The organism is Pleurocapsa minor HA4230-MV1, from assembly GCA_019359095.1.
Lineage (GTDB): Bacteria > Cyanobacteriota > Cyanobacteriia > Cyanobacteriales > Xenococcaceae > Waterburya > Waterburya minor.
In genome coordinates, this window is sequence record JAHHHZ010000017.1 from 173,015 (window position 1) to 288,357 (window position 115,343).

The 115,343-nt window shown below is 40.5% G+C and carries 109 protein-coding genes and 1 tRNA gene (1 of these 110 cut by a window edge); 59 read left to right on the plus strand and 51 right to left on the minus strand.

The features are described 5' to 3' along the window. The 3 genes in view from KME09_08045 to KME09_08055 are tightly spaced (at most 27 nt apart) and all read left to right on the plus strand, a layout consistent with a single transcriptional unit that may run on beyond the window. Window positions 1-15 carry the 3' portion of an HlyD family efflux transporter periplasmic adaptor subunit gene (locus tag KME09_08045; protein MBW4533876.1) on the plus strand. The gene continues 1,269 nt to the left of window position 1, outside the view, so only the last 15 of its 1,284 coding nucleotides appear in the window; its start codon lies beyond the left edge, outside the window; its stop codon occupies window positions 13-15. 27 nt (window positions 16-42) lie between these two features. Further along, complete coding sequence (gene devC / locus KME09_08050) at window positions 43-1,191, plus strand: ABC transporter permease DevC (protein ID MBW4533877.1); 1,149 nt, start codon at window positions 43-45, stop codon at window positions 1,189-1,191. A 14-nt stretch (window positions 1,192-1,205) separates the two neighbouring features. Next, on the plus strand, window positions 1,206-1,934 hold the full coding sequence (locus tag KME09_08055; GenBank protein ID MBW4533878.1) for a DevA family ABC transporter ATP-binding protein: 729 nt from the start codon (window positions 1,206-1,208) through the stop codon (window positions 1,932-1,934). A 155-nt stretch (window positions 1,935-2,089) separates the two neighbouring features. Here KME09_08055 and KME09_08060 read toward each other — a convergent pair whose 3' ends face one another. From KME09_08060 to KME09_08070, 3 genes are all read right to left on the minus strand, one after another. Continuing rightward, entirely contained in the window at window positions 2,090-3,355 is a 1,266-nt protein-coding gene (locus KME09_08060; protein MBW4533879.1) for an FGGY-family carbohydrate kinase, read from the minus strand. 19 nt (window positions 3,356-3,374) lie between these two features. Further along, window positions 3,375-3,956, minus strand: coding sequence for a Uma2 family endonuclease (locus tag KME09_08065; protein MBW4533880.1), 582 nt, complete (start codon window positions 3,954-3,956; stop codon window positions 3,375-3,377). Window positions 3,957-4,081: 125 nt separating this feature from the next. Then, window positions 4,082-4,663 carry a Uma2 family endonuclease gene (locus KME09_08070; protein ID MBW4533881.1) on the minus strand — a complete coding sequence of 194 codons (582 nt, stop codon included), beginning with the start codon at window positions 4,661-4,663 and terminating at the stop codon, window positions 4,082-4,084. Window positions 4,664-4,835: 172 nt separating this feature from the next. Here KME09_08070 and KME09_08075 point away from each other — a divergent pair, with 172 nt between their 5' ends. Continuing rightward, entirely contained in the window at window positions 4,836-5,087 is a 252-nt protein-coding gene (locus KME09_08075) for a type II toxin-antitoxin system Phd/YefM family antitoxin (GenBank protein ID MBW4533882.1), read from the plus strand. 282 nt (window positions 5,088-5,369) lie between these two features. On the opposite strand, the gene KME09_08080 is transcribed toward KME09_08075, so the two are convergent. The 6 genes from KME09_08080 to ispD all read right to left on the minus strand — a co-directional run bounded on the left by KME09_08080 (window position 5,370) and on the right by ispD (window position 11,526). After that, window positions 5,370-6,350, minus strand: a complete 981-nt coding sequence (locus KME09_08080; GenBank protein MBW4533883.1) for a glycosyltransferase family 2 protein — start codon at window positions 6,348-6,350, stop codon at window positions 5,370-5,372. A 35-nt stretch (window positions 6,351-6,385) separates the two neighbouring features. Beyond that, window positions 6,386-7,549, minus strand: coding sequence for a glycosyltransferase family 4 protein (locus KME09_08085; GenBank protein ID MBW4533884.1), 1,164 nt, complete (start codon window positions 7,547-7,549; stop codon window positions 6,386-6,388). 121 nt (window positions 7,550-7,670) lie between these two features. Beyond that, complete coding sequence (locus tag KME09_08090) at window positions 7,671-9,041, minus strand: MFS transporter (protein ID MBW4533885.1); 1,371 nt, start codon at window positions 9,039-9,041, stop codon at window positions 7,671-7,673. Between the two features lie 21 nt (window positions 9,042-9,062). Further along, window positions 9,063-9,926: a DNA repair protein RecO gene (gene recO, locus KME09_08095; protein ID MBW4533886.1), complete on the minus strand. Its 864-nt coding sequence runs from the start codon at window positions 9,924-9,926 to the stop codon at window positions 9,063-9,065. A 194-nt stretch (window positions 9,927-10,120) separates the two neighbouring features. Next, entirely contained in the window at window positions 10,121-10,801 is a 681-nt protein-coding gene (gene deoC / locus KME09_08100; GenBank protein ID MBW4533887.1) for a deoxyribose-phosphate aldolase, read from the minus strand. Between the two features lie 41 nt (window positions 10,802-10,842). After that, complete coding sequence (ispD, locus tag KME09_08105; protein ID MBW4533888.1) at window positions 10,843-11,526, minus strand: 2-C-methyl-D-erythritol 4-phosphate cytidylyltransferase; 684 nt, start codon at window positions 11,524-11,526, stop codon at window positions 10,843-10,845. A 93-nt stretch (window positions 11,527-11,619) separates the two neighbouring features. Here ispD and KME09_08110 point away from each other — a divergent pair, with 93 nt between their 5' ends. Together KME09_08110 and KME09_08115 are read left to right on the plus strand one after the other, a co-directional pair. Beyond that, complete coding sequence (locus tag KME09_08110) at window positions 11,620-12,561, plus strand: glycosyltransferase family 9 protein (GenBank protein MBW4533889.1); 942 nt, start codon at window positions 11,620-11,622, stop codon at window positions 12,559-12,561. A gap of 218 nt (window positions 12,562-12,779) precedes the next feature. Continuing rightward, complete coding sequence (locus KME09_08115; GenBank protein ID MBW4533890.1) at window positions 12,780-13,751, plus strand: hypothetical protein; 972 nt, start codon at window positions 12,780-12,782, stop codon at window positions 13,749-13,751. A 22-nt stretch (window positions 13,752-13,773) separates the two neighbouring features. Here KME09_08115 and KME09_08120 read toward each other — a convergent pair whose 3' ends face one another. Further along, window positions 13,774-14,148: a hypothetical protein gene (locus tag KME09_08120; protein ID MBW4533891.1), complete on the minus strand. Its 375-nt coding sequence runs from the start codon at window positions 14,146-14,148 to the stop codon at window positions 13,774-13,776. 545 nt (window positions 14,149-14,693) lie between these two features. Between KME09_08120 and KME09_08125 the strand changes: the two genes are divergently transcribed. After that, window positions 14,694-15,029, plus strand: a complete 336-nt coding sequence (locus KME09_08125) for a hypothetical protein (GenBank protein ID MBW4533892.1) — start codon at window positions 14,694-14,696, stop codon at window positions 15,027-15,029. A 293-nt stretch (window positions 15,030-15,322) separates the two neighbouring features. Then, the gene (locus KME09_08130) at window positions 15,323-15,679 is read left to right on the plus strand and encodes an iron-sulfur cluster assembly accessory protein (protein MBW4533893.1); all 357 of its coding nucleotides are present in this window, start codon (window positions 15,323-15,325) and stop codon (window positions 15,677-15,679) included. A 205-nt stretch (window positions 15,680-15,884) separates the two neighbouring features. On the opposite strand, the gene KME09_08135 is transcribed toward KME09_08130, so the two are convergent. Beyond that, window positions 15,885-16,154 (minus strand): DUF1816 domain-containing protein, encoded by a 270-nt coding sequence (locus KME09_08135; protein MBW4533894.1) that lies wholly within the window; start codon window positions 16,152-16,154, stop codon window positions 15,885-15,887. Between the two features lie 332 nt (window positions 16,155-16,486). Continuing rightward, window positions 16,487-17,164, minus strand: a complete 678-nt coding sequence (locus KME09_08140; GenBank protein ID MBW4533895.1) for a methyltransferase domain-containing protein — start codon at window positions 17,162-17,164, stop codon at window positions 16,487-16,489. Between the two features lie 437 nt (window positions 17,165-17,601). Between KME09_08140 and KME09_08145 the strand changes: the two genes are divergently transcribed. The 4 genes from KME09_08145 (at window position 17,602) to KME09_08160 (ending at window position 21,364) form a co-directional block, all read left to right on the plus strand. After that, window positions 17,602-18,504, plus strand: a complete 903-nt coding sequence (locus tag KME09_08145) for a glycosyltransferase family 2 protein (protein MBW4533896.1) — start codon at window positions 17,602-17,604, stop codon at window positions 18,502-18,504. Next, entirely contained in the window at window positions 18,501-19,925 is a 1,425-nt protein-coding gene (locus tag KME09_08150) for a hypothetical protein (protein MBW4533897.1), read from the plus strand. Before KME09_08145 ends, KME09_08150 begins: the two co-directional genes overlap by 4 nt. 40 nt (window positions 19,926-19,965) lie before the next feature. Further along, entirely contained in the window at window positions 19,966-20,133 is a 168-nt protein-coding gene (locus KME09_08155; GenBank protein ID MBW4533898.1) for a hypothetical protein, read from the plus strand. Between the two features lie 100 nt (window positions 20,134-20,233). Beyond that, on the plus strand, window positions 20,234-21,364 hold the full coding sequence (locus KME09_08160; GenBank protein MBW4533899.1) for a glycosyltransferase family 4 protein: 1,131 nt from the start codon (window positions 20,234-20,236) through the stop codon (window positions 21,362-21,364). Window positions 21,365-21,396: 32 nt separating this feature from the next. Here KME09_08160 and KME09_08165 read toward each other — a convergent pair whose 3' ends face one another. From KME09_08165 to KME09_08175, 3 genes are all read right to left on the minus strand, one after another. Continuing rightward, window positions 21,397-22,029, minus strand: a complete 633-nt coding sequence (locus tag KME09_08165) for a hypothetical protein (protein MBW4533900.1) — start codon at window positions 22,027-22,029, stop codon at window positions 21,397-21,399. 541 nt (window positions 22,030-22,570) lie between these two features. Beyond that, window positions 22,571-23,218 (minus strand): cofactor assembly of complex C subunit B, encoded by a 648-nt coding sequence (locus KME09_08170; protein ID MBW4533901.1) that lies wholly within the window; start codon window positions 23,216-23,218, stop codon window positions 22,571-22,573. Window positions 23,219-23,273: 55 nt separating this feature from the next. Continuing rightward, window positions 23,274-24,002, minus strand: a complete 729-nt coding sequence (locus KME09_08175; protein ID MBW4533902.1) for a response regulator transcription factor — start codon at window positions 24,000-24,002, stop codon at window positions 23,274-23,276. 272 nt (window positions 24,003-24,274) lie between these two features. On the opposite strand from KME09_08175, the gene radA reads away from it, so the two are divergent. From radA to KME09_08190, 3 genes are all read left to right on the plus strand, one after another. Next, window positions 24,275-25,774 carry a DNA repair protein RadA gene (gene radA / locus KME09_08180; GenBank protein ID MBW4533903.1) on the plus strand — a complete coding sequence of 500 codons (1,500 nt, stop codon included), beginning with the start codon at window positions 24,275-24,277 and terminating at the stop codon, window positions 25,772-25,774. Window positions 25,775-25,848: 74 nt separating this feature from the next. Next, the gene (locus KME09_08185; GenBank protein MBW4533904.1) at window positions 25,849-26,265 is read left to right on the plus strand and encodes a hypothetical protein; all 417 of its coding nucleotides are present in this window, start codon (window positions 25,849-25,851) and stop codon (window positions 26,263-26,265) included. Next, a complete protein-coding gene (locus tag KME09_08190) occupies window positions 26,253-26,588 on the plus strand; it encodes a XisI protein (protein MBW4533905.1) in 336 nt (111 codons plus the stop codon). The genes KME09_08185 and KME09_08190 overlap by 13 nt, the downstream gene beginning before the upstream one ends. Window positions 26,589-26,809: 221 nt before the next feature. Here the strand turns inward: KME09_08190 and KME09_08195 are convergent, their stop codons facing one another. Both KME09_08195 and KME09_08200 read right to left on the minus strand, forming a co-directional pair. Continuing rightward, complete coding sequence (locus KME09_08195; protein MBW4533906.1) at window positions 26,810-28,399, minus strand: gamma-glutamyltransferase family protein; 1,590 nt, start codon at window positions 28,397-28,399, stop codon at window positions 26,810-26,812. Window positions 28,400-28,851: 452 nt separating this feature from the next. Next, window positions 28,852-28,977: an MOSC domain-containing protein gene (locus KME09_08200; protein MBW4533907.1), complete on the minus strand. Its 126-nt coding sequence runs from the start codon at window positions 28,975-28,977 to the stop codon at window positions 28,852-28,854. A gap of 218 nt (window positions 28,978-29,195) precedes the next feature. Between KME09_08200 and gmd the strand changes: the two genes are divergently transcribed. The 6 genes from gmd (at window position 29,196) to KME09_08230 (ending at window position 33,410) form a co-directional block, all read left to right on the plus strand. After that, a complete protein-coding gene (gene gmd, locus KME09_08205; GenBank protein ID MBW4533908.1) occupies window positions 29,196-30,266 on the plus strand; it encodes a GDP-mannose 4,6-dehydratase in 1,071 nt (356 codons plus the stop codon). A 73-nt stretch (window positions 30,267-30,339) separates the two neighbouring features. Continuing rightward, the gene (locus tag KME09_08210) at window positions 30,340-31,287 is read left to right on the plus strand and encodes a GDP-L-fucose synthase (protein ID MBW4533909.1); all 948 of its coding nucleotides are present in this window, start codon (window positions 30,340-30,342) and stop codon (window positions 31,285-31,287) included. A 173-nt stretch (window positions 31,288-31,460) separates the two neighbouring features. Continuing rightward, entirely contained in the window at window positions 31,461-31,664 is a 204-nt protein-coding gene (locus KME09_08215) for a hypothetical protein (GenBank protein ID MBW4533910.1), read from the plus strand. A gap of 382 nt (window positions 31,665-32,046) precedes the next feature. Then, entirely contained in the window at window positions 32,047-32,607 is a 561-nt protein-coding gene (locus tag KME09_08220; protein ID MBW4533911.1) for a manganese efflux pump MntP family protein, read from the plus strand. Window positions 32,608-32,893: 286 nt separating this feature from the next. Continuing rightward, the gene (locus tag KME09_08225; GenBank protein MBW4533912.1) at window positions 32,894-33,148 is read left to right on the plus strand and encodes a type II toxin-antitoxin system prevent-host-death family antitoxin; all 255 of its coding nucleotides are present in this window, start codon (window positions 32,894-32,896) and stop codon (window positions 33,146-33,148) included. 7 nt (window positions 33,149-33,155) lie between these two features. Beyond that, on the plus strand, window positions 33,156-33,410 hold the full coding sequence (locus KME09_08230; GenBank protein MBW4533913.1) for a Txe/YoeB family addiction module toxin: 255 nt from the start codon (window positions 33,156-33,158) through the stop codon (window positions 33,408-33,410). Window positions 33,411-33,552: 142 nt separating this feature from the next. On the opposite strand, the gene KME09_08235 is transcribed toward KME09_08230, so the two are convergent. From KME09_08235 to gap, 3 genes are all read right to left on the minus strand, one after another. Further along, the gene (locus KME09_08235) at window positions 33,553-36,096 is read right to left on the minus strand and encodes a glycogen/starch/alpha-glucan phosphorylase (protein MBW4533914.1); all 2,544 of its coding nucleotides are present in this window, start codon (window positions 36,094-36,096) and stop codon (window positions 33,553-33,555) included. A gap of 244 nt (window positions 36,097-36,340) precedes the next feature. Then, window positions 36,341-37,639: a phosphopyruvate hydratase gene (eno, locus tag KME09_08240; protein MBW4533915.1), complete on the minus strand. Its 1,299-nt coding sequence runs from the start codon at window positions 37,637-37,639 to the stop codon at window positions 36,341-36,343. 178 nt (window positions 37,640-37,817) lie between these two features. Next, a complete protein-coding gene (gene gap, locus KME09_08245; protein MBW4533916.1) occupies window positions 37,818-38,855 on the minus strand; it encodes a type I glyceraldehyde-3-phosphate dehydrogenase in 1,038 nt (345 codons plus the stop codon). A 325-nt stretch (window positions 38,856-39,180) separates the two neighbouring features. Between gap and KME09_08250 the strand changes: the two genes are divergently transcribed. Both KME09_08250 and KME09_08255 read left to right on the plus strand, forming a co-directional pair. After that, window positions 39,181-39,975, plus strand: coding sequence for an LmeA family phospholipid-binding protein (locus KME09_08250; GenBank protein ID MBW4533917.1), 795 nt, complete (start codon window positions 39,181-39,183; stop codon window positions 39,973-39,975). A gap of 104 nt (window positions 39,976-40,079) precedes the next feature. After that, window positions 40,080-40,583 (plus strand): acyl-CoA thioesterase, encoded by a 504-nt coding sequence (locus tag KME09_08255; GenBank protein ID MBW4533918.1) that lies wholly within the window; start codon window positions 40,080-40,082, stop codon window positions 40,581-40,583. On the opposite strand, the gene surE is transcribed toward KME09_08255, so the two are convergent. Both surE and KME09_08265 read right to left on the minus strand, forming a co-directional pair. Next, window positions 40,573-41,250, minus strand: a complete 678-nt coding sequence (gene surE / locus KME09_08260; GenBank protein MBW4533919.1) for a 5'/3'-nucleotidase SurE — start codon at window positions 41,248-41,250, stop codon at window positions 40,573-40,575. The two genes, KME09_08255 and surE, sit on opposite strands and share 11 nt — an antisense overlap. A gap of 256 nt (window positions 41,251-41,506) precedes the next feature. Continuing rightward, window positions 41,507-42,283, minus strand: coding sequence for an ABC transporter ATP-binding protein (locus KME09_08265; protein MBW4533920.1), 777 nt, complete (start codon window positions 42,281-42,283; stop codon window positions 41,507-41,509). 191 nt (window positions 42,284-42,474) lie between these two features. Between KME09_08265 and KME09_08270 the strand changes: the two genes are divergently transcribed. The 3 genes from KME09_08270 to KME09_08280 all read left to right on the plus strand — a co-directional run bounded on the left by KME09_08270 (window position 42,475) and on the right by KME09_08280 (window position 46,267). Continuing rightward, on the plus strand, window positions 42,475-43,185 hold the full coding sequence (locus tag KME09_08270) for a 1-acyl-sn-glycerol-3-phosphate acyltransferase (protein MBW4533921.1): 711 nt from the start codon (window positions 42,475-42,477) through the stop codon (window positions 43,183-43,185). Between the two features lie 348 nt (window positions 43,186-43,533). After that, a complete protein-coding gene (locus tag KME09_08275) occupies window positions 43,534-45,444 on the plus strand; it encodes a protein phosphatase 2C domain-containing protein (protein ID MBW4533922.1) in 1,911 nt (636 codons plus the stop codon). A 61-nt stretch (window positions 45,445-45,505) separates the two neighbouring features. Beyond that, window positions 45,506-46,267 (plus strand): aminotransferase class IV, encoded by a 762-nt coding sequence (locus tag KME09_08280; GenBank protein ID MBW4533923.1) that lies wholly within the window; start codon window positions 45,506-45,508, stop codon window positions 46,265-46,267. A 107-nt stretch (window positions 46,268-46,374) separates the two neighbouring features. Here the strand turns inward: KME09_08280 and hmpF are convergent, their stop codons facing one another. Continuing rightward, on the minus strand, window positions 46,375-48,096 hold the full coding sequence (gene hmpF, locus KME09_08285; protein MBW4533924.1) for a pilus motility taxis protein HmpF: 1,722 nt from the start codon (window positions 48,094-48,096) through the stop codon (window positions 46,375-46,377). Between the two features lie 663 nt (window positions 48,097-48,759). Here hmpF and KME09_08290 point away from each other — a divergent pair. The 3 genes from KME09_08290 to KME09_08300 all read left to right on the plus strand — a co-directional run bounded on the left by KME09_08290 (window position 48,760) and on the right by KME09_08300 (window position 52,359). Beyond that, complete coding sequence (locus KME09_08290) at window positions 48,760-49,125, plus strand: response regulator (GenBank protein ID MBW4533925.1); 366 nt, start codon at window positions 48,760-48,762, stop codon at window positions 49,123-49,125. Window positions 49,126-49,185: 60 nt separating this feature from the next. Next, on the plus strand, window positions 49,186-49,716 hold the full coding sequence (locus KME09_08295; protein MBW4533926.1) for a chemotaxis protein CheW: 531 nt from the start codon (window positions 49,186-49,188) through the stop codon (window positions 49,714-49,716). 186 nt (window positions 49,717-49,902) lie between these two features. Then, complete coding sequence (locus KME09_08300) at window positions 49,903-52,359, plus strand: HAMP domain-containing protein (GenBank protein MBW4533927.1); 2,457 nt, start codon at window positions 49,903-49,905, stop codon at window positions 52,357-52,359. 21 nt (window positions 52,360-52,380) lie between these two features. Here the strand turns inward: KME09_08300 and KME09_08305 are convergent, their stop codons facing one another. Further along, window positions 52,381-52,530, minus strand: coding sequence for a hypothetical protein (locus KME09_08305; GenBank protein MBW4533928.1), 150 nt, complete (start codon window positions 52,528-52,530; stop codon window positions 52,381-52,383). 256 nt (window positions 52,531-52,786) lie between these two features. On the opposite strand from KME09_08305, the gene KME09_08310 reads away from it, so the two are divergent. After that, the gene (locus KME09_08310) at window positions 52,787-53,026 is read left to right on the plus strand and encodes a hypothetical protein (GenBank protein MBW4533929.1); all 240 of its coding nucleotides are present in this window, start codon (window positions 52,787-52,789) and stop codon (window positions 53,024-53,026) included. A 66-nt stretch (window positions 53,027-53,092) separates the two neighbouring features. Further along, entirely contained in the window at window positions 53,093-54,439 is a 1,347-nt protein-coding gene (accC, locus tag KME09_08315; protein ID MBW4533930.1) for an acetyl-CoA carboxylase biotin carboxylase subunit, read from the plus strand. An 80-nt stretch (window positions 54,440-54,519) separates the two neighbouring features. On the opposite strand, the gene KME09_08320 is transcribed toward accC, so the two are convergent. Then, a complete protein-coding gene (locus KME09_08320) occupies window positions 54,520-54,807 on the minus strand; it encodes a YggT family protein (GenBank protein MBW4533931.1) in 288 nt (95 codons plus the stop codon). Window positions 54,808-55,039: 232 nt separating this feature from the next. Here KME09_08320 and KME09_08325 point away from each other — a divergent pair, with 232 nt between their 5' ends. Further along, window positions 55,040-55,159 carry a photosystem II reaction center X protein gene (locus KME09_08325; GenBank protein MBW4533932.1) on the plus strand — a complete coding sequence of 40 codons (120 nt, stop codon included), beginning with the start codon at window positions 55,040-55,042 and terminating at the stop codon, window positions 55,157-55,159. 264 nt (window positions 55,160-55,423) lie between these two features. Next, entirely contained in the window at window positions 55,424-56,563 is a 1,140-nt protein-coding gene (locus KME09_08330) for a hypothetical protein (protein ID MBW4533933.1), read from the plus strand. A 34-nt stretch (window positions 56,564-56,597) separates the two neighbouring features. Here KME09_08330 and KME09_08335 read toward each other — a convergent pair whose 3' ends face one another. Together KME09_08335 and KME09_08340 are read right to left on the minus strand one after the other, a co-directional pair. Beyond that, window positions 56,598-56,918, minus strand: coding sequence for a hypothetical protein (locus tag KME09_08335; protein ID MBW4533934.1), 321 nt, complete (start codon window positions 56,916-56,918; stop codon window positions 56,598-56,600). Next, complete coding sequence (locus tag KME09_08340) at window positions 56,869-58,452, minus strand: ABC transporter ATP-binding protein/permease (GenBank protein ID MBW4533935.1); 1,584 nt, start codon at window positions 58,450-58,452, stop codon at window positions 56,869-56,871. Before KME09_08340 ends, KME09_08335 begins: the two co-directional genes overlap by 50 nt. Before the next feature lie 357 nt (window positions 58,453-58,809). Between KME09_08340 and glpK the strand changes: the two genes are divergently transcribed. Next, window positions 58,810-60,303 carry a glycerol kinase GlpK gene (glpK, locus tag KME09_08345; protein MBW4533936.1) on the plus strand — a complete coding sequence of 498 codons (1,494 nt, stop codon included), beginning with the start codon at window positions 58,810-58,812 and terminating at the stop codon, window positions 60,301-60,303. Between the two features lie 46 nt (window positions 60,304-60,349). Here glpK and gcvT read toward each other — a convergent pair whose 3' ends face one another. Beyond that, entirely contained in the window at window positions 60,350-61,465 is a 1,116-nt protein-coding gene (gene gcvT, locus KME09_08350; GenBank protein MBW4533937.1) for a glycine cleavage system aminomethyltransferase GcvT, read from the minus strand. A 293-nt stretch (window positions 61,466-61,758) separates the two neighbouring features. On the opposite strand from gcvT, the gene KME09_08355 reads away from it, so the two are divergent. Both KME09_08355 and KME09_08360 read left to right on the plus strand, forming a co-directional pair. Continuing rightward, a complete protein-coding gene (locus tag KME09_08355; protein ID MBW4533938.1) occupies window positions 61,759-61,875 on the plus strand; it encodes a photosystem II reaction center protein I in 117 nt (38 codons plus the stop codon). Between the two features lie 83 nt (window positions 61,876-61,958). Beyond that, a complete protein-coding gene (locus KME09_08360; GenBank protein MBW4533939.1) occupies window positions 61,959-62,144 on the plus strand; it encodes a hypothetical protein in 186 nt (61 codons plus the stop codon). A 60-nt stretch (window positions 62,145-62,204) separates the two neighbouring features. Here KME09_08360 and KME09_08365 read toward each other — a convergent pair whose 3' ends face one another. Then, complete coding sequence (locus KME09_08365) at window positions 62,205-63,494, minus strand: S41 family peptidase (GenBank protein MBW4533940.1); 1,290 nt, start codon at window positions 63,492-63,494, stop codon at window positions 62,205-62,207. Between the two features lie 431 nt (window positions 63,495-63,925). Here KME09_08365 and KME09_08370 point away from each other — a divergent pair, with 431 nt between their 5' ends. The 7 genes from KME09_08370 to KME09_08400 all read left to right on the plus strand — a co-directional run bounded on the left by KME09_08370 (window position 63,926) and on the right by KME09_08400 (window position 71,312). Beyond that, window positions 63,926-64,696 carry an FtsQ-type POTRA domain-containing protein gene (locus KME09_08370; GenBank protein ID MBW4533941.1) on the plus strand — a complete coding sequence of 257 codons (771 nt, stop codon included), beginning with the start codon at window positions 63,926-63,928 and terminating at the stop codon, window positions 64,694-64,696. A 228-nt stretch (window positions 64,697-64,924) separates the two neighbouring features. Continuing rightward, window positions 64,925-66,190: a cell division protein FtsZ gene (gene ftsZ, locus KME09_08375; GenBank protein ID MBW4533942.1), complete on the plus strand. Its 1,266-nt coding sequence runs from the start codon at window positions 64,925-64,927 to the stop codon at window positions 66,188-66,190. 83 nt (window positions 66,191-66,273) lie between these two features. After that, window positions 66,274-67,074: a bifunctional hydroxymethylpyrimidine kinase/phosphomethylpyrimidine kinase gene (gene thiD / locus KME09_08380; GenBank protein MBW4533943.1), complete on the plus strand. Its 801-nt coding sequence runs from the start codon at window positions 66,274-66,276 to the stop codon at window positions 67,072-67,074. 31 nt (window positions 67,075-67,105) lie between these two features. Beyond that, a complete protein-coding gene (scpB, locus tag KME09_08385; protein MBW4533944.1) occupies window positions 67,106-67,603 on the plus strand; it encodes an SMC-Scp complex subunit ScpB in 498 nt (165 codons plus the stop codon). 86 nt (window positions 67,604-67,689) lie between these two features. Further along, window positions 67,690-68,034 carry a DUF760 domain-containing protein gene (locus tag KME09_08390; GenBank protein ID MBW4533945.1) on the plus strand — a complete coding sequence of 115 codons (345 nt, stop codon included), beginning with the start codon at window positions 67,690-67,692 and terminating at the stop codon, window positions 68,032-68,034. A 670-nt stretch (window positions 68,035-68,704) separates the two neighbouring features. Further along, a complete protein-coding gene (gene glpX / locus KME09_08395; protein ID MBW4533946.1) occupies window positions 68,705-69,742 on the plus strand; it encodes a class II fructose-bisphosphatase in 1,038 nt (345 codons plus the stop codon). Window positions 69,743-70,025: 283 nt separating this feature from the next. After that, the gene (locus KME09_08400; GenBank protein ID MBW4533947.1) at window positions 70,026-71,312 is read left to right on the plus strand and encodes a glutamyl-tRNA reductase; all 1,287 of its coding nucleotides are present in this window, start codon (window positions 70,026-70,028) and stop codon (window positions 71,310-71,312) included. 292 nt (window positions 71,313-71,604) lie between these two features. On the opposite strand, the gene blaOXA is transcribed toward KME09_08400, so the two are convergent. Further along, complete coding sequence (gene blaOXA / locus KME09_08405) at window positions 71,605-72,447, minus strand: class D beta-lactamase (GenBank protein MBW4533948.1); 843 nt, start codon at window positions 72,445-72,447, stop codon at window positions 71,605-71,607. Window positions 72,448-72,613: 166 nt separating this feature from the next. Here blaOXA and KME09_08410 point away from each other — a divergent pair, with 166 nt between their 5' ends. Beyond that, window positions 72,614-73,348 (plus strand): ABC-2 family transporter protein, encoded by a 735-nt coding sequence (locus KME09_08410; GenBank protein MBW4533949.1) that lies wholly within the window; start codon window positions 72,614-72,616, stop codon window positions 73,346-73,348. An 86-nt stretch (window positions 73,349-73,434) separates the two neighbouring features. Here the strand turns inward: KME09_08410 and KME09_08415 are convergent, their stop codons facing one another. Next, window positions 73,435-73,758: a hypothetical protein gene (locus KME09_08415; protein ID MBW4533950.1), complete on the minus strand. Its 324-nt coding sequence runs from the start codon at window positions 73,756-73,758 to the stop codon at window positions 73,435-73,437. 268 nt (window positions 73,759-74,026) lie between these two features. Between KME09_08415 and KME09_08420 the strand changes: the two genes are divergently transcribed. The 3 genes from KME09_08420 (at window position 74,027) to KME09_08430 (ending at window position 77,640) form a co-directional block, all read left to right on the plus strand. Beyond that, on the plus strand, window positions 74,027-74,647 hold the full coding sequence (locus KME09_08420; protein MBW4533951.1) for a VWA domain-containing protein: 621 nt from the start codon (window positions 74,027-74,029) through the stop codon (window positions 74,645-74,647). A 113-nt stretch (window positions 74,648-74,760) separates the two neighbouring features. Further along, entirely contained in the window at window positions 74,761-75,837 is a 1,077-nt protein-coding gene (locus tag KME09_08425; protein ID MBW4533952.1) for a 4Fe-4S ferredoxin, read from the plus strand. 51 nt (window positions 75,838-75,888) lie between these two features. After that, window positions 75,889-77,640 (plus strand): AAA family ATPase, encoded by a 1,752-nt coding sequence (locus KME09_08430; protein MBW4533953.1) that lies wholly within the window; start codon window positions 75,889-75,891, stop codon window positions 77,638-77,640. A gap of 302 nt (window positions 77,641-77,942) precedes the next feature. Here KME09_08430 and KME09_08435 read toward each other — a convergent pair whose 3' ends face one another. Together KME09_08435 and KME09_08440 are read right to left on the minus strand one after the other, a co-directional pair. After that, the gene (locus KME09_08435) at window positions 77,943-79,571 is read right to left on the minus strand and encodes an alpha-D-glucose phosphate-specific phosphoglucomutase (GenBank protein MBW4533954.1); all 1,629 of its coding nucleotides are present in this window, start codon (window positions 79,569-79,571) and stop codon (window positions 77,943-77,945) included. 148 nt (window positions 79,572-79,719) lie between these two features. After that, entirely contained in the window at window positions 79,720-81,294 is a 1,575-nt protein-coding gene (locus KME09_08440; protein MBW4533955.1) for a hydantoinase B/oxoprolinase family protein, read from the minus strand. A gap of 263 nt (window positions 81,295-81,557) precedes the next feature. On the opposite strand from KME09_08440, the gene KME09_08445 reads away from it, so the two are divergent. Then, a complete protein-coding gene (locus KME09_08445; GenBank protein ID MBW4533956.1) occupies window positions 81,558-81,701 on the plus strand; it encodes a transposase in 144 nt (47 codons plus the stop codon). Here KME09_08445 and leuC read toward each other — a convergent pair. Next, entirely contained in the window at window positions 81,696-83,096 is a 1,401-nt protein-coding gene (gene leuC / locus KME09_08450) for a 3-isopropylmalate dehydratase large subunit (GenBank protein ID MBW4533957.1), read from the minus strand. The genes KME09_08445 and leuC overlap by 6 nt on opposite strands. 225 nt (window positions 83,097-83,321) lie before the next feature. Between leuC and KME09_08455 the strand changes: the two genes are divergently transcribed. Next, complete coding sequence (locus KME09_08455) at window positions 83,322-83,762, plus strand: DoxX family protein (GenBank protein ID MBW4533958.1); 441 nt, start codon at window positions 83,322-83,324, stop codon at window positions 83,760-83,762. Continuing rightward, a complete protein-coding gene (locus tag KME09_08460) occupies window positions 83,752-84,231 on the plus strand; it encodes a GNAT family N-acetyltransferase (GenBank protein MBW4533959.1) in 480 nt (159 codons plus the stop codon). The genes KME09_08455 and KME09_08460 overlap by 11 nt, the downstream gene beginning before the upstream one ends. Before the next feature lie 360 nt (window positions 84,232-84,591). Here the strand turns inward: KME09_08460 and KME09_08465 are convergent, their stop codons facing one another. Further along, window positions 84,592-85,461 carry a hypothetical protein gene (locus KME09_08465; protein MBW4533960.1) on the minus strand — a complete coding sequence of 290 codons (870 nt, stop codon included), beginning with the start codon at window positions 85,459-85,461 and terminating at the stop codon, window positions 84,592-84,594. 356 nt (window positions 85,462-85,817) lie between these two features. On the opposite strand from KME09_08465, the gene KME09_08470 reads away from it, so the two are divergent. Continuing rightward, window positions 85,818-85,889: transfer RNA gene (locus tag KME09_08470), tRNA-Thr, on the plus strand. A 550-nt stretch (window positions 85,890-86,439) separates the two neighbouring features. Here KME09_08470 and KME09_08475 read toward each other — a convergent pair. Both KME09_08475 and KME09_08480 read right to left on the minus strand, forming a co-directional pair. Then, window positions 86,440-86,715: an MOSC N-terminal beta barrel domain-containing protein gene (locus KME09_08475; GenBank protein MBW4533961.1), complete on the minus strand. Its 276-nt coding sequence runs from the start codon at window positions 86,713-86,715 to the stop codon at window positions 86,440-86,442. 115 nt (window positions 86,716-86,830) lie between these two features. Beyond that, entirely contained in the window at window positions 86,831-87,706 is an 876-nt protein-coding gene (locus tag KME09_08480) for a 3'(2'),5'-bisphosphate nucleotidase CysQ (GenBank protein MBW4533962.1), read from the minus strand. 77 nt (window positions 87,707-87,783) lie between these two features. Here KME09_08480 and KME09_08485 point away from each other — a divergent pair, with 77 nt between their 5' ends. Then, entirely contained in the window at window positions 87,784-88,251 is a 468-nt protein-coding gene (locus KME09_08485; GenBank protein ID MBW4533963.1) for a cupin domain-containing protein, read from the plus strand. Between the two features lie 22 nt (window positions 88,252-88,273). Here KME09_08485 and KME09_08490 read toward each other — a convergent pair whose 3' ends face one another. Both KME09_08490 and KME09_08495 read right to left on the minus strand, forming a co-directional pair. Next, window positions 88,274-90,367 (minus strand): transglycosylase SLT domain-containing protein, encoded by a 2,094-nt coding sequence (locus KME09_08490; protein ID MBW4533964.1) that lies wholly within the window; start codon window positions 90,365-90,367, stop codon window positions 88,274-88,276. 436 nt (window positions 90,368-90,803) lie between these two features. Next, window positions 90,804-92,204 carry a hypothetical protein gene (locus KME09_08495; protein ID MBW4533965.1) on the minus strand — a complete coding sequence of 467 codons (1,401 nt, stop codon included), beginning with the start codon at window positions 92,202-92,204 and terminating at the stop codon, window positions 90,804-90,806. A gap of 194 nt (window positions 92,205-92,398) precedes the next feature. Between KME09_08495 and KME09_08500 the strand changes: the two genes are divergently transcribed. Next, complete coding sequence (locus KME09_08500) at window positions 92,399-92,908, plus strand: GNAT family N-acetyltransferase (GenBank protein ID MBW4533966.1); 510 nt, start codon at window positions 92,399-92,401, stop codon at window positions 92,906-92,908. Window positions 92,909-93,003: 95 nt separating this feature from the next. On the opposite strand, the gene KME09_08505 is transcribed toward KME09_08500, so the two are convergent. Next, entirely contained in the window at window positions 93,004-94,083 is a 1,080-nt protein-coding gene (locus KME09_08505; GenBank protein ID MBW4533967.1) for an amino acid ABC transporter substrate-binding protein, read from the minus strand. A gap of 277 nt (window positions 94,084-94,360) precedes the next feature. Here KME09_08505 and KME09_08510 point away from each other — a divergent pair, with 277 nt between their 5' ends. From KME09_08510 to KME09_08525, 4 genes are all read left to right on the plus strand, one after another. Continuing rightward, on the plus strand, window positions 94,361-95,476 hold the full coding sequence (locus KME09_08510) for a hypothetical protein (protein ID MBW4533968.1): 1,116 nt from the start codon (window positions 94,361-94,363) through the stop codon (window positions 95,474-95,476). Window positions 95,477-95,751: 275 nt separating this feature from the next. After that, window positions 95,752-97,056, plus strand: coding sequence for a 4Fe-4S dicluster domain-containing protein (locus KME09_08515; protein MBW4533969.1), 1,305 nt, complete (start codon window positions 95,752-95,754; stop codon window positions 97,054-97,056). Between the two features lie 151 nt (window positions 97,057-97,207). Next, on the plus strand, window positions 97,208-97,849 hold the full coding sequence (locus tag KME09_08520) for a cyclase family protein (protein ID MBW4533970.1): 642 nt from the start codon (window positions 97,208-97,210) through the stop codon (window positions 97,847-97,849). A gap of 466 nt (window positions 97,850-98,315) precedes the next feature. Next, window positions 98,316-99,734: a sodium/proline symporter gene (locus KME09_08525; GenBank protein ID MBW4533971.1), complete on the plus strand. Its 1,419-nt coding sequence runs from the start codon at window positions 98,316-98,318 to the stop codon at window positions 99,732-99,734. Between the two features lie 122 nt (window positions 99,735-99,856). Here the strand turns inward: KME09_08525 and KME09_08530 are convergent, their stop codons facing one another. After that, the gene (locus KME09_08530; protein MBW4533972.1) at window positions 99,857-101,179 is read right to left on the minus strand and encodes a cardiolipin synthase B; all 1,323 of its coding nucleotides are present in this window, start codon (window positions 101,177-101,179) and stop codon (window positions 99,857-99,859) included. A gap of 329 nt (window positions 101,180-101,508) precedes the next feature. Between KME09_08530 and KME09_08535 the strand changes: the two genes are divergently transcribed. Beyond that, the gene (locus KME09_08535; GenBank protein MBW4533973.1) at window positions 101,509-102,588 is read left to right on the plus strand and encodes a class I fructose-bisphosphate aldolase; all 1,080 of its coding nucleotides are present in this window, start codon (window positions 101,509-101,511) and stop codon (window positions 102,586-102,588) included. Between the two features lie 287 nt (window positions 102,589-102,875). Here KME09_08535 and KME09_08540 read toward each other — a convergent pair whose 3' ends face one another. From KME09_08540 to KME09_08570, 7 genes are all read right to left on the minus strand, one after another. Next, entirely contained in the window at window positions 102,876-103,115 is a 240-nt protein-coding gene (locus KME09_08540) for a DUF4926 domain-containing protein (protein ID MBW4533974.1), read from the minus strand. A gap of 72 nt (window positions 103,116-103,187) precedes the next feature. Next, the gene (locus KME09_08545) at window positions 103,188-105,617 is read right to left on the minus strand and encodes a pentapeptide repeat-containing protein (protein ID MBW4533975.1); all 2,430 of its coding nucleotides are present in this window, start codon (window positions 105,615-105,617) and stop codon (window positions 103,188-103,190) included. A gap of 82 nt (window positions 105,618-105,699) precedes the next feature. Next, entirely contained in the window at window positions 105,700-105,945 is a 246-nt protein-coding gene (locus KME09_08550; GenBank protein MBW4533976.1) for a type II toxin-antitoxin system ParD family antitoxin, read from the minus strand. 207 nt (window positions 105,946-106,152) lie between these two features. Next, window positions 106,153-106,860, minus strand: a complete 708-nt coding sequence (bchM, locus tag KME09_08555) for a magnesium protoporphyrin IX methyltransferase (protein ID MBW4533977.1) — start codon at window positions 106,858-106,860, stop codon at window positions 106,153-106,155. 213 nt (window positions 106,861-107,073) lie between these two features. Continuing rightward, the gene (locus KME09_08560; GenBank protein ID MBW4533978.1) at window positions 107,074-107,859 is read right to left on the minus strand and encodes a glutaminyl-peptide cyclotransferase; all 786 of its coding nucleotides are present in this window, start codon (window positions 107,857-107,859) and stop codon (window positions 107,074-107,076) included. A gap of 182 nt (window positions 107,860-108,041) precedes the next feature. Then, window positions 108,042-111,059 carry a UPF0182 family protein gene (locus KME09_08565; GenBank protein ID MBW4533979.1) on the minus strand — a complete coding sequence of 1,006 codons (3,018 nt, stop codon included), beginning with the start codon at window positions 111,057-111,059 and terminating at the stop codon, window positions 108,042-108,044. 315 nt (window positions 111,060-111,374) lie between these two features. After that, complete coding sequence (locus tag KME09_08570) at window positions 111,375-112,229, minus strand: DMT family transporter (GenBank protein ID MBW4533980.1); 855 nt, start codon at window positions 112,227-112,229, stop codon at window positions 111,375-111,377. A gap of 157 nt (window positions 112,230-112,386) precedes the next feature. On the opposite strand from KME09_08570, the gene KME09_08575 reads away from it, so the two are divergent. Then, a complete protein-coding gene (locus KME09_08575) occupies window positions 112,387-112,833 on the plus strand; it encodes a hypothetical protein (protein MBW4533981.1) in 447 nt (148 codons plus the stop codon). Between the two features lie 19 nt (window positions 112,834-112,852). Here KME09_08575 and KME09_08580 read toward each other — a convergent pair whose 3' ends face one another. The 3 genes from KME09_08580 to KME09_08590 all read right to left on the minus strand — a co-directional run bounded on the left by KME09_08580 (window position 112,853) and on the right by KME09_08590 (window position 115,277). Beyond that, on the minus strand, window positions 112,853-113,671 hold the full coding sequence (locus tag KME09_08580) for a carbon-nitrogen hydrolase family protein (GenBank protein ID MBW4533982.1): 819 nt from the start codon (window positions 113,669-113,671) through the stop codon (window positions 112,853-112,855). A 68-nt stretch (window positions 113,672-113,739) separates the two neighbouring features. After that, window positions 113,740-114,150, minus strand: coding sequence for a cytidine deaminase (cdd, locus tag KME09_08585; GenBank protein MBW4533983.1), 411 nt, complete (start codon window positions 114,148-114,150; stop codon window positions 113,740-113,742). 29 nt (window positions 114,151-114,179) lie between these two features. Next, entirely contained in the window at window positions 114,180-115,277 is a 1,098-nt protein-coding gene (locus tag KME09_08590; protein ID MBW4533984.1) for a 3-deoxy-7-phosphoheptulonate synthase, read from the minus strand. Window positions 115,278-115,343: the final 66 nt, after the last annotated feature.

Below are 115,343 nucleotides of genomic sequence, written 5' to 3' on the forward strand. Positions count from 1 at the left end.
AAAATTAATTTGTAATCAGTAATCAGTAATCAGTAATTAGTAATGAAAATCCCTCTCTCTTGGTTACAGTTAAGTCATGAAAAATCGCGATTGCTAATTGCTTTAGCGGGTATTGGTTTTGCAGATATGCTCATGTTTATTCAGCTAGGTTTTCAGGCAGCTTTGTTTGATAGTACTGTTACTTTTCACAAAGCACTGACAGGAGATATATTTCTCATGAGTCCACAATCTGATGCTTTGGGCTTTACCAAAACTTTTTCAGAAAGACGTTTATATCAGTCTTTAGCAGTTGACCAAGTAGAGTCAGCAGTGCCAATTTATCTTAATTTTGGCTCTTGGAAAAATCCGATTAAGCGTAACACCCGCACTATTTTAACGATCGCTTTTAATCCTGCCCAAAATCCTGTAAAGTTCCCAGGTATTCAACAAAATATTGACCAAATCAAATTACCAGACGTAGTTTTATTTGACGATAGTTCGCGAGTAGAGTTTGGCCCAATTCCTGATTTATTAGCCCAAAATAAAGTGGTAAAAGCTGAAGTTGATTCTCGCAAAGTAACTGTGGGAGGAATATTTACGATGGGAGCTTCTTTTGCTGCTGATGGCAATATTCTGACGAGTGATACTAATTTTTTGCGCCTATTTCCCGATCGCCAAAAGGGATTAATTGATATGGGAATTATTAATCTCAAACCAGGAGCAAATTTAGAGTCTGTCAAAGCAACTCTAGAAGCTAAACTACCAAAAGATGTCGAGATTTTCGACCGAGAAGAATTTATTCAAAACGAAATATCCTATTGGCAAAATGCCACGGCGATTGGGTTTATTTTTACTCTCGGCACAGCGATCGGTTTTGTCGTGGGAATAGTTATTGTCTATCAAATTCTTTATACAGATGTTGCTAATCATTTACCTGAATATGCCACCCTCAAAGCAATGGGGTATAAGGATAGCTATTTTGTAGTTTTAGTCTTTCAAGAAGCAATTATCTTAGCTGTATTAGGATTCCTGCCTGGTTATTTGATTGCTACAGGCTTATATAGTTTGGCAGCAGGAGCAACCGCTTTACCTCTAGCCATGACAGCCAATCGAGCTATCACAGTCTTAATTCTAACTGTCATAATGTGTTGTGCTTCAGGTACTGTTGCTGTGAGGAAATTGAGCGCAGCCGATCCCGCAGATATTTTTTAGTTAATTGTTAATCGATGAATAACATCCCATCAACCATCAACCATCAACCATCGACAACCAACCAAGTTGTTAATATACACAACCTCAATCATTTCTTTGGGGAAGGAAAATTAAAAAAACAAATTTTATTTGATATTAATTTAACTCTTAATTCAGGAGAAGTAATTATTTTAAAAGGGCCTTCTGGTTCAGGTAAAACCACTTTGCTAACTTTAATGGGAGGATTACGATCGGCCCAATCAGGTAGTTTGCAAGTATTTGGGGAAGAATTAGTCGGGGCGAAAAAAAATAAACTGGTACAAACTAGAAAAAATATTGGCTATATTTTTCAAGCACATAATTTATTGGCTTCCTTGACAGCAAAACAAAATGTCCAGATGTCATTAGAGCTACATCATGGCATCAAAACCACAGAAATAGAACAAAGAGCGATCGCCTTATTAGAAGCCGTAGGTTTAAGCGATCATATTAATTATTATCCTCAAAATCTCTCTGGGGGACAAAAACAACGAGTGGCGATCGCTCGTGCTTTGGTTTCTCATCCCAAAATGGTACTGGCAGATGAACCCACCGCCGCTTTAGATAGTAAGTCGGGTAGGGATGTAGTGGAGTTAATGCAGCAGCTAGCTAGGGAACAAGGCTGCACTATTTTAATTGTGACTCACGATAATCGTATTTTGGATGTAGCTGATCGCATCGTGGAACTAGAAGATGGCAAAATTATTTTAGATAGCAAACAGTAAGCTGTTCATCATTTAATTTGCTTGTTATGCCTGACTGGGAGACTGAGTGACTTGGAGACTAGGAGTCCTAAAGGATTCACTAAAATAATAGCTTCGCGTCCGTCTTTGCGTCTTTGAGCCTTTGCGCGAGACTTACTATTAAGTGCAACTTTAAACTATTGTATTAAAGAGATGACGGATTGATCCGCAGCTAGCAAAGCACTACCATAAGCTGCCTCAGTATAATTTGCCGAGCTAACTGATACTTGAAGATGTCGCTGGCGAATTTTCTGCCAAGTCAGGTTTTTCGCTCCCCCTCCTGCTGTGTAAACACGAGTTAATCGATCGGCACCGAGGCTTTGCAATTTTTGATAGCCTAACTTTTCAATACGGGAAATACTCTCTAATAAACCATGAAGAAATTCTCTGGGTTCGCGGGGACGAGGTTCTAACTGGGGAAGTAAATTAGGATCATTGATGGGAAAGCGATCGCCTGGCTCGATTAAGGGATAATACTCCAGAGGACTAGCAATATTGGGATTGATTTGCCCAGAAAGTTGTTCTAGCTGCTCGTTACTAAAGAAATGCTGGAGTACAGCGCCACCTGTATTAGAAGCACCGCCAGTCAACCATAATTTTCCTAGTTTATGGCTATAGATCCCAAATTCAGCAGCAGTAACTTTGGTACGACTCAATAATTTTAAAACCAAAGTAGAGCCAAGGGATGTAACGGCTTCTCCTGGTTGGTTAGCACCACTAGCCAGAAATGCAGCAATACTGTCCGTTGTACCAATCTTAACGATACAGTTGGGCGGTAAATTTAAACGCTGATTAGTCTCACTTAACACTCCCACAGACGCACCAGGAGCTAAAACCTGGGGATAAAGATGACTAAAAGGTAAATCTCGTAACCACTGGGGATAACGCAGATCATCTACGTCGTATCCCAACTTCAGAGCATTGTGATAATCGCTGATACCTAACTTACCGTGGAGCAAATAAGCCAACCAATCAGCCTGATGTAGTAAATAATGAGCTTGCTTAAAGTAAGGCTGTTCACTCCACCAAATTAATTTTGCCAGACTGGAAGTGGCGCTAATTACCACATGATTATTAGGAGCGATCGCTTTAACCCGCTCTAACACTGCTTGTCCTCTAGAGTCATTGTATAGAAGAGGTTCGGTGATGGGTTTACCCACAGCATCACATAGTAATACGGTAGAAGAAGTTCCGTTAATAGCGATCGCCTGAATATTTTCCCTAACCTTAACGGGTATCTGAGTAATCAACTCAAATAAAGTATCTTGCCAAACCTGAGCTAATTGATGTGAGGGAATACTACCAAAACTAAATTGCTGAGTGTCAATAATGTTTTTTTGGCGATCGATTGCGATCGCTCTGGCTCCAGAAGTCCCAAAATCAATACCAAGATAGCAATTCATTTTATTGTCTGTAGGACATTTAAAAAATCTCACCTAAATCCAAAACAAACCCAGGTAAAACACCGTCTCCTAATAGAGTCCGAGGATTATTTAAAACTTCTACCTGCTTGCCTGGGCGATATATTTCTACTGTTTTAGCGGCTGGCTCAATTAACCAACCAAGCTGGACACCATTATCAATATATTCCTGCATCTTCCCTTGTAGATCTTCATAGCGCTGATTTTTCAGATCGCTAGGACTAACTAATTCAATCACAAAATCGGGAGCAAGGGGAGGAAAACCATCTTGTTGCACTTGAGTGAGCTGATTCCATCGTTCTAATCTAATCCAACTAACATCTGGACTTCTTCTCGCACCATTGGGTAAAACAAAAATTGTCGAAGAATCAAAAGCTTTTCCTAATTTAGTCTGACGATTCCAAATACCAAAATCTAAATATAGATTAAAGTTTTTTCCTCCCGCTGTACCGTCAGTAGGACTCATAATAATCAATTCTCCATCTTTGGTTAACTCCATTCGCGCTACTTGTTCGGCGTATGCTAGTTGCTCAAATTGTTCTGGAGTTACCCTAAATCCTTTGGGTATGGAAATCGCTTCCATTGTTTTGCTTACTCAATCTTTTCAGTTACCATTTTAAATCTTAAACAATCATGATAATTCAGATTATTCTGGCGGATTTAACAAATTTGTATGAGCAAGATTAACTAACTAATTAAGCATGGCGATCAAAAAATATCATTTAAATCTAGAGTAAATCCAGGTAAAACATCTTCCCCTGATAAAGTTTGCGGATTATTTAAAACTTCTACCTGTTTGTCTGGGCGATATATTTCTACTGTTTTAGCGGCTGGCTCAATTAACCAACCAAGCTGGACATCATTATCAATATATTCCTGCATCTTCCCTTGTAGATCTTCGTAGCGCTGATTTTTCAGATCGCTAGGACTGACTAGTTCGATCACAAAATCGGGAGCAAGGGGAGGAAAACCATCTTGTTGCGCTTGAGTAAGCTGATTCCACCGTTCTAATTTAATCCAGCTAACGTCAGGACTTCTTCTTGCACCATTAGGTAATACAAACACAGTTGAAGAATCAAAAGCCTCTCCTGTAGTATCTCGATCTGTCCAATTTCTAACTTGCTGAGTTAAACGGCTATTTTTTCTTCCTGCTGTTCCGCCAGTGGGACTCATAATAATTAATTCTCCACTTTTAGTTAACTCCATTCGTGCTATTTGTTCGGCGTATGCTAGTTGCTCGAATTGTTCTGGAGTTACTCTAAATCCTTTGGGTACAGAAATTGCTTCCATTGTTTTTCTTGCTCAATCTCTTCAGTTACTATTTTAAAGCTTGTAATTCTGTTGGTTGAATTTTTAAGACGATCCGAAGGCTAGACATAGCCTAATCGCCCTAAGAGATATTGAGGTGAGATATGACGCGATTACTTATAATGTACGGTAACATCGTACAACTATCAAAATAATGGACAGTATTAGTGTCAATCGGTTTAGAGAAAACCTGAAACACTTTGTAGAACAAGTAATTAGTCAACATCAGCCACTAAAAGTTACGCGACGGAATAGAGAAAATTTTGTCGTAATCAGTGCAGAAGACTGGGAAAGAGAGCAAGAGACCCTTTATATATTACAAAATCAGAGCTTGATGCAGCAAATTGCTGATTCGAGCCAAACTAACCTTCAAAAATGCGGTTATCAAAAAAGCTCTAAGCTCTGAGCCTTAGTAGCTATCGGGTTTAATACCCCCACCAAACAAAGTTTAGTGGTCTACAAATCAGGGGAGGTTTAATACCTGCATCACGATTGCAGCTTATAGCTTATGGCTTATGGCTTATAGCTTATAGCTTATAGCTTATGGCTTCGCCCCTTTATAAATTTGATGACCACTATATCTATATTTTTGCTATTGGCGGTCACTATCAATAATATTTCTTTGGCGATCGATTGCGATCGCGCTGTGGCGATCGCCTATTCGTAGGTAAATTAGTACATTTCAAGTTCACAATGTACATTGATGCAATAAATTTTGCCATTCATCAGAAGCGATTAAAGTACTAGCATCAAACTGTTGACCATATTCAGCCGAATAGTTTTTAAAAGATTCGAGCCAGTCTAAAGGTATCTTGGTGGGATATTGATGACTATAAGCTTGAGACTCACTTAAATAATTAGTCATCTCCCTTAGATACCCTGTTTGATGTAGTCGCCAGGCGCTCCAAATTAGACTTTGATAACGAGATTGCGCCTCTACAGTTTTTAGTTCTGGAGTCAGAGTAGCTTGAGTGAAAAATTTAGCCGTAATTTGGTTTAACTCTTGAGCTTGCAACAAGGCATTTTTAGACGCATTAGTTTCATGTTGTCGATATCTCACCGTTACTTTTTCTACCCATGCAGCGGAACAGCCAATCTTGGCAAGACGCATGACTAAATCGACATCAGGGGTTTGTTCTAGAGTAGTGTTAAAACCGCCCGCTCTCTCCAGCCAATTACGGCGAAACAGTATTGCCCCTAAAAAAACTGGTTTCCAAATGATGAGATTAGTCGCCGTAAGCTGAGGTATTTGTTGCCACGGCTGCACCGCTGCTTCTACTTCACTTTGGCGATCGCCGATCTGGTTTTCTCGGTAGATTTGCCAACCACTGTTAACCATTCCTAAATCGGCATCTTGCTTGAGTAGCGCTACTTGAGAGGATAGCTTATCAGGCAAAAAGATATCATCTTGATCTAAAAAGGCGATATAGTCACCCAAGGCTGCTGCTAAACCAAGATTACGGCTAGCTGCTACTCCTTGATTAGTTTGGCTCAAATATCGAACCGCCTTGCCATATTTTTGAGCTACTTGAGCGGTATTATCAGTTGAACCATCATCGACGACAATAATTTCATAATCTTGATAGGTTTGTTGCAACACACTATCGATCGCCTCTGCTAAATAGCGATCGCCATTATAGGCAGGAATAATTACACTAACTTGAACCACAATCTTTGCCCGAAAAGAAACGCCAGTAGCAATTATTAGTTATTAATAATTAATTGTCGATTAGCAATTTCTAAATATAGCCGTTCTAACTTGGTAATATTTTGCTCTAGAGTATATCTTTCCAGAACTCTTTTACGAGCCTTTTGACCCAATAAATCAGTCATTTCAGGATGATCGCGAAATAAAGGTAGCAGAGTTTTTAACTGTGAGGTCACTTCTTGAGTATCCAACACTACTCCCGCTCCCTGCTCTAACACTTCCCCATCTGCCCCCGCATCGGTAGCTAGACAAGCCGTACCGCAAGACATTGCTTCTAGAAGGGAAATAGATAAACCTTCTACTAAAGAGGGCAAAATAAAGGCATCCGCAGCCCGCAAAATATTGATACGCTGTTGCTCGTTGGAAATATAACCCAGCCAAATAATATTATGTTCTTTACCATAATTAAGCTCCAAAGAACTTCTCAACGGGCCATCCCCAACCATTAATAGCTGACAACTTTCTCCCAAGTCCGCTAATTTCCAAGCTTTTAATAAAGCCTCAATATTTTTCTCGGTGGCGATACGCCCTTGATAAACAAACAGTCTTTTCGCTCCTAGCTGATATTTGAGGCTGGAATGACCTGGAGAATATTTATGCTGATCGACACCATTAGGAATAATCATCACGCGCTCGCCTGGTACACCCAGTTTAATCAGTAAATCTCGCTGGATCTCACTAAAGACAATTACTCGATCATAGCGCGCGAGAAATGGTGCATATAGCTGATAGGTGAGGTATTGAGTACTAGACTTAAGATTACGAATTTTGCTGTCAAAGGCGGGATGAAAAGTAGCAACCAGAGGAAGATTCAACTCCTCGCAAATATCGGGCAGCCGAAAATCTAGGGGAGACAAAGTTAATGAAGCGTGAACTAGATCTGGTTTTAACCGTTGGAGCGATCGCAATAATACCTTACTCGACTTAAAGGTAGGAATCGTATAAACCTGAGATTTATAAATAAACGGTAGGGAAACCTCATGGCAGTTTGACCAAGCTTGTGACTCCTGAGTTAGATGATGCGCGTAATTTGTCTGTGGTTGAGAAAAATGCAGAAAACTAACCTGATAATCTCGATCTAACAGGGCATTAGTTATTTCCCGACCATAGGTTACATTGCCACAAAAAGGCGATTTTTTTCCCAGCCAAGCGATATGCATTCAAATGCTCTTTCTCCCAGGCAACTACGATAGTAAAGCTATTTATTAGCTTTAGTTAATTTACCAGATTAGGGGTGAACTCTGGCTTTTTCTCCAGAAAATCCTATACTTTTGACCCAAATTAAGACTTATCTCGATCCAAAACATCATCATCTTGCATCATATACCAAGTTAAAATCCCACCTAAAGCAGCGATCGCCGCCAAACCCCACATCACTCCAGGTAAGCCAAAACGAGTTTCTGCTTCGGCAGCTAGCACTAGAGGCAGGGAAAGAGCAATATTAACCGCATTATTTTGTAAACCAAATACTTTTCCTCTCATTGCTTCAGGAGTCCTTGACTGGATTGTCGTCTGCATTGGTACACCGACTAAAGCTGCAAATGCGCCTATTAATGCTGTCATCGTCAAAGCTAACCACAAATTATGCGTGGCAAAAGATAAGCCGATTAAAGAAGCAGCCACCCCAATTGAACCAATTAGACTCAACCGCGCGCGCCTAATATTTTGCCCTTTACTCCCTAAAATAGCTGCACTTGTACCCATCCCAATCCCTGCTGCTGCCAGCAAAATACCAAACTGTTCGGCTGCGATCTGCGGAATTTGATCCGCTATGCTCACCGCCAGCACTGCTAGGGCAGCAAAAATTGAGAACAAAATTACTAACTGGATCAAGGCATTACGCACACGGCTATTTTGACCAAGGTATTTAATCCCATCCCTAATATCAGCTAAGACATGAGGCGTTTCTTTGTGAGATTGTTCTAACTTCTCTCCCGTTTTCAGGGTGAGTAAAATTATTCCAGCGATCGCATAGGCACTGCCGACTAATATTTCTTTCCCAATATTTGAGGGTAAACCAACTTGAGCAGCTAAACTATCGGCAATATTTAACAATGGTTCACCTATTGCAAAACCAATAATTAACAGCGCCATCATGGTGGTGGTGTAAAGGGAGTTAGCTGCCAAGAGATCTTTATCTTTGACTATTAAAGGAATTACCGCTTGCTCTGCGGGAGCAAAAAATTGAGTGAAGGTAGAAACTGCAAAAGTAACCCCCAGCATTAAAGCAAATCCCCAGGGAATAGAGGCAGATAAACTTTGTCCCTGAGACACTAGTAAAAAGGGTGGCAATGTCAGTACTAAAATTCCTCGTAGCAAGTTAGAAATAACTAATACAGGTTTTTTGCGCCAGCGATCTACATATACCCCCGCCAAAGAGCCAAACAACACCGCAGGAATCGTAAAAGCAATCATAATAGGTGATACCCATTTACTAATGGGCTGATCGGGCAACTGGAACTGATTTGCCACGATCGCAATCATCATCACCAAATAAATTTTATCCGCTAGCTGAGAAAATATTTGACCACTCCAAAGAATTAAAAACTGTTGGTTTTTGAAGACGGGAGCAAATCCTTGAGAGTCCGATACTGTTGCTATTTCTGTTTTACTATCTGAAGTAGAGGGAGTTTCTGATTCCGACAAGCGCATTTTATCTAGTTGAGCTGGGTTTTAAAATTCAATATAGAGGTTGTCTACTAGCTTAGCCGAACGAATCGTCTTACCAATATGATATTGGATATATTCTCGTAAAACTTGTTCAATTGTGATCCACGCTACTTCTAAATCAAAATTACTGGTTGCTTGAGCTGTAAATAACTCGGTTGAGGGTAGATCTTGATTTACTAACTGTTGTAACAAAGCTAACTCCATCCCATTCAAACGATAATCTATGTTCGGCAAACGAACATTGTAAGTTTCCATTTCATCTAATTCAAGATCTTTAACTTGTTGCTCCTGCTGTGCTGCTGCTAAATCAATAATTCCCCCTCCCTCAAAGCTAAATCCCACGCGCCAGGCAACAGAATCTAGATTGGGGTCAACAATTTGTTGAGTCACACAACATTCTAAGATCTGAGGCGTTAAGCCAGCGATCGCAATTAAATGAAATACTCCCTGAGCCAAATAAGGATAGATCGACTGCCCCAGTTCACATTGCTCAATCCGTCGCAGATGCTCATTAAGCAATTCATATAGCTCTGGTTGGGGTTGCTCCGCTACTGCTAAGGCAATGGACAATTCAGCCAAATATTGAGCAGTTGCCAACTTACCAATGTCTCGGCTTAAACCAGGGTAGGTATAAATAGTATCTGCCTGAATAATTTTATCAAGCGATCGCCCTTTAATAACTAAAAATTCATTAATCACAAATAGCTCAGTTCTACCCCTTAACTGGGATTTATATTTCTTCGCTCCTGGCGCAACTGCACGAATCAAACCATACTCAGGAGTCAGCACCGTCACCAGGCGATCGTTTTCCTTCAGGGATGAACCTTTTAACACAATTCCTTTAGCTTTATACTTTTGATTGCTCAATTTTGTTGATTGCTTATTGTAGGGTGGGCATCGCCATTAACCATCATCAAGACCAATTACCTAAATAATGCCCACCAATAATCAGTAATTAGCGCGAAGTTGCGTTGCCCTAAAGGACTAGCTTCGCGTCGCGGGGGTTTCCCCCGTTGTCCTAAAGGATACACCTTCGGATAAGCAAACTTCGTAAGAAGTAATCATTTAATTGATTCATTCTGTTGTCGAAGTAAATCCACTCCGCGAGAAGTACCAAGACGGGTAGCACCTGCCTGAATTAGAGCGATCGCCTGTTCATAAGTCCGAATTCCCCCCGCAGCTTTAATACCAACTTGTCCTCTAGTAATTTCCTTAAGTAGCTTGACATCTTCTACCGTTGCCCCACCAAACCAGCCTGTACTAGTTTTAAGATAAGCTACTCCTGCATCAAGACAAACTTCTGCTGCCAGTCTTTTTTCTTCGTTAGTTAAAACTGTAGTTTCTAAGATTGCCTTAACAGTTTGACCCGTTTCGTCACAAATTTGAGCTATCTCGCGATAGATCTTGCCTGATTCCCCCGATTTAGCCCAACCCAAGTTAATCACGACATCTAGCTCCGTCGCACCATTTTCCACTGCTTCCTGCGCCTCGTATAGCTTAACTGTGGAAGTAACCGCACCAGTAGGAAAGCCGATCACAGTACAAATCTGAGGCTGTTTATCGTGTAATAGCTCTCGCGCCTGTCTTACCGCAGCAGGATAGATACAGACAGCAGGAAAATTATATTGCCACGCTTCTTGACAAATCTGATTAACTTCTTCAGCAATAGCACTCGGCTTTAATAGAGTGTGGTCGATATAGGTAGCAAGATCGATATCTAAATCTAAATTAGTTACGGACATTTTTGGCTTAATTTTTAAATTATTTTTAAATTAATTTGTGCTTAATTTCTTCTCTGACGCAAAATAAATTCAGCGATCGCCAAATCGACAGGCGTGGTAACTTTGAGATTAGTTTCTTCTCCCTGAACGATTTTTACGGGTAAATCGCATTTTTCAAATAAGGCAGCATCATCTGTAACTTGCCATCCCAATTTTTTGCCATGAGCATGACAACTTTTTAATAACTCTACTTCAAATCCTTGAGGAGTCTGCGCAGCCCAAAGATTACTACGGTCTGGAGTATCCATAATCAGACCTTCGGGATTTACTACTTTAATCGTATCTTTTACTGGGACAGCAGCAATTAATCCTTTGCAGGTGTGTAATGTTGCGCTACAAAGATCGAAAAGTTCGGGAGTCGCCAAACACCTTGCACCATCGTGAATTAACACCCGTTTAGCATCTGCTGGTAAAGCCTTTAGGCCATTGTAAACCGATTCCTGACGAGTCTCACCACCCACAATTAACTTAACTGGTGTAGTTAAATCTAATTGACGCAAAATATCTTGAAAATCAGCAAAATCAGCAGACTGCCCCATAATACCAATCCATTCGATAGTTGAAGAGTTTTCCGCAGCTAGTAAACTCCATGCCAGTAAAGGCTTTCCCAGTAGTTTTAATAAGAGCTTATTGCGCTCGCTGCCCATGCGACGACCCATACCTGCTGCGGGAATCAATAAGTGCATTTAATGATGTTTTCCTAAAAATAATCCGCTTTAGCTCTATCATCTACTAAAATTGACCTCAGATAAAACTAAGGACTATATCTTCTTTATAGAATGCGTGTACTAGCCCTCGTGCCTGGCGATATTGGCAATCAAATTCTCTTTTTTCCTACCTTGGAAACTCTTAAGCAGCAGTATCCTCAAGCGTCAATTGATGTTTTAGTCGAACCCCAATCAAAAAAAGCTTATCGAGTTTGCAAAAATGTTGATGACGTTCTAGTGTTTGATTTTCAAGACCGCAACAGTTTCGCCGATTATCTCAATCTTTTGGGAACGGTGCGCGATCGCGAGTATGATGTCCTCATTAGTCTCAAAACGACCTGGCGAATCAAGCTCTTACTTTGGCTTAATGGCATCCCCACCAGAATCGGTTATCAAGATGATTCACCACTGTATCTATCCGCTGCTGTGACCCGCAAACCAGAGCAGTATACGGCGCAAATGTATCATGATTTGGTTACAGGACTGGGTATTCAGACTCCTTGCCCTCCTCTAAAGATCAATGTACCAGCCGAAGATATTCGTTGGGCAGAATCGGAACAGCAACGACGGACTATGGATAGTGGATATATCGTTCTCTGGGATCAACCATCAGCAACTGAAATAAGCTCCTATCCCATTACTAGCTGGCAAAAAATTGTTCAAGATATGGAGCAGCGCCAAACAGGATTATCCATTGTGATCTTGCAAAGCGATCGCAATCAAGATTGGGTGACGACGATGATTTCGGCAAATGGTAATCTTAAAGCGATCGCGCCTCCAGACGTGGGTAAAACCGCAGCCATTATTGCGGGAGCAAATCTAATCTTGTGTACCAGCGGGATGGCAATGCAGCTAGCTGTAGCGACAGATACCTATACTTTTGCTCTAGCTAGTAATCAAGACAGCAAGACTATTCCTACTACCAAAGAAAACTGTATTTTGATCTCATCCAATACCAACGAATTAAAAGATATCCAGCCTGAGAAAGTGATCTCGCAACTATGGCAACAATAAATGCAGTTATGTATCTTGAAATATTTACTTATGAGGAATTAAACGCAAAATAACGGAGTGTATCCTTTAGGATAAACAACTAGTTACGATTGGGTGGCAATTAAAATTAGCTGAAATTAAAATTAATTGCCTTCCTTGCTCCTAGATCTCAAAAACTCAGTGTCTGTCATTGTCAAGACTTAATCGATTCCACCCTAAGCCAGATGTAGTAATTGTTTATGACACAAAAATATTGGGAGCAGAAACCAACCTCTTTTGCTGAGATAGTTCAACTAGTCGAAAAGTATCTCCAAGCCGAAATTGTTCAAGAAACCAAAGATAAACAACTTTACTACCATAATCTCAGTCATGCTTTAGCAGTTAAACGGCGAGCCTGCTCGATCTTTCAAGCAATTAAACCCGTCTTGATGGAGAACTATTCATTACAGGAATTAACACGATTAGAAAGTTTGATTAGTATCTGTGGATTAGCTCACGATATGGTGCAGATATTCGAGCCGACTCCACCTAATTTATCTCGCAAAAGGCTGTCAGGCTCTAGTGAAACAGAAACAGCAAACAAACTGTTACGCTACATTCAAAATCTTAATCAGGCTGTGGCAACTGAAAAACTTGATGCTTCTTTTCTGTTTAGCGATCGCGAACAACAAATTATTCGCGATGCCATCATTGCCACGATTTGCGTCCAAGATCCCCAAGGGAGTAAAGCGTCAGCTACTTTTTTTGCCCACTCGATCTATCAACCCTATCTTTACGATTCTCACAGCAAGATCTCAATCGTCGGTAGTATCATTGCTCTAGCGGATTTAGGTGCTTTGGGGATGGATGGAGTCGAAGCATATATTCAGGATGGAATATTAGTCTTTCTCGAAGATAATCCTCATTTTCAAGAGCTAGTTTTACATTGTCATTACCCTAATTCTGCACAAGACTCAACTAAAGCCAAATTATTAACCATGAGTCGCTTTATCGTTGATTTGGCTTATGAAAGACAAGCCAGATTTGAGCAAGAGATTGCGGGATTTATGCCCCAGATGCGTCAGATTTTACGTAACCAAGTATTTATTTATCTAAATCAAGCAAGTATCGATCGGATTACGACTTTGGTACCAAATCAATCAAGCGCTAGCTTTTCGCAGCTAATCAGTTTTTTTTGCTCTAATAAAATTCAAATCATCAATACTCAGTGAACCAAGTAAATTAATCATCTATTTAGTTGATTACAGAAGCTCCTACCTGAGAAGCTTGCCACAGCCTATATAGGGAATATTCAATTTCATGATTTAGCTCACAAACAAAGACTCCTTCTTCGCTATTTTTTGTTTCAGCCAGCCAAGTACCGATTAAACTAACCTCTAGGTAATCTTCATCACAAGGAATTAACTCAATCGGCTGATTTTCTGCTAATTTAACTAAACTATGAATTCCAGAATTAATTGACAGTACTATATTGGCAATGCTGGACTCTACATAAATACATACTCCAGCACGCACATTAACTAGAATTCGCTCTGCTTTCCAAACTTCAACAGCTTCTTCTAGATACTCCAAATTAATTCCGTCTTCTAAATATGTAATTTTCAACATAATGATCTTCTGCTCTTCTAAGGTAAGGTTGTCCCTGCTCTAGATTCAGGTTTGGTCAATATTCATCTGATTGAACTAGTCCATAACTAACTGTTGACTATTTTTTGGGCTTTGGCGTTGATACAGATCACTCAACAATTGTTCAGTTTGAGAAAATCACATCAAAAAAACCCACTGAGTATTTTCAATGCTGCGGGGTATATTAAGTTTTGTTAAAATAACCTGTTAATTTACTAGGTATATTCTGGGCTGTTTTGCCCCGCTATTCAGTTTTTGCAGTAATTCACGAGCAATTTTTAGAGCGTAATTCTTAGTTACAATTTTCTATACGTTATATTATTAATAAGTATGCTGAGTTACTTTGTGTTTTAATCAAATAACTCTGCTCTTTGTTTCCCATCAACGCACAATTTTTGGAAACAATATATTAAATATTTTTAAAAAAGTGATGGAAACAACATTAAATTTGCCAACAAGGGTTTCCAAAACATACTTTTAATACTACAATTATAGCACCGTGTATGTCTAGTATCTAGAGGAAAAAAATGCGAACCCTAACTCGCACATCGACAACTGAAATGGAAGTTACCAGTATTCGTTTAGAGCGTAGTCTCAAAGACAAGCTCAAAGAACTTTCGGGTAATCAAGGTTATCAGGCTTTAATCAGAGATATTTTGTGGAACTATGTCCACCAAAAATCTGGCGACTATCGCCCTCAATTTGCTCGCTCTGATATTCGTGCCACAGTTGAAGCTACAGCTCGTAAAGATGAAAGCTGCGCTCTAACTGGGAAGCTAATTCAAGAAGACGAACCCATGTTATTGGGATTTACAATCTACGGTGATTTGGTTCCTCTGAGCGTCAGTAGCGTAGCCGAATAATATGTTTTCGGGGATCTAGTCAGCTAAATGCTACTTCAACTATAGTTTTTACCATTTGGCTTACTAATTTCCCCGTTTAATCATTGCTAAGATCTCGACATAAATTTTTAATTCATAACCTGAACAATATTATTGAGTCAAGGTTATTATTTTCCTTAAATCTAAACAAAGAATCTAAAATATAGAGAAGTGATTAATTTTAGTGCTATGGAAAATCCTGAGAGAGCTACAGTTGCTAAGGATCTTCATGACTAAATAATTGATTTTAGATCTTATAGGAGTTATTTAAAAAGATGACAGAATCCACTAAAACAGTAGAAAGAGGAATTCAATTAACCCCAACCGCTTTTAAGCACATTAAGATGCTGCAAGAACAGCAGGGAAAAGAACTTTGTCTTCGTGTAGGGGTTCGTCAAGGGGGTTGCTCAGGCATGTCCTACATGATGGATTTTGAAGAACCCGATCAGCTTAAGGATAGCGATGAAGTATTTGATTACGATGGGTTTCAGATTGTCTGTGACCCTAAAAGCTTATTATATCTTTATGGTTTAGTCTTAGACTATAGCAACGCTATGATTGGTGGAGGTTTTGAGTTTACCAACCCAAATGCTGCTCAAACCTGTGGGTGTGGAAAGTCTTTCGGTGTATAGATACAGATTACAAGGCTTAGTTAAACAATAGACAGTACGGTAAAAATAGTCAGATCGACACTTTTTGTTAGCAGGTTAATTATAATTAACCTGCTTTTTGCTGTTCTGAAAGTAAATCAAAATTAGAGACAGTAATTAAGGCAGAAACTCAATTTTTTGTCAGCAGTCAAAGCGATCGCTATGGAACAAGTCAAGACAGCTACTGCTATGTAAAGGCGACATCGGAATTGTCGTTTAATTGCTCAAAAATAGTCAATTCCCGTGGTTGACAGCGTTTGATCTCAGCCTTGATATCTTCGGCGTTTTCAGTCTCTAAATCTTCAATAAAACCTGGTAGAGCTAACTTAGCTCCTTTATAAGTTAAAAAAGGGCCAAAGTAATAAACGCAGCTGGGTTTAGCTGTTGTAACTTCTATCCAATATTGTTGAACAATATTCTTGAGCAACTTGGTTAAAATTTTTTTTATGGTAATCATGATGGCACAAATTTAGTGTGACTAGAAGATGGCAATCTACAGAGATATATAAAACATACTTAATTAATAATTAGTAATCTGTTCACGGGAAACGATCGAGCTATCTTTGACTCTCAATGTTCCAAGTCACCAATATTAATAATCCACTTATTCTGCTGGTATAGTCAGATACTTTAAATAATTGAAGACTCGCAAGAAAACAAAAAATATCAGACTTTAAAGCGATCGCTGGTGATCAAAAAAACAAAAAACCGATGGGTAGCAGGAAAGAGATGAAAATAACAGAAAACAATTTTTCTGGCGCTTACCTTGGCTCAAATAACCAAACACTTTTATTTAACTAGCTCTACATATGTATTTAAGCCAATCTGTTCCTCGCGAGTTTCTAATCCAGCCAAGACTGGATAATTGGATACGCCATATTTTTGAAAATTGACTTCACTAAATCCAATATGTTTAGCAACCGTGGTTAATTCTTCTCTGGAGTAAAAATGCATATGTCCCCAGGCGGTATAGGCTTCTTCTTTGGCTATTATTACTGTTTCATAATCGACAGTTGAATAATGTTTTTGCAAGACTCCTTCTAAACCAGGAAAAGCTAAACGCAATACACCACCTTTTTTGAAGGTGCGGAAACATTCACTGAGAAAAATAATTGAATCTACCTGTTGCAGATGTTCCAGAAAATCTTCGGCAAAGCCAAATTCAAAGTGATCATCAGGGAAAGGGTGCTTAGAAGTGAGATCTACTGAATAATAGATTGTCTTATCTGGCAGAATAAATGAATTTTTGCGATGAAAATCTACGTTTAACCAATCTTGAAGATATTTACCACCACAAGCATAGTTAATTTGCTTAATTCCTCGATCATCAAGCAGTTTAATTTTTTTAGTTTTGCCAATAAATTTCTGGCTTTTAAAACTGCTATAGTTTTGACCGAATTCATAATCTTTAACTAAAGGTAATTTATCCAGTAACTTAAATAACAGGAATGATTTAGTTTTAATCATGTTTGATTATTTCTCCAGACCAAAGTTTGATTAATATACTATCATCAACTGAGTTGTGTGACCGATCGCAAATTAAGTAAGTAATTATTTAATTTAGTCTAAATCCACTTGGTTTGTACCTCTAGTTGATTTATCTAGTTAATTTATGCTGCAATGTAGCCTAGATAACAATTAGTCAAGGATACTTATTGAAGTAAGAAATTTATTTCTACCTAGCATCAATCAAAATTATGATCGACTTTAAGAATACTGAATCTCAAAACTCTTTTAGCTGCTCAACTAATCAAAAGAGGCAATTATTTTTGGCAGAATCTAACTGCATCACACTAATGTAATAAAGCGTAGGTGTATTGATAGAATAATAAATCGTTAGCAAATTTTGAAACAACCCAAAAAAAACAATTTAGTCTATCTTCCGAGCAAAAACCATGAGCAATATGATTGAATCAGGCTGTGAACCAAGAATAGCAGTTATTATGACCTGCCACAATCGGCACGACACAACTATTGCTTGTTTACAATTTCTCGAACAACAAGTTGACCATACAGTATATCTAGTTGATGACGGCAGTTCTGACGGTACTTCCAAAACAGTTAGTCAAGACTATCCAGCAGTAAAGCTATTTCAGGGGGATGGCAATCTTTATTGGGCTGGAGGTATGCGCAGAGCATTTGGGGAGGCTTTAAAAGGCAATTATGATTACTATATGTGGTTGAACGATGACACGATGCTCAACTCTGGGGCTTTGAGAAAGTTATTGGCTATTCACCATGATTTAATTGAACAGGGTAACTCCGAGGCGATTGTTGTCGGCTCAACCCAAGATCCTGTTACAGGTAAACCTACCTATGGTGGAGCTATGAAGTCAAAGCGTTGGTATTCCAACAAACTTGAGTTTTTAAAGCCCAGTGACGAGCTTCAAGAGTGTGACACAATGTATGGTAACTGTGTTTTAATTCCTCGTGCTGTAGCGCAAAAAGTTGGCAATATCGATGAGGCATTTGTCCATTCACTAGGGGACATCGATTATGGTTTGAGGGCGCGTCAGTTAGGCTGTTCGATTTGGGCAGCCCCAGGATTTATTGGGACATGCTCTCAAAATGCAGTGACAGGAAGCTGGATCGATCCGCAGCTTTCGATTCCCCAGCGACTTAAAAACGTGGTTCAGGTTAAAAACTTTCCGATTTCACCCTGGACAGCCTTCACGAAGAGACATTCGGGTTTCTTTTGGTTTTTTTTCTGGTGTTTACCCTACATTAGAGCAATTATTGGCTACAAAGACCTAGATGATTCACCCTCGTTCGCAGCAGATGTCATTCCCGATGAGCTACCTAAATGAATTGGAATAAGATTAAATGGCGATCGCTTCTGGCAATGGCAATGTTAGCCTTGGCACTAGCTATAGTTGGCATACCAACCTTAGCTGTAGATCAAAAAATTACTGTTAACGTCGAGCAAGTAGTTGCCGATATTGACTATAATCTAGGAATAGGTTTAAATTTTGTCAGCGATCGCCCTAACATCAGTCAGCCGTTACAAGACATTCAGGCAGGAACACTACGTTACGCCACCAATGAGTATTTTTTGTTCGATCCCCAAAAGCCAAATAATCCTCAAGTAGCAATTCAAGATCCGAGTATTTGGCAGGTAAAGAGCTTTTCTAAGCCAGATGGGACTTGGTGGAGTCAACTCAATTTCGATCAGTTTATGGAAATCTGCCAAGCAACCAAAGCAGAACCCTTTATTGTAGTTGGTATAGATGCGATCGCTTATCAGGGAGATGCCCCCCATGTCAGCCCCGAAGCAGTAGTTAGCGCAGCAGTCGACTGGGTTAAATATGCCAATTTAACTAAGGGATATCAGATTAAATATTGGGAGATCGGCAATGAAAGCAACATCCAGCATCACGAACAGGTTAACTGGACTCCCGAACAGTACGGTCAAACGGTGGTGCAGTTGGCTCAAGCAATGAAGGCAGTCGATCCGAGTATTAAGGTTGGTGCTAACGGTATGAGAATTAAGCAGAATGATGATTGGTGGAGTCGAGTTATGCCGATTGTTAAAGATCAGATCGATTTTTTGGTCACCCATCAATATTCTTGGCAAGCAGATTATCCAAGCTGGAGAGACTCGACTGATAAATATGACTACAATCTTCAGGATGCAGTTAAAGCGATCGCCACTTATCGACCAGAATTAAAGCTCAACGTTACAGAAATTAGCTCATTTAATCCTAATGTTGCTCATACCAACAATACTTGGAAAATGCTCCACAACTTTGAAATGCTGGGAGAAGCTTTAAGTATCGATCGAGTAGACTATACTCACTTTTGGACATCCAGATGGCTAGAGCCAGATCCTTTAACAGAAGATACCAGCGCCTTTAAGACTGATTATCAGCTAACGCCAATGGGCTATGCCCTAAAGGTTTGGAATCAGTTTCTCAAACCAAAAATGGTTGATGCTACCACAACGGGAACAGTAAGTAGTTGGGCAAGTTACGATCCTGGCGATCGCTCTTTGAGTATCTTGCTGCTTAATAAGCTGCAAACTCAGCAAAATGTTATTGTTACTCTCAACAACTACAGACCAAAAAGTAACTTTCTCAAACCTTGGGTACTCCAGGGGGCAACACCCGAATCAACCAATGTTACCTGGAACAGATCGGGTTCGGCTTTTGCCTGGGGTGACAAAATCCAGCTCAAATTAGAGCCATTATCGGTAACAGCGATCGCGATAGATAGTAGTAAAGTTGACTAAGGTGTAATTTTTGGTAATTTTTTTTCATCAGACCTCTTGCATGAATAGCAGATTAATTCTTCTTACGAAGTTTGCTCAACGGGGGAAACCCCCGCGACGCGAAGCTAGTCCTTTAGGGCAACGCAACTTCGCGCTTTTTCCCTTTTCCACCAAACTATGCGGTGCAAGCTTTTCCCCTTTTCCCTCTTGGGAAGCTGGTTCATTATGATTTGTGCAAGAAGTCTATTAGCTAGCTCAGGAATATTTCAGTGAAAAAACTCGGTTTTATAGCTGGCGCGCCCAGAATATCCACTAATCCCAATGCCGAAATGTCTGGGCCACGTTCCCGCGTATTAGGTTTGATTCAAGGCTTTGAGTCCCAAGGGTGGTCAGTTGAAACTTTTATCGTTGGCGATCGCTCTCCCCAAAAATGGTCGGCAAAGGGATCGGGGGCGGCAATTAGTCGAGGATTTATGCGTACTCTGGCGATCGATCTGGTGCGTCTTGGTTTAGGAGTTTACAATAGCTGGCGTAGCTGGCGCGAGATTGGTAGCAAAGTCGATTGGGTATTTGAATATGCAGCGACTCTTCAATGTCTAGGCTGGATTTTTCAGCGTCATGGTGTTCTGTGGATTTTACAGGTAGAAGCACTACTTTATTACGAAGCAAAAGCCGAGCGCAAAGCTTTAATACTTGACGGTATTGCCAAAAAATTAGAATTATGGTCTTATCGCCAATGTGATGTAATTGCCTGCGTTAGCGCTACTTTAAAAGAAATTTTAGTGACAGAAATCGGCATCGATTCTCATAAGATAGTTCTTGTTCCCAATGGCGTAGATATTCAATTTCTCGACCCACAGCTACATCAACCAAAGAGAGTATTTCCTGGCTTTACCATTGGTTTTGTCGGTAGTTTGTATAGCTGGGCAGGATTAGGTCTACTGCTAGAGGCGATCGCCGAACTAAAAACTACAGGCTATGATTTATCCTTAATCGTGGTTGGCGATGGGGAAATGAAGTCAACTTGGTCAGCACAAGCACAAGCTTTAGGTTTAGCGCAGCAGGTAGAGTTTGTTGGTCGAGTACCCTGGCAAGATGTACCCCAATACATAGCAGGTTGTGATGTCGGTTACTCAGGACAAATTCAGCTACAGATGGGCAAAATGTACTTGTCGCCAATGAAGCTCTATGAATATATGTCGATGGCTAAACCAGTTGTAGCATCTGCATTTGAAGATGCCACTAGATTAGTGACTGAAGGAGAAACAGGTTTTTTATTTGAGCCAGGAGATAAACAGACCCTCAAACAAGCTTTGATAGCAGCTTATGCAGCCCAAGATCGTCTCTCGTTAATGGGGCAACAAGCACGCAGACAAATAGAGAATGAACACAGTTGGGCTAATCGAGTCGAGTATTTACTAAAAGAAACAGAGGCTATTGTAAAGCGATCGCCTGTATAGCAAAACTATAGGATTCAATCAAGATCTCAAGTTTATTGTTTATTAATCCAGTTTAACTTGACAAAATAGCTTACTTTTCCAGATTTATCCCTGATTTGCGTAATTTTCTGAAGTTTAAGATTAAAAGGGATGGCAGTGGTGATATATTTTTGGACATAGATACCGAGATCGGGAGCAAGATAGTTAGCCGTGATGGCAGCTAATCCCATGCCCATTATTTGATGAAAAGGCGATCGCGGTAAAGCAAAATGTGCCGTAACTGCCATGCCTGCAGTAAGCATCGCTGCCACAGATGAATTTGTCCCACAACGAGGATGCAGTGCCAGATTCCATTCTCCCTGTTGTAAACGAATCAAGGCTAAATTAACGGCTCTTCTTAATTTCAGGGGGTTGATTTCACCATAGAGATAAAATCCTTTTTCTGTAGACAACCCACCAATAGTCTCATTGTCGGCAGAGAGATAGCTAGTTGATAATTTGGTCTTTTTCGAGTTGACGGCATCGCCCAACATCCAAACTGTCGCGTGTTCAAGAGCGTGTACCTGACGAATTACTAAAAACTCTTTTAAGCCAGGAATAAAACCAAACTGTTCTAGTAACTCTGTATCTTGATTAGGATGGAAGTAACAATCTAATCCTGAGTTGTGGAAGATGGCATCCTGCATAATTCTGCTTGGCGATCGCTTTAGGGTGTAGTCAGAGTAGAGTAATGTTGACGAAAATCGCTACATTGTTTTATCAATGATCAGTGAACATTGAACAATTGATAACGAAGTGTATGCTAAAGCATGTTATACCCTTGTCCTAAAGGATACACCTTCGGATATGGTACTAGCTTCGCGTCGTCCTTTAGGATTAATCAGGTTTAAGACCTCTTTTCAATGAACATTCCTCACTGTTGAATGCTAGTTGCGTTATTCTATCGAGATCAATAGAGCAATTAACCACCTATTTATCTAACTCAAAGTACTACTCTATATAATCCCCGAAGTTTTGTAGCTCATCGCCCAATATTTATTATTTGTTTGTTATTGACCGCAGAATATTAAGTTAAGTATCAATCAATAATATTAAGAGTCATCTAGTAATGTATTGCAACTGTTTTAATGAGTAGCACGCATAGAAGTCATCTATTGTCATTAGTTTTTACCTACTACCTATTTGCGAAGCTTATCCTTTAGGACTACCTAATCTCAACCCATCAATTCAAACTTGACGATTTACTAAAGTCACCGCTAATTTATCCGCAATCCCTTCAATCCATTGTTCGTCTTTTTTGGTGTAGCTACGGGGGGCATTAGCACCCAAAATTAATACTCCTTGTTGACCAATAGGCTGACAGATTACACCCTGGGTATTTTCTGGCAAATAATCGAACTCTAATTTACCAGGATAAAGACTGAGATTCACTAAATATACAGGCTTGCCTTTAGCTATAACCCGCTCTAAGATAGCCCCAGGCTTTACTTGGGGATTTTTACCCAATACACCCCTGCGCAAGATAGTCTTGCCATCATAGTAAACCAAGAGCGATCGCGTTACGGTGTTAGTAAGCAACAAATGAGATGCCCAAGCCAACTCGGTTTTGGCTGATTCGCAGAGGGATTCATCTAGTTCTAAACCTGTTTCCCCAATCAGATCTACTGTATCGGGAGTTCGCCCCTGAATTTGTTGCCAAAGCAAACCAACTAAAATTAGCACTGCTCCTTCAATTACCCCTAGAGCATCGGAACGTGCCTGAGAATCGGTAATTTGTGCTGTCAAAAGACGATTTACTAACAGCAGCAAACCGCCCAATCCCCCAACGAAAAAAGGTAGTAATCTTAGTATGCGATTGGCATCGTATTTATTCATTTTTCAAGCTCTAAGCTCTAAGCTAAGTAACTTTAAAATTCTTAGATTTTGGTTTTTATTCTTCTCCTGCTTCTAAGATACGTTGAAACAAGTAACCTGTACCTCTAGCAGTTAGGATCAATTCAGGATTACTCGGATCATCTTCTAGCTTGGCGCGTAGACGAGAAATATGGACATCTACTACGCGGGTATCCACATGACGTTCAGGAGTATAGCCCCAAACTTCTTGTAAAATCTCAGAACGAGAAAATGGTTCCCCAGAACGACTGACTAATAACTCTAACAAGCTAAATTCCATACCTGTCAGACGGATACGCTCGTCACCTTTATATACCTGGCGTTTATTTGTATCAATCTTAATTGAGCCAACGTGAATTACTCCCGAACTAGGAATACCAGGCGCACCATTTTTCTCAACTCGGCGCAGCACGGAGCGAATTCTTGCTTCTAGTTCTTTGGGGGAAAAAGGTTTAACTACGTAATCATCAGCACCTAATTCTAAACCAGTGATGCGATCGGCAACGTCCCCCAAAGCAGTTAACATAATGATAGGGATATCAGATTCTTTGCGTAGTTCTTGACACACACCATAACCGTCTAGCTTAGGCATCATTACATCTAAAACTACTAAACTTGGTTCGGCAGTCCTAAAAGTTTCTAAAGCTTCTTCGCCATCAGCAGCCGTTACTACGTCATAACCAATCATTGACAGACGGGTTTCTAAAATGCGACGAATGCTAGCTTCATCATCTACTACTAAAATTTTCTCTTTATTAGTTTCCAAGTTTCAACCTGCTCCTTTTTTAAGTAAGATTACTGATATTTAAGTTTAATTTTTACTGACTGGCAGCATAATTTGCTTAATTAACTTTTGCATAATAGCTCTAATGGTCTATTCTACGGCGATTATCCGAACTATTCTCACAATTGGGGAGTTTTTTCAGATTTAATTTATCTTTGAGGCTTTTAAAGTTTCTTAAGATTGATCTTAGATTCTCCATAAAAGTGTATTACTTATCTTTTTATTTCTTCAAATCTCCAATTTTTCTTAATGAAATGGTTAAAGTTAAACAGATATATATTTGCAATAATTGTGCCGCCGAATATAGCCAATGGTTTGGACTATGTAAGGAGTGCAACGAGTTTGGGACGATTTCTGAAGAACCCGTAGATGTATCTTCTGGGGGAGGAACTAGTCGTGGAGGATGGCAGTCGGGGACTCGCTCTAACAATAAGGTATCGGGCGCAGCTAAACCCAGGGTATCTTTGAAATTTTCGGAAATTAACAACGACGTTCAAGAAAGATTTCCTTCGGGTTATGGAGAATTCGATCGCGTCTTGGGTGGTGGGATAGTTCCTGGTTCTCTAGTGCTAATTGGTGGCGATCCTGGCATTGGTAAATCAACCCTGTTATTACAGGTGGCAAATAAGTTGTCATATACTCTGCCACGTATTCTTTATGTTTCCGCCGAGGAGTCGGGACAACAGGTAAAACTTAGAGCCTCCCGTTTAGATGTAGCAGATACGAAGACAGCAGCAGCCAACGGCAAGGAGAACGGCAAAGTACACAAGAAAGATAATAACCTGTATGTCATGCCAGAAACGGATTTGGAAGAGATCTTGCGGGAACTGGAATCTTTAAAACCCCAAGTTGCCGTTATTGATAGTATTCAAACATTACATTTTGCTGCCTTAACTTCTTCTCCTGGTTCTGTGGCACAGGTACGAGAGTGTACTTCAGCCTTAATGCAGGTGGGTAAAAGAGAAAATATTACCCTGTTAATTGTCGGTCACGTTACTAAAGAAGGTGCGATCGCTGGGCCCAGAGTCTTGGAACATCTAGTCGATACAGTACTCTATTTTGAAGGCGATCGCTATGCCTCCCATCGTCTCTTACGTTCGGTCAAAAATCGTTTTGGGGCAACCCACGAAATAGGTATCTTTGAGATGGCAGAAGGGGGTTTAGTGGAGGTTGATAACCCCTCTGAGCTGTTTTTAGGTAATCGGGATGAAGCCTCTCCTGGTACTTCTGTAGTAGTCGCCTGTGAGGGAACTCGTCCAATTGTGGTTGAGATCCAGGCTTTAGTTAGTCCCACTAGCTATACTTCTCCTCGTCGCTCTACAACAGGCATTGATTATAATCGTCTTCAGCAAATTCTGGCAGTCTTAGAAAAAAGAGTGGGTGTACCTCTCTCTAAACTTGATGCCTATGTCGCTTCCGTTGGCGGTTTAGGCGTGGGTGAACCTGCTGCGGATTTAGGAGTGGCGATCGCTATTGTGGCAAGTTTTCGCGATCGCGTCGTCGATCCACGCACTGTTTTAATCGGTGAGGTTGGCTTAGGGGGACAGGTGCGTCTAGTTTCGCAAATGGAATTACGGCTGAAAGAAGCTGCTAAATTGGGGTTTAAAAAGGCGATCGTGCCTAAAGGTCAAAGTTTACCCGACGATCTTGGTTTAGAAGTTATTCCGATTTCTAAAGTCATTGATGCGATTATTGCTGCAATTCCCTCAGAGCGCTCGGGCGATTTTTCTGCCATGCCTGAAGAGGATGATTAAACAAACGTAAATATTGATTACTGAGGGAAGCTTATAATTGTTGTACAGTCGATGTTTTCAGATCGATCTTGCAGATGTCTAGAAAAGATACGTTTCACGATATTGTTCGCCATGCTCTCGAAAAAAATGGCTGGACAATTACTCACGATCCACTGATACTCCGATATGAATTAGGCAATTTGTATATCGACTTAGGAGCTGAAAAAGTATTCGCAGCAGAACGAGCAGGGCAAAAAATTGCTGTCGAAGTCAAAAGCTTTTTAAAAAACTCTGCCGTCTCAGAATTTCATACTGCCCTTGGACAATTCATTAGCTATCGTGTTCTCTTAGCAGAGCAATACCCTGAATATGTTCTTTATCTAGCGGTGCCAATGGATGCTTATACTTCTTTCTTTGCCACCCAACTTGTCCAAGGTATCATCCATAGTCAACAATTAAAGTTAATTGTCTATAAACCCGAACAAGAGGTCATCGAGCAATGGCTGACTTAATTAAATATTCCGAAATCGTCCAGAAACTTCTTCAAGATTATGCTGCTTTGAGTGGTGACGATCCAACAGTTGAAACCGAGCTGATTTTTGATACGGTTAGAGATCGTTATCAATTAGTGCATGTTGGTTGGCAGGGCGATCGCCGCATCTATGGTTGTATTTTACATCTCGATATCAGAGATGGGAAAATTTGGCTCCAACATAATGGCACGGAGAATGATATTGCAGCAGAACTGGTGGAAATGGGAGTTGCTAAGACCGATATTGTAATTGGTTTTCACTCTCCTTTTAAGCGTCAATTTACTGAATATGCAGTTGGTTAGCGATCGCGTCGTCGATCCACGCACTGTCTTAATTGGTGAAGGGCGATCTTGGCTTGGAAGTTATTCCCATCTCTAAACTCATTGATGCGATTATTGCTGCAATTCTCTCAGAGCGATCGGGCAATTTTTCTGCTATGCCTGATGAGGATGATTAAACAAAAGTAATTATTGATTGTTGAAGACCAACAGCATAAAAAAACACAAGTTACTCATAAATAATGCTATTGTGCTAACGCCATTCCATCAGCACGAGGTTCTGACGCAGCCACAAATCCTCCAGCTTGCGACAAAATTATTTGACCTTTGCCAAACATCGTATATGGAGCAATTTGAATATTGTGACCCCGATCGCGCAGTTCCTGCACAATCCCAGGTGAAACTCCTGACTCAACTAACACCTGATTGTCACTAATAAACCGCCAGCGAGGAGCATCAAGCGCTGCTTGAGGATTCATCCCATAGTCTGTTAAATTGAGAACCATCTGTAAGTGTCCTTGAGGCTGCATAGGGGCTCCCATTACCCCAAATGGCCCTAACGGGCGATCTCCTTCGGTAATAAATCCAGGAATAATTGTATGGAAAGGACGTTTAGAAGGCGCTACCTGATTTGGATGACTCTCTAACGTAAAGCCAGCACCGCGATTGTGAAGCGCAATTCCCGTCCCAGGAACCAGGATACCGCACCCGAAGCCCCTGTAGTTGGACTGAATTAAAGAAACCATCAGTTCTTGGTCAGCCGTTGCTAGATAGACAGTTCCTCCTGAAGCCAACCCAGGTTTTGCTAAGGAAAATGCTTGATGTTCGATCGACTGTCTGCGCTTGGTAGCATAGGCTTTATCTAAAAGCTGTTCGCAAGATACTTCCATAAATCCTGGATCGCCAACGTGGCGGTATACATCGGCAAAAGCTAGCTTCATCGCTTCGATTTGTTGGTGGTAGCTATAGGAAGACTCACGAGGAACAGAAGCGAGATCGAATCCTTCAAGAATATTGAGCGCCATTAACGCTGCAATTCCTTGAGTGTTGGGGGGAATCTCCCAGATCCGATATTGACGATATTGTGTAGAAATTGGATTTACCCAAAGCGATTCGTGATTAGCCAAATCGGTAGCGTTAAGTAAACCGCCTGTCTCTGTAGCAAACTCGACGATCTCTTCTGCCAGTCTGCCACGATAAAAACTTTCTCCATTGCTATCAGCAATTTCTTCGAGGGTTTGAGCATGGATAGGACTGCTCCAGACTTCGCCAGGATTGGGGGCGTGTCCTCGGGAAAAAAAGACCTGTTTAAATGGGACAAATTGAGGAGCATCGAGTGATAAATAAATGTTTTCGGCTCGTTTCCAAGCTGCTGCAGTTACTGGAGACACAAGAAACCCCTCTTTAGCGTAGCGAATAGCTGGAGCAAATAACTGTTCAAACCGCAGCTTTCCCCAACGTTTCCATAGAGTCTGCCAAGCCGAAACTGCTCCTGGTACAGTCACTGCAAGCCAACTTAATTCGGGTACAGACTTTAACCCAGTAAAAGTCTCCAAGCTCATGGCTTGAGGACTTTTGCCTGAACCATTGAGTCCGTGTAGCTTACCATCCCAAACCAAAGCAAAAGCATCACCGCCAATACCGTTGGAGGTCGGTTCGACAACAGTCAGCGCGATTGCCGAGGCGATCGCAGCATCCACTGCATTACCGCCTGCCCAAAACATCTCTATTCCCGCTAGTGTCGCTAGAGACTGGCTAGTGGCTACAGCATAATGTTTTCCAAGTACGACTCGACGCTGAGAAGGGTAGGGATACTGAGTAAGATTGTATTTCATATATAAACCTGAATTAAGAGGTCATCGAGCAATGGCTGACTTAATTAAATATTCCGAATGGTACGGAGAATGATATTGCAGCAGAACTGGTAGAAATGGGAGTTGCTAAGACCGAATTGTAATTGGTTTTCACTCTCCTTTTAAGCGTCAATTTACCGAATATGTAGTTGGTTAGCGATCGCCAGGAAGATGTAGTTAAAATGATGAAGCGAATCAGCATCAAAATGTGAAATATGTCTTTCACTAACTGAGGTCACAGACTCTCCCAATGCCAAAGACAGCTTTTGATTAATTAGAGAATTATTTCCTCTTATTTTACGTCCGTCGGGGAATGTAACTACCAGGATATCTCCATCATATTCTGCTTGAAAATTAAATAAACCTTCAATCTTGCAAAATCTGCGAGTGTTTTTTCCCCCACCAAATTTTCCTTGATTATTTTCAATTGCAAACTAGCGATCGCCAATAACTCCGCGTTTATTTACAGACAATTCTCTACAAGATTCACCAAGCAAAGATTTGACAGGATAACGCCATAATCGCTTAATTTTTCCCTCAACTCCATTTTGGATGTTCATTTTATTTTGCCTTGCAATACTAGACAATCTTAGGACGTTTTTTTACTAATATCCTCTGTTTCATCAGATTAATGATTAAAAAGCTTGCCGCCTCTTCCTAGAGATCTCAAATGAATTCTATATTGGGATGCATTTTCTTGCTGATACATTCTAGTGGCAATAAAATACAGATATATAGTACTAAATATTAATGACTAACTAGTAGGTAAATTAGACAAATGAGTGAACGTAAGGTAGCTTTAATCACGGGTATCACAGGTCAAGACGGTTCATATTTAAGCGAATTTTTATTGGATCAAGGTTATGAAGTCCATGGCGTTATTCGTCGTACTTCTACCTTCAATACCGATCGCATCGATCATATTTATATCGATCCTCATAGTCCTGAAGCGAAATTATTTCTACACTATGGTGATTTAACTGATGGCACTACCCTCAGAAGAATTCTCGAACAGGTTAAGCCCATCGAAATTTACAATTTGGGCGCTCAATCTCATGTTCGTGTTAGTTTTGATTCTCCCGAATATACTGTCGACTCTGTGGCGATGGGTGCTTTACGTATCCTAGAAGCGGTTAGAGACTATCAGCAACGAACTGGGATTGAAGTAAGATTTTATCAAGCTGGCTCATCAGAAATGTTTGGTAAAGTCATTGAAGTTCCCCAAACAGAGAATACTCCTTTTTATCCTCGTAGTCCTTATTCCTGCGCTAAAGTTTATGCCCACTGGCAGACAATTAACTATCGTGAATCTTACGATCTCTTTGCCTGTAACGGTATTTTATTTAACCATGAATCTCCTCGTCGAGGTGAAACCTTTGTTACCCGCAAGATTACTAGAGCGATCGCTCGTATTGTCGAAGGTACGCAAAAGAAACTTTACTTGGGTAATTTAGACTCTAAAAGAGATTGGGGCTACGCTAAAGATTACGTCAGAGCGATGTGGCTGATGCTGCAACAAGACCAACCCGATGATTATGTTGTAGCCACAGGGGAAACTTACGAAATCAAAGAATTTCTCGATATTGCCTTTGGTCACGTTAATTTAGACTGGCACGATTATGTCGCTTTTGACCCACGCTATCTTCGTCCAGCAGAAGTAGATCTTTTAATTGGCGATCCGACTAAAGCCAAAGAAAAACTCGGTTGGGCCCCATCAGTTACCTTTGAAGAGCTGGTCAAACTGATGGTTAATGCTGATTTGATTAACCTCAATCTACCAACTCCCGATGGCAGTAAGGGGGTCGATAGCACTTTAAATCGTCGTAATTTTGCCAGCATTGTCGATTAAGTAACACTTTCGTGATTTGAACCGATTCGCGACTTAATACTTAAAATACTTACGTATCCAATCTTAATTAGCAATGTTAAGTTTACAAGACAAAAATATCCTGGTAACAGGTGGCAATGGTTTTCTAGGTAAGCAGGTAGTCAATCAGCTATGTCAAGCTGGGGCTAGCATCGACAGAATTAGCACACCGCGATCGCGTGAATTAGACCTGTGTAAGTGGGAAAATTGCCAACAGGCAGTTAAACAACAGGAAATAGTGATTCATCTAGCTGCTCACGTAGGTGGTATTGGTCTAAACCGAGAAAAGCCCGCTGAATTGTTTTATGACAACCTGATGATGGGGACACAGTTAATTCATGCTGCCTATCAAGAAGGGGTGTCCAAGTTTGTCTGCGTCGGCACAATTTGCGCCTATCCTAAATTTACACCCGTACCGTTTAAGGAAGATGACCTGTGGAATGGTTATCCTGAAGAAACTAATGCTCCCTATGGGATCGCCAAGAAAGCTCTCTTGGTTCAGCTAGAAGCCTATCGTCAGCAGTACGGTTTTAACGGCATTTATCTTTTGCCCGTTAATCTTTATGGGCCTGAAGATAATTTCGATCACCGTAGCTCCCACGTAATTCCTGCGTTGATTCGTAAGGTTTATGAGGCACAGGAGCGAGGAGATAGAGAGTTACTTGCTTGGGGTGATGGTAGTCCCACTCGCGAATTTCTTTATTCTACTGATGCTGCGCGAGGTATTGTCATGGCGACTCAAAGCTATGATGAAGCTGCTCCAGTGAATCTTGGCACAAATCAGGAAGTAAAGATTAAAGATCTAGTCGAAACTATTTGTGAGCTAATGGGTTTTGAGGGAGAAATTGTCTGGCAAACCGATCAGCCTAATGGACAACCCCGTCGTTGTTTAGATACTCAAAGAGCTAAAGAAAAGTTTGGCTTCGTGGCGGAAACTGAATTTCGCCAAGGCTTGAAAAACACGATTGAATGGTATCGTCAACATGCTGTAATTTCAGTTTAATGTTGATAAGTTAGCTATTTTGCCGATCGCTTTGAGAGGATAAGTTGCTCCTACTCTTGGCGATCGCTGGTTATTGATGTAGTTCTTTTGATAGAATTATCTTTTCCAAAGTGAAGATGTAATTATTTTTGCTTTGAGGTAACCATAAAAACTGGAGCAGTCAAAAAATGACCATGAACAATTCTCAAAAAGCAGCCACCAAAGCGATCGCTTTGTTTCTTTCTCTAGGTATGATGTCCTCTCTGGCAGGGTGTGAGGCACCTAACACTGATAGTGACGATGGGGATGACACTTCGATTGAGCAACCTGCTACCCAAGGCGAAGATGTTGAAGGTGGTGAAGATGCTGAAGGTGGCGAAGGTGGTGAAGACGGTTAACTTAGATCAAGGTTAACCTTTACCCATACTGAACACCATTCTTTCAAAATCAAACTTTCAAAATCAAAGTTATGGTAGTAGTTATTTAAACAGATTGTCCCCTCGCCTAACAGGACAAGGTTCATTAAGTTAAGGGGACTTTAAAGTTTTTGCCCTAAAGGATTCCCTACGGTCACGGAGTTTTTTATTAGAAGTTAAAAGCTAAAAGCTAATAAATCAAAGCTAATTCATTTCAGGCATTAATAAGCTTTCATTTATTTTATACTTTAACTTTTAGTAAATTATGTTGAAAAAATGAGATAAATATGATAACTAAAAAAGTCTCTAAAGAATTATAATAGGCAAGAGTTTAACAATATTTAGCGTTGCTAAATTATAATTAATGAATTTTTTATCAACAGCTTTTTTGGCTTTAGGGCTAGCTGCCGACGCTTTTACCGTTTCTCTTTCCTGTGGATTATTGATCAAAAGAATCAAAATCAATAAGGCTTTAAAAATAGCTTTATTTTTTGGTTTTTTTCAATTTTTGATGCCTTTAATTGGTTGGTTAGTAGGGATTAATTTTAGTGACCTTATTGCCAACTACGATCATTGGATTGCTTTTAGCTTATTAAGCTTGATTGGTGGAAAGATGATCTATGAATCATTCCAATTAGAGCATGAATCTAAAAAATTTAATCCTCTAGATTCATCCACTCTCTTAGTTTTAGCGATCGCGACCAGTATTGATGCTTTAGCTGCGGGTTTAGGATTATCTTTATTAAAGATATCTATTACTTCAACAGCAGTTTTAATTGGCGCAATTACTTTTAGTTTATCTTTTATTGGAGTTTTTATTGGTCATAGAATTGGTAATAAATTCAGTAATAAAATAGAAATTATCGGGGGATTAATTTTAATCTTTATTGGCAGCAAAATTTTATGTGAACATTTAATCTCTTAAATTATTAAATTATTATTATCAATCAATAAAAAAAACTTAAAAGGCGATCGCGTTCTGGCAAAACCTCTTGACTATATAAGTACGTAAACAGTAGCATGATAATTAAGTAACCTTTCAATACTTCTCGTTTAAGCTTTGTTATTGATTAGTTAAGTAGTAGGTAGTAGGTAGTAGGTAGTAGGTAGCGTTACTTGTTACTTGTTACTCGTTACTTTTCTAGCCTCATAGATTAATCCGCATTTGTTAAACGAGAAGTATTGAGTAACCTTTTTACTTACTATCGATTATGGATGCAATTACTTATACTCAAGCTCGGAAAAACTTTTCAGCGGTAATGAATCAAGTATGTGATGACCATGCACCAGTAATTATTACTCGACAGTCAGAACGCCCTGTGGTAATGATGTCTTTAGAAGACTACAGCGCGCTCGAAGAAACTATGTACCTGCTCAAAAGTCCTGCTAATGCTCAACGTCTTTATCAAGCATTGGAAAAGCTAAAAGGAAAAAATTATCAAAAGCATGAACTAATTGAAGAGTAATGCTCAGATGGACATCATGTTTTTAGATGATGCTTGGCAGGATTATTTGTATTGGCAAAAAATTGACAAGCAAGTATTTAAACGAATTAACCAATTGATTAAAGATATCCAGAGAAATCCTTTTGAGGGCTTAGGAAAACCTGAACCTTTGAAGTTTGATCTGTCTGGTTTATGGTCACGCAGAATCAATCAAGAACATCGGCTTATCTATCAGATTAAGGACGATTGCATTGTTATTGTTCAATGCCGTTATCATTACTAAAAAAATCATTTTTGAGTTAAAGATTACTGATTGCGATCGCATTATTGATCAAATAAATTGAGCAAATAAATGTTTTCGAGATCTAGCCAAAAAAAAGATGCCCAGGGTAGGACATCTAATTTAAGTACAAGAAGCGTTGAGCCTAACGAGTGTAAGCATCTAAACTAATTTCAACGGGTTCGATATCCCAGATTTGTTCACAGTATTCTTTAATAGTGCGATCGCTAGAAAATTTACCCATCCGTGCCGAATTTAAGATCGACATTTTTGTCCATGTTTGCTGATCTTTATAAGTCTCAGAAACTTTCTCTTGACAGTCGATATAGTCTTGATAATCAGCTAATAGCATGTAGGGATCATCATAGAGTAGAGAATCGACGATCGGCTTAAATAGTTTAGTGTCACCATGACTAAAATCACCGTGAGCAATGCGATCGATGACCTCTTTAAGTTCTTCGTTAGCGTTATAAAAAGCAATGGGATCGTAGCCATCTGCTTTCATTTGATACACTTCTTCAGCAGTAAGACCAAACAAGAAAAAGTTTTCTGCTCCCGCCTCTTCACGGATTTCAATATTAGCGCCATCGAGGGTGCCGATAGTTAAAGCACCATTCATCGCAAACTTCATGTTACCAGTCCCAGAAGCTTCTTTCCCTGCTGTAGAAATCTGTTCTGATAGATCGGCAGCAGGATAGATTTTTTGTCCGAGAGAGACGTTAAAGTTGGGTAAAAACACCACTTTTAAACGATTTCTAACGTCAGGATCTTTATTAACTACTTCCCCTACCGCGTTAGCAAACTTGATAATTAGCTTTGCCATAAAGTAGCCAGGAGCAGCTTTGCCACCAAAGATAAAAGTACGAGGTACGATCTCGATATTAGGATTGTGCTTAATGCGGTTATAGAGAGTAATAATATGCAACACCATCAAGTGTTGGCGTTTATACTCGTGAATTCTTTTAACTAGGACATCAAAGATCGAATCAACGTTAACATCGACGTTACTCAACTTTTTAATTTGAGCCGCTAGAGTAATTTTGTTCTGACGCTTAATATCTCGCCACTGTTCACGGAATTGGGCATCATCAATATACTTTTCCAGCACCCTCATCTCATCGAGGTTTTTGAGCCAACTATCGCTTTGAGTTCGTTCCGTTATTAGCTTGGCTAATCTAGGGTTGCTTAACAAGATCCAGCGACGAGGAGTTACGCCGTTAGTTTTATTAAAAAACTTCTCTGGCCACAACTTCGCAAAACCTTGGAGAGTATATTTTTGGAGTAATTGAGTGTGTAAAGCTGCTACACCGTTAATCGCATGGCTACCAACACAGGCAAGATTTGCCATGCGCACTTTTTGCTCTGCGCCTTCTTCAATGATCGACAACTCTGATGCTAGTTCTTCGTCATTAGGAAACCAGGTACGAATATCTTCGAGAAAACGGTGATTGATTTCATAGATGATTTCAATATGTCTGGGAAGCATCCGACTAAAGAGACTAACTGACCATCTTTCTAAAGCTTCTGGGAGTAAGGTGTGGTTAGTATATGCCAGGGTTTGTTGAGTAATATCCCAAGCCCGATCCCAATCCATATCGTGTTCATCGATCAACAGACGCATTAACTCAGCAACTGCTACTGCGGGGTGAGTATCATTGAGCTGAATTGCTGCTCTTGAGTGAAAGTTGCTTAGATCGGGATGAACGTGAAGGTGAATCTTAATTAGATCCTGAAGTGAAGCAGAAACAAAGAAATACTGCTGTGCTAAACGTAATTCTTTACCCTGGGGTGTATTGTCGTTGGGATAAAGTACTTTAGAGATAGTTTCCGAACTCATCTTTTCCGCCACAGCGCGGTCATAATTACCTGCGTTAAAAGCTTCAAAGTTAAACTGTTCACTGGCTTCCGCTTTCCAGAGTCGCAAAGAGTTGACGGTGTTGGTGCGATATCCAGCGACAGGAGTATCGTAGGGGACGGCTTTTACTTTGCGATCGCAAATCCAGGAAGTACGATTATGTCCTTGGGGATCGCGATAGGTTTCGGTATGTCCCCCCAGCTTGACTTCCACGGAATCTTCGGGACGAGCAATTTCCCAAGGATTTTTGAACATCAGCCAATTATCTGGAATTTCTGCTTGCCAACCATCTCTCAATGCTTGGTGGAAGATGCCGAACTCATAACGGATACCATAACCAATTGCAGGCATTTCCAGGTTAGCTAAAGAGTCCAGAAAGCAGGCTGCAAGTCTTCCCAAGCCACCATTCCCCAAACCAGGATCTGGTTCTTCTTCCACTAAATCTTCAAGATTGAGGTTAAATTCTCTAACCACCTCGCGCATTTTCTCGTAGATCCCCAGAGAAATCAGATTATTCTCTAAATGACGACCCATTAAAAACTCGGCAGAAAGATAGGAAACTACTTTAACGTTTTCTTCGTAGTAGGTACGACTTGTCTTAATAAAGCGACGTAGTAGGCGATCGCGCACTGTAAAGGCTAGTGCTTGATAATAATCATGGAGAGTAGCATTAGATTCGTCTTTGCCCTGAATATAAAACAGATTATCCGCAAAGGCTCGTTTAAGAGTATCCACACTCATTCCCGTGCGATCGTCTTCTATCTGAATATTACGATTAGTCAAATTACTAGCAGTAACTGTTTGACCAAGCTGTCGATCGGTTTTTGAGTCCATATTTCCCTAAAGATAACGTTGATATAAAGGATTGCTTAAGGCATAAACAGATAATCTGCTTTTAAAATCGACAATACCAGCGATCGTCACGATAACGTGAACATCGCTGCCTAAATGATTTTGTATAGCTCGCTTCTATGTTGCCACGTCAAATGCGATTTAACTGTTTATAGATTACTACTAGATTTAAGCTTAAAGGCTGAGCAAGACCCAACCCTTAATCTTTGGTTGAGAAACTAAGCATTTAACTTGAGCCTTTTGGCCCTAACCCAATTTTGCCAGCATAGACAGCGCGATCGCCTAATTCTTCTTCAATCCGCAACAGACGATTATACTTGGCAACTCTTTCACTACGGCACAGAGAGCCAGTTTTGATTTGTCCTGCACGGGTTGCCACCGCTAGATCGGCGATCGTCGTGTCTTCAGTTTCTCCCGAACGATGACTAATTACAGAACGATAACCACTGCGAGTCGCCAGGTCAATCGTTTCTAAGGTTTCTGTTAAAGTACCAATTTGATTTAACTTAATCAAAATAGCATTACCCACCTTAAGGTCAATGCCTTTTTGCAGTCTGGTCTTGTTGGTGACAAATAAATCATCTCCCACTAGCTGAATTTTCGAGCCTAATTTATCGGTTAGAGTCTTCCAGCTATCCCAATCATCTTCATGGAGAGCATCTTCAATCGAGATAATGGGATATTTCTCAACTAATTCTGCCATATAGTCGATAAACTCCTCTGGGGAATGAGCTTCGCCGTCATAGGTATACTTACCATCAGCATAAAATTCACTAGCAGCCACATCCATTGCCAAAGCAATTTCTGACCCAGGCTGGTAGCCCGATTTTTCAATCGCTGTGATTAGTAAGTCTAAAGCTTCCTGATTTGAACCTAGATTGGGCGCATACCCCCCTTCATCCCCTACTCCAGACAAGAGACCTTTTTCGCCTAAAACTTGACTCAGGGTGGCAAATACTTCCGCTCCCCAGCGCAGAGCTTCGCGAAAAGAATCTGCTCCCACGGGCATAATCATAAACTCTTGAAAATCAACATTATTATCCGCATGAGAACCACCGTTAATCACGTTCATCATAGGGACTGGTAGCACGTTAGATAGAGGGCCGCCCAAATAACGATAAAGAGGTAGCTCAACCTCCGCTGCTGCTGCTTTAGCAGTCGCCAGAGACACGGCTAAGATTGCGTTTGCTCCCAAGTTTTTTTTGTTGGGAGAACCATCACGGTCAATCATAATCTGATCTACTGTGGCCTGTTCTAAAGCATCCACGTCTAGCAGTTCAGGGGTGATTTTTTCTTTAACGTTACGGACGGCGATTAAAACTCCTTTACCTCCATAACGATTTTTGTCCCCATCACGCAATTCATGAGCTTCAAAACTTCCTGTAGAAGCACCACTAGGCACTTGAGCCAAACCGACTGCTCCAGTTTCCAAACGTACTTCTGCTTCAATAGTAGGACGACCACGGGAATCTAAAATCTCTCTTGCAGCGATCGCTTCAATTACGGCTTCTGATTGGTTAAGCATCTATTCTCCTGATTAAAATTTGAGACATCTCGACAAAGATGCAAGCGCAAATTAATATATCGTTTTTTGTGACCATAACGTTAATTCACAACGCAACCCACAAGATTTATTGGGGCGAAAGTCCCTCACCCTTACCGAGAGTAAAAGTATTCTTTCCTAGTTAATATCTGGTTAATATTTAGGCAGAAACCAACATCTGTGTTTCTTTAGCTGCCATGGTTAAGATCAAGTCGATCGCCCGATTTGAATAGCCCCATTCATTGTCATACCAGGCGATGACTTTGAAGAAGTTACTATTTAACTCCATCCCAGCAGTCGCATCAAAGATGCTTGAGTGGGGATCGCCTGTAAAATCTGTCGAAACTACGGGGTCGCTAGTATAGCCTAAGACTCCTTGCATTTCACCCTGGGCTGCGGTTGCCATGACTCGACAGATTTCATCATAAGTCGTTGCCCGCTCAGTACGAAAAGTCAGATCTACTACCGAGACATCAGGTGTCGGTACTCGCATTGCCATTCCTGTTAGCTTACCTGACAACTGGGGTAATACTAGTGCCACGGCTTTAGCTGCCCCTGTGGAGGCGGGAATGATATTTTGACCCGCACTGCGCCCTGAGCGTAAATCCTTTGCATTAAAGCCATCTACCGTTGGCTGAGTCGCTGTTACGGCATGAATAGTGGTCATCAAACCTTCTTTCAAACCAAAGTTGTCTTCAATTACCTTGGCAATGGGAGCAAGACAATTAGTGGTGCAGCTGGCATTAGAAACGATCGCATCAACTCGGGGATCGAATTGGTCATGATTAACTCCCATCACCAGAGTTTTAACCCGATCGGGATCTTTAGTGGGAGCAGAGATCACGACTCTGTTTGCTCCAGCAGTCAAATGTTTTGACGCTCCCTCATGGGTGGTAAATAATCCTGTCGCTTCGACGACATAATCTACTTGGTATTCTTTCCAGGGTAATTCTTCAGGATTTCTAACTGAAATACAGGGAATATGTCTGCCGTTAACGACGATTCCGTTATCTTGCTCCTCTACGCTGCCTGTAAAACGACCATGAGTAGAATCATATTTTAACAAATAGGCGATCGCTGATGCGGGAACTAAATCATTAATGCAAACAAATTCAATCTGAGGATTATCTAGTCCAGCACGCAATACTAATCGACCAATGCGCCCAAAGCCGTTAATTGCTACTTTGACGGTTGCCATGATTACTCCTTGAAATTATATGTGTGAACTCAAAAAATGCTTGTTTGCCCCAATCATCTTGCTTGCAGTTTTCTCTGAGGCTTAACCACTATTAAATCTGCAAAAGCAAATTTTTTAAACAGTGAATTGCTTAAGAAAAAATAAATATCTCTTTAACTATCCTGTTTCAACCAAATGATTTACTTTTGCTTTGGATGTCTTTCTGTGCGATAGCGGTAAAACATCTTAACTCAACTTAATTCTTCTGTTAAATATTTTCTCCGCTCTGGATTGGATTTCGGCTCAAATCTAGCTAGATTAAATTTACCAAAACTAAATTTCTAACATGAGTAATAAATCAGAAGCCAAAGGCGATCTCAAGCAGTTATTAATTAATAAAGCTGCCGAAACAGCGATCGCTGCTTCAGTAGAATCCGCCGACAATATTGATGTAAACCTAGACAGTAATATCCCTCAACTACTTCAAGGAGAAACAACTTCTCTCAAAATAGTGGGAGAAAAAATTATTGCTGTTAAAGATATTCACCTAGAAAAAATAGATATCACTTCCCAAGATCTATCTCTCAATTTAACCCAGGCGATTTTGGGTAAAATAGCTTTTGAACAGCCAGGTAACTTCCAGGTCAAACTAGTCTTTACCCAGTCAGATTGCGATCGCCTCTTGAATTCAGCACATGTCAGGACTCTCTTACAAAATTTAGCTTTAACAATCGCTCAAGACTCAGCAAGTTTTCATCTTCAGGAGTCTGAATGTAAATTAGAGCAAGATGGAAAGTTGTTTTTAATCACCACAATTGTTTTAAATCGAGAACAACAGATTAAGACTGTGAGATTTAAAATCGCCTTGCAGTTTTACCAAGCTGGTTTGGGGATTAAATTTATTGGGAGTAGCTATCTTGGGGATCAAACTTTTGATTTAGACGAAATAATAGCGATTATGAATAAAGTTCGTGACTTGCTTTATCTGCGACACTTTGCTAATGACGATTTAGCCTTCAATCTTACGAGCATTCAAATCGAAGACCAACAGCTAATGCTCAAAGGCGATACCCAAATCAAAAGATTACCCGACTCCATTTCTCAATCAATAAAATCTGTCACCTCCAAACTAAATGATTAGTAATCAGTAATCAGTAATCAGTAATTACTGACTGTTCATTGCTCACCTAAAATCTTAAAATAGAGTAATAGACTACTAAAAAACTACGTTAGGAGTGTTAGGAATTGATAGATCGAGAACAGCAAGCTCCTCAGCTACCTAAACTACCAACTTCCGCAATTGAGACAGAGGAGGGTTTACAGGCAAACACCCAAAGCTGGTTTGAATATCCAGTTAAAGCCCAGCCTCATCACACCGACTATGCGGGGATTGTTTGGCATGGTACATATCTAACTTGGATGGAAGAAGCCAGGGTAGAATATTTAAGATCGATTGGAATCGAGTTTGCCGATTTAGTGGCAATGGGTTGCGATCTACCAGTAGTTGAACTTTCCCTGCGCTATCATCTGCCAATTCAGTTGGGGGTATCTGCCATAGTCAAGGCTCGCTTAGTAGAAACCAAGGGAGTCAGCATTAATTGGGACTATGAAATACAGTCCTACGATCGACAAGAAATATTTTTAACAGGGAAGGTTGTATTAGTCGGGGTAGATCGAGAAAAAGGTAAGATTATGCGTCAGCTCCCATCTAAAGTCCAAGAAGCCCTAGTCAAGCACACTACAGCCTAATTAAAGTGACGGCAATGTTGCCGCCGAAACAAATATCCACATCAGTTCCCACGGTGCGATCGCGTTTGGCATATTCTCCTTGATAGTAATAAGTATCCCCTTCAACTCTGTAATCAACAGGTAAAGGGGCAATACTTGGTTCACACAAAATAATCTTAGGTTCAGGCTGATCTGCTTCTAGGTGCGGTAAATTAACGTTCCAAAAGCTGCCAGGAGGCAAAGGACGAGGTAGTAGATCCTTAAGTACTTTACTTGTCCAATCAGCTGCCACCGACCAATCAATTACCAGGGGATTTTTAATCCAGTGAGAAATAGCAATACCAGGAATACCATGAATTGCTGCTTCTCTTACCGCCGCTACTGTACCTGAAATATAAACATCTGTACCAAGATTGCCTCCTGCATTGATCCCCGACAAAACTAATTTGGTATTGGTAGCTATTTTAGTAATAGCTATACGAGTGCAGTCAACAGGAGTTCCCTCTATGGCATATTCATTTGGAGACCTTTTTTCTAGCTTGATACCTTGGTTAGTTGTGACCTGATGTCCACAGCCAGAATGTGGTTGTTTCGTAGCAACTATGATGCTTTCTCCTGTTACAGCCTGTTGCAAAGCTCGAAGCCCAGGGGCATCAATGCCATCGTCGTTAGTTAAGATAATTGTCATTAGTTGCTGAGAACTCTGGTAAATAGAAATACATCATCCTGTGGAAACTTAAGTTTAAATGCTGATTCTTGCTTTAGTTTAGCTAATAGAGTCTTGGCTATTTCAGCCGAACTTCCTCAATCAGGATGGCGCAAATTAAGCAGGTTATCGGCAAATTTTCCTAATTCTTTATAATTTAAGTCCTCAACTGAGCGCTTATAACCGATAAATGTAGATCGATGTAGATGTGTCAGGGCAAACCGCCGTCCGCAAAAATTTACTGACCTAGATAGGCTTCTAAGACCAAATCATTACTTTGAATTTCTGCTGGGGTGCCTGATGCGAGATTAGTTCCTTCGGCTAAAACCCAAACGCGATCGCACAAACTCATAATCACGTCCATGTTATGTTCAATAATTAAAAAGGAAATTCCCTGCTGATTCCAGTTAACAATATGTTCGCAAATCTGATTAATTAAGGTTGGGTTGACCCCCGCTGCTGGTTCATCCAGCAAAATGAGTTTGGGATTAGTCATCAAAGTTCGAGCCATCTCTAAAAGCTTCCTCTGTCCCCCAGATAATGCTCCTGCGTAGTCGTGAGCTTTGGCAGCCAAGCCGACAGATTCTAAAATATCCATTGCTTTTGCTTTATTAGCCCGTTCCTCGACTCTTAATTTTTTTTGTTGCCACCAAACCTGAAAAAAATTTTCTCCCGTCTGATTTGGCGTAGCTAAGAGCATATTTTCTAATACTGACAAGCGAGATAGTACTCTGGCTACTTGAAAAGTACGGATAAATCCTAGTTGTGCAATTTTATGGGATGGTAAATGATGAATTGGCTGATGATCGAACAAGATCTCGCCCCGATCTGCCTCAATAAAGTTAGCCAGCAAATTAAACAAAGTTGTTTTTCCTGCTCCATTAGGGCCAATTAATCCCGTAATACTACCTTTTCTCACCTCCAAACAAGCATTATTCACCGCCTTGATCCCACCAAAGCTTTTCGATAAATTTGTTGCCTGGAGTAAAAACTCCGTTGATGAATCTAACTGCACGTGACTTCCTCAACAATAAATAATATTCGTTGCGCGATAATTTTATTTAAAAGGGTATCAAAAGTTTTCTAAATTAGCTCTAAATCTTGATTTTACAGAATGACAACTCAGTAAGTGTCCAGTATTTAAAACAGATCTGATTAAAGAAAAATTAAGGTAGTAAATAGAGTGGAGCAAATTGTAATTCATTAATGACTCAGTTAAAATCGCCGCACAATTCAACTAATTTAAACCCCGAGAAAACTGATGAATTAAATTCGCGTATATCTCCTTGGTTAGCGAAACTACTTTATCCTCTTGGATGTTATCTGGTTATACCAGGTTTTTTTGGCAAAATAGAAATTTTTGGTCAAGAACATATTCCCCGACAAGGCCCCGTGATCGTTGCCCCAACACATCGTTCTCGCTGGGACGCTTTTATTGTGCCTTATGCTCTTGGTCGATTAGTCAGTGGTCGCGACTTACGGTTTATGGTTTCTGTTAATGAAGTAAAAGGCATTCAAGGTTGGGTAATCCGCCACATGGGTGGTTTTCCTGTGGATACCGAGCGCCCTCAGCTAAATAGCGTACGCCATAGCATTGAACTATTACAGTCGAATCAGGAAATGCTGGTAATTTTTCCCGAAGGCGGTATTTTTAATGATTATCAAATCCATCCCCTTAAAAGAGGCGTAGCGGCGATCGCTCTTCAAGCAGAAACAGACAAATTGACCAGAGGGGTTAAAATATTACCTGTAGGCATTCGCTATAGTCAGCCCTATCCCACCTGGGGATCGGACGTTAGAGTAGATATTGGTGTTCCTTTAACAGTAAAAAAATATTACGGTAAATCATTACGGCAAAGTTCCCAGAAGCTAACAGCAGCCCTACAAGAAAGTTTGGAAAAACTGTATGAGACTTAAAACAGTCTCATCTTTTCAGCTATTTTGCTCAAAAACTAACACAAATAAAATTTCTAATTTACTATGGAGAAATCTTAAATGCTATGTAGTTTGACAAAATAAATTGATTACTGAGTTTATAATATCAGCTTGAGAGTTACAGAATACTTATTATATGAATCCACTGTTTTTATTAACCAGCATTAACTTACGAAAAACCTCACGAGGTTGAATTCTGTCTTCACTAAATGTTGCTCGATTAATTTCCAACTCCCTAAGTTACTAGTTAAAAACCGCTGTGGCGTCTGCTAGCTAGAGAAATCTTTAACTCCGATCTACTCGGAGGATGCTCAATAGTTTAAAACATCCATGTCACATCCTGAGCCCCAAATTGAATGCTCGAACCCTCAATGTCTAGCCTCTAATGATTTAGAAGCGAGTATTTGTGATCGATGTAGCACCCCCATAATCAGACGCTATTTATGGAGTAGTGAGCGGGCGATCGCGACCGAGCAAAAGCAGACCCTGATTAATGAACGATATTTAGCCTTAACTGAGCAAATATTTCTGGATACTCAACCTAGCAAAGCGCCTCTTACCCCTGAAGAAGTTCCCCCTGAAATAGTAGTTTATCTCCAGCTTTTTGCTTACTATCCTCATATTCCTCAACCTTATGGTTTGTTAAACGATCGACGGACGTGGCTATTCGATTATGGCACTGTCCCCACTAGTTCGACGGGAGAACTAACTTATCCTCAAGAGTTAACCCCCAAAGTTCAAGATTTATGGTTCGGCGCAACACCTCTACAACAGTTAAACTGGCTTTGGCAAATTGCCAAACTGTGGCATCCTCTTTCTCTTAAGGGAGTCGCAGCTACTTTATTAGAACCTGAGCTGATCAGAATTAACGGGCAGATCCTCCAGTTAAGGCAGCTACAGATAGATGGCGATCGGCGCGCCAATCTTCAAGATTTAGGCAATTTATGGTCTCAATGGGCAGAACATGCCCATCCTAATATTAAGGAAGTAGTTCTCAAGCTGGCTGCTAATTTAAAGACAGGCGTTATTGCTCAAGCTAGCCAGCTACTTGGATTGCTAGATCGGGCGATCGCTCTTTATTGTCAAACTCAGCAGTATTCTTACCAAACATATGCCCTGAGCGATTCTGGGCCGAGTCGCAGTAACAACGAAGATGCAGCTTATCCGCTTTACTCGCGTCCCGAAGATATTACCTCTACCAACAATAGTCTGGCAATTGTTTGTGATGGTGTAGGCGGTCATGATGGTGGAGAAATTGCTTCAGGGGAGACAATTAAGTATTTACAAGGTAAAATTTCTGTCCTGAAGCTAGATGAACTAAAACCACACAAGATTTTCAACAAGCTAGTAAAATATATCAAAGGTGCAAACGATCTAATTAATCAGCGCAATGACACCGAGCAGCGTCAGGAAAGACAGCGCATGGGTACAACTCTAGTGATGGCTCTTGCTCACGCTCAAGAAATGTATCTTAGCCATATTGGTGATTCCCGCATTTATTGGATCACTCATAATAGTTGTCACCAAATGACTGTTGACGATGATTTAGCTTCTAGAGAAGTTCGTTTAGGCTATGCCCTATATCGAGATTCTTTACAATATCCTTCAGCAGGGGCATTGATTCAAGCTTTGGGCATGAGAGGTTCAGCAGCGCTCCATCCTAATTTACAACGCTATATTATCGATCGTGAATGCGTTTTCTTGCTTTGCACCGATGGTTTAAGCGATTTTGACCGTATAGAACAGCAGTGGAAACAAAATATCTTGCCACTTTTAGAAGGGAAGCAAGACCTTGCCAGTGCAGTCAAAGATTTGATTGCTTTAGCCAATGAGAAAAATGGTCACGATAACGTGACGGTGGCGCTAGTTCACTGTCAAGTAAACCCTTTGCCAGGTAGCTCACAAGCTATAGTCTCTTGGTCGGATTTAGAGACTGTTTTGGCAGAATCTGCTAATTGGTCAGATCACGAGCAATTTGACTCTAATTGGTCAGATTTTTCCCCAAGTGAAGCATCCCTACCAGCAGCAGCTATTTCAGAAACCCAGATCACCGAACCGATCGGCGACGGCGAATCTATACCAATTAGCAAACCATCAAAATGGATTAAACCCTTGATTTTTGCCCTAGTCCTGTCGGCAATTATCGGTCTATTTACTTATAAACTGCTACAAGATACCTCAACCGATCGTGACTCTACACCACCTTTGCCCAGACCTTCAGAAACGGATACTCAACCATAAATGCAAAGCAAAATCTAAAATATAGTGACACTGAATCTATGGTTGATATAGGACGCACAAAATGTTTTGGTATGACCGCAAGCTGATTGATGCTCCACAGTTACATTTAGATCTTAATGATCCAGGATTATGTTACGGAGCCACTAGCTTCACCACAATGCGGGTTTATAACAAGTCCCTAGATCATTCTTTGACTAGCTGGCAGGCTCATTGCGATCGCCTACAAACATCTTTATTAGCATTTGGTTGGCAGCAACCTGATTGGCAGCAGCTAAAACAAGGTGCCGAGATCCTAGCGGAATCTTTTCCTGTTCTACGCATGGCAATATTTCCCGATGGTAGAGAGTGGATCACTGGACGCAGCTTACCTTCTAACTTAGAAAAACTTTATGCGGATGGCATCACCGCTTGGGTAGCTGAAGATTCTTTATATCGTCGAGATTTACCCCAATATAAAACAGGTAATTATCTTTCTACCTATTTAGCTCGTAATCAAGCACTGAGTTTTAAAGCTCAAGAAGCAATCTTGATTGATACTCAGGGTAACTGGCTAGAAACTAGTACGGGTAATCTTTGGGGGTGGAAAAATGGTTGCTGGTATACTCCTAGTTTAGAATCAGGGATTTTAGCAGGTATTGCACGAGCGCGCTGGCTCCATTTCTTCCAGAGTAGAAAGATTAAAGTGAGCGAAAATATTTGGAGTCCCGAATTCATCTCCACACTCGAAGCGATCGCCTACAGTAATTGTGTCGTAAATTGGATGCCGATCAAAACAGTTTTGGACAGAGAGCAAAAAATCAACTATAGCCTCAAGCAACCTTAAATTACTGAAGACTACTTTGCTTTCAACTCCGTATAATCCTGATGGTAGTAGCAAGTGAAAAATAACTATCTCAGTTATAAACGCAAAATAATCGCTCGAGCCACCATTTAAACAGCTGTTAATTGGGTAATTATCTGCTCAATCTTGCTTAAGGCTGCACCAGGATTACTGGCTTCGCTATCAACCAGCAGCTTTTCCATTTCAGCAACTTGGTGATTAATCTGATCTAGATTATCCTGCAAAGGCTGTAGCTGATGTTGATAAAAATCTATCTGTGACTGCATTGCTGCTGCCTGAAGATTTAACCCATGCCATTTATCCTGTAGTTGAGTAATCTCCTGTTCAAGCTGGCTTTGCTGGCTTCTTTGCTGCTCCAACTTGACTATCAATTCTTGAATATTCAATTTTATCTGAGTTACTTCTGCTCCTAAACTTTCTTGCTGTTGTTGTAGTTGCTGCTGCTGCTGTTCTAAAGTTTGTTTGATCGGAGTTAAATCAATATCTTGAATTGCTGACTCAAAATCAAAATCAACAATTCCCTGACGGCGTTTTAAGACTCTCGAATGTTGCAGCAAAACTTGGTGTCTTTCTTTAAGAGAGCGTCGTTGACCAACCAAAGTTTGGTCTAGCATCTTTTTCGCTTCTTTCTCATCAGCCAATTCTTGTTCCAAAGTCAAGCGCTCAAAATCGTTAGCTTGAGACATTTTGACTTCCAATTCCTCAACTGCTTTACATTGCCAGCCTAATTCTTCTTCCTGATCGTTGACAAATCTAGCTACTTTCTCTAAATCTTTTTTCAGGTTCTCTACCATCGCCTCTAGGCTAGGCAGGGGAATATTTTCCAGTTTTTCGAGATTGATTCTTGCCGTACCTTCAGCATCCGTTTCTGAACCTCCCAAAATCTCTAGCATCTGGTTTTGAGTTTCTAACTGAAGGTTTAAAAACTGAGCTAGCTCATGCTTAACCTCTAAAGATTTTTGTTCGATGCCCAATTGATCTTCCGCTGTGGCGATCGCTTCTTGTAAAGATTTAACCTGTACTTTTTTTTCGGTTAATTCTGTAGTCATACCTTCAAGCTCTTGTCGCTTAATACCAATCTCGGTTATGTTCTGAGTCAAATTGTGCCAGTGAGATTGCATTACCTGTTGTTGAGTTGCTGCTGCTGACTCGGCTTGTTTAAGCTTACTGCGCAAAGCATTAACAGCTTCATTCATACTAGTAACAATTTCTAGCTGCTGCTTAAGTTCGTTAGCTTGATTCTGGTCTAGTACGTTAGCCTGCTTTAACTGTTCATTCAAGCTATTTTGCTGACCTCGTAATTGCGCCCAAGCTCCCTCTAGTTCAGCGCTTTTTGCCTCAAATTCTGCTCTAAGATTGGCGGTTTCTGCCTGAGCCTGAGCAATGTCTGCTTTTTGTTGTTCAAACTGCTTAAATTCTTCTTCCATCTGCTCAACCTGTTCGAGGCGAGTTTCCATTTCAATTTCTCGGCGACTCAGTTCTTCACTTTGAAATGCCAACGACTCTTTCCACTGATTGATTTCTTGCTCCTGTTCCTGGTTTTTTTCGACCAAGCGAGAGAAATTTTTTAAAATGGCAATAATTTTGGCTGAAGCTAACTCTATTTTCCCCTGGACTTGTCGATTAGCGCCTAGATTGACCACAATTAAAGCGCCATCACCAAAATCATTTGCCTCTTCGACAGTAATTGATTCATTACCAACTACGCCCCAACTTTGATCGTTGCGCTGACAGGCTATGAGCTTAAGCCTGGTTTCTACACCACTCATGAACCCTTTACTTTGTTTTTGTATTTCTGCCAGATATAGCACTGTGCGCCTTCCTCTTGATTTCTTCTGTGCAGGAACTCAGAAAAATTAAGCTTTTCCAGTTTACTGCTGATTTATTAAAACAACCAGACTAAATTAAATTTGAACTTGTAATTTGACGGTAAAATTCGAGCAGATTGAATATCTGTTACACAATAAGCATCTATTGTTATTTATCAAGCTCATATTGCCAAGTTTTTTTGAGCTAAATCAAGAACAATGAGTCATAGCTAACTAATTTTATCTTGAATGAATAATCGGCAGAACCCTGCCAATTAATTTTAAAAATAAACTTAATTTCAATTAAACTGTTGTGACTAAAAAAAGCCCTTAGATGGTGTTAGACCAAAAATGGTTTCATAATTTTTTCAACAGCTAGATTTACCAATGAATAACATATATTTAGACTAGTTGGGCAACAAAACATTTATGGTTCAATTAGATTAAACCTAAAGCAGCTTAACTAAAAAATAAACTTGCCCAAGATTATATTGCTAATGACGTGGCGATTGGGTAAAAAGTAGAGTATATTCTGAAGCGGAGAGGTTACTAACCAAGTAATTTTATTAATAATAAGTGAATTTAAGTACAGGTTTAGCTTCTATTAATTTAATGATTTGCCAAGTAGACTTAAGAAAGAGTGTGACTTTTCGTAGATAGCATGTTATGAGCAAAGTTCTAATCGTAGAAGATAGTCTGGCGCAGAGACAAATGATTTCAGATCTCCTCAAAGATAGCGGTCTTAAAGTAACGGTTGCTTGTGATGGGGTAGAAGCTTTAGAGCATCTAGAAACATTCAGTCCTGACATAGTGGTCATGGACATTGTTATGCCTAGAATGAACGGCTATGAATTATGTCGTCGCCTAAAATCTGATCCTAAAACGCAAAATGTTCCCGTGGTAATGTGTTCTTCTAAAGGTGAGGAGTTCGATCGCTACTGGGGGATGAAGCAAGGTGCAGACGCGTATATAGCTAAACCTTTTCAACCAGTTGAACTGATTGGGACGGTTAAGCAGTTGCTTCGAGCTTAGATCGAGATTAATTTTTAGGTTATATGGCTAGCAGTCTGTAAATGGTATTTACAAAATTTTATGGTTAATAATCCAGAATTATATACTGAAAGTGGTCTAGATCTATCTCTAGACATTAAACCCCTAGAAAATCCAGATGGGGAACTGCATCTGCGCTTTTATTTAGCGTCAGGAGAAGCCTGTGCTTTTCCTGCTACGGGTATAGCAGAAGTAATGCAGCAAACTCCCGATCAGATAGCGCCAATTCCCAACGCCTCTCCTTTGCTATTGGGAACTATAAATCTAAGAGGTAGAGTGATTTGGGTTGCCGATTTAGGACAGCTTTTGGGGGATAGCGTAGCCTTGAAAACCGATCGACCTACAATTCCTGTAATTGCCATTGAAGATCAAGAACAGATTATTGGCTTGGCAATTGATAGCATTGGCGAGATGGACTGGCTGGATGTCGAACAATTAGAAATTCAGCAGTCTCCCTCCGACAGTATGGCTCCTTTTGTTCAAGCTCAATGGCAAACTGATGATGAAAGCAAAATCCTGATTAATTTATTAGATCCAGTCAGAATTTTACGCTCAGCACGATGGGCTGCCTGATAACAGGATAATTAATCTCGATCTTAAGTTAAAACTTACACTTATTGAGCATTATTTTGAGAAAACAGCACATGTTGCTTTTCTTTTTACTTATATAAACTTAGAGTCATCGCAGGGTCAGAAGCTTAAAGTAAGAACTCGTCAGCACAAGCAATAAAAATTTAGATTTAATTGGCAAAAAGCATCATGGCATCAGGAACTAATTATTCTCAGGAATACGGACAAGCAGAAAAAGCCTATTTAGAAAGTAATTTTGCTCAAGCAGCAGAAATCATCGATCATTTAGCCGATGAATTTCCCAATGATCCAAATGTTTTGTTGCTGCGGGGTCATATCTATTGCTATGGTTTTCAAAACTACGACGTGGCAAAACAGCAGTATGAAAATGTTTTGAGCTTAAGTGATTCAGAAGATCTACTCGATTTTGCTCGTAGCGGTATTGAACAGATAGAACAGCTTCAGTCACAGTCAGAATTAGCCGATCACTCATTTAATGATGTATCTTTTGCTGGGGAAGATTTGGGAGATGAAGGTGATTTGAGACACCTGGATCTTTCTGATGAACAAGCTTATGAAGAAGGTTTTGCCAGCGATGTTGCTGCTCACCAAGATTATGAAGTGGACTTAGAAAATGCCGATCATAATCCTTTTAACCAGCGATCGCAGCTTGAATCAGAACCAACTCCTTCTTCATTGGCAGAGCCTTTTTCAGAAATAGAGCAGCCCAGCTCTAATCCTAGTTCTACTTTTATAGTGAATAATGATAACAATAATCTTAATCTGCCTGACTACACAGAAGAAGATTTTGCCGTCAGCCAAAATGATTACGACAATGACTACGATGATAGCTCGGAACTAGAAATTGATACCGTTTTAACTGAACCCTTTTCAATGAGAAATGAGAAAAATTACGGTATGGAAGACATTCCCGAACAAGACGGAGTGGATTACCAAGACGAGCTAGAATTTGATGAAATTGATAGTAGTTTTTTCGATCTTGAAGAATTAGAACAAGGACTTCCCGATACTGGGTTGTTTAACGTAGTAGAAGATCCAAGTAGTGGCAGTACAAATTTTTCGAGCAACTTGGTCGCTGAATCGGATTCAATAGAGCCTGATGAAATCGCTATTAGTGAAGTTACTCCTAGTACCACAAAGTCTTTTATCAATTCCAAAGAAGAATCAGAAATTGAAGTTAAACAAGGCGCTCTAGCTAGCTTTATTAATGCTCCGATGCGACAAAAGCAGCTAACTACGGCTGGTATTACGGGATTAGTCTCGGCGATCGCCGTTTTGAGTATTGGGTTAATTGGCTCTAGTATTGCTGCGCGTAATTCCCAACGAACCATACAACAATCTATACCAGGTAATCTTTTATTAGCTTTGGTGGCGGGATTATCTAGTGCGGGAACAGCTGCTGCGATCGGCAATATTACCACCAAACATGTTACTAAAACCAGTCAAGATTTACAAAGTCAGTTTGATGATGTTTATCAAGGTAATCTCAATGCTAAAGCTACGGTATATTCTCAAGATGAGTTTGGACAGTTAGCATCAGGCTTTAACCGCATGACGAGAGTAATCTTAACTACCACCCAGGAAGCCCAACGAAGAGCGGAAGAAACCGAGCAGGCAAAGGAAGATTTGCAGCGTCAGGTAATTCGACTACTAGATGATGTGGAAGGTGCAGCTAGAGGAGATTTAACCGTACAGGCGACCGTTACCGCCGACGTTTTAGGGGCAGTTGCTGACGCTTTTAACTTGACTATTCAAAGTTTACGAGAAATTGTACGTCAGGTAAAAGAAGCTGCCGAACAAGTAAACCAAGGTTCAACTGATAGTGAATTGTTTGCGCGTAATCAATCTAGTGAAGCGTTGCGGATGGCAGAAGAATTGGCAGTCACCTTAAATTCAGTCCAGATGATGACTGAATCGATTGAAAGGGTAGCTGAAAATGCCCGTGAAGCCGAGGAAGTTGCCCGTTCGTCATCGGTAACTGCTCTCAAAGGTGGTAAGGCGGTAGAACGTACTGTATCGGGGATTTTCCAGATTAGAGAAACGGTATCAGAAACGGCTCGTAAGGTAAAACGACTAGCGGAAGCATCGCAAGAAATCTCCAAAATTGTACTGTTAATCTCCCAAATTGCCGAAAGAACTAACCAGCTAGCCTTAAATGCCTCAATTCAAGCAGCAAAAGCGGGTGAAGCAGGTCGAGGTTTTGCGGTGGTTGCGGATGAAGTTAGACAGCTTGCCGATCGCTCTGGTAAATCTTTGAAAGAAATTGAGCAAATTGTACTGCAAATTCAAAGTGAAACGGGGTCGGTAATGACTGCTATGGAAGAAGGGATTCAGGAGGTAATCGACGTAACCGAAAGAGCGGAACAGGCGAAAACTGCCCTAGAAGATATTATTCAGGTATCAAATCGCATTGATACTTTAGTACGTTCTATTACTGCTGATACTGTCGAACAAAGAGAAAACTCGCGAGCAGTAGCGCAGGTAATGCAGTCGGTAGAATTGACTGCTCAAGCTACCTCTCATGAGTCACAAAGGGTTGGTGGTGCGCTACAAAGTCTTGTAGGTATTGCTCGTGGTTTACTTTCTTCTGTGGAAAGATTTAGGATTGATAAGGGAGAATCTTAAATTAGACCTGCTCTATAAAAATCAATTAATTTTAACTATAGCTGCCACAAGTAGAGCGATCTCTTTACTTAGAGACTTTGATAATTCTTCATCTGCGACAATTTCCTCTGCATTTAAACCTCTACCTGCAAGGTTGATTAAGTTAGCTGGTTCAACAATTTGAGCCGACATGGTGATTAATATTTCTGTAAGCGAATTTAAAGCAATAGTTGCTCTGGGGTTGGTATTAATTAACGCTACGAGTTTGCCAGAAAAAATATTTCAGAAATGCTAAAAACCAATAAACATCATGCGATCGCCATTTACTAAAGCTTAAGTAACTACCATGATGAAACAAAGTACAATAATACGAGTAAACCTAACTTATCTCTACACATAACTTAGATAAGTTAACCTGCTATCTCTCAAATAATTTTGAACCAGCTTTATGGATGCTTTTGCCCTAGTTCCGCCAGAATGGACAAAATCCGCAGGTCATGCACTCAATTTTTGTTGTCCCAATTGTCAAACTGAACCTGCAAAGGCGCAAAATGTTTGGTTAAATCGTCGCACTCCTGTAAGTGTCGCCAATAAGCGCAAATATCAAGAGTTTTATCAGTGTGAGTGCGGTACTGCTTGGTGGGGTTGGAGTGACGATCGCCCACCCTCGAAATTGAGCGATACTTAAGCTTGGCTTTTTTAGTACCCAAAAAGGCTCTATTCTAAGATATGACTTTAGTTACCTACTCAAAGAATGCAGTTTGACAAAATTCTGATCGCCAATCGAGGAGAGATTGCTCTACGCATTTTACACACCTGTGCCGAAATGGGTATTGCTACTGTAGCCGTACACTCTACTATCGATCGCCAAGCTCTCCACGTTCAGTTGGCAGATGAAAGCGTCTGTATTGGCCCTCCTCCATCGGGCAAAAGTTATCTTAATATTCCCAATATCATTGCTGCTGCTTTAACTCGTAATGCGACGGCAATTCATCCTGGTTATGGATTTCTGGCAGAAAATGCTCGCTTTGTAGAAATCTGCAACGATCACCAACTAACTTTTATTGGCCCTTCAAAAGAGGCGATGTTAGCGATGGGTGACAAATCAACCGCTAAGAAAACGATGCAGCAGGCAAAAGTACCTACTGTTCCTGGGAGTAATGGTCTACTGCGGGATGAGTCAGAAGCCAAAGCGATCGCCGATCAAATTGGCTATCCTGTGATGATCAAAGCTACAGCAGGTGGTGGTGGTCGAGGAATGCGTCTGGTACGAGAAGAAGCGGAACTAATAAGAATGTTTCAAGCTGCTCAGGGTGAGGCGGAGGCTGCTTTTGGCAACGGAGGGGTTTATCTAGAAAAGTTTGTCGAAAATCCACGACATATTGAGTTTCAAATTATTGCTGACAGTCATGGCAATGTCGTTCACCTGGGAGAGCGGGATTGTTCGATCCAACGTCGTCACCAAAAACTCCTGGAAGAAGCTCCCAGTGCTGTATTAAGCGCCGAATTACGCCAGAAAATGGGAGACGCTGCGGTTAGAGCCGCTAAATCAATTAATTATGTCGGTGCAGGGACAATTGAGTTTTTACTCGACAAATCAGGTAATTTCTACTTTATGGAAATGAATACCCGTATTCAGGTAGAACATCCTGTAACAGAAATGGTGACAAACATAGACTTGATTGCTGAACAAATTCGGGTAGCCCAGGGAGAAAAACTAAGATTTACCCAAGAGCAAGTACAGCTTCGTGGTCATGCGATCGAATGTCGAATTAATGCTGAAGATCCTAAGCACAATTTCCGTCCCCATCCAGGAAGAATCAGCGCCTATTTACCACCAGGAGGCCCAGGAGTAAGAATGGATTCTCATGTTTATACTGACTATGAGATTCCTGCATATTATGACTCTTTGATTGGGAAACTAATTGTCTGGGGTGAAAACCGCGATTTGGCAATTAAGCGGATGAGACGAGCTTTAAGAGAATGTGCCATTACAGGAGTTCCTACTACCATTGAGTTTCATCAACGAATTTTAGAAACTCCTGCCTTTTTAAATGGGGAAATTTACACTAATTTTATTGCCGAACATCTAAGCGATTGATTCTATCTTTAATCTAGATTTGTTAGCAGGCGATCGCCCTAAATGCGATCGCGCGAATATCGTCTCTAAGACGGATTGAATTAATGATTGAGCGCCATCGTAATTAATCCTTGCTGACCAACTAAAATCTCTCTCAAGAGAGTACACACCCCAACTAAAATAATTGGTGTAATATCAACGCCCCCAATCGGCGAAACAAGCTTACGTAAGGGCTTAAGCACAGGCTCGGTCGGCAAAACTACCAGACTAAAGGGAAACTTAGTCAATTCCGCTTGAGGATACCAAGTAAGGACAATTCTAAAAATAAACAAGATTGTCATTAATCCTAGTAGCAGGTTAATGCCGATAGTGCCGATAGTTAAATTCATATTTATGACTAAATGTTAAATGTCAGATCAAATCACTTAATGTAAACATATATTATGTATTTTACGGTTATTTCAGAACCTCGATGCCCTTAAGGCAAAATAAATTTCCCGAAAATAAATAATTAAATAAGCAACATCATAATAAACTTTAGTTTTGGTTAAAAAACTTTTAGAATTATAAAACAACGTAAACTATTAAAGTTAAAACCAAAATATAGTCAGGACAAAAATTATGACCCCTTCTCTATTCAATTTCCTTTTAAGTATCGGTCTTGGTGCAGTAATCGTAGTTATTCCCGCAACCATTGCTTTAATCGTCCTTAGTCAAAGCGACAAAATCGAACGAGGATAAAGACGGCTGGCTGATTCTAGCTACCAAAATATAAGCAATTAAACGGCGGAATCATCTCTAGAGTGGAGAAACGGTATTGTTACTGTTACAAAGGTTTCGTCGTTATTTTTTAGGTTTAAATTGCAGTCGATCGATGCTAGTCTTAAATTCCAAATTAAATATCTAAAAAATCCTAGGTAGAAAGAGAAGATACACTACTTAAGATGAGGTATGGATAGAATAGGTGTTAGTTAAAACCAAGAGAATTAGATTGGGAGAGTATTCATGGTCAATGTAGGGGGCGGCCCAGCTTTTATATTGGGTCTGTTTTTAGCCATAGCAGGAGCAGGATTTTTTTTCCTGCGGTCAGTTCGCCCAGAGTTGGCAAGGGATTATGATGTTTTCTTTGCTGCTGTAGGTTTACTCTGTGGCATTATTTTAATTTTCTATGGTTGGCGGCTTGAGCCAGTTTTACAGTTTAGTCAATTTTTACTTACGGGAACGGCAGTTTTCTTTGCCTTTGAGAGTGTCAGAATGCGCGGTGTCTCAACAGAACAAGCTAGACGCAACACAGCCACAGTCGATCGCGATCGCCCCGTGAGTCGTACCAGGGTTTATACCGAGGCGGAATTAGATAAAATTGACCCCTATGACAATGTTTACGAAGGGGCTGAACCTAACTATAGTAGTCCTAGATTGAGGGGGTATGAAGACCCGCAACCCCGCTCTAGTCGTCGTCCTGCTAGCAGAAATAGAACTACACCAGCACCATCAGTTGATATTCGGGATGAACCTCGACGAAGACCAACTCGCAACCGTCCTGAAACGAGAGATTCGGTAGTTCGAGAACCTCAAAATGATTACCCGAGCGGTACACCTCGCGATCGCTATGGTTACGAAGAACCCAATAGTCGTCCTCCCCGTCGCCGTCCAGCTACGCCAGCTAGGGATGCCTATGATGAATGGGATGATGCTCCCAAATCTGCTTCGCGTCCTCGTCGTCCTGCTACTCCCGCTGTAGATAGTTACGATCAACGAAATAATAACTCTGTTCGAGAGGATCGTTATGCTTCTCCCGCTCAATCTCCTGAACCTAGACGTAGACCAAACCCAGCGGATTTAGGTAGAAGCTATGAACCAGAAGCTGATTACCCTGAAAATGATTTAGGCAGTAGCTACGATAATTCTGACTCAGGCAGAAGTTATGATGATGAACAAAAGCCGATTCCTGGAGATTATGTTGTCGATTATCAGCCTCTAGAAGATGTGGGGACTGGTTATTCAGATGATTATGATGACTCTGAAGGAAATAATTATGATGATTACGATGAGTCAGAAAGTGACTCTGAGCAAGACGGCTACAACGACTATGACGATCGGCCAGAGCGTCGTAAACCAATCAACTTGAATAACGATTACGACTAATCGATCATTCGTTACAAGTTAAAAACTACTACAGCTAAATTTGATAAGCTTGAGCTTGCATTTGCCAAAGATAAGCATATTCTTCTTGCTGCTGTAACAATTGTTGATGAGTTCCTTGTTCTATTAGTTTGCCTGCTTTTAAAACTATAATCCGATCGCACATAGAGACAGAAGCCAGACGATGAGTAACTAAAATTGCTGTTTTACCTCTGACTAATTCTGAGAAACGGCTGTAGATTTCGTATTCACTGCGAGGATTTAAAGCTGCCGTCGGTTCATCTAAGACTAGTAGCTGCGCTTGTTGTTCACGGATAAAAGCTCTGGCGATCCGTAGGGTACACCCATTCGGGTGCAAGCGCTTGGAGCGTAATCGCAATTTTTTGCCATTCTCCTCCAGAAAGTTCTGTGCCATCAAATTGCTTCCCTAACAAGGTTTGGTATTGGTGTTCTAGGCGATCGATCTTGTCGGCAATTCCCGCTTTTGTGGCAGCTAGTTTGAGTTTAGGTAGTTTTTCTAAAGCGGTTAAATCTCCCAAGGCAATATTTTCGCCAACGGTTAAACTATAGCGACAGAAATCTTGAAACACTACTGCTATTTGTTGTCGCCACCGAGCTAAATCTAGCTGTTTGAGGTCGATTCCATCTACTAAAATTCTGCCTCTACTAGGATCGTAAAGTCGAGCTAAAAGTTTAATAATGGTGGTTTTTCCTGCGCCATTTTCCCCCACTAAAGCTAATGTTTCACCTGCTCTAAGAGTAAAAGAAACTTGCTCTAATGCTAGTCTGCCATCGGGATAAGCAAAAGATACATTATCAAAGACAATTGCTGAGGCGATCGGGTTGGGGACATTTTTATCACTAACAGTAAGATCCATAGTCGGTTGACTGCCTAAAAACTTATACAAACGCTCCATAAAAATTAGAGATTGTTGCAAATTCAAAAATTCCGCAACTAAAACCTGCAAGCTGGTTTGAATCGAATTTAAAGCTTGAATGAATAGTAAAACATTTCCTGCGGTGATCTGTTTATTTACTGCTCGTATGATAACTCGATAAAAGGCGATCGCACTACCCCCAACACTTAAAATTTCCCAAATGCTCAAACTCAAAGCCTTTTTACCTCGTATCTTACGCATCGCTTGATATTTATCGTCAAAAGCTTCTTGATAGCGTTGCTTAAATAATGAACCTAATCCAAATAGACGAACTTCTTTGGCATAAGTATCGGTTAAAAGTACGGAAGAATAATATTTCATCCTGCGAGATTGAGAGCTTTTTGATGACATTGTTGTCCAAAGATCCCATTGAACCTTAAAAGTGAAATAAACCTGGGGGAATGATGTAGCTAAAAGTAAGAGTGGAATCCACCAAGCAAGAGGAAATAGTAAAACCAACATCGTAATGAGATTGAGCAAATATTGACAGCCATGACCAAAAAATAGAATTAGATTAAAGGGCTGTTGATCTACTTCTTCTTCAATTAATTGAATTTCATTATAAAAATTAGCGTCCTCAAAATAAATCAAATCGACAAAACTATTAGCTTTATTAAGAATTGATAGATTAATATGTGCCGTAAGTTTTTCAATAGTATTTCTCAGACTAGCATCATAAAATGGCTCTAGAAGACTTTGTACTAAAATTGCTGTGACCCAAGCAATAACTAGAGAAAACAAACTCTGATAATTGTCCAGCTGCTGAGAGCTTAAACCACCTGCTACGGCATCAACTATTTGTTTACTAATCCAGATACTAATCCCAGGAGAGACTCCTCGTACCAACATAGTAAAAGTTATCAAAGCAACTTCTTTGGGAGCAGCTTGCCAAATTAATGGCAAAGAACGAAGCAAAATTTGGCTGTATTTAGCGAATAAATTGAGATATTGCATTTATTTTAAACTTTAAAACTCAAACTCGATTCCGCAATTAGATACAAAATAGATCTCTTTCAGCTTTAATATCTACGTCTTTTTGTAACTAATAAATATTTAAATATTAGAGGGGTGCAGGAGCTACTTTATGGCTGCAATATTGTACTTAATGAACCTATAAATGTAAATTACTAACAGTCACAATATTATTTTTGCGAGTAAGTGGTAACTTGCTCCGTTTTTTTGGCTGGATTAGCAATTTATTATGTATTTGCGTAACATGGATGTCAAAATTGCTAAAAAAACTTAAGATAATGTTTTTTAACCAAAACTTTGCTGTAAACCTAAACAATAAGCAGAATTTTGGTATTTTTTATGACCGATAGTAAATATATTCTCGCTCTCGATCTCGGTACTACAGGCAATCGAGCTATTTTATTTAATCGCCAGGCGGATGTTGTTGGTCAGGCGTATCAGGAATTAACGCAATATTATCCCCAACCAGGGTGGTTAGAACACGATGCAGCTGAAATTTGGCAAGCTGTTAGTAGCTGTATTCAGCAGGTGATTACCGAGAAAAAAGTAAACCCGCAAGAGATTGCGGCAATTGGTCTAACGGTACAGCGAGAAACCTGCTTACTCTGGGATAAAACTACAGGTAAACCGCTACATAAGGCCATTGTCTGGCAGGATCGCCGTACTGCCGATCGCTGCGATCGCCTAAGAGCCGAAGGCAAAGCGGAAATGATCGAACAAACTACAGGCTTGGTTTTGGATGCTTATTTTTCGGCGACTAAGTTAGGCTGGCTAATTGATTGGGTTAAGGAGCATCAACCCGATACCAACTGGGATAACGTAATGGCTGGAACAGTAGACACTTGGGCATTGTGGAATTTAACAGGTAGAAAAGTTCACGCCACAGACGTAAGTAATGCTAGCCGTACCATGTTAATGAATCTCGATACGCAAGACTGGGACGAGTCTTTACTGGAACTATTTAAAATTCCCCGTCAGATTATGCCTGAAATTAAACCTAGTATGGGTATCTTTGGCAATAGCGATCGCCGTATTTTAGACGTAGAAATTCCGATTACGGCTATCTTTGGCGATCAACAGGCTGCTTTATTTGCCCACGGCTGCGATCGCCCTGGACTAGTTAAGTGTACCTATGGCACGGGATGTTTCATCGTGGCGCAGACGGGAACAACCATAACCAGGTCAAATCATCGGCTTCTTTCCACGGTGGCATGGAGTACTCCAGCACAAACTTACTATGCCCTGGAAGGAGCAATCTTTACTACAGGAGCTTCGATTCAGTGGCTACGAGATGGCTTGCAGTTGATTACAAATGCTGCGGAGACGGAAATTTTAGCTAATCAGGTAGAAAATACCAACGGAGTCTACTTTGTCCCTGCTCTTAGCGGTTTAGGTGCGCCTCACTGGGATATGAAAGCCAGGGGAGCTTTTATGGGCATTACAGGTGGTGTGAAACGAGAACATATGGTGCGGGCAGTTCTAGAAGCGATCGCCTATCAGGTAAAAGAAGTGGTTGATGCTGTTAATCAAGATAGCGATAGTCCTGTTACCCTACTGAAAATTGACGGTGGAGTAGCGCAAAATAACTTTTTGACTCAGTTCCAGGCAGATGTCTTAGGAGTGACCCTAGAGCGCCCTAAAATGCTTGATGCTACCGCCCAAGGTGCAGCCTTTGGTGCAGGATTAACCATTAACTTTTGGTCTGACTATCAGCAGTTAGTTAGCGATCGCCAAGTAGAAAAGATCGAGCCAGGTATCGGACAAGCCCAGGCACAGGAAAACTTTGCTATGTGGTCAAAAGCGGTTGCCAGGGCAAAAGATTGGATTGAATAAGCAGGGGCGATTCCCTAATTCCCTAATTCCCTAATTCCCTACTTCCCTACCGATGAGAAGCGCGATAAAAAGGTTTCTTAACTACGGTAGCAGGATAGTTTTTACCCCGAATTTCGACTTCTAGAGTCTGTCCTGGTTTGCTAAGAGAGGTAGGAACATAAGCCAGGGCGAGCGCTTTACCCACTGTTGGCGCTAAAGTACCACTAGTAACTTCTCCCACGGCTGCCCCATCAAAGATAACCCGATAGCCATGACGAGCGATATATCTACCTGACATTTCTAGTCCTACTAGACGGCGTTTAACTCCTGTGGCTTTTTGTTGCTCTAATACCGAACGTCCAATAAAATCACCTTTATCCTTGAGGTGTACAACCCAACCTAAGCCAGCTTCTAGAGGACTAATCGTCTCATTAATTTCGTGTCCATAGAGGCTCATTGCTGCTTCTAAACGCAAAGTATCCCTAGCGCCTAATCCACAGGGAGTAACTCCTGCTTGCTGTAAAGATCTCCATAGCTGTTGTGCTGCCTCTGGATCTAACATAATTTCAAAGCCATCTTCTCCTGTATAGCCAGTGCGAGCGATAAATGCCGATGAACCATTAATAGCTACAGTGCGATGGTCAAATGCTTTTAGGGAAGTAAGATCTGTGGTGGTTAGTTCTTGCAGAATTTGGGCAGCTTTCGGCCCTTGGAGCGCGATTAAAGCCTGGGATTGAGAAAGATCTTGCATTTCCACCGAACTATCTTTTAGATGACTTAAAATCCAAGCCTTATCTTTATCTTTTGTCCCCGCATTAACAATTACAGTTGCTTGCTGTTGAGTTCCTGCTGTTCCCTGATAATAAAAGATAATGTCATCAATTATTCCTCCTTGAGGATTTAGCAGCACTGAATACATTGCTTGACCAGGCTGTAGACGACTTAAATCAGAAGGGACTAAAGTTTGCCAGGCATCAATTAAGCGATCGCCCAGAAAACTAAATTTGCCCATGTGAGAAATATCAAACATTCCCGCCCCAGAGCGTACCGCCTCATGTTCTAGCTTCAATCCTGAAAACTGTACAGGCATTTCCCAACCCGAAAAAGCCGTAAATCTTGCCTTTTGTTCCCAAGCCAATTGGTATAGAGGAGTTCGCAGTAGTTGAAGTGATTGATCCGCCATATAGATTACTATTACTGAGAGTTTAGAGTAGTATCACAAATAAAGATTGATATTTATATAGCTTAAAGCCTGGAGCTGATTCCCGAAGAAAAATCGAATTAAAGTATAGCGATCGGGTATGATTTAATAATTACGCAATATTTGTTTCAATAAATTTTTGTTCGTTTACGTTTTGCTGTTAGCTAAAGTGGACTACGACCCATAACATTTTCAGTTGCTGGGCTAAATTTTGAAACATGAACACTCGTTAATATTTTTGTCCATTTATTTAGATTTATCAGGAGCGAATTAACATGGCTACTCTTAAAATTGTGGTGTACATCACCGTCTTTTTCTTTATCGGACTATTTATTTTTGGTTTTCTCTCCAGCGATCCTTCTCGTAATCCTGGCGGTAGCGACTCAGAATAGTATTGACGATCTAAAATATCAGAATTAGGGGCAGTTTAAAAGCCCCTTTTTTATCGCCTTTTTTTATCGCTATTGAGTGGCAAATGAGTACAGCACAGCAATTTTGGTACGTAATCAAACAAGAAGATGGAACTTGTCAGGTAACGCAGTTTGAGCGCCAACAGACAAAAACCCCAGAGCAAGAACAATGGGGTTCATATAGTAGCCAACAAGAAGCAATCGCCAAAAAGATTGGTCTAATTCGAGCGGGGAAATGTCAACCTGAGTAGTTTATCCGCTAATTAAATTATTTTATTATTTAATTAAAAAGCTTATAGCTTATAGCTCCTTTATTTAACGGCTTGAGGTTCAGCTGATTGTTGCGCCTGAATATTTTTATTTAAAACATCAAGTGCTTTGACAAATTGTATATCTTCCTTAGTACCAAAGCGATCGCTACCATAAAGTTTCTGTAGCTGAGCTGGATCTAACTTAACCACCACATCAGGAGGAATACCCGCTTTATTAATATCTGTACCATTAGGAGTAAGATATTTAGCGATCGTTACTGCTAACCCTGAACCATCACCTAAAGGACGAACTGACTGGACTAAACCTTTACCAAAAGTTTTTGTACCTAACAATGTTGCCCGTTTATTATCTTTGAGCGCACCTGAGAGAATTTCGCTGGCACTAGCCGAACCACCATCGATTAAAACCACTAATGGCTTATCAGTTAAAGCTTTGTTAGTCGCAGATTCGCGATCGCTAATTCCCTGGCGATCTACGGTGGAAACAATCGTACCTCGATCGATCCACATCCGCGCAATATCGATACTGGAATAAAGCAAACCACCAGGATTCGAGCGCAGATCTAAAATATAACCAACTACATTTGCCTGTTCTTGTTGTTTGATTGCCTTCTGCATATCTCTAGCAGCATATTCGTTAAAGGTAGTGAGGCGAATATAGCCAACTTTACCTAATTCTGTATCCTTAAGGCTCGCTTTAACAGGATGAATTTCAATTTTTTCGCGAATGATGTCATAATCTCGTTCTTGACCATTGCGCTCAATCGTTAAAGTAACCTGGCTGCCTTGCTCCCCTCTAATTAGATCCACAGCATCATTGACGTTCATCCCTTTTGTATCTTTGCCATCAATCTTTAGGATTAAATCCTGAGCTACAATTCCCGCCTCAGCAGCAGGAGTATCCTCGATGGGCGAGATCACGATTAATCGACCTGTTTTTTTATCTTCAGAGATTTGAATCCCTACCCCAACTAATTCTCCTGAAGTATCAATTTGCATATTTTTAAACTCTTCAGGATTCATAAAGCGCGTGTAGGGGTCTTCCAACTTGCCCAACATTTCACGAATTGCTTTATAAGCATCTTCCTGACCTTGGTAAGAAGCATTTTTGATATATTGTTGTCTAACTTTTGACCAGTCGATATTGTTAAAAGTCTTATCTACATACTGATAGTTAATAATTTGCCATACTTCATCAATTGTCTCTTTCGGGCCACTCTGAATCAAAGCTTGACTTTGAGACAAATGAATTCCTGCACCAGTAACTGCTACTGTCGATAGAGCTACCGCCGTGGTTCCCAAAATCAGTCCTCTTTTTGTCATTACCATACGTTAAAAATATAATAAATGTAGCCAAAATTACTCCTAAAACGGCAAAGCTTAACCTAAACGTTAGCAGAGATAATAATGTGAGCAAAAATTTTTATTAATTAGAAGTCTAATTTACCACAGGTAAACTAAAAGTTTGGTGAATTCAGGGGAGACATCACTAATCAGGGAGCAACTAGAATTTAGAATTTGGGCGATCGCATTTTAAATCACATTTAAATCTACATTTTAATTTACATTTAACAATCTTAAGCTGGCGATAATATCTTGTACCGATCTTCCCCACCCGATCCATTCCTCAATTTAGCTTACTAGCATATTTTAGATATAGCAGTTAATATAATTGCTAATTAAATCAATTAAACCATTAATATCTTAGCTCAATCATCAGAGATTACCCCAGTGCTGTTTCCAACTATGGTTTCTTTCTCATGAGTGTATTTCCTCCGCCACAGCTACAGTCTAAGCTTGCTCTAGTAAAACTTCAGCAGCGTCGGTTAACTCAGCTTTCGCTCTGGCGTTCTTGCTGCCTAATTTTTTGCACTATGGGTCTTGGTCTAGCAGCAATTTTACCAAATTCGCAAATTAAAGCATCAAATCAAGTTAGAGTAAATGGTAAAACGTTAGTCAGTGAAGAGGCAATTTATCAAGCTTTAAAATTAAGCTATCCCCAGTATATTTGGTCGATCAATGGTTTAGAATTAGCCCAAAAAATTGAATCTATTCCCTCAGTTGAAGCTGCAAAAGTTAACAAGCAAATTATTCCTCCTTTAATTACTATTTCTCTTCAAGAAAAGACTCCCGTGGCTTTGGCTACATCTCAAGGGGAAGTAGGATTTTTAAATTCTCAAGGAGAATGGATCGCGCAAAAATTTTATAGTAGTATAAAAGCCGATTTTCCTTTACCAAATCTTAAAGTAACTAACTATCAAATAGAGTGGTCACAAACTTGGCAGCAAATATATCAATTAATTTTTCTTTATCCTGAACTAGAAGTCTCCGAGGTCGACTGGCAGGCTTCAGGGGGGATATTTTTAGATACGAAAATAGGACGAGTTTTTCTGGGTTCAGAGTCCTCTTACTTGGAACAACAGTTTAAAATTATTTCAAAATTAAAGAATTTGCCAAAACAGCTTAAAAAGAGCGAAATTGCTTACATTGACTTAAGTAATCCTGAAGTAAATTCAATTCAAAAGTACTAACTTTAAGTAAAATCTTTTGACAAGATAAGTATATACACGGATACTTTAAGTAATTTTTATTTTATCTTCCGTAATTTCTTGGATGATACTTAATCAAATCTGTTTAATAATTACGAAAACTTTAATATTATTCCTAGAATAAAATACCCAGATGATAATAAATTGAGTTAAGCTACCAAATTGAATTCTGGATTAGAAAACTAAGCGCGGAAACCTGGATGTACGCCCATGTCTTTAAACAAAAAAAACGTTAATACTCTCAATAATGAAATTAACTACAACCGTTCCGATTTACCCACCGCTTTAGGAAACAACTCTTTAGGTAGCAGTATGGGAATACCTTTCAAGGGTCATAATAGTTCTCAGATTCCCAAAGAAGAAATTAGGAGTAATAAAATAGTGCCGAGTAATGTCGCTAAGATTAAAGTCATGGGCGTGGGCGGTGGTGGCTGCAATGCCGTAAACCGCATGATTGAAAGTCAGGTGTCGGGGATCGAGTTTTGGGCAATAAATACGGATGCTCAAGCTCTAGATAATGCCATGGCGCCTCAAAAACTACAGATTGGGCAAAAAATCACTAGAGGCTTGGGTGCTGGCGGAAATCCTGCGATTGGACAAAAAGCAGCTGAAGAGTCAAGAGATGAAATAGCTCATGCGCTGGAAAATACAGATTTAGTCTTTATTACCGCTGGCATGGGCGGTGGTACAGGAACAGGAGCAGCACCAATTGCTGCTGAAGTAGCGAAAGAAATGGGTTGTCTTACTGTGGGAGTGGTAACTCGACCCTTTACCTTTGAAGGTAGAAGACGCACTAAACAGGCAGAAAAAGGTATTGATGCTTTTCGGAGTCGAGTGGATACTCTAATTGTGATTCCCAATAATCAATTACTGTCAGTTATTTCGCCTGAAACGCCAGTGCAGGAAGCTTTTGGTGTAGCAGATGATGTTTTGCGCCAAGGTGTACAGGGTATTTCCGATATTATTACCATTCCTGGTTTAATCAATGTCGATTTTGCCGATGTAAGAGCAATTATGGCCGATGCAGGTTCAGCCTTGATGGGTATTGGTTTAGGCTCTGGCAAATCCCGTGCTAGGGAAGCTGCGGTGGCTGCGGTTTCTTCTCCTTTGTTAGAAGCATCGATTCATGGCGCTAAGGGAGTGGTAATTAATATTACTGGGGGATATGATTTGACTCTCCATGAAGTGAATGCTGCTGCTGATAGCATTTATGAAGTAGTTGATGAAGACGCCAACATTATCTTTGGTGCAGTAATTGATGACACCATGGAAGGAGAAGTAAGAATTACCGTGATTGCCACAGGATTCGATGGTGAAACCCAAGAACTTGATTTAGAAGAACCGCAAGCAGAATCAAACAACGTTTTTCAGGGTATACCAGCAGCATCACAGCCCGATCGCAATCGGTTAAATAGAGATAGCGGTAAAATCGAAATTCCTGATTTCTTGAAACGGAAACAGTTTCCTAAAAATTAAGCTAGTTCTTAGAGTAATGAGAGCTGCACTTTAAGCTCTTGTCCACTTTCAAGCTGAAGCTCATTTCCCAGGTAAGGAAAATCTTGACTAAAGTAGCTTTAACGATCGCTGGTTCGGATAGTAGTGGCGGAGCGGGGATTCAGGCAGATCTGAAAACCTTCGCCATGCACTGTGTTCATGGTGCTAGTGTGGTAACTTGTGTCACGGCACAAAACACGATTGGGGTAACCCAGGTGGCCCAGATGAGTGAGTCCTTAATTACGGCTCAAATAGATGCTGTAGGGAGCGATTTAGCAGTAAGTGCAGTCAAGACTGGAATGTTGTTAAATTCGACAATTATCACGACGATCGCCCAGCAGATTGAACAGCAAAACTGGCAGCAGTTAGTTGTCGATCCTGTCATGGTTTCCCGCACAGGAGTAAAGTTGATTGACGATCTGGCGATCGCCTCTTTACAAGAGTTAGTCATTCCCCAGGCTTTAATCGTTACTCCTAATCGTTATGAAGCAGAGATTCTCAGCGGTTTGACTGTCAATAATCTGGATGAACTTAAACAGGCAGCGATCGCCATTTATCAGGCTAGTAAAACAGTAGTTTTGGCTAAAGGTGGTGCTTTGTCAGGGGATGAGCAAGGGGTGGATGTTTGGTATGATGGCCAAGGAATTAAAACCCTATTTAATCAAACTGTAGTCACTAAAAATACTAATGGTGCAGGCTGTACTCTCTCCGCAGCAATCTGTGCTAACTTAGCTTTGGGCGAAAATCTGTGGCAATCGGTAGTTAAGGCCAAAAATTATGTCACTAATGCTTTAGAACATTCTTTAGATATTGGTGGAGGTAATGGCCCTGTTGGTCATTTTTTCCCTTTGATAAAATCTGATTGAGCAAAACATTCTTTCATCCCCAGCCAAGATCATGAAACTATCTACCAAAATCGAAGCGATTATCTATATTAAAAGCAGACCCCTTTCAATTGAGGAAATACACGCTTGTCTTCACGAAAAAGAGGGTGAAAGTAAAATATCCGAAAGCGATCGCGAATTGATTGAAGATGGCATCATTGAACTGATGAATGACTATGCCCATCGAGATAGTGCTTTAGAAATTATTGAAACCGAAGCAGGCTATAGTTTACAGCTTAAAGATGATTATGCCTATCTGCTGCAAGAATTAGTTCCCGCTGAACTAGGCAAAGGAGCCTTGAGAACTTTAGCCGCAGTAGCCTTAAGAAACCCAATTTTGCAGACTGAATTAATCGATCTACGGGGTAGCAGCGCCTATCAACAGGTAGCTGAGTTAGTACAGTTAGGGTTTGTGCGTAAACGAGAACAGGCTGATGGTCGCTCTTATTGGCTCGAAGTGACTAATAAATTCCACCAATACTTTGAAATTAACAATCTGGCTATCTCCTAGCTGTTTTTAACCTTCTGCTCTACTAGCGGATGCCCCTGGTACTGTGTCAAAGTATAAGTAACGTACATCCATTATCTGGGTAACGAATGATATTTAATTTTGATTTTCTTAATTCTGAAACGCAAGAACACAGTTACAACACTCTGATGCAGTACTTGCGTCAGCAACACCCTGAAGTTCTCGCTCAAATTGCTGCCTCTGCCAGTCCAGACGTTAAACAAATTATTTCTCAAAACGTCCAAGGATTAGTGGGTATGTTGCCTTCTGGAGACTTCAACGTCAAAATCACTACCGATCGAGAAAATCTAGCTCACTTGCTAGCTTCAGCAATGATGACAGGCTACTTTTTGTGTCAGATGGAAAAGAGAATGAATTTGGAAGCAAGTCTGACTAATCTGCCTAACCACTCTTTAAGTGATGAATCTCAGTAACTAGATTACATCTTGGTTGTTGATTTGACTTGACGGCGATCGCCCATTAGCCTAACTCGGTGTCAGACTTAAAAGCTGACGACAGATTTCTCATGTCAAATTAACGATTAAATTCACTTCTTAAATCCACTGTGCAAGATTAACCACCTTTGGCAAAAGTGAGCATCAGCAATACAGATAAGGCCATGCCAGGACTAAGCAGCAAAACTAAGGTGAGAAATTCGTGGGATGTCATGAAATAATTATTCTACGCTTAAGTGAATCAAAATACTAACTTCTATAGATTAGCTATGAATCTTCATCAAAGTAGCTGGGCTAAATATTTTATTAATATTTGATGACTATTGCTACGGCTTTTTACTATTTCAACTGCTCGATCGCCAGAAAACACTAGTTTTTCAGCTTAATTTTTTGTCACAAAATATACTAAAATACGTACTGAACGGCGAAAACTCATTATTTCTTAAAAGTCATTTAACGTCATTGTAAAATTTTGCCTTGTTGTAAATTACAAACCAACAAGATTTTTGAGATGAACACTGAAGCTATATTCAGAGCTTATTAAAAATTAATAATTATTAGAGAGATACCTCTCTCTGGTAGACTTTGGACTTGAGAGATCGCTATTTAACAAAAATTTAACAACAAGCAAATAGGGAGGAAAACCTTGCTGGAAACAACCCTCGGTTTAGAAATTATTGAGGTAGTAGAACAAGCTGCTATCGCCTCTGCCAAGTGGATGGGTAAGGGAGAAAAAGATACTGCCGATCAAGTAGCAGTGGAAGCAATGCGTGAGCGCATGAACAAAATTAACATGCGTGGTCGAATTGTGATCGGGGAAGGAGAACGAGATGATGCGCCGATGCTTTATATCGGTGAGGAAGTAGGTATTTGTACTCGTCCCGATGCGAAGAACTTTTGTAATCCCGATGAGTTAATTGAGATTGACATCGCCGTGGATCCTTGCGAGGGAACTAACCTCGTTGCTTATGGACAGAATGGTTCGATGGCAGTTTTAGCCATTGCGGAGAAAGGCGGATTATTCGCTGCACCTGATTTTTACATGAGAAAGCTGGCTGCACCTCCATTAGCTAGAGGTCATGTAGATATTAACAAATCTGCTACAGAAAACCTCAAGATTCTTTCAGACTGCCTCAATCGTTCAATTGAAGATTTAGTGGTAGTGGTGATGGATCGTTCTCGCCATGAAAGTTTAATTAAAGAAATTAGAGATGCTGGGGCAAGAGTTAGATTAATTGCCGATGGTGATGTTTCTGCTGCTATTTCCTGTGCTTTCTCTGGCTCAAATATTCATGCTTTGATGGGTATTGGTGCTGCACCTGAAGGAGTAATTTCAGCGGCGGCAATGCGCTGTTTAGGTGGACACTTCCAAGGACAGTTAATCTACGATCCTAGTGTAGTAAAAACTGGTCTGATTGGTGAAAGCAAAGAAAGTAACCTAGAGCGACTAAGTTCAATGGGTATCAATGACCCAGATAAAGTTTATGGTGCGGAAGAACTTGCTAGCGGTGAAACAGTACTGTTTGCTGCTTGTGGTATTACTCCTGGTACTTTAATGAACGGCGTGCGCTTCTTTAAAGATGGTGCGAGAACTCAGAGCTTAGTTATCTCATCTCAGTCAAAAACTGCTCGTTTTGTAGATACAGTACACATGCTTAACCAGCCAAAATCTCTACAATTGAGATAATCAGCTAGCTAATTTTAGTCAGTATCTTAAAGTCATGATTTAAATAATAGCTAAAGATATGTAAACCCTGATTAAAAAAGCAGATACTTGACATGGTAAACAGGGTATAAATTGATTAGGTAAAAGGCAATTAGTAAAAGAGATATCTTCTGCTGTTGCCTTTTTCGTACCTACTTTCCGCCTAATAAAACTTAATAAAAAAAATCGTTAGATATAAACAATAATTTTGCTTTGATTTTCCCCGTTTGATAACTGAATTAAAGCAAAATTTGCAAAAAACATAATGAACATTGTAGTTGTTGGTTTAAGTCATAAAACTGCCTCCGTAGAAGTCCGCGAAAAACTCAGCATTCCCGAAGCACAGATTGAAGAAGCGATCGCCCTGCTCAAAAGCTATCCCCATATTCAAGAAATAGCGATTATCAGTACCTGTAACCGTCTAGAAATATATGGTGTAGCGCTAGATCTAGAGCAAGGTGTCCGAGAAATTAGCCAGTTTTTAGCAGATAAAGCTAAAATTTCCCTCAGAGAATTACGCCCTAATCTGTTTACGCTCCTAAGAGAAGATGCTCTGCGCCACCTCATGCGTGTCTCAGCAGGCTTAGAGAGTTTGGTATTAGGGGAAGGACAAATACTAGCTCAGGTCAAAAAAACTTACAAGCTGGGGCAAAAATATAAAGGTTTAGGTCGGTTATTAGATCGCTTATTTAAACAGGCAATTTCTACAGGCAAAAGAGTTCGCAGCGAGACTAGCATCGGTACAGGAGCAGTTTCAATTAGCTCGGCAGCAGTAGAATTAGTCCATACCAAAGTTGACAATTTGCCTGACTACAGCGTGACGATTGTTGGTGCGGGAAAAATGGCTCATCTGCTGGTAAAACATCTGTTATCCAAAGGTGTCACTAAGATTGCGATTGTCAATCGTTCCCATCGTCGAGCGCAAGAACTTTGTAGTCAATTTTCCCAAGTAGAAATTCAGATCTATCCCCTAGGAGAAATGATGCAGGCGATCGCCACTGCCGATCTAGTATTTACTAGTACAGGAGCAACTCAGCCAATCTTAGACCGCGCTAAGTTAGAGGATCATCTAACTCTGGATAAAGATTTGATGCTGGTAGATATTTCCGTTCCCCGTAACATAGATGCTAATGTTAAAGAAGTTGGCTGTGTTAGCGCCTATAATGTTGACGATCTAAAAGCCGTAGTGGCAGCTAATCAAGAAACTCGTCGCCAGATGGCACAGGAAGCCGAAGTGATTATCGAACAGGAAGTGGCTAACTATCTTCTCTGGTGGCGATCGCTAGAAACTGTGCCAACTATTAGCTGTTTACGTAACAAAGTCGAAAGTATCCGCGAACAGGAAATGGAGAAAGCTTTGTCTCGTTTAGGTTCAGAGTTTGGCGAGAAGCACCAAGAAGTAATTGAGGCTTTAACCAGAGGTATTGTGAATAAGATTCTGCATGAGCCGATGGTACAACTAAAAGCGCAACAGGATATTGAAGCTCGTCGTCACTGTTTACGTTCTTTGCAAATGCTGTTTGATTTAGATACAGAAGAACAGTACAGCTAAATAGTAACTAGTAATTATCTATCCAACAACTTACAACCGCGATCTAAATCTTTACTAGGTCGCGTTTTTTTTTCTGCAAATACGTTAACCGAAGGATTAAATGGCGTTAGTAATTGAATGTATGATTTACAAAGTGTTTCGGTTCGCAGCTTTCAGCGCGGAAGCGGAGCTTCCCAGCCTCCTAGAGGCGGTCTGCGCTACGCGCTGCGCTATTAGCTTTTAGCTCTTTTGATTTAACTAGCTTGCAGCCAAATTAAAAATCCTACCTCTATTTACCAATGCCGATTAAATCTTAAAGTAGCCCTAAATCCTGTAAACACGATTTAGTAACTTCTAACCGTGCTGCTAAATCTTCGTCGGTGACAACATCAATATTGGTCGCAAAAAAATAAACATTATTATTTTGTTCTAAATAACCCACGTACCAACCTATTTGGGGTGTGACAGAATCAACTATTCCAGTTTTAACCCGCAGTACATAGTTAGATGTCTGTTCGGCGATCGCAATATCTTTAACTAGATCGATATTTTTTTGAGCAAAAGGCAGCTCATTTTGCTGGAGACGACGGAGAAAATCAATTTGCTGTCGAGGTGTAATGCGTAATTCTCCCTCCAACCAAAACTTATCGATATCCTCTTTGCCACCAATATTTTGATTTCCGTATTGAATTTTGGTCACAAAATCCTGCATCCTTTGATGACCAATTTTACGAGCCAGAACTTGATAAAACCAAATAGCCGAATATTTAAAAGCTAGACGCATGTTCAAATCTTGATTCCATTCGTCAATAAGAGTATCGCCTAAACCTCTTTCAATCCCATCCCAAGTCAGAACATCAACATCATTTTGGATTACTCCAGTCTCTAGAGCAATTAAAGAATTAGGAATTTTATAAGTGGAAGCGGGAAGAAAAGGAGTTTCATTGCGATCGCGATTATGTTGATAGAAACGATCTTGATTGAGATCGTAAATCATAATTGAGCCGTTCACGCCCAGGCTTTCAAAGTGCTGTTGAAAATCCGCTTGCTGCTCTATATTTGGTTCGGTTTGCGAATAAACTGGATGTTCTGTCACCAGATAACTACCAACTGTCGCTAAAAACAATAGCAAGAGCAAATTAATTATTTTTTTCACAATTTTTCTCTTTGCGCTAGTTTATCTATAAAACTGTTTCAATTGAATCAGAGCCTGAATAGCATGTCAAAAAATGGCGATCGCTCTCACAACATAATTTTGCTGATTTAAAAAAATGTTAAACGTCAGAAAAGCCAGAACCCTCGTGTTAACTCACTATGCTTATATGCTGGAGTACCGAGCCGAAATATTTCTGTGGGCATTATCTAACTCTTTGCCCATTATTCTGATGGGAGTATGGATTCAAGCCTCAAGTAAAGGGAATTTTGATTTTACACCTCAAGAGTTTGCGCGCTATTTCTTTAGTGTCTTTATCGTGCGCCAGCTTACGACTGTCTGGGTAATTTGGGAATTTGAACGAGAAGTACTTGAAGGACAACTATCACTACGTCTACTCCAACCTATAGATCCTGTCTGGCATCATGTCGCCAGACACATAGCCGAAAAAATGACTCGTATTCCTCTAATTGCTTTATTCTGCGGATTGTTTTTTGTTCTCTATCCTGATGCAGCTTGGATTCCCCAACTGTCTAATATCTTCTTAGGTATTATGGCGATCGCTCTATCTTTTATGTTGTCCTTTGTAATTCAATATACTTTTGCTATGCTGGCTTTTTGGACAGAGAGAGCCAGTGCGATCCAGCAATTCTGGTTTCTGTTTTATATCTTTCTTTCAGGCACGATCGCCCCTTTGGAAGTCTTTCCTGCTGGCGTGAGGCAGGTTGTAGAATGGACTCCTTTCCCCTACATGATGCATTTCCCTGCCGTATTACTGATGGGATTACCAGTAGAATTTGGTAAGAGTGTTCTCATTATGCTGAGTTGGGCGATCGCTTTTTTAATTGTTAATCGCTGGCTGTGGCGTAAAGGATTAAAACAATATTCAGGGATGGGTGCTTAAGCAGAATAGAAGGATAAAAGATGAGGAGATAAAGATATAATAAATGCTTGTTGCATCTCCTTAACTTATCTCCCATTTTTTTTACACTAACTGGCGTTCACAGTTTCTGAGTTGGTTGCTTGAGCATTAGGGCCAACAACAGTTCGGCGACTAAATAATTCTTCTTCCATCGGCACAAACTCAATTCGATTGAGTAAGGTTGTCACAAAGGCAAACAGCAAGAAAGGCAAAGATAAAACTAAAACAATACCCACAGTTGCTAAAGCATAAATCTGTCTCGTGCTGCTCCATAAAGCTAAAGTGGTTGCCAAGCTAACAAAAATTACAATTAGCCAGATAATTATCTGACCATAGATATCACCAAATTTTAAAGTGCAGATCATTTTATATTTATGCAGTGCATTATCCATCTAAAAATCTCCTAAAGGTATATATGTTGAGCTTTCAATTACCTACAATTATCGCGGAGGTTTCTGAGATTAAGTAGAATATTCAACTATTTTTCCCAGGCTTGCAATATCTGTTTACAATTAACTTATAAAATTGAGTATATGTACTTAATTTTATTTTCAGTTGTGGGTATTAAGTAAATCTGTGAAAATTTTTGATTTTACACAGTTAAGTTCAAGCTTGTAATAGGCTGTAGGTTGAAACTGGAACCAAATAAATTGTGACATCATGGCGGATAGTTCTATTGTTGAAGATCGCGACTATACATTAATTATTGATAAAAGTGGCAGTATGTCGATTAACGATCGCCCTGGAGGCAAGACTCGTTGGGAATCTGCCCAAGAATCTACTTTTGCTCTAGCTCAAGAATGTGAAAAAGTAGACCCAGACGGGATTACGGTTTATTTATTCTCTGGTCGTTTTCGTCGCTACGATAATGTTACCGCTGACAAGGTGGCGAAGATCTATCTGGAAAACGATCCTATGGGGCGGACAGATTTAGCTAGCGTCTTGGCAGATGCGGTAAATAACTATTTTGACCGTAAAGTAGCGGGAAAAGCAAAGGCTAATGGGGAAACAATTGTGGTTGTGACCGATGGTGAACCTGATGATTATAAAGCCGTAATGAGGGTAATTATTGATGCTTCCCGTCAAATTGAGCATGATGAGGAGTTAGCTATTTCGCTGATTCAGGTGGGCAAAGACCGTAAAGCAACTCAGTTTCTCAAGGCTCTAGACAATCAGTTAGAATCTGCTGGAGCTAAATTTGATATTGTCGATACCATTACCATTGAAGATATGCAGGGCTTGACTTTAGCTGAAGTTTTATTAAATGCCGTTACAGGGTGAGTTCAGTAATCAGTAATTACTAATGTAAGAGAGAATAACTTGGGATAGAGAATTAGGAGCTTTGAAAAAATTCCTAACACTAATGATTGACAAACTATTACGATGTAAGAGTGATGCAATCCTATCCCTTACATTCCTTAAAAGAGGGTAGCTGGTTCAAGTTAATTTGTGGAGCTAGCTACCAACATCTCCCTGCTGTTCGCAGTTTGGCTATAGCTTATAGTTTGGCTGGTGCGGACTGTATTGATGTAGCTGCCGATCCTGCGGTAATTGCTGCTGCTCAGGATGGAATTACCGTAGCCAAAGAAGAGTTAAAGTGTAAATTACCTGACAAATCACCGTGGTTGATGGTTAGCGTTAATGATGCGGAAGATCCTCATTTTCGTAAAGCCAAGTTTGATGTGACTCAATGTCCAACAGATTGTCCTCAACCATGCGTGAAGGTATGTCCTGCGGATGCAATTGATTTAAATAGAGGAGGGGTGATCGATAGCCTGTGTTATGGCTGTGGACGTTGTGAGCCGATTTGCCCTCAAAGTTTAGTTACAACCCATTCCCATATATCTTGTTTGCCAGAGGTGATACCCTTAATCAAATCTTTAGGAGTAGACGCGATCGAGATTCATACTCAGGTAGGACATTATGATGATTTTAAACGGGCTTGGCAGAATATTTTACCGATCATCGACAACCTGAAACTATTGGCAATTAGCTGTACTGATGCACCTAATGTAATTGAATATTTGCGATCGCTTTATGAGTTAATTAGTCCTTTACCCTGTCCCCTAATTTGGCAGACGGATGGACGCTCAATGAGTGGAGATATTGGCAAAGGAACGACCCACGCAGCAATTTCCTTGGCTCAAAAAGTTTTACAGGCACAACTACCTGGATATATTCAGTTGGCGGGAGGAACGAATGATTATACAGTAAGCAAACTCAAACAGGCAAACATGCTGGGTACGATATCCAGCCTAGCGGGAATTGGCTACGGCAGCTATGCCAGAGCAATTTTAGCACCGACTATCGCTCAGTTAGAAACTGCACTGCAATTAAATCAAGTTAAATCAATTAAAAATAAACCGATGAATCAGCTTAATTTAAAGCTCGAACACAACAGAGAGTTATTAGAACAAGCAGTAGACACTGCTAAAGGACTAGTTAGCCAGATTAAAACGGCTAAAAGTTAGTCTCTGTTCTACCAAATTTATTCATTTTTTATTACCAAATATACTTTCATAATGCAGTCAGATATAGCTTCCCATCGGATGCAAGTGACCGACAACCTAGACAAATTACTTTCTATTTTTCCTGACTCGATTCGTGCCAATTTAGATGAGCAAATCGAGTCAGACAACGATAATTTAATTGAAGTGGTTTTAGATTTAGGCAGATTACCCGAAGCTCGTTTTAGCGATCGCGCGGTCTATATTCGCGATCAGCCAGTAACTCAAGATGAGATCCAACACTGTATCGAACGGGTTGGTATGTTCAGTAGCGATAATCGTGCGGGCATTGAAAGAACTCTGCACCGCATTAGCGCCATTCGTAACCGTACTGGAGACATCATTGGTTTAACCTGTCGGATTGGTCGGGCAATCTTCGGGACAATTGTGATGATTCGCGATCTAGTAGAAACAGGACAGTCTATTCTCTTGCTGGGTCGACCTGGGGTGGGCAAAACTACGGCTTTAAGAGAAATTGCCAGAGTCCTAGCCGATGACTTTGGCAAACGAGTCGTGATTATTGATACTTCCAATGAGATTGCTGGAGATGGTGATGTGCCTCATCCCGCCATTGGTCGCGCCCGTCGGATGCAGGTAGCTCGCCCTGAGTTGCAGCATCAGGTAATGATTGAAGCGGTGGAGAATCATATGCCTGAAGTAATTGTCATCGATGAAATTGGGACTGAACTAGAAGCCTTAGCAGCCAGAACTATTGCTGAAAGAGGGGTGCAATTAGTGGGGACGGCTCACGGTAATAGTGTCGAGAACTTAATTAAAAATCCGACTCTATCAGATCTCGTTGGCGGGATTCAAAGTGTTACCCTGGGTGACGATGAAGCCCGTCGTCGCCGAACTCAAAAGACCGTTTTAGAACGAAAAGCACCTCCCACCTTTGCGATCGCCATCGAGATGTTAGAACGGCAGCGCTGGGTCGTCCACGATGATGTATCCGCTACTATTGATACCCTCTTGCGGGGTATTGAACCCCCTGCTCAAGTCCGAACCGTTGATGATAGTGGGGAGGTGACCATTATTCATGAAGAATCTTCTTCGCCATTTAAACCACTGCCTGCTAGAAACACTAATGGGGTGACACCTTTGCATCCTCAAGGACTAAGAGCATCTGGCAGAATGACTCCTCTGGCTTTAAATGCAAGTAACCAAAGGGGTAATTCTGACTTTGAGAATATGTTAGAACGCTCTTGGCAAACCAAAGAGCCAAATAGCCAAAAAATACGTACCCCTGGCCCAAATGGAGAAGACTGGCCCGTATATATCTATGCTTATGGCATTGGTCGCTCTCAGATCGATCAGGTGATTGAGGTGTTGGATCTGCCAATCATGTTGACTAAAGATTTAGATGAAGCAGATGCGGTGGTGGCATTGCGATCGCAAATTAAACATCATTCTCGACTGCGCAGCATCGCCAGAGATCGTCATCTACCGATCTATACAGTCAAGGCAAATACAATTCCCCAGGTGACGCGCATCTTTCGGCAAATTCTTAACCTAGACGATCCCAACATTCCTGAACCAACAGATTTACGTCTGTTTAGCAAAGCAGGCAGCGATGACGAGATCGAGGCGCTAGAAGAAGCCAGACTGGCGGTAGAACAAATCGTCATTCCTCAAGGTCAACCTGTAGAATTACTGCCGAGATCGGCAAAAGTACGTAAAATGCAGCATGAGTTGATTGAACATTACCATCTACAGTCCGATAGCTTTGGTGATGAGCCAAACCGCCGTCTGAGGATTTATCCTGCATAGCGTCTGAAGATGGAGTGGGCAGGATCAAAAGTGTGATTTAAATTCTATCATTTTGATCCTGCTCATAAAGCGATCGCATAACTAGTAGATCGTCAACTGTGAATTGATGGATTGAGATTAGGTAGTAGGTAGTAGGTTAAAAACTTATTACTTATTACTTATTACTTATTACTCATTACTTATTACTCATTACTCATTACTCAAAACAAGTTTGACAATCTACTAGGTTTCTAGTCTAAGGCGATCGCGCTTTTTTATGTAACAGTTTGGACAATCAAGTCTAGCCTATTGCTATAAGCAATTTAGGTAATTACTGTAGGCTCATCACGCTGGGTATATTCTTTGATTTGAGCAATCCCTTGAGCCAGATCGATTAAAGGTTTTAAAGCCGTTTGAGTTTCCAGGTTATGCTTACTCGCATCAGGTTCATAGCTTTCAACATATAGCCTTAAAGTTGCTCCTTTAGTACCAGTACCAGAGAGACGGAAGACAATTCGTGAGCCATCGGTGAAGCCAATACGAATACCCTGGTTTTTGCTCACGCTATGATCGACAGGATCGGTGTAACTAAAGTCATCGGCATATTTAACTTCGTAGTTACCAAACCTTTTACCCGCCATATTGTCTAGCATTTTTCCTAGACGTGTCATTAATTCTGTGGCGCGTGCTTTATCGACTTCCTCGTAGTCATGACGGGAATAATAGTTGCGTCCATAGGTTTTCCAATGATCTTTAACGATCGCTTCTACCGATTCCCCTTTGACCGCTAAAATATTTAACCAGAACAATACTGCCCATAACCCATCTTTTTCACGGACATGATTTGAACCAGTACCAAAACTTTCCTCACCACAAAGAGTAGCTCGATCCGCATCTAGCAAGTTACCAAAGAATTTCCATCCTGTCGGGGTTTCATAACAGGCAATACCCAATTTATCCGCTACACGATCTACCGCTTCACTAGTAGGCATACTGCGGGCAACTCCCGACAAACCAGCTTTATAGCCTGGAACTAGGGTCGCATTAGCCGTTAAGACAGCGAGACTATCACTGGGAGTAACAAAAAAATTATTACCTAAAACCATATTGCGATCGCCATCGCCATCGGAAGCTGCACCAAAATCTGGGGCATTATCGGCAAACATGATCTCCACTAGATCATGGGCATAGACCAAATTAGGATCGGGATGTCCACCCCCAAAGTCTTCTAGCGGTTCGCCATTTAAGACTGAACCTGATGCACCCAAACGTTTTTCAAAGATATCTTTCGCATAAGGCCCTGTAACAGCGTGCATAGAATCAACACACAGTTTAAAGTCTTGCTTAATCAACTGACGAATACTCTCAAAATCAAACAGCGACTCCATTAAACGAGCATAGGGTTCAACAGGATCGATCACTTCTACACTCATTTCTCCCAAGCGCGTCACCGTGAGTCTATCTAAGTTGAGATCATCTGCTTCGAGAATCTTATAGCGATCGATCACTTGAGAACGCTCAAAGATTGCTTCAGTGACTTTTTCGGGTGCTGGCCCTCCACTAGTAATATTGTACTTAATTCCAAAATCTCCTTTTGGCCCGCCAGGGTTATGACTAGCAGAAAGAATAATCCCGCCATAAGCCTTATACTGACGAATAATTGCCGAGGCAGCAGGGGTGGACATAATTCCGCCTTTACCGACCAAAATACGCCCAATACCGTTGGCAGCAGCCATTTTCATGATGACCTGAATTGCTTCGCGGTTATAATAGCGCCCATCACCACCTAAAACGATAGTCTGACCTGCGCAGCCATCAAGAGAATCAAAAATTGATTGCACAAAATTCTCCAAATAATGAGGCTTTTGGAAAACTGTGACAGACTTACGTAAACCTGACGTTCCTGGCTTTTGATCCGAAAAAGGAGTCGTAGAAACAGTACGTATGTTCATAAAATATGTTTAAAAAGAAATATACCACCAATTTTACAGGTCGATAGCATCTCTCAGGTTATCAACTGCGACCAAAGTTCTTAACCTCTAATAAAAATGCGATCGCCAAATATATTCAAAAAACCTCCTACTTCCTACTTCCTATTTCCTACTTCCTACTTCCATCCCCACCCCAGCCACCACCACCAGGAGTTTCGATCGCAAACGTATCTCCTGGCTGCATCTCAACTGTGGCAGTACTGTCTAATGCTTCAACGGTTCGATCTTGTCGAATGACATAATTTTTGCCTACTTTCCCTGCTTCCCCACCATTTAAACCGAAAGGAGGAACAACGCGATGGCTTGATAGTATCCCTGCCGTCATTGGCGCTAAAAAGCGGACTTTCCGCACTACTCCATTACCCCCAGAGTATTGCCCTTTGCCTTGGCTACCTTCGCGAATACTAAAGCTTTCTAAGATTACAGGATAACGAGATTCCAGAACTTCAGGATCGGTTAACAAAGAATTAGTCATATGAGTCTGTACCGCATCAGTACCCTTGAACCCATCACCCGCACCAGAACCACCACAGATGGTTTCATAATATTGATAGCGTTGATTGCCAAAGGTAAAATTATTCATCGTACCTTGAGAAGCTGCCATGATGCCTAATGCGCCATACAAGGCATCGACAATAGTTTGGGAAGTTTCCACATTACCCGCAACCACCGCAGCAGGATAAATAGGGTTGAGCATACAGCCTTGAGGAATAATAATATCGAGGGGTTTTAAACAGCCTGCATTCAAGGGAATAGGGTCAGCTACTAAAGTCCGAAAGACATATAAAACCGCAGCTTGAGTTACAGCAGCAGGGGCATTAAAATTACTTGCTTGCTGGGGTGATGTACCAGTAAAATCGATTACTGCCCGAAGATTATCTCGGTCAATAGTTACTTTCACCTGGATTACTGCACCATTGTCCATAGCATAGCTAAACTGGCCATCATTTAAAGTAGCGATCGCGCCTTTAACTGCTAACTCGGCATTATCTTGAACAAACTGCATATAGGCTTGCACGGTTTCTAAGTCATAGTTCGCCACCATGTTTAAGAGTTCTGTAACCCCACGATTATTCGCTGCAATCTGCGCTTTAAAATCCGCTAGGTTTTGGGGAATATTACGGGCAGGATAGGTATGGTTAGTCAGTATTTCTCTAACTGCATCTTCTCTCAAGTTACCTGCTGCTACCAGTAAGAAATTATCAAATAAAATTCCTTCTTCTGTGATCTTGGTACTGTGGGGAGGCATTGAACCTGGAGTAATTCCGCCGATATCTGCCTGATGTCCTCGTGAGGCAACGTAGAAAATGGGTTTTTGGGCAAACGGTTGTTCGCCCCGACGGGGGAATAATGGTGTGATGGCGGTTACGTCGGGTAGATGTGTCCCGCCATTATAGGGATTGTTAGATAGATACACATCTCCTGGTTTAATTTCATCCTGTACTTGATTAATTAAGCTGGTGACGCTGGCACTCATTGAGCCTAAATGAACAGGGATATGGGGTGCATTAGCGACTAATGAACCAGAAGCATCAAAGATGGCGCAGGAAAAGTCTAGTCTTTCTTTGATATTGACTGAGGCTGCCGTATTTTGCAGCACGATGCCCATTTGTTCGGCAATAAACTGATAGAGGTTTTTAAATATTTCTAAACGAACAGGATCTGGTTTAGATATATTGTTCATAAATTAATTAATCGATCCGTTCTAAATTTAAATAATTGTGATCGCTGTTTTGACTAAATAATGTGGGTAAAAATCGAGAGTATAATTTAAGTACTAAAATATGTACTCAAATTTAGGGAATCGGTAAACTACACAGAATTTCATCAAAATTTAGCTACCTACCTTAATAAACGTGAGTTCGACGAAAAAATCAGAGAAAAGAAAGGCTGAGATGTACACTCAGAATAAGCAAAAATAATGAGTACCTCAGCCAGTCTCATAAAGTGTTCCAAGATCTTGCAGGTTGGGGCAAAAATTCTATGGGCTGGCATTTTGGTTTTAGCCGTAAAGATGGGCAAAACGCTGTACCGCCGAGAGATTTGAACGATGATTTTGACGAGATCAAGACGGAAGCATTTGTACTATAGCTCCCGCACATCTGCAACCTGACCTTTCACAGCTGCTGCCACCACCATTGCTGGACTCATTAGTAAGGTTCTACCAGTCGATGAACCTTGACGACCTTTGAAATTGCGATTAGAAGAAGAAGCGCTAATTTGATCTCCCTGTAGCTTATCGGGGTTCATAGCCAAGCACATCGAGCAACCTGGTTCACGCCATTCAAACCCAGCCTGTTTAAAGATTTTATCTAAACCTTCAGCTTCGGCTTCCTGTTTAACTCGTTCTGAGCCTGGAACAACAAAAGCTTTTACTGCTGGTGCTACCTGATGTCCTTGAGCAACCTTAGCTGCTTCTCGCAGATCGCTAATTCTACCGTTGGTACAGCTACCAATAAAACAAATATCGACTTTAGTTCCCTTCAAAGGTGTGCCTGGAGTTAACTTCATATAACTATAAGCTTCTTCAGCGATCGCGCGATCGCCTTCTGGTAAATCATGGGCAACAGGAATATTTTCGCTAATACCTAGTCCTTGTCCTGGCGTAATCCCCCAGGTAACAGTCGGTTCAATCTCAGCAGCAGCAAATTGAACTACATCATCGTAAATCGCATCATCATCACTACGAATACTGCACCACCAATCAATTGCCTTGTCCCAAGCAGCGCCTTGAGGAGCAAAATCGCGACCCTTAAGATAAGCAAAAGTTGTTTCATCAGGATTAATATAGCCACAACGCGCACCACCTTCAATGGACATATTACATACAGTCATGCGTTCTTCCATCGACATCGCAGCAAAAGTAGAGCCAGCAAATTCGTAAGCATAACCCACACCACCTTTGACACCAAGCTTACGAATAATATGCAGAATGACATCTTTGGCAAAGACACCGTGGGGTAACTCACCATTAATTTCAACTTTACGCACTTTGAGTTTAGCCAAAGCCAAAGTCTGGGAAGCCAAGACATCTCTTACCTGAGAAGTGCCGATTCCAAAAGCGATCGCCCCAAACGCGCCATGAGTTGAAGTATGAGAATCACCACAGGCAACGGTCATTCCTGGTTGAGTTAAACCCTGTTCGGGAGCAATTACATGAACGATTCCCTGATTGCCCGAACCGACATTGTAGAATTTGATGCCGTAATCTTGCGTATTTTGTTCTAATGCTTGAATCATCTCTTCTGCTAACACATCCGAGAAGGGACGAGCCTGATTTTCTGTAGGCACAATATGATCTACTGTGGCGACTGTTCTTTCAGGAAACAATACTTGAAGGTTTCTGTCTCTTAGCATCGCAAAAGCTTGAGGACTAGTTACTTCATGAATTAGATGTAAACCAATAAATAGCTGGGTTTGACCAGAAGGTAATGTCCCAACGGTATGTAAGTCCCAAACTTTATCAAATAATGTTCCCTTACTCATATAACTATGTTGCTGCTGGTGCTAAAAAAGTATCTGTGGTTTATTTTACAATTTTTGCCCGATGACTTTTTGCTCAAGACTAAATATTATTATTGAGCAGAGTATCAGTGGTTCGTTAGCTAGAGATTGATAAAAAGCTGTAACCTCTGATAGATGATTCTTTCACTCAAAATTTAACAGGCTAGTAAATGAAATTAATTTTTTAGCTGGGGTTTAATCAAGAGAATGTTTAATCGTAAAGAAATACTCCGAGGTGTTTTAGCTGTCGCCATTATTATTGTGGGAATTACTCACTTTGCCAAACCAGATCCTTACGTCACCATCGTGCCTCCTCAACTTCCTAATCCCCTGGCACTGGTTTATATTAGCGGTTTTTTTGAAATTTTAGGCGGAATTGGCTTACTAATTCCTTATGTAAGTGTAGCAGCAGCTTGGGGCTTAATTGCTTTGTTTATTGCCGTCTTTCCTGCCAATATTAATCAGACATTTAATGCCATTCCCATCGAAGGAATTCCCCACATTCCTATTTTATATTGGGTCAGACTACCGTTCCAAGGGGTCTTGATAGCCTGGGCTTGGTGGTATACTAGAGAGCCTGACAAACAACCTGGTGCTTCTTTTTTGAGTCGTCGATTTGCTCCCATACTCGATCGCAATGCAAATTGAACCATACAAACCTCAGCAACTCGATACTATTATTCGTCTTTCACTTCGGGCATGGACTCCAGTCTTTGATTCAATTCAGCAAGCGATGAACCCTGATGTGTACCAGGTATTCTATCCCGATAATTGGCGTGTGAGCCAGCAAAAAGCTGTCGAGGATGTCTGCACTGCGGAAGACACAAATGTCTGGGTGGCGATCGCTTCAGGTTCTCCTGTGGGCTTCATAGCAGTAAAACTACACTCAGAAGACAGCATGGGTGAAATATATATGGTCGCTGTCGATCCAGATTTTCAGGGTCAAGGTATTGGCACTACTTTGATAAAATTTGCTCTGGATTGGATGAAAGATGCTGGGATGTCTATTGCTATGGTTGAAACTGGAGGCGATCCAGGTCATGCGGTAGCGCGCCACACCTATGAAAAGGTAGGCTTCGGGCTATTCCCAGTCGCCAGATACTTTAAGAAGCTCTAAGAAACCTAAGATGTAAGTGTCTTTAAAGAGACAAAAGCGTGAGTCAAATTAAGAATTCGCTAGGCATCATCAGCCCTATCTCCCTTTTCGTTCCTCTCTGCCTACGATCCATTATTAATCAGTAATTATATTCAGTCCGCTTATGTACTTCTAATAAAATCTTTGCCTCAACAGCGCGATTATTCAAGGCGAAATGAATTCGCCGAATCTCGCGCTCAAACTAAGCGGGATAAACGCCTCTGCGTCTTTGCGACGCGAAGCTAGTGCTAAAGCACTTGTCTCGCATAGTTGGAGATACCGCTTCGCATATCCTTTAGGGCGCGAGTTTTAATTCAACTGTTTATCCATACTTGATATTACTCAAGGATTAGTTCTTTTGCCTTCAGGTAAAGAAGGATAAGGTTTATAAGGCATGGGAATATATTGTACTGATGGACGAATGTTTTGAGGCTGAGGATAAAATTCCATCAGCTTGTAAATAGATTTAGGCAAACCAACTGTAATCGGCAAACCAAGTTCTGTTGCTTCTTCTACAGTAATCGGACAATCGTGAGTAATTTTTCCTGTGGTCAAGGTATCTATAATGTTTTCGATATTTTCTGGTGCAATCTTGGGTTGAGGAATTTCATCTTTAAGTAACGTTCTCACAAAACGTTGTACTTGATTGATGGCTTTGCGCGATAAATCCGCCATGATTAAAGTCTGATCGTCAACTTCGGCGATGGGTTTTTGTTCGACTACTTTAATAATGCTAGCAGCAGCCATATTCCCTAGTTGAGGATCTACTGGGCCTAAAACAGCATTGGGATCCATAACAATCTCATCGGCAGCTAAAGCAAGCATTGTTCCACCACTCATGGCATAGTGAGGAATAAAGACGGAAACTTGGGCAGGATGACGAATTAAGGCTCTAGCAATTTGCTCCGTCGCCAATACTAACCCTCCTGGCGTATGCAAAATAAGATCGATTGGGACGTTGGGAGGAGTAAGACGAATTGCTCGTAAGACTTGTTCTGAATCTTCAATAGAAATATAGCGACTTAGCGGAATTCCTAAAAGACTGATAGATTCTTGTCGGTGAATTAGTAAAATAACTCGACTTTGACGATTTTGCTCGAATTCTTGTAAAGCGCGAACTCGTCGAAATTCTGTTTGGCGACGTTGCCATAGTGGTTGCAAAGACGAGATGATTAAAAATACCCAGAATAGATCGAAAATACTAAAACTCATTGTGATTGCTGTTCTTTTTTACACTTTTATTTTTACCAAATGGTATTAGAAGAACAATTTATCTAAAGGCATAAATTAGTCTTTTTTCATCTTTATCGGCGAAATTAGTGGTATTAGTTCACAGTCAGGGGAAGTAGTAGTAGTAGTGTAAGCTAATCAGCAAAGGGAGTTAGAAGTGGTAGAGTAAATTCAAGATTGACGAAACTTGTAGCATTGACAAAAGAATTCGCTCATATTTACGATATCTTTGAATATTTAAAAGTAAGTGTTATACTTACCTTTGGTGTTTAATCCCTTGATGCTTATAAAGCAGAGGATGTTCTTAACTAGAACTATACTTGTTTGAACACGATATCGCTCTCGTGGCTTAGTGGCAAAGCACCTCCTTGGTAAGGAGGAGATCACGGGTTCAAATCCCGTCGAGAGCTTCCTCACTATCGTTCGGACTATCGGGCTTTTCCCGTAATCCCCTCCTCCCAAAGGAGGTACGCTTTACTCAAAACTTACTCAAAAGTAACTATAGCTGAGAGCTGAACGAAAGAGAAGCGGGTACATAAATACCCCAATTATATAAGCGCTTAAATATCGCTATATAGAAAAGCTATACATTATTCCATCTTTATGGCAATCTGTCAAATCGCTTAAACAACCCTCAGTTCGTTACGAAACCAAGGCTTTACAGGCGGTTATCTTAAATGCTGTAATTAGATAGTTAAGATAACTATTCTTGCTGATTCTTTATAGGCAATTACGACACTACCCCTCGATCTAGGTGGATGCCTGTAGCAAGGGGTAGTGTTTCAGATTAGCTCTACTTATACCAATACAGAATTAGTACAAACTCGTTATTTCGCATTTTAGAGCTAGATCGAGATTAAAAAAGCAAGATTTACCCACATCAAGAAACAGAGGCGGTCAACCAAAACTAAGCACTGAAAATCAGTTATTAATCGCTCTAGAATATTGACATCGCCTGATTCATGCAAGAGGTCTATTAAACTTTACGGTTTGATCTGTACCCTGTATTTGCAGTGTCAGGGTATTAGTAGCTAAATCAAATTCTGAACGTAAAGCATGAATTTTGGAGTTGCGTTTGCCGTTAACAAAATTACCGTCTCGATCGATAATCGCCCAAGTGCGATCGCCTTCTAATGCTCCAGATTCTAAAATAGTAACGCGATCGCAAGCTACCCAATCTAATGATTTAACGGGATAAACAAACAAGCGAGATACATAAGCAGTTGTGGCTGACATAGTTCATCATTGCCAATTGTCCATGTCCACTGATTGTCGCCGAAAAAAAAGACCGAATCAAGTAATTTACTCAATTCAGCCTATCTACAACCTTCAATCACAATATTTAATTAACTTAAGGATATGTCCCGCGATCGATTTCGTCGAGAACGGCAGTGGCTTTTGCGCACAAAACTTCATGACACTTACCGTTAGTTGCCACAATACAACCCCAGCGTTTGACATCTCCTTGGTTGTAGTAAACAGGCTCACCATTGAGGTAGCTAAACTTACCACCAGCTTCCGTGAGAATTAGCTCTGGGGCAGCAAAATCCCAGTCTTTAGCAGCCGATTTCCCTGATAAAGACAGATAAACATCAGATTCTTGTTCGAGTAGAGTCGAAATTTTACCCCCAACACCACCCATATATTTCTTACCCGCAAAGGGTAGGCGATCGATTAAGGCTTTAAAACGATCGTCGCGATGGGAACGACTGACAATCAAGTAGAGATCTTCAATTTGATGGCGCTCGGATACCTTCAGGGGGGTAATCTTGCCGTCTTTAGTTTCGACAAAAGTACCATCATCTTTCGACGCGAAATAGACTTTTCCCGCTTCAGGAATCGCCACAATGCCAATAACAGGACGACCTTGATAGGCTAAGGCAATATGCATTCCATATTCCCCTGTTTTATCGATAAAGTCTCTTGTACCGTCTAAAGGATCGATAATCCATACCCAATCTTTGGCGATCGGTTCGGCTTTTTTGACATCAAAAGTTTCTTCAGACAAATAACCAAATTCTTCCGTACCCAATTTCTCTTGTAAACTGCTGAGAATATATTTATTTGCTGCTAAATCAGCTTCGGTAACAGGCCCATCTTTCTTGTCTTGAATATCTAAATCAAACGTATTTTTATGATAGAAAGAACTGAGAATATCCGCTGCACCCCAAGCAACAGAACGGGCAATTGTGAGAATTTCTGCCAATTGGGCTTGATTTTTGTCCAAAGCCATCTCCTAAGATTTTGATGAATATTGCTTCATAATCTTACCTATAATAGGTTTGAATAGATAATCCAAAATTAATGAATAAAGAGTTTTCTTTACTTTCCCCAACGGTTCAAGATCTTATTCAATCCCTGGATCTAGAGGCGCATCCAGAAGGAGGTTTTTATCGAGAGACATGGCGCTCAAACCTAATTTTGCCACAATCTACTCTACCTGATGGTTATGGGGGCGATCGCGTGGCTGGTACCGCTATTTTGTTTTTATTACCCACTGGTCATAGTTCTCGCTGGCACCGAGTAAAATCAGCTGAACTTTGGTTTCATCAAAAAGGAGATCCTCTAGAGTTAACCATTGCAGCATCGATTGAGCCAGAATCACCATCAATCTATTTAGGTCGCGATCGCTGTTTTCAGGCAGTAGTACCCCCCCATTGGTGGCAGAAAGCTCAACCTATAGGTGGGGACGCGGGATATGCTTTAGTTGCCTGTGTGGTTGTTCCAGGCTTTGATTTTGACGATTTTGAGCTAATTGGTGAGGAGAAATAATTGCGCGAGTAATCTTCTGGAGCTAATAGCTAATAGCTTCACTTTTAAATAGCTTGATAACTTCAGGATTATAAACTAGCATATAGTTCCAATAGTTTTCAAACACTGACTCTACATAGCCTTGTGTTTCCTGATAAGGAATTTGCTCGACAAACTCATCGGCATCTTTTAAACCATAACGCTTAACCCATTTGGCTACAGCATTAGGCCCCGCATTATAGCTAGCTACTGCCAACATGGAGTTGTTGTTATATTTTTGGTGAGTAAAGTCTAGATAGTAAGTGCCAATATTGATATTATCTTCAGGGTTAGTCATGGAATAGTTAGCTAAACCGATATTTTCGGCTGCTGCTTTAGCTGTTGGCGGAATGACTTGCATCAAACCCATTGCTCCCGCCGAAGATTCAATTTCTGGCTCAAAGCGAGATTCTTGGCGGATTAAAGAAGTAACTAATAACGGGTTGAGTTGACGCTGTTTAGACCATTTTAAAATAGTTGACTCAAACGGAAACGGATAAAGAGCTTGCCAATACTCAGGAGTTTGACGCAGTTGTTGCCATTGTTGTTTGTCTTCTGGACTATCTCTGTCTTGAAGATCGCCAATTTGGTTAATGCCGCGTAAATTTTGTCCTTGATAGAGTTGTAATAGACCTTTGGTAAAATCATCGGCGATGCTTAATTTAGAGCGATCGCTAATTTCGCTTTGAAATTGTGTCCAAGCTTCCTGTTCTAGTCCTAATTTGTATAGCTCTTGGAAGGTTTTTGACCCCCCTGGAGGCATAATTTTCTCCACCTTAAGTACTTGAGGATCTTGCCGACGTATCGTGGTAAAGTCTCCCACATCCCAACCTAACGCCACCGCTGAGCGCCAAGCATAATATGACCGAGGAAATCTAGCTAGTACAGATTTATAGGCAACAGTAGCCTCTTGGGGACGATTAAGCTTAGTTGCCCACTTCGCAATCCAGAATCCCGCCTTGGGTGCGAGTTTACTCTCGGGATTATTAATCACAATCGGTTGCGCCCATTGCCAGGCGCTGATTAAATCTCCTGCTTGCGCTTTGTTACTGGCAACATCCCAGCGATATTCGGCTGCTGCTTCGGAAGTTTTATAGTCAGTTAAGAGGGTTTGTAGAGCCTGGGTGGCAGATTTTGGGCTATTTAAAAGCTTGAAATATTGCGCTTTTTCTACTAAAGCTTCGGGCGCTTGTTGAGGAAATTGCGCGATCGCTCGCTCTAAATAGGTCACTGCTGCTTGAGGCTTAACCAGCGTAGCCAGCCGCCTTAAACCCAATCCTGTATCGACCGCCTCGGGATACTCTTGAATTAACTTAAGATAGTATTTTTTTGCCGTAACTTGGTCATTACCCAGGTGATGTCCTCGCCCTGCACGATATAGATTACGAGATGTATTCGGGGCTTTAGTGTAAGCTTGACCTGCTTTGCCATAATCCCACTTGAGCCAGTAGCTATCGGCGATCGCCTCCCATTCGAGAGGAGTCAAGTGATGGGCATATTCTGTGACCAGGCGATCGCGCATTTGGTCTACCCCAGGAGCATCAGGAGTATATTTAACTAAAATCGCCATCAGACTTGGTTGATTGGGATTTTTACTCAACTGCTGCCGAATAATTTCTTGGGTGCTGGGATGAGCGGGAAATTCGGCGATCGCCTGTTGCCAATATTCAGGCTGCGATTTCCCCAGAAGGTATAGTGCTTCTCCTGTAACAGCAGATGTGGGATATTGAGCTACTACCTGTTGCCAAGTTTGAACTGCTGCTGAATCGTTTTGCTCAAGCTGGTATGCTTTACCTTTAGCCAGTAAAATATGAGCTGCCAGCAGAGGATATTCTTGCTCTAAATCTTCAAGTTCGGTTAATGCTGCTTTGCCTTGTCGATCCTCAATTAAATCTGAAGCAACCAGGAAACTATGACGAGTACTTGCTGGTGGATTACCCATCGCTAGAGGCGTTTGCTCAGTAGACAGATCATTTTTATAATCAGCAGTATCAGCAAAGGATTTACTGGCATCAATCAAAGCTTCTAAACCTATTACTGTTGATATTGAAGCAAGAACAATTAAGAGAAAAACTTTGCTATTCAATAATTTCCACATATTAGTTTTTTAAAGGCATACAGACGTAGCTATAAGATTAATATTCCCCTGAAAAATATTTTTTATATCATTCAAATAATTGACTGATAATAATTATTTCTTAGTTAATGATTGAGTAACAGTAATCTAAATGCTTAGATCGAGATCGGTAATAGTTTTATTTTATTGTTTTTACTATAGTTAAATTATGCAGTTACATTGAAGTTTTGATGAAGTAAACAAAAAGTTGCTTCAAATTCAATACCTGACAGGGTACTTATAGCCCTATGTAACAACGTTAGGACATCTTGGAAATACTACTCCCTATTTGCGAAGCTTATCCTTTAGGACTCCCTACTCCCTACTCCCTACTCCCTACTCCCTACTTCCTACTTCCTACTTCCTATTTACGAGCCAATTACTATTAATGTTCTAATCTAACTTTGTACGGCTATACCTAATATTCTACTAACTGCCAATATTGATCATCTCCAGGAAATTTAGCAATTACAGCAGTTGTTCCTGATTGAATTACAACATTACCAGAAAAATAATTTCCATATTTATTGAGCGGTGTCCAGTGTTTTGTCTCCAAATCAATTACTTGAACGTCAACAGCTTCAGGAACAACTAAATTAAAATAGGTAGACCAATTAGGCTTTAAATCTACTGATAAAGGTTCAATTAGGCTCGCGTGGTATTGATAGAAATGACCAAAAACTTTAGGTAATTGAGCAGTAGAATTAGTTGCCTGTATTTGATACTTAATCACTTCTCCATAATGTTCTACGTCATCTTTTTGTTTAGCATAAATAGTTAAGTCATAAGTACCAGCACTGGGTGGAGCAATACTGACAATGATATTATCTCCTTGACGATTGACTAAAATAGTATTGATTACCTCTAGATTATTTTGCTTCAGTTCGGCGATCGCCACTACATCTTGAGGTGCTTGAAGTTTAAGATCGATGCGATTAGCAGCAGTAATTTGATAGTTATTATGACTAATTGTGGCTAATCTTAAATTATAAAAGCGAGAGGAAATATGCGGTAAATTATCAAATTCTGCTCTGGTATAAGTTTGCTCTAATAGTTGCCAACCTGGATCTTCTGGGTAATGGTTATTGAGAAATTGTTGGGGAGAAGTTGCAAAGTAATCAGGATTGTACTCAAAAGTAAACTTGTCATTTTGAACCGAACCAGCACCAAAAGTTGCATCTAATAAATACCAAGCGCCGTCTATTTTAATGCTGTTCCAAGCATGATTAGTGTTCTGGAATCGAAGATCGTCTACTGGAGTTGCACCCCTAGCATAGCCAATCACAGTTACTGCTTCTAAATTCATTGCTTCAGCTAGTGCTTGATAGAGATTACTATAGCCTGAACAAATGGTAGTGCGATCGCTTAATACTTTTGTCGGATTAACATTAGGATAGTTATTGTTGTTTAGTGCATCATGAAATGCAACAAGATCATAGCTAATATGTTGAGTGATCCAAGCATAAATAATTCTCGCTTTATCTGCCTCTGTCGGTGCATTTTGGGCGAGTAAATCGGCTAATTCTGTTACCGATGAACCTGAATAATTTAACTCCTTTGCCAGGAGATCGATTTCGGAAAAATCTTGTTGAGCTAAATCTTCGGTATTTCCAAACTGAATTGGTTGGTATTTATGACTGGCAAAAACCTCTGATGGCAACGAAATTAACTGCTGTTGCTCAAAAGAGTTAATTGCTTGATAAATATTACCAATTGTGAGCAATAAAGTACCGCCCAAAACAGCGCTAAGAAAGCCACGCTTGAGGCTATTATATTTCTTGTAGCTTAATTGCAGTTTGAAACTACCTTTAGTAGTCATAAAATATCTTTGAGATCCCGATAAAACTGGTGATTTCTCAAGATAATTGCTAGGAATGCCTTGCTGGAGCGATCTTAATTACCTTGACTCTGTGATATTTCGCACAAACCAGCGCTTTGGTGATTACTGCTCGATATTTACAACTATTGTTTGATTAGACTTCACTCCCAAATTAATTCTCCTATCCCTTGCTCATGAAAGTCATCTCTTGCCAATTCAAACTTCATGGACAGGCTATTCTAGATATATTTAATGAGGCGATCGCTAATTCCACTGCTCTGTATGATTATGAACCTAGAAATTTAGCCACAATTCAAACTTGGTTCCAGATAAAAGCAGAACACAACTATCCTATTATTGGCATCGAAGATAGCAACGGTAGATTAATGGGATTCTCTACCTATGGCACTTTTCGCACTCATGCAGCTTATCAATATTCAGTAGAACATTCAGTTTATGTAGAGGCTAAATTTCGAGGTAAAGGTATTGGCAAAAAGCTTTTACAAGAACTAATACTGCTAGCGCAACAACAGAATTACCATACAATCATCGGCGGTATCGATGCCGAAAACACAATTAGTATCAAATTACATCAATCATTAGGTTTTACTCACTGTGGCACTATTAAACAGGTAGGGTTTAAGTTCGGCAGATGGTTAGACTTAGAGTTTTATCAGTTAATCTTATCAACTCCAAATCTATAAATCTATCTAGAGAAAATGTAGTTTAGGAAAATAGTATATTAAATAACTAATAACTAATAACTAGCAGGTTGCTTATCCCATCATTTATCAAAATACTATCTAAAGGGAGGAGAATACATCAAACCACCATCTGTCCAAAGGGCATTTTGACCCCTTTCTAAATCAAAAGGTAGACCAATATTACGCTCATATACCTCGTCATAATTACCGACGTGCTTGACAACTCTTTGGGCAAAATCATTAGGTAGTCCCATCTCTTTGCCAAAATTCCCCTCTAAGCCCAAAAAACGTCTAATTTCAGGATCTTTTGTCCGAGCAAAACTAGCTATGTTTTCTGAATTAATGCCTAATTCGTCCGCTTCAATCATCGCATATATCACCCACTTAACTACATCGAACCATTGAGAGTCGCCGTCTGCTATTACAGGGCCCAAAGGTTCTTTTGACAATACCGCCTCTAGCACCTGATGATCGTCGGGTTGTTTTAATCCTGCACGTCCAACAGTTAATTGAGAGCGATCGCTGGTAGCAGCATCACAACGTCTCTCTTGATAAGCTGTAAATAACATATTTGCATCTTCTAATACCACAGGAGTATAATTCAAACCTAAATTTCGCATGTTATCGGCTAAATTCTGCTCGTTAGTTGTTCCTGATAACACACAGACTGATTTACCGTCTAAGTCTTCTAATTCTTCAATCTCACTGTCGTTTTTGACTAATATTCCCTGACCATCATAAAAAGTTGTGGGAGCAAACTCCAGACCAACTGAAGTATCACGGCTTAATGTCCAAGTAGTATTACGACTTAGCAAATCCACCTCTCCCGACTGCACCGCTAGAAACCGAGCCTCTGTATCGAGATCGCGGTACTCTACTTTGCTGGGGTAATCAAAAATGGCTGCGGCTACTGCACGACATAAATCTACATCCATTCCTGAGTACTTGCCGTTTTCATCGGCAAAACTAAATCCAGGTAGCTGTCCATTAACGCCACAGATTAATTTTCCTCTACTTTTGACTGTATTTAAGCGACTAGTAATGATACCAGTTGCCTCAGCTTTCGCATCACCTTTAGCCTGACTATTTTCAGCTTCATTGTTACTACAGCCACCAACTAGCAACAGCGCGATCATGGCTACAGAAATTAGTTTTAAATTTATTTGGGTCAACATAATATACTACTTTTACACAAGACTTTTAATGACACTGAGAATCAGGTTAGCGGAAAGGAGGAGAATACATCAAGCCACCATCAAGCCACAGGGAATTTACACCTCGTTCTAAATTCAATCGCATTTTAACTTGAGATGAACCATAAAATAGTATTTTTTACAAGCGATCGCCCTCAAGCAGGTTTTAAAAAGGTAAACTAGATATGAAGTACATCCATAGCTCATTTATAAATATTTTTACTTATTTTACTTATCAAACTTTTATCTAGAAATATATATGCGGACAACTGCAATCAAAGTATTTCTCGGAACATCATTAACCATATTGCTCCCAATCGAGGTTTTAGCAGAGTCTGAACCAAAATTGAGTAACTTGACTGAATCTGAGTTTGAGTTTTTGACGGCTCAACAAGCTGATGCTGGGATTAGCACCTTACACTCTTTTCCTACCAATGCCAATTTGGAGCAAAATCCTCTTATCTTTGACACCCAACTTACTAATCTTAATTTCACTCTCGAATTAGAGGATGACCAGTCTAGATTACCAAACTTCTCTGACTACGATTCGGCTCAAGATTCGGCTCAAGATTCATCTTCTTTTAAAGCAGGAGTTGCTTCATGGCAAAGCAAAACCAAATTAGGTGTCATGAAGCTAGACGGTAATTTCAATTCCTCAGCGCATTTTACTCAAGGAAAAGCTTCTCTATCAAGTCCTACTGCTCTTGGCTCAGTTGATTTATCAATTAATCTAGATCGGCAGATTAGACCTATTCAGGCTACTACTGGTTGGCATACTAATACGCCTTTGGGTTCTCTAGCCGTTAAAGGCAACTTCAATCAAGATATAACTTTTACTGGCGCAAATGCAGCTTGGAATGCGAAAACCCGTCTGGGTAAAGTAACCGTCCGAGGAAATTTCGACCACGACACCAACTTTAGTGGAGTCAATGCAGCGTGGAAGGCTAAAACATCATTTGCTTCATTAGCAGTAAACGGCAACTTTGATCGAGATATAACCTTTACTGGTGCTAACGTCAAAATTGACTCCAAAGCTTTGATTGGTTCTTTTAAAGCCGATATTAAACTCGATCGCGACACCAAGTTTAATGGGGCGGAAGCCTCTTGGGATGCTAATCTCTTGTTTGGCTCAAATATCGGGGTTAGTGGCAAGTTCGATCAAACTAATTCTTTTACAGGAGGTAGCATTAAACTAGGAGCGCAATCCTTGATCGGCGTTGTGGGAGTTAAAGCAAATCTTGATGCGGATACTCAATTTACCAGCGGTAGTGCCTTCTGGAGAGCTAAAATCAGAGCAGGTTATATCGGTTTAGATGCCGATCTTGAAAAAGACGGTAATTTTTCCTCTAAGTTAGATTTACAATTTCCGCTGTAGCTATGATTGTCTGGATGGTTATTTTTAAGCTGAAGATAACTCCGTTAAACTACCCACTACCTATATGCGAAGCGGTATCTCCAACTATGCGACTTGTGCCGCTTAGTTCGGTAGACAAGTCCTTTAGGACTACCTACTAATTGTCTATCGCTAATCTTGTACGGCTATATTTAAAGGGCGATCGCTTTTACTTAAACTTTTTGCTGCTCAAACTAGCTAAAATATGCTTTATATGCAGATATCGGTAATATAAAGGGATAATAAAAGAAAGATCAATGACTAATTTTGATACTAAAAATCCTCCTCAACCAAAATTAATCGATTCTTGTGTACATTGCGGTTTTTGTCTTTCTACCTGTCCTAGCTATCGAGTCATCGGTAAAGAAATGGATTCTCCCAGAGGCAGGATCTATTTAATGGATGCCATTAATCAAGGAGAAGCAACAATTGACACCACAACTACTCAGCATTTTGATTCCTGTTTAGGATGTTTAGCCTGTGTGACTACCTGCCCTTCAGGAGTAAAGTACGATCAGCTAATTGCTGCTACTCGTCCTCAGATCGAGCGGAACCTAAATCGTAGTTTACCCGATAGGTTAATTAGAACTTTAATTTTTAATCTCTTTCCTTATCCCAATCGCTTACGCCATCTGCTGCCTCCCCTGTGGTTCTATCAAAAATCAGGTTTACAGCAGTTAGTTAGACAGACAGGAATGCTTAAAAAGCTAACTCCTCGATTAGCAGCAATGGAGGCAATTCTACCTGAAGTAACGGATAGTTCTTGGCGGAGTGATTTACCTGCTGTAATACCCCCTCAAGGAATAAAGCGCTATCGGGTAGGGATGATTTTAGGCTGTGTGCAGCGGTTATTTTTTTCTCCTGTAAACGAAGCTACAGCCAGGGTCTTGACTGCTAATGGTTGTGAGGTGGTAATTCCTCCCAGTCAAGGCTGTTGTGCTGCTTTACCCGCTCATCAGGGACAAGAGGCACAGGCACAGGTTTTAGCAAGGCAGATGATTGATAGTTTTATCGATCAGGATTTAGATGCAATTATTATTAATGCTGCGGGTTGCGGACATACTCTCAAAGAATATGGTCATATCTTAGCTGATGATCCTGAGTATCGAGCAAAGGCGGAACAGTTTTCGAGTAAGGTTAAAGATGTCCAGGAGTTTTTAGCAGAGATCGAGTTAACTACTGAGTTACATCCTTTGACATCAGGTGAGTTGACTCTTGTTTATCAAGATGCCTGTCATTTATTACATGGACAAAAGATTAGTCTGCAACCACGTCAGCTGTTACAACAAATTCCTGGGGTTAAACTGCGCGAACCTTTAGACGCAAGTTTATGCTGCGGTAGTGCGGGTATTTATAATATGTTGCAGCCAGAAACCGCCGATGAGCTAGGTAGACAAAAAGTGAATAATTTAATTAAGACTGGAGCGAGTGTCATTGCCTCGCCTAATCCTGGCTGTTCTTTGCAAATTCAAAAACATTTGGAGTTACAGGGTTTAGAAGGGATTAAATTATTCCATCCCGTTGAGTTGTTAGACTATTCAATTCAAGGAAAACAGATTTAAAATATGAATTCCGTTTAAACAATTCCAATTAAAACTCGCGCAAAGACGCAGAGACGCAAAGATTTTATTAGAAGCGCTTAAGAGGACTTGATATAACTGGTCAGTCCTTCAATTCATCTCTTTATTAGAGTAATTTACATTACCAAGAATTATGCACCAAGTAAACGACTGGATCGATATTTCTTTGACCATTCACCCAGGAATGCCCTATTGGCCAGATAATCCTGCCATAACTGTTGAACCTAGTCAATGTTTAGCTCATGGAGATGTATGCAATGTTTCTAAGTTGACCATTGGGACTCATACAGGAACTCATGTTGACGGTATTAATCACTTTATTAAAGGTGGTATTGGGATCGATCGAATGCCTTTAGATGCGACTATTGGTAGAGCTAGGGTGATTAAAATTAAAGATCCTCAACAAATTAAGGTTGAAGAGCTTGAACCCCATAATATTCAAGCAGGAGAACGGATTTTATTTAAAACTCAAAATAGTAATTTTGCTTTAAAATCTAAGACTTTTGTGGAAGATTTTGTCCATATTTCTACAGAAGCAGCACAGTATTTAGCTGAGAAAAAAGTTCGTACTGTAGGAGTAGATTACTTATCAGTTGGTGGCTATGAAGGGAATGTAATCGAGGTACACCATGCTTTATTAGGTTCGGGTATTTGGGCGATTGAAGGGCTAAACTTAGCTGAGGTTGAACCTGGAGAATACGAGCTAATTTGCTTACCCATTAAGCTTAAAGATGGAGACGGGGGATTAGCTAGAGCAATCTTGCGTCCTATTTAGAGGATATCTGAAAAGTCTAATTGCTACGTTTCCAGTGGGTAGATCCCCCTAAATCCATGCCACTTGCTCTACTTGGGGAGACCCCAAGACCGCAGTGGCTCCCCTTGTTAAGGGGGACTTTGATTCCGATTCCCCCCTTGTTAAGGGGAGGCAGCGCGTTGCGGAGGTTTCCTCCGTTGTAGCGACTGCCGTGGGCTAGGGGGGATCTACTAGGGTCTAAGCATAACAGAATTGAGTTCTCAGACATCCTCTTAAAAATAATGCTAGTTAAGATCGGGTTCAGTTGAATAGTTAAATAAATACTGTTGGAGCTGGCATCAATTAATCATTTATCCCACACTTATTTGATGCACTACTGATTTTTCTATTTCTCGATTAATGTTAACATTTACAACCAGAGTCGCATTTGAGATTTGGTTGCGTCTCGATATCCAAACCAGACGCAAGGAACGCATCGTCAGTTAAAATGGCAAATCAGTTATCTATTGCAGTAGCGTTTATTGGATTTCTTGTTTTAATTGTCTTCGTCGGCATTTATTCTTCAAGTTACAAGCAAAGTACTACTGCCGATTATTTGTTAGCTAGTCGTGATGTCAATCCTTGGCTGACGGCATTATCGGCAATGTCAACGGGACAAAGTGGTGCGTTGTTTCTCGGTCAAGTTGGTTTTGCCTATAAAATTGGAGTCTCTGCAATTTGGTTGACGATCGGCTGGGCGATCGGCGATTATCTAGCCTGGTTATTCTTTTTTAAACGACTCAGAGAAATATCAGAAGACACTTCATCTGATACGGTTTCCGATTTTTTGGCTCAAAAAACTCTTGGTAATCGCTGGATTTCGATCGCTTCAGGCATAATTATTCTTGCTTTCCTTGGTTCGTATGCGGCAGCGCAACTAGTAGCGGGAAGTAAAGCACTAAACGTTGTCTTTGATTGGAATTATTATTTAGGCATCGTGCTGGGAGTGGTAATTGTCATTGTTTATTGCTTTTCTGGGGGAGTTCGTGCCGAAATCTGGACGGATGCGGTACAAGGAGTCGTAATGATTGGTTCGCTGCTGCTGCTTTTAGTTGTGGCGATTATTAGTGGTGGTGGATTTGGCGAAATCTGGACGCAGTTAAACGCGATCGATACTCAACTGGTTAATTTTAGTCCGACGAATTTGCCTCTGGGTTTTATTCCTTTTTTTGTCGGTTGGATTGCAGCAGGTTTTGGCGTAATCGGTCAGCCTCATATTTTAACGCGCGCAATGGCGATCGATTCACCAGAAAATGTCAAATTAGCTCTTAATATTAAAATTATAGCCAGTCTGATTACTTCTTTTTCTGCCCTTGGTATTGGTTTGGTGTCGAGAGTGGTTTTGCCCGATTTGCTCACAAACGGCGATCCAGAATTAGCATTATTTTATCTAGCAGAGGATTTATTACCTTCATTTTTTGTGGGAATAATGCTGGCAGGAGTATTCGCTGCAACTATGTCTACTGCTGATTCGCAAATACTCTGTTGTTCGGCTGCGCTCACTCAAGATATAGCACCTCAGTTTGCTAAATCTTATAGAATGGTGAAATTAGGAACGTTGACAGTGGCAGCGATCGTCATGAGTATTGCTTTAGCTGGCGACGATAATGTTTTTCTATTGGTTACTTCTTCTTGGTCGGCATTAGCTGCGGGTTTGGGGCCATTAATTTTAGTCAGGATTAGGCAACTACCTATTACAACTCCAGTAGCTTTATTGATGATGATTGTTGGTATTGTGGTGGCGATCGCCTGGAGTTCTGTATTTAAATGGTCAAATCTTATTTATGAAGTGGTACCAGGTATGACGGCGGGATTTATTGTTTATGCGATCGCTCAGTTATTCGAGCGCAAATTATTAAGAAAATAGGAAATAGGAAATAGGAAGTAGGAAGTAGGAAATGTCCTAACGTTTTTACTTATGGCTAGAGAACTTATTTGGGATCTATAAACCTGATTTAACAACTTTGTAGGTCAACTTCCCCACGACAATTAAAGTTGCCACTGGAAAAAGTCAACTACATTACCTAATATACGATGTTTGATTAAGGGGCGTTTTTGCCAGTCGGCATAAGTTATTATTTGGCTTTGAGCAAAACCCTTTTCAAAAGTAGCTCGAATTCCTTCAACTAACCTCGGCTGGGCGCTACAGATATCTAATTCCTCGTTGTGGCAAAAGCTGCGAGGGTCAAAGTTAGCACTCCCTGTAGTTGCCCAAATATCGTCAATTAGCAGTAACTTTGCATGAGTCATACTGGGCTGATATTCATAAATTGTTACCCCACCTTTTAATAATTTACCGTAATGTTCATAAGAGGCATAGTAAACAGGTTTTTTATCACTCCGTTCGCTAGTAGTGAGAATGCGAACATCTACCCCATCTTGTTTGGCGGCTACTAATAAATCAATTGAGTTGGGGTCAGGTAAAAAATAAGGGCTAGCTAACCAAATCCGCTTTCTAGCACAAATAATACTGTTGTATTTAAAAGCCTGGATGGGAGAAAAACGAATTCTGGGGTTTGCTCCTGGTACAACCAACATTAAATCATGATGATCAGATCGATCGCGCTCTCGATTTTTGCCATAATAATTAAAATTGTGGAATTTAAATTTGCTTAAATCTGCTGTACCATTACTAAAAGTCCAGTGTTGAGAAAATACACCTTCTAAAATACTAATAATTTCCCCCTCGATCCGCATCTCCACATCTAGCCAAGGTTGAGTATCATCTTTTTTTTCAATCCCATCCCAAAGATCGGAGATCCCCGCACCGCCAACTAAGCCAAATTCACCATCAATCAGTAGGAGTTTACGGTGAGTACGTCCAGCATAATCTAGAGGAGCGCGCCACTTAAAAGAATTAAAAAAAGAAACTTTGACTCCAGCACCTCGTAAACGGTTCCAATATTGGTCGGAGAGATCTTTCGTCCCATAATGATCGACAACCAGCCTTATTTCAACACCTTCAGCAGCTCTTTCGGCTAAAGCAGCAGCAAAATCATCTGCTCGTTTGCCAGGAGTCATAAAAAATGTTTCAAAATCAATTGTATGCTGCGCTTGACTAATCGCATCTAGACGCGCACGTTGAATAGCACCAGCTTCGTTCCAAAAATCAGTGACGATGCCATCAGTAATAAAAGAGTTGGTAATACTAGCTAAAACGTAGGGAAAATGAGGTTCTTCTGGTCTAGGTGCATGTTTAACTTTATAGATAATGCGATCGCGAAACGCACCTCTTAAATAAAAGCCGACAAATATACTTAAGCTAACTATTAAAAAAATAATAACCAGCCACCATAAAATAGATTCAATCATTATTGATGTAAAAATTAACTACTCTAACAGTCAGCTTGCGATCGACTAGACTATCGATTTTTTAGAATCTATTTTCTCAAACTGGATGTGTTTATCAAACCTTGATTTAGTAAATTAATACATCTAACTAGAGAAATACATTGGGCAATAGGTAACAATAACGAAGTGCGACGCGTCCTAAAGGATACCGCTTCGCATAAAGCTAGTCCTTTAGGATATCCTTTAGGATAAATCATCAATTGTCGGCAAACTGATCGGGAAAAATTAAGCGTAATTTAAGCAAACTTAGTCACAATAAAAGCAAGCAAGATAATTACACTTGAAAAATCATGGTTACTACTGAATTAACTTCGCAGATTTCATCACTATTAGGTAAAGAAGCAGAAGATTTACTCACCTACAAAGCCAAGATAGCCAAGGATACTTTACATTTACCAGGAAAAGACTTTATCGAACGCATTTTTCTTAATAGCGATCGCAACCCACAAGTCTTGAGATCTTTACAAGCGCTATACTCTACGGGCAGACTAGCCAATACGGGCTATCTATCTATCTTGCCTGTAGACCAAGGGATCGAACACTCCGCAGCAGCTTCTTTTGCACCCAACCCGCTCTATTTTGACCCAGAAAACATTATTAGATTAGCCCTTGAAGGTGGTTGTAATGCGGTGGCTACAACTTTGGGAGTTTTGGGGATGATGTCCCGCAAATATGCCCATCGTCTGCCTTTTATCGTTAAGCTCAATCACAATGAGCTACTGACTTATCCTAATCCAGCAGATCAAATTATGTTTGCCTCGGTAAAGCAAGCCTGGAACTTGGGGGCTGTAGCCGTTGGTGCAACTATTTATTTTGGTTCACCAGAGTCATCGAGAGAGATCCAAGAGGTAAGTAAAGCTTTTGCCCAAGCCCATGAATTAGGCATGGCAACGATTCTTTGGTGTTATCTACGCAACGATGCCTTTAAACAAGACAAAGACTATCATTTAGCAGCAGATCTAACAGGACAAGCAAACCATTTGGGGGTAACCATTGAGGCGGATATTATTAAGCAAAAATTACCCACCTGTAATGGCGGTTATCAAGCAGTAGCTCAAGCTACAGGAGCAAAATATGGTCGCACTAATGACAAGGTTTACAGCGAATTGAGCAGCGATCACCCAATCGATTTAACTCGCTATCAGGTACTTAATTGCTATGCAGGGCGCAGTGGTTTAATCAATTCTGGGGATTCTGCGGGCGATCATGACTTCGCTGAGGCGGTACGTACTGCGGTAATTAATAAACGTGCTGGTGGTTCAGGCTTGATTTCGGGCAGAAAGACTTTCCAGCGTCCAATGTCTGAAGGGATTAAGCTATTTAACACCATTCAAGATGTTTATTTAGCCGATGAAGTAACTATTGCTTAAGTTGTTATGGATTGAAAGTATGCTAAAGCCCTAAAGGACAAGGGTACAACGTGAGGCTGAGAGGAATATTATATGGCGTTGCTGATTTAAAGTATACCATTTGCCCTAAAGGATTCACTCTTTGTACTAGCTACGTATCGTCCTTTAGGACAAGGATACAATCTGAAACTGATAATAATACGGTTCGTAATCAGAAGCTATAAGCCCACATAATTTTACTGTAACTTATAACTGTAGTTGGGTACTTCTTTGGTGCGGAAGAAGAGAAAATTATTTCTTTAATTAGCTTATTTCAACGGACGGGTAGTTAATATCTCGCTAGCTGATAGAGATTTAATCGCAGAGATCAAAACAGTAGCTACACCAATGGATTCTCCTACAGCGTTAAAAATTTCTAATACGCACCCTTTTTCTCCACCGTGGGGATGGGGAACAAAATCAACTAAAGTAGCAACATCTCCAATTTTCAGATTGTGGTCAGCTATGTTTTGAGTCAAGGCGACTTCCGAATATAGTTCAAGGGTCATGCCGATCTTCTTAATCTCCTGGTACTTTAGTGGGGAATAGTTTTTTCCCTTGAGTCCTGATTCTAACTATATTTAAAATCGATCTAAATTAGTCCCCGTTAAATTAGCTTCTGTTAAATCTGCTCCCATAAGTTTGGCGTTGGTTAAATTAGCATTAGTTAGATTGGCATGACTCAGATTAGCAGCGATTAGTTTAGCGTTAGTCAAATTTGCGCCTGCTAGATTAGCGTGGCTCAAGTCGGCATCAATCAGATTGATGTTTGCCAAGTGCATCTGGGATAAATCGGCGTGTCGGAGATTGGCGTGACGAAAGTTTCTCCTATTTAGAGCATATCCTTGGATGAGACTGGCGCGATCGCTAATTCTCAGTTCTCTTTGGGGTTGACTAGTTACAGTGAAGGTAAGACAATCGCCACTTTTCATTAGTTGAGTTAATTCTTGATAAAGAGCATAGTCTCCCACCCCGCTAATATTTACCCAGGCTCTAGTACGAGTTAGAGCAGTAAAAAGCTGATGACGCAGAGATATATTATCTGATTGTGCGATGCGATCTAAACCGACTAGATAGACTAAATCGGCTTCTTGTCCTTTGGCGCGATGAATTGTCGAAAGGGTAATTGCTCCTGGATACCAGAATTGATTGGGATTATCTTGTTGGGTAGGATCGATACAGTTATAAGTGCGTTGACTGGGAAGATAAATATTGAGTCCCTGATTGATTAAAAAAGTGGCAGTATGTTTAAGTAACGTGTTGGCTTCATAAGCTGAACCCAAGACAATGATTAGTATTTCTCGATCTGGCTGAAGCTGATCGTCCGTTAGATTTTGTTGCAGTTTTTGCGCCAGGATAGTTAATTCTTGCTGTCGAGAAGCAAAGCGTTCAAAGCAGATCATCTCTCCCTGCCATAGTTCACTAATAATATGCGGTGAATTTGATTCCCTAGTCAGGGTAATCTGATTACCTAACTGCCAATCTCCCGTAACTTTATAGCCCAAAGCTGCCCATTCTTCAGGATAGATCGAACCCGTGAGTAAACCGTTTTCTCTCAATAAGCCAAGGGCGATCGCCTGCGCCACCATAATTATCTGTTGAGGTGTACGATAACTACGAGAGATTATTTCTGTCTTATTAATCTGCTGATTATATTGCCCTGTAACTAAATGTCCTAATTCTTCGCCAAATAGTTCAACGGGTTCGGGTAACTTTAAACTGCCCAAACTTTGCAATTCGTCATAAGCCCAGATTAGTCTTCTTTGCTGAGGCGATATAGGATTTATAGGGCGCAGTGATTGATAGACTAGCCAATAAAAAGGCTGTTTATGCTGATAAAGCCAGAGATCCGTCATTAAGTCTTGTGCTTCATCAATCAAGACAGCATCATATATTTGAGGAATAATACGGTTTTCTAATAGCTGCAAACAAGCTTCTGCCAGGGCTTCATTAGGTTGACTACTGAGGGTAAAGGGTACGGATAAAGAAATATTCCCCGTCGCCCGCGAGATCGTGCCATAAAAACCAGGCTGTTGCTTACTTCCCCAAGCATGGAGAATTTTTAGTCCAGAGTTTTCAGGATCGTAGTTCATTTGATCCTGGGTAAAATAGCGTATCCAGCGATCTACCTGCTGAGTTATGGAGTCATACAGACTGCGAGAAAAAAACACCAGCGCAATTTGCCATTGAGGATACTTAACCGCCATCAAGGCTGCTTTCTGACACAATGCCACGGTTTTACCCGAACCTGCTACCCCTCTGATCCGCTGCATGCCTGGGGGAATTTGTTTGGCTAGGGTTTCCTGTTGCAAGTCCAACTGATTTAAGCGCGATCGCACCTGTTGAATAATCTTGCGTCTATTTAAACCAGTATTTAAACTAGAACAATTACGCTGTTGATGTTCGGGGGTATAAAGAGCAGTACCTCCCAATACAGCTTGTAACAATTCCCACTGAGTCGGCGTGAGATCTGAACCGATAACTAGGGGATGAGTATTAGCGATCGCCTTAACAATCAACTCAGAATCTATGAGCTGTTCTTGCCACAAAATAGGTGGAGAATTGGGTAGATTTGCCCAGCCTCGCTCTTGCCATTGAACTTGAGTAATATAAGGCAGTGCCACCATCGCTCTAGCACTAACCTGACGTTTTAACAAAGGTTCGCGATCGCTATATTCTAATAAGGCATATAACTGTCTTTCTGCCTGTTGATATGGATTGCCCGAATCTGTATAAAAATTCTGATATTGCCAACGATGACCTTGAATATTAACTAACTGTTCAATCCTGATTGCTTTAACTTCAATGACAATTAATCCTAGCTGATAATCCGCAATTAAAATATCAGGCTCTTTGCGCAATTTATCTGGACTAAAAATAGGGTAACGCCAATAAGCAATACATTTTCTCCGTTCAAAACCTCTTTTAATCCCATTCCAAACTATTTTTTCTCCTGTTTCTCCCTTACTATCAAATAATTCTGTGGCAATAAATTTATTTGAATTAGTCATTTAACCGATGATTTGAGAGAAGCATTTCATTTTTCTGTACATATCTAATAATAGAAAAGAAATAACTATTCATTAGTCGGGTTCAGTCTTTTACTCGATTAATTTTCTCTTGTAAACGAGCAAAAACTTGTTCCCCTTGAGTTAACTGTCCATTAGCTCTTTGTTCTGTACCAACGGCAATTTTAGCTTGAAGTTCTTTTATCTTTTTCTCTCTAATTTCTAAGAGTTTAAAAGTTTCAGTAATTACATCATCAGCGTTGTTATATTCACCACTAGCAATCTTATTTTGAATGAATTTCTCTTGTTCTGGTTTGAGTTTAATATTCATAGCTCTAAGCCTTATCAATTTAGATGCATTAGATTTATTTAGATCATTAATTTAAAAGCGCCATATAGATTTTATTGCTAGTAGATGAAGGCTTAAGTAAAGACACCATTTTGTCAACCTGAAACCCTTATTACATCTAACTTGTTACTTGTTACTTGTTACTTGTTACTCGTTACTTAAGCGAAGCGCTACTAGTTGTCAGTTGTGCTACTTACTCTCCGTCCTAACTGCTTCTAAAATTCTTGAATAATAAAAACTAATACTAGTCATCCCCGCGCGCTTAATTTCGAAGCCATTTTCTTTCAGGACAGCAATAATATCTGCCTCTTTGTGTTGATAAGCTCTAGTAGTTTTAGAAGGGCCAGGAAAAAATTCGCCGATCTTTTTCAGCACAAACAACAAACAAGTTTTCGGTGCAAAACTTAAAATTACGCGAGATTCGGCTAAAGATGCTAGGTGAGTAATCATCTTGGCTGCATCCTCTGTGGGGTAATGAATCAGCACATCCAGACAAATTACCGTATCGTACTTGCCTGTTAACGCTTCCAAATCCTTGACGCTAAAAGACACTTTACTAGTATCTTTCAATGCCGATTCGGCTTTTTCTTTGGCTTCCCCCACCATTTTGGCGGAAATATCACTCGCTGAAACTATTGCTCCCGCTTCCGCTAGAGGAATACTCAAACTACCAACACCACACCCCGCATCACAAATTGTCAAATCAGTTAAGTTACCATCATCTTTTAACCAACCAACTACAGTATCGATAGTTTGCTGGTGTCCTTCGCGGATCTTCTTCTGTACCTTATTTACATCGTCAGTTTCGCCGTAAATTCTGCGCCAGCGATCGAATCCTTGCTGATTAAAATAATCTTTAACAACTGCTTTATCGTTGAGCTTATCTGCGGTTTTCATAAATTAATTAAAAATATCAAATATCTGCCTAGACTCTGTATTGTATCCTGCGTACAGCACCGAATAAACATCTAATAAGCATAAGTCTTTGACCTCTAGATTTTGTAACTACAGTTTATCAATTCTTGTGGGATAGAATCTTGTGGAGTAGCTTGTCGTCAAGTAAGTGGCACGGTATAGTACCAATTTTCAAAAGTAGTGAGAGACTTGCTGCTAATCACATATTGGCTTGATTTCAAATAGCTTGGGCCAAAGTTTTCCTGTTACAAATAGCCGATCAGACTCAGGATCGTAAGCAATACCGTTTAAGACTGCATCTTGGGTGGGTGTGGCTGCGGGGTCAATGATTCCTGTGAGATCGAGCCAGCCTATCACGACACCCGTTTTAGGGTCAATACGGGCAATGCGATCGCTCAACCAAATATTCGCCCAGATTTCTCCTTTGACAAATTCTAATTCGTTTAATTTATCGATAGGACGGTCATTTTCTGTTACCTTAATCCGTTTAGTTTCTTTAAAAGTATTAGGATTAAGAAAATAGAGAGTATTTGAGCCATCGCTCATGATCAGTTCTCGATCGTTATGAGTTATGCCCCAACCTTGAGTTGGATAATGAAAGGTAGCAATCTGCTTTAAAGTTTTTTTGTCATAAACAAAACCCGTTTTAGAAACCCAAGTAAGTTGGATTAGGCGATCTTGCCACAAAGTCATGCCTTCGCCAAAATAGCGATCGTCTAATTTACTAATCTGTAGAACTTTGCCTGTCTCTAAATCAACTTTTCTAACTGATGATTTGCCCTCTAATCCAGTACTTTCGTATAGCTCACCCTGGTCAAAAATTAGACCTTGAGTAAAAGCATTTTGGTCGTGAGGATAAGTTTGAATAACTTCATAACTACAGATTGTAGTTTTTTGTGCCACGGCGATGGGTGATTGTGTAGCTTGTTGACAGCCAAACAAGGTTACTACTATGGTTAACCACAAGTTTTTTGGAATCATCACAAGCTCTATTTTCTAACTGGTATTCGTAAGATATCATCTGATTCATAATTGCGATCGCCAATCTGGCAATTTTTTTCCATACTTAATTGATCTTTTGCGCTTTAATTGCGATCGCTTAGAATTTAGTCAAGTTAAAAATATTCAACAAGCTTAGAGCTTAGAGCTTATAGCTATTCTAATTAGTTTTTGGACGTAACGTCTTCTACAGAACGAATAATCGTATCAACATCATTTTGAGGTTGAAAAATTGCCTTGATTCCCTCGTCTAAAGTTTCTGCCATCACAATTTGGTTTTCATAGATCACAATTACTCTGGCTAAAGTAGGCAAGCTATTTTCTTTCGCTTCGATATAGAGTGGTTCGACATACAGTAATGATTGTTCGATGGGGATAATTAGTAAATTACCTTGAATGGCTCGGGATCCTTCTCGATTCCACAGAGAAATTTGTTGAGAGATTACAGGATCTTGGTTGATTAAAGCTTCGATTTGATTAGTGCCGTAAATTAGCTTTTGTTTGGGGAATTTATAAAGTAGTAACTTGCCATAATCCGCGCCATCAGATCTAGCTGCAAACCAAGCAATTAGGTTAGGACGATTCATCGGGGAATAAGGATGGAGAAGAATAAATTCTTCTTGGCTGGCGGTAGGTAACTTCATGATCAAGTAGTAAGGTTCTACTGCCTGAGATCGATCGCCATAGATTTCTTGGGGAATTTGCCATTGATCCTCACGGTTATAAAATACTTGAGGATCTAGCATGTGATAAGTCAAGAGTCTTTCTGACTGAATACTAAACAGATCTTCGGGATAGCGAATATGTCGGTGTAAATCTACAGGCATGGCAGACAGAGGTTTAAATAGCTGGGGAAAAATTTTGTTCCAAGTGCGAATTATGGGATCGGTTTCATCAGCTATATAAAAATCTACTTGACCATCATAGGCATCTACCACTACTTTGACTGAGTTGCGCAGATAGTTAAATTTATTTTTGCCTGGATCTGAATAAGGATAGCGATCGCTGATCGTATAAGCATCTATAATCCAATAAAGATGATCTTGACGCTCATTAGTTTTAGCTACTACTAAGTAAGGATCTTGATCGTAGCTGAGGAAAGGTGCGATCTCTTTGATTCTTTGTTTAATGTTACGGCGAAATAGTAGTTTTGTATCCTGGGTAAAATCTTGAGCAAACAGCATTTGCCAGTCTTTAAGGTATTGAGCAAACAAGACTCGTCGCCAGTAGTTACCAATTTTAATCCCGCCAGTACCGTCGTAAGTGGTGTAAACATTTTCTTCGCCACTAGGAAAATCTAGTTCCCTAACCTTAGTTGAAGTCATGATGTAGGGGTTGGTCAATTCACCAAAGTAGATACGGGGTTTACCGATGGGAATACTATGACGGATTATCTCATCTGAAATAGTTAGTGAACCTGTTTCTTCGTTTCCTGTACCCAGATCTTTAACGTAATAATAGGGCAAGCCACCTTCCGCAACTTGGTTAACAGGAGAAAGGGTAAAGCCATAACCATGAGTATAAATTAAATGTTCGTTAACCCAGGTTTTGGCAATATCCTGGACTTGAGCATAGTCTAACTCCCTGGCTGCAATAATTACCTGTTGTTTATAAGCAAGATCGAAATCGGATTTACTTAATAAATAGCGATCGATATCCGCATCATAAAATTGATAGTAGGGACGGATTTGCTGTAGCTGTCGATTGGTTTGCAGGATGGGACGAGTATCCCACAAACGGATGTTTTTGATGGTTAAATTATTATTCTGAATATCGGCTGCGGTTAATTCTCCTTGAGGATTAAAGGTTTTAGTTTCAATATTATTTAAGTTAAACGCTTGGCGAGTGAAGGCAATACTGCGCTCAATATAGGGTCTTTCCTTGGCTAATTCGTTGGGTTGAACAATTAAATACTGTACCGTGGTGCTGGCAATGTTGCTGATGACAAGAACTGATAAATAGAGCGTAAAAGGAAAAATTAACAAGATAATTTTTTTGATCTTGCGCTGTTGTAGCTGTGAATTTCGATATCCTGTAAAACCTTTATACAACAACCAAAGAGCGCTAACAATTGATACCAGAGTTAGCCATACTTCTAAAGGTAATTGAACTCGAATATTGGTGTAGCTAGCACCATATACTACACCACGAGTACTATAAAGTAGGTCAAAACGGTTCAGCCAATGTTGACAAGCTAGGGCAAGCATCACCGCTGCACCCAAAAAAGAAATATGGCGCAACTGGATTTTAGTAAAGCCTGGAAAACGCCCTTGCGATAGACTATTTCCTGATAATAAATAGTACAAAGTGCAGCTTAACAAGGTGCAGCAGGATAAAGCCAGTAGCCAAGATTCAATTAAATGCCACACAGGAAAGCGAAAGATATAAAAGCCAATATCCTGACCGAACTGTGGATCATTTAAATTAAACTGAGATGGATTAAAAAAGCGCAGAAATACCGACCAGTTAGCTGCTGCAATCAAGCCAAAGATAATACTCAGTAAAATAGCGATCGCTTTTAAACTAATGCGTGGTTTCCACAACAATAATCCCACAACCGTAAAGACGACAATTAACTGACGCAAATAGCTAACTATAAAACCTGTCAGATTCGCCAGATTAAAACTATCAAGAGGCGGTTTGAAAACTGTGGCAATTTGGGGTAGAGGATAGCTAGTTTGCCAAACAGATAAAGCCAGATCGATACAGGTAGTCAGGATGTAAGTAATTCCTCCCGCAAAGGCGATCGCTGCGGTTAATAAAAGAGGTAACTTCAAACGAGGAGAATATATTTTTTGCTCGGTATTTGGCTCAATATTTTGCTTAGTATCAGAGCTTGTAGCTTTTCTGTTTCGGGTAGCGCTAATTATCTCTCTGCCAAATAGCTGCTTTTGCTCAGGGGTTACAGACAAACCTACGTCATACCATTCATCCTTGGGTAGCCACTGCCACTGCCAACGACTTGCTAACCATAGATTAAACCCGATAAATAGTCCTGAAACTAAAGTGGCGATCGCCCAGAGAATATATTGACTGGCACGTTTTACGACAAAGACTGAGAGATAGTCTACCTCTTGAAACCAAAGTATTTCAGCAAATAACCTTGAGGAAAATTCAAAAATTAACCACAAGCCTACAATAATGGCGATCGTTTTTAAAAGGTATGAATAAAGCGGTTTCATAGCAGAAACAATATACCGTCAGGGTAAGTACAAGGTTGCTTAATTTAACTTGGTTTGTGCCTAATATCAGGTTCGGATGAACAGTTAAATATTTTAATTTAGGGACTTAGGGACTTGGGGACTTGGGGACTTGGGGACTTGGGGACTTGGGGACTTGGGGACTTGGGGACTTGGGGAATCACTCTATTTAAAGTCATTATCCATACTTGATATAACAACAATGTAACAACTAGTAGCAAGCAATTAATGAAAAATTTAGCGATCGCTCGATCGACAAGCTTAGAGCTATATGCGAAGCTAATTCACAGCAAGCGTCTATTGATAAATGGCGATCGCTGTACCCGATAAAATTAAACCACAGCCGAGAACCATCGATTGAGTAATGGGTTCATCTAAGATGAGCGTCCCCCAAAACATGGCAAACAGGGGAACTAAATAAGCCACGGTTAAGGATTTGCTTACGCCAACATTACTTAGCAAATGAAAATACATCACGTATGCCAAAGCAGTGGAAAATAATCCTAGGGCGATCGTCATCCAAATTACTGTCATAGAAGGAAATGCATCAGGTAAAAACCACGGCGTAATTGGCAACAAACATATAGTTGCGCTCAATAAACTTCCTGTTGCCACGACTATAGAATTGACTCCTGATAATTTTTTTTGGGCGTAAGATGCACCCACGGCGTATAAAAAAGCTGCGCTTAATCCCGCTACGACAGCCCAGATAAAACTATTGGTTACAGGAAGTTCAGTCCAGCCGACAAGTATTGTTACCCCCGCAAAACCGACGATCAAACCGATAAACTGACTCAAAGTTAATTTTTCTCTCAACCACAAGCCTGTAATTAACGTCCCAAATAAGGGTGTCATGGCATTCAGTAGGGAAGAAAACCCCGCAGGAAGATACAAAGCAGCAAAAGCAAATAATAAAAAAGGAATTGCTGTATTGATACAGCCGATTACCAATAACGGAATTAAATTCTTGCGGATTTCGCCGATCAGATTAAAGCGAGTTGCCACTAACAATAAGGTTATACCAGCTAACACTACCCTTAATTCAATTAATAATACTGGGCCTAAAACAGGTGCAGCAATTCTCATAAATAAAAAAGAAGCACCCCACACCGCAGCAAGTAACAGTAGCTCTAGTAGATTGGAAAATTTCATGTTAGTAAAAAACTAGAACTCGCAACTCAATTTATTTTAAGCATATTCAAGATTGAGATCACACCTTAATGGTAATCACTCTAAAGGCATCACTGTTTTATTACAAATAAAATACAGATAATCACTATTTAATAATCATTAATAATCACAGATTAAGATGCTTACTTCTAAAATCAAGGTCAAGTCATGGTGGGGCATTGCTTTATTAACAGCCATCGTTACTATTGTCTCACCGTCGTCCGTCAAAGCCGAACAAGATAATATGTTTGAAATGATTGGTACAGAAGATTTTCTGCAAATGACTGCCAAAATGATGAATAGTAGTCTACCAATGATGGTTGATGCAGATACTCAGTGGGATTCTTCCTCTGCTGGGCCAGGAAAAACCCTAAGTTATAATTACACTCTAATCAACTATTCGACTGCCAATATTGATAGCTCACTATTTGCCAACAATATTCGTTCAACTATAACCAAGACTGTTTGTACTACTCCTGCTACACAAATTTTTCCCGACAACGGTGTCTCACTCAATTTTAATTATTACGACAAGACTCATAACTTGATTGCCAAAATACAAGTTGCTCCTAGTGATTGCCAATAGCTATTAATTTAATCTTAATTTAAACAAATACTCGATGCTGTAAGGATGGCATCTGTTGGCGCACCTGCTGTAAACGTTGCGGATTAATCTCTGCTACTGCTACTCCAGGTGCGTTTCCTGCATCAGCAAGAATTACTCCCCAAGGATCGACAATCATGGCGTGTCCATGAGTATAGCGACGTTCGTAGTGGTTGCCTGTTTGAGCGGGAGCAATTACATAACAGGTGTTTTCGATCGCTCTTGCCTGCAACAGTACTTGCCAATGATCTTTGCCAGTAAAGGCAGTAAAGGCAGCAGGAATAAACAAAATATCTGCTCCCTGACGAGAAAGATAACGATAAAACTCTGGGAAACGCACGTCATAACAGATAGATAGACCTAATTTACCCAGCTGTTCTGATTCATAAATAGTAGGAATTTCAGTTCCCGCCATCACAGTACTAGATTCTTGATAAGTGTTACCATCAGGAACATTGACATCAAAGAGATGGACTTTTTGATAGATGGCTACCTGTTGACCATCGGGAGTAACTAAAGATGCCGTGTTGTAAGCCTTTTGTGGATTATCGCCTACGGGTACAGGAAAGCCACCACCTAAAATTGTAATTTGAAATCGCTGCGCCATTTTTTTGAGAAACTGTTCGGTTTTGTGCGCAATTTCCTTTGCTTGAGCAACTTTATCCATTTCCTGACCCAAAAAAGCAAAATTCTCAGGTAGACTGACCAATTCTGCTCCCCGACGGACGGCTAATTCGATTAATTCTTCTGCTTCGACCAAGTTTTTGGTCAGGTCGGGTTTGCTGGTCATTTGCACAGCGGCGGCGAGATATGACTTCATGGAAAGACTTAATTTGTTGGTTGAGCTGTTCTAGGATATAGCTAAAAGATTAGTTTAAGGAACTTTATTTATAAAGAGAATCCTACTGGCAACAAATCTTTAATAGTTGAAGTTTGCCATCCCTGATTTGCGCGAAAAATAACTTGAGCATTTTGTCCAAATTCCCAGATCACTTGACGACAAGCACCACAAGGAGAACAGGAAACATTATGACTATTAGCTACAGCGATCGCTTTTATGGTTATTGTATCGTGACCGCTACCAATTATGGCATTGGCGATCGCATTTCTTTCGGCACACATACTCAAACCATAGGAAGCATTTTCCACATTACAACCTGTAAAGATTTCTCTGGTGGAAGTTAACACCGCTGCGCCTACTTTAAACCCAGAATAGGGAGCATAGGCACTTTTGATGGCTTGGGTTGCGCTTTCAATTAGCTGGTCTTGTTCTGATTCAGTTAATTCGGTGGTCATCATAAATTTGACAGGGTGAATGGTATTCTCCCTTACGAGCCTGCTATTGAAGCTACACTTTGCTTAACTTGGGATCTGCCTTTAGCTACAGCATTTGCCAAATTATGCATCATGGTTTTAGTTGTCTCCCAATTAACGCAAGCATCGGTGATACTCTGACCATAGACAGAAGGTTTGCCATTTTCAGGAATGGATTGATTTCCCTCGATCAAGTGGCTTTCAATCATTACTCCCGCAATATGCTCCGAGCCAGCTTCAATTTGTTGATTAATGCTATCTAACACATTAACTTGTTGGCGGTAATCCTTGCGACTATTACCATGACTGCAATCAATCATAATGCGAGAGTTCATTGTTTTCTTTTTCAAAGCTGTAACTGCTGCTTCAATATCAGCCGCTTCATAGTTTGGTTTAGCTGCGCCACCTCGCAAAACGAGATGTCCATCGGGGTTACCAGTAGTTCTGACAATACTGGCTAATCCATCTTGATTAATACCTAAAAAATGGTGCGGAATTTTAGCGGTGAGCATGGCGTTAATCGCTGCGGTAAAGCTGCCGTCAGTCCCATTTTTATAGCCTACGGGCATTGATAAACCAGAAGCCATCTGACGATGAATTTGGCTTTCGGTAGTCCTTGCACCGATCGCTGTCCAGCAAATTAGGTCGGCAATATATTGGGGAGTAATCGGATCGAGTAATTCTGTCGCTGCGGGTAAACCATTACTAGCTAGGTCTAACAGTAGCTTTCTGGCAGTTCTCAAACCGTTGTTAATGTCGTAGCTATTATCTAGATCGGGATCGTTAATCAAACCTTTCCAGCCCACATTAGTTCTAGGCTTTTCAAAGTAGACTCGCATGACAATTTCTAGCTGATCTCGCAACTGCGATCGCAACTGAGCTAGTTTTTCTCCATACTCATGGGCTGCTGCCACGTCGTGAATTGAACAGGGCCCAACCACTACCAGCACTCTCTTGTCTTCACCTTCAAGGATCTGGCGAATGCGATCGCGAGTTTGAGCTACCAGTTGAGCAACTTTGGGGGCGATGGGTAATTCACTTTTAATAAATGCAGGGCTTAACAAGGGTCTAGTTTCAATAACGTGGAGATCGCTGGTAATATTAATATCCATATTTTTAATAAATGTTTTTAAAGATCTGTGTTGGGCAAGAGAATAGACAGGTAAGACTATATAATT

What these genes read in the sequence shown, in the direction of transcription:
- KME09_08110 (MBW4533889.1), top strand. Translation starts at nt 11,620, where the DNA reads ATGCGTGTACTAGCCCTCGTGCCTGGCGATATTGGCAATCAAATTCTC.
- KME09_08355 (MBW4533938.1), top strand. Translation starts at nt 61,759, where the DNA reads ATGGCTACTCTTAAAATTGTGGTGTACATCACCGTCTTTTTCTTTATC.
- devC (MBW4533877.1), top strand. Translation starts at nt 43, where the DNA reads ATGAAAATCCCTCTCTCTTGGTTACAGTTAAGTCATGAAAAATCGCGA.
- KME09_08465 (MBW4533960.1), bottom strand. Translation starts at nt 85,461, where the DNA reads ATGAGTTTTAGTATTTTCGATCTATTCTGGGTATTTTTAATCATCTCG.
- KME09_08090 (MBW4533885.1), bottom strand. Translation starts at nt 9,041, where the DNA reads ATGCGCTTGTCGGAATCAGAAACTCCCTCTACTTCAGATAGTAAAACA.
- KME09_08485 (MBW4533963.1), top strand. Translation starts at nt 87,784, where the DNA reads ATGAATAAAGAGTTTTCTTTACTTTCCCCAACGGTTCAAGATCTTATT.
- KME09_08215 (MBW4533910.1), top strand. Translation starts at nt 31,461, where the DNA reads ATGAACAATTCTCAAAAAGCAGCCACCAAAGCGATCGCTTTGTTTCTT.
- KME09_08165 (MBW4533900.1), bottom strand. Translation starts at nt 22,029, where the DNA reads ATGCAGGATGCCATCTTCCACAACTCAGGATTAGATTGTTACTTCCAT.
- KME09_08290 (MBW4533925.1), top strand. Translation starts at nt 48,760, where the DNA reads ATGAGCAAAGTTCTAATCGTAGAAGATAGTCTGGCGCAGAGACAAATG.
- KME09_08325 (MBW4533932.1), top strand. Translation starts at nt 55,040, where the DNA reads ATGACCCCTTCTCTATTCAATTTCCTTTTAAGTATCGGTCTTGGTGCA.
- KME09_08295 (MBW4533926.1), top strand. Translation starts at nt 49,186, where the DNA reads ATGGTTAATAATCCAGAATTATATACTGAAAGTGGTCTAGATCTATCT.
- KME09_08500 (MBW4533966.1), top strand. Translation starts at nt 92,399, where the DNA reads ATGAAAGTCATCTCTTGCCAATTCAAACTTCATGGACAGGCTATTCTA.
- KME09_08400 (MBW4533947.1), top strand. Translation starts at nt 70,026, where the DNA reads ATGAACATTGTAGTTGTTGGTTTAAGTCATAAAACTGCCTCCGTAGAA.
- gap (MBW4533916.1), bottom strand. Translation starts at nt 38,855, where the DNA reads ATGGCAACCGTCAAAGTAGCAATTAACGGCTTTGGGCGCATTGGTCGA.
- KME09_08545 (MBW4533975.1), bottom strand. Translation starts at nt 105,617, where the DNA reads ATGACTAATTCAAATAAATTTATTGCCACAGAATTATTTGATAGTAAG.
- KME09_08125 (MBW4533892.1), top strand. Translation starts at nt 14,694, where the DNA reads ATGCGAACCCTAACTCGCACATCGACAACTGAAATGGAAGTTACCAGT.
- KME09_08085 (MBW4533884.1), bottom strand. Translation starts at nt 7,549, where the DNA reads ATGCATATCGCTTGGCTGGGAAAAAAATCGCCTTTTTGTGGCAATGTA.
- KME09_08120 (MBW4533891.1), bottom strand. Translation starts at nt 14,148, where the DNA reads ATGTTGAAAATTACATATTTAGAAGACGGAATTAATTTGGAGTATCTA.
- KME09_08130 (MBW4533893.1), top strand. Translation starts at nt 15,323, where the DNA reads ATGACAGAATCCACTAAAACAGTAGAAAGAGGAATTCAATTAACCCCA.
- KME09_08235 (MBW4533914.1), bottom strand. Translation starts at nt 36,096, where the DNA reads ATGGACTCAAAAACCGATCGACAGCTTGGTCAAACAGTTACTGCTAGT.
- KME09_08330 (MBW4533933.1), top strand. Translation starts at nt 55,424, where the DNA reads ATGGTCAATGTAGGGGGCGGCCCAGCTTTTATATTGGGTCTGTTTTTA.
- KME09_08410 (MBW4533949.1), top strand. Translation starts at nt 72,614, where the DNA reads ATGCTGGAGTACCGAGCCGAAATATTTCTGTGGGCATTATCTAACTCT.
- gmd (MBW4533908.1), top strand. Translation starts at nt 29,196, where the DNA reads ATGAGTGAACGTAAGGTAGCTTTAATCACGGGTATCACAGGTCAAGAC.
- KME09_08550 (MBW4533976.1), bottom strand. Translation starts at nt 105,945, where the DNA reads ATGAATATTAAACTCAAACCAGAACAAGAGAAATTCATTCAAAATAAG.
- ispD (MBW4533888.1), bottom strand. Translation starts at nt 11,526, where the DNA reads ATGCACTTATTGATTCCCGCAGCAGGTATGGGTCGTCGCATGGGCAGC.
- KME09_08275 (MBW4533922.1), top strand. Translation starts at nt 43,534, where the DNA reads ATGTCACATCCTGAGCCCCAAATTGAATGCTCGAACCCTCAATGTCTA.
- KME09_08140 (MBW4533895.1), bottom strand. Translation starts at nt 17,164, where the DNA reads ATGATTAAAACTAAATCATTCCTGTTATTTAAGTTACTGGATAAATTA.
- KME09_08475 (MBW4533961.1), bottom strand. Translation starts at nt 86,715, where the DNA reads ATGTCAGCCACAACTGCTTATGTATCTCGCTTGTTTGTTTATCCCGTT.
- KME09_08250 (MBW4533917.1), top strand. Translation starts at nt 39,181, where the DNA reads ATGAGTAATAAATCAGAAGCCAAAGGCGATCTCAAGCAGTTATTAATT.
- KME09_08060 (MBW4533879.1), bottom strand. Translation starts at nt 3,355, where the DNA reads ATGAATTGCTATCTTGGTATTGATTTTGGGACTTCTGGAGCCAGAGCG.
- KME09_08065 (MBW4533880.1), bottom strand. Translation starts at nt 3,956, where the DNA reads ATGGAAGCGATTTCCATACCCAAAGGATTTAGGGTAACTCCAGAACAA.
- KME09_08145 (MBW4533896.1), top strand. Translation starts at nt 17,602, where the DNA reads ATGATTGAATCAGGCTGTGAACCAAGAATAGCAGTTATTATGACCTGC.
- KME09_08055 (MBW4533878.1), top strand. Translation starts at nt 1,206, where the DNA reads ATGAATAACATCCCATCAACCATCAACCATCAACCATCGACAACCAAC.
- eno (MBW4533915.1), bottom strand. Translation starts at nt 37,639, where the DNA reads ATGCTTAACCAATCAGAAGCCGTAATTGAAGCGATCGCTGCAAGAGAG.
- radA (MBW4533903.1), top strand. Translation starts at nt 24,275, where the DNA reads ATGGTTAAAGTTAAACAGATATATATTTGCAATAATTGTGCCGCCGAA.
- KME09_08430 (MBW4533953.1), top strand. Translation starts at nt 75,889, where the DNA reads ATGCAGTCAGATATAGCTTCCCATCGGATGCAAGTGACCGACAACCTA.
- KME09_08280 (MBW4533923.1), top strand. Translation starts at nt 45,506, where the DNA reads ATGTTTTGGTATGACCGCAAGCTGATTGATGCTCCACAGTTACATTTA.
- KME09_08530 (MBW4533972.1), bottom strand. Translation starts at nt 101,179, where the DNA reads ATGATTGAATCTATTTTATGGTGGCTGGTTATTATTTTTTTAATAGTT.
- KME09_08420 (MBW4533951.1), top strand. Translation starts at nt 74,027, where the DNA reads ATGGCGGATAGTTCTATTGTTGAAGATCGCGACTATACATTAATTATT.
- accC (MBW4533930.1), top strand. Translation starts at nt 53,093, where the DNA reads ATGCAGTTTGACAAAATTCTGATCGCCAATCGAGGAGAGATTGCTCTA.
- KME09_08565 (MBW4533979.1), bottom strand. Translation starts at nt 111,059, where the DNA reads ATGAAACCGCTTTATTCATACCTTTTAAAAACGATCGCCATTATTGTA.
- KME09_08570 (MBW4533980.1), bottom strand. Translation starts at nt 112,229, where the DNA reads ATGAAATTTTCCAATCTACTAGAGCTACTGTTACTTGCTGCGGTGTGG.
- KME09_08455 (MBW4533958.1), top strand. Translation starts at nt 83,322, where the DNA reads ATGTTTAATCGTAAAGAAATACTCCGAGGTGTTTTAGCTGTCGCCATT.
- KME09_08220 (MBW4533911.1), top strand. Translation starts at nt 32,047, where the DNA reads ATGAATTTTTTATCAACAGCTTTTTTGGCTTTAGGGCTAGCTGCCGAC.
- KME09_08305 (MBW4533928.1), bottom strand. Translation starts at nt 52,530, where the DNA reads ATGTCGGCTCAAATTGTTGAACCAGCTAACTTAATCAACCTTGCAGGT.
- KME09_08370 (MBW4533941.1), top strand. Translation starts at nt 63,926, where the DNA reads ATGAGTGTATTTCCTCCGCCACAGCTACAGTCTAAGCTTGCTCTAGTA.
- KME09_08535 (MBW4533973.1), top strand. Translation starts at nt 101,509, where the DNA reads ATGGTTACTACTGAATTAACTTCGCAGATTTCATCACTATTAGGTAAA.
- KME09_08115 (MBW4533890.1), top strand. Translation starts at nt 12,780, where the DNA reads ATGACACAAAAATATTGGGAGCAGAAACCAACCTCTTTTGCTGAGATA.
- gcvT (MBW4533937.1), bottom strand. Translation starts at nt 61,465, where the DNA reads ATGGCGGATCAATCACTTCAACTACTGCGAACTCCTCTATACCAATTG.
- surE (MBW4533919.1), bottom strand. Translation starts at nt 41,250, where the DNA reads ATGACAATTATCTTAACTAACGACGATGGCATTGATGCCCCTGGGCTT.
- KME09_08300 (MBW4533927.1), top strand. Translation starts at nt 49,903, where the DNA reads ATGGCATCAGGAACTAATTATTCTCAGGAATACGGACAAGCAGAAAAA.
- leuC (MBW4533957.1), bottom strand. Translation starts at nt 83,096, where the DNA reads ATGAGTAAGGGAACATTATTTGATAAAGTTTGGGACTTACATACCGTT.
- KME09_08560 (MBW4533978.1), bottom strand. Translation starts at nt 107,859, where the DNA reads ATGATTCCAAAAAACTTGTGGTTAACCATAGTAGTAACCTTGTTTGGC.
- KME09_08200 (MBW4533907.1), bottom strand. Translation starts at nt 28,977, where the DNA reads ATGAACATCCAAAATGGAGTTGAGGGAAAAATTAAGCGATTATGGCGT.
- KME09_08540 (MBW4533974.1), bottom strand. Translation starts at nt 103,115, where the DNA reads ATGACCCTTGAACTATATTCGGAAGTCGCCTTGACTCAAAACATAGCT.
- KME09_08310 (MBW4533929.1), top strand. Translation starts at nt 52,787, where the DNA reads ATGGATGCTTTTGCCCTAGTTCCGCCAGAATGGACAAAATCCGCAGGT.
- KME09_08360 (MBW4533939.1), top strand. Translation starts at nt 61,959, where the DNA reads ATGAGTACAGCACAGCAATTTTGGTACGTAATCAAACAAGAAGATGGA.
- KME09_08135 (MBW4533894.1), bottom strand. Translation starts at nt 16,154, where the DNA reads ATGATTACCATAAAAAAAATTTTAACCAAGTTGCTCAAGAATATTGTT.
- KME09_08390 (MBW4533945.1), top strand. Translation starts at nt 67,690, where the DNA reads ATGATATTTAATTTTGATTTTCTTAATTCTGAAACGCAAGAACACAGT.
- glpK (MBW4533936.1), top strand. Translation starts at nt 58,810, where the DNA reads ATGACCGATAGTAAATATATTCTCGCTCTCGATCTCGGTACTACAGGC.
- KME09_08225 (MBW4533912.1), top strand. Translation starts at nt 32,894, where the DNA reads ATGGATGCAATTACTTATACTCAAGCTCGGAAAAACTTTTCAGCGGTA.
- KME09_08510 (MBW4533968.1), top strand. Translation starts at nt 94,361, where the DNA reads ATGCGGACAACTGCAATCAAAGTATTTCTCGGAACATCATTAACCATA.
- KME09_08575 (MBW4533981.1), top strand. Translation starts at nt 112,387, where the DNA reads ATGCTTACTTCTAAAATCAAGGTCAAGTCATGGTGGGGCATTGCTTTA.
- deoC (MBW4533887.1), bottom strand. Translation starts at nt 10,801, where the DNA reads ATGTCCGTAACTAATTTAGATTTAGATATCGATCTTGCTACCTATATC.
- scpB (MBW4533944.1), top strand. Translation starts at nt 67,106, where the DNA reads ATGAAACTATCTACCAAAATCGAAGCGATTATCTATATTAAAAGCAGA.
- KME09_08515 (MBW4533969.1), top strand. Translation starts at nt 95,752, where the DNA reads ATGACTAATTTTGATACTAAAAATCCTCCTCAACCAAAATTAATCGAT.
- KME09_08460 (MBW4533959.1), top strand. Translation starts at nt 83,752, where the DNA reads ATGCAAATTGAACCATACAAACCTCAGCAACTCGATACTATTATTCGT.
- KME09_08425 (MBW4533952.1), top strand. Translation starts at nt 74,761, where the DNA reads ATGCAATCCTATCCCTTACATTCCTTAAAAGAGGGTAGCTGGTTCAAG.
- KME09_08505 (MBW4533967.1), bottom strand. Translation starts at nt 94,083, where the DNA reads ATGTTGACCCAAATAAATTTAAAACTAATTTCTGTAGCCATGATCGCG.
- KME09_08075 (MBW4533882.1), top strand. Translation starts at nt 4,836, where the DNA reads ATGGACAGTATTAGTGTCAATCGGTTTAGAGAAAACCTGAAACACTTT.
- KME09_08365 (MBW4533940.1), bottom strand. Translation starts at nt 63,494, where the DNA reads ATGGTAATGACAAAAAGAGGACTGATTTTGGGAACCACGGCGGTAGCT.
- KME09_08150 (MBW4533897.1), top strand. Translation starts at nt 18,501, where the DNA reads ATGAATTGGAATAAGATTAAATGGCGATCGCTTCTGGCAATGGCAATG.
- KME09_08160 (MBW4533899.1), top strand. Translation starts at nt 20,234, where the DNA reads ATGTCTGGGCCACGTTCCCGCGTATTAGGTTTGATTCAAGGCTTTGAG.
- KME09_08320 (MBW4533931.1), bottom strand. Translation starts at nt 54,807, where the DNA reads ATGAATTTAACTATCGGCACTATCGGCATTAACCTGCTACTAGGATTA.
- KME09_08340 (MBW4533935.1), bottom strand. Translation starts at nt 58,452, where the DNA reads ATGCAATATCTCAATTTATTCGCTAAATACAGCCAAATTTTGCTTCGT.
- KME09_08070 (MBW4533881.1), bottom strand. Translation starts at nt 4,663, where the DNA reads ATGGAAGCAATTTCTGTACCCAAAGGATTTAGAGTAACTCCAGAACAA.
- KME09_08270 (MBW4533921.1), top strand. Translation starts at nt 42,475, where the DNA reads ATGACTCAGTTAAAATCGCCGCACAATTCAACTAATTTAAACCCCGAG.
- KME09_08525 (MBW4533971.1), top strand. Translation starts at nt 98,316, where the DNA reads ATGGCAAATCAGTTATCTATTGCAGTAGCGTTTATTGGATTTCTTGTT.
- KME09_08155 (MBW4533898.1), top strand. Translation starts at nt 19,966, where the DNA reads ATGAATAGCAGATTAATTCTTCTTACGAAGTTTGCTCAACGGGGGAAA.
- KME09_08230 (MBW4533913.1), top strand. Translation starts at nt 33,156, where the DNA reads ATGGACATCATGTTTTTAGATGATGCTTGGCAGGATTATTTGTATTGG.
- bchM (MBW4533977.1), bottom strand. Translation starts at nt 106,860, where the DNA reads ATGAAAACCGCAGATAAGCTCAACGATAAAGCAGTTGTTAAAGATTAT.
- KME09_08210 (MBW4533909.1), top strand. Translation starts at nt 30,340, where the DNA reads ATGTTAAGTTTACAAGACAAAAATATCCTGGTAACAGGTGGCAATGGT.
- KME09_08580 (MBW4533982.1), bottom strand. Translation starts at nt 113,671, where the DNA reads ATGAAGTCATATCTCGCCGCCGCTGTGCAAATGACCAGCAAACCCGAC.
- KME09_08520 (MBW4533970.1), top strand. Translation starts at nt 97,208, where the DNA reads ATGCACCAAGTAAACGACTGGATCGATATTTCTTTGACCATTCACCCA.
- KME09_08195 (MBW4533906.1), bottom strand. Translation starts at nt 28,399, where the DNA reads ATGAAATACAATCTTACTCAGTATCCCTACCCTTCTCAGCGTCGAGTC.
- KME09_08190 (MBW4533905.1), top strand. Translation starts at nt 26,253, where the DNA reads ATGGCTGACTTAATTAAATATTCCGAAATCGTCCAGAAACTTCTTCAA.
- KME09_08170 (MBW4533901.1), bottom strand. Translation starts at nt 23,218, where the DNA reads ATGAATAAATACGATGCCAATCGCATACTAAGATTACTACCTTTTTTC.
- KME09_08490 (MBW4533964.1), bottom strand. Translation starts at nt 90,367, where the DNA reads ATGTGGAAATTATTGAATAGCAAAGTTTTTCTCTTAATTGTTCTTGCT.
- cdd (MBW4533983.1), bottom strand. Translation starts at nt 114,150, where the DNA reads ATGATGACCACCGAATTAACTGAATCAGAACAAGACCAGCTAATTGAA.
- KME09_08495 (MBW4533965.1), bottom strand. Translation starts at nt 92,204, where the DNA reads ATGACTACTAAAGGTAGTTTCAAACTGCAATTAAGCTACAAGAAATAT.
- KME09_08415 (MBW4533950.1), bottom strand. Translation starts at nt 73,758, where the DNA reads ATGGATAATGCACTGCATAAATATAAAATGATCTGCACTTTAAAATTT.
- KME09_08435 (MBW4533954.1), bottom strand. Translation starts at nt 79,571, where the DNA reads ATGAACATACGTACTGTTTCTACGACTCCTTTTTCGGATCAAAAGCCA.
- KME09_08440 (MBW4533955.1), bottom strand. Translation starts at nt 81,294, where the DNA reads ATGAACAATATATCTAAACCAGATCCTGTTCGTTTAGAAATATTTAAA.
- ftsZ (MBW4533942.1), top strand. Translation starts at nt 64,925, where the DNA reads ATGTCTTTAAACAAAAAAAACGTTAATACTCTCAATAATGAAATTAAC.
- KME09_08590 (MBW4533984.1), bottom strand. Translation starts at nt 115,277, where the DNA reads ATGGATATTAATATTACCAGCGATCTCCACGTTATTGAAACTAGACCC.
- KME09_08185 (MBW4533904.1), top strand. Translation starts at nt 25,849, where the DNA reads ATGTCTAGAAAAGATACGTTTCACGATATTGTTCGCCATGCTCTCGAA.